Here is a 115,343-nt window from a genome sequence, read left to right on the forward strand (position 1 = left end):
CTTTCTGCCCGTATACATTAGAAGCCTTTGTCAGCACGTTATACTGGTCACTTCCAAAGAGATCCGTAAGGGACAGGGAGGCTCTGGCTGGTATATCAAGGACAGCCGTAAGCAGCCTGGTAATATAGAACGTCCGCTCCATACCGGAGGCGCCTTTCATCTCCATTCTGCCCATAATCAGCTCCAAAAGCCTTTTTGCCTCTTCCTCATTTAAGCTGTCCACCGAGTGGATCAGTTCATCTTCCATAATCATATCGTAGACATTGCCAGCCGGATCCATGAGAGAATAATCATCGTAAAGGACCAGAGAAGAACCATTCTCATTGCGGTCATGGTTCTTGCTGTGAAGCGCTTCAGAGCATTCCTCGTAGGCTCTGCCTGTATGAGTCAGCTTATGAAAGGTACGGCTGATGCCAAATGCCACTGGATAACCGTAAATCTCCATCACGTGGTCCTTAATCTGCTTGTAGACAAGAGCCGTTTTATTATCCACCTCAAGATCGTCATTTTCTCCAATGATAAAAAGAGCCATATGCCCATGGATGACTGGGGATACGAAAAATGCCTCTCTCACTCCTTCCGGCAGGTTCATTAAGATCTCCCGGTTGATCTCATCTCTTTCTTCCCTTGTCACCGGGGGGTTTTTTTCTTCAAACTTACAGGAAATGGCGATCAGCCGGTAAGAGCTCCAGGCTTCCATTCCATACTTTTTCATGGTCTCCTGTATCTTTTCCATGCTTAACTCACCCTTTAACAGATTGGATAAGAAAAGCTCCCGGATCTGCGCATTCTGGTCATCTACAAACTTCTGAAGCATTAAGACCGGCTTTGAAAAGGCGATGGCTGCAACTCTTAAAACAATAAGAATGACTCCAAAAATACCAATGATAGCAATGGAGGCCAGAACAAAGGGGATTCCTTCCCGGTTCATCTTCGCTGTATCCACACCAGTGATGTAGGTCAGACCATTTCCTCCGGATTCCATGACGCTTAGACGAAAGTTTTTCCCCCCTGTAGAGGCATAGGTTCCGCTTTTCACCCCTCCTCCTTCTAAGGAGGCACGATACGCCTTAGTAAGAGCCGGATTCGTCTCCATCAGCACTTTTCCATTGCTAAGTACAGTCACATCGTAGCCAAGCTTTCGGTAAGGCTCGGATAGGTTTTCCAGCCGTTCCGTATCCAAGCGGACCGTCAGTACATAAACCGTTCCCACACTGCTGTACTCTTCCTTTACAACAAGAAGCTCACCAGCCGTGTCCACAAATCCCGATTCCTTTACCGTACCCTCATAAGGGCTGGCAGTATCCATCCGGTTTAACCAGTAAAGGGACAAAGGGATCTCCTTTTGTTCTTCTAAAAAAGCTTCTACCTCTGATAAGTTTTTTAAATCCTTGATGGGATACATCCCATATTTGTTTAAGACCCAGCCCTCCTTTACATTCATGAAGTTATAAAAGCTCACATATTTAGAGAGAAAATAATTTCCCTGAAGCATGTTTTGGGCCTGCTTTAATTCCTTATACTTGGAATAAGGTACTTCCTTTTGGTTCACCAGCCATTTCACCGAGGTGCTGCCGGTGCTGTCTAAGTAATATTCCCGAATGGAGGAAAATACATTTTCATATTCGTTTGCAACACTTTTGCAGTAGGAATCAAGAGCCTGTCCGCTCTTACTGTTCTCCCCCTTAACATAAATATAGTAAGATACGATTCCCATAACAATCAAAGGAACCGTCACCAGCAAAAGAAACTGCAAAAACAAGCGGTTCTCGTATTTTACATTATTCTTCAATCTCTTTTGTCCTGCTCTTCCTGTTCTCGTTCCAATAGGCAATATCATTGCCGTCTGTCATACCGTCTAAGATAAGATGAAAACCAGCAGCCTGTATCGCCGCCTTGCCTCTCCCTTTTACCTGATACCAGCCATCTTCTCTCTCTTCCCACTCGTCTCTTTCTCCCTGCCCATATCCACTTAAGGCAGTAAACCTGATGGCCTTTGTGGTCACAGCGTCCTTCCATACCGTTTTCTGAGTCAAAAAAGAAGCCGAAAATCTTCCTCTTGCTGCCTCTTTAAATTCTCCCTCCACTTCCACTTCAATGACGTAATCCTTTACACAGCCCTGGTGCATCCGGTCCTTTTGATCCGGTACCATAAGAAGTCCTGAGACAGCTACCGGCTCCTGTATGCAGATATCCACGGAAATGGGATAATTCTCTTTTTCTATCCACACAGATGTGTTGGGATTTTCCTCAGATAAGGAGGACAGATTAGTGACCCCTGCCTCATTCTCCGCAACATACCGGACCCCTAATTCCTTCATACGGTCATTAGGAAAAAGGTGCTTTTCAATGGCTGCAACAGGAATCTCCTCTTTTGGCGCAAACTCCCAAGAGGCGGCATAGGACAAAAGGGCTTCCTTAAAGTGGCAGGCCGCCGGCCGTTCTTCAAAGCTTCCCTCCAGACTGGCGCTCACGAGAAGAAGCCTTCCATTCCCTACCCTTCCTTCTATTAAAAGTCCAAGGGACAGGTTCCGGTTCCAGTCATCAATGGCCCGTATCACCGGCTCAAAGCCTTCCGGCATCTCATCAAGCAAAAAGCCTCTGGAGCTTCCTAATATATCCTCCCACTGCCAGCCACCGTGTTCCTCCGTGGGAAACCGGCGAAAGATGGGATGACCCGGGTTCATCATGAGCCCTAAGCTTCGGCACCAGCCTGGTCCCATCTGGCTGTTCCAGAACACCGGACGGATGGATAGAGGGGGACAATCAAAATCCAGCTGGGATAAAAACGGAGAAAACACCACTCTGCCACCGGATAAAAGGGCTTCTTTTGCCTCCTCCCATTCTCTGGTAAATAGAACATGTTCCCTTTCTTTTTCCTCTTTCTTTGGATAGACGTAAAGAGGCCAGCTATTTTCTGTCTCTTCCATAAAAAGAGTCAGCTTAAGCTTTGCTGGTTCTGTGACATAAGATAGATCCAGATATAGAGTGTCAACGGGAATATTTTTCCCGGCAGAGGCAGTGACTGCTTTTAATTCTCCCTGCTCCAACACTTCAACGGCCTTCCCCTGCTCTTCCTTTTCAAGCTTCCAGGTTACAATGCTATCCTTTAAATCTTTCTTTCCAAAATGGCACAGCTCCACCGGAATAGTAACCGGTTCCCTATTCTTTATTACATAAGAGGATATCCTGGCTAATATCACAGTTTCCTGATTGAACTGCTTAAACTCGTCCGCAGTCACATATCCCTTGTTCTCCCAGAAGGGATCTAAAACACCTACCAAAGCAGTCCCCTGTCCCATGTAATCGTGAAGGTCCAGCATCTCGTATCCATAGATATGGGGAGTCCTTAAATTAGCCTCGAATTCTTCCTTGTACATCATCACCTGATTTTTGCCGGAGCAGCGGACAAAGGCCTGGTTCAGTTCCAAAAGCTTTTTTGCCCTTGCACTCTCCCGGAACACCTCATAATTTCCAGGCTTAAGATACCCGGTAAATTTATCAATCACAGAGAAATCAGGATAAGCGCACCACTGCCCCATCTCATGACTAATCACAGGCAGCTTGGCACCTTCCAGTGACTCTCGGTAATCTTTTCCCTTGAACCCTTCATGATTGCGGATATTTCCACCCAGCAGCGGCCCATATGCCGAACGATGGAAATAAATATAGTCCGTTCCTGTAATATCCCTCGGAGGTACCTCATAAAACCAGCCAGACTGCGCCGTATAAAGCCTTCTGCCTCCATAGCCCAGACCTTCATCAAAGCTTCTTGTCTCCTTCACCCATCGCTTCAATGGCCCATACCAGCTTCCAGAGGGCTCATTGGTGGGAGAAAACAGGACAAAGGAAGGATGGTGACCAAACTGCCGAAGAATTCTTCTGGTCTCCTCTTTCAGCACCTCCTCCATAGGAATGCCATCATTAAATACATTCCACATGCCGCATTCCGACTGTAGATAAATACCCTCCTCATCTGCCGCCAAAAAGGCTGCCTCCGGCGGACATAGAGAATGACACCTTATAAAGTTAAATCCCCATTCTCTTATAAGCTTCATAAGGTTTTTCCACCATTTAAGTTCCGTGGAGGGGGATCCGGTGAGAGGATAGTCACCCCCAAAATGAGTTCCCCGAAAATATTCCGGACGCCCATCAACAAAAACCATGCCGTCTTTCACTTCCATGGTTCTTTGATGAGCAGCTCCATAGGCTTTGCGCTGCCTGTCCCGTTTTTCTATCTCCCCACGGCTCAAAAGGAGAATATCTCCCGCCATTCCATTCCAGGATGCACCAAGGGCATCGGATACTCCATGGCCGTCCGGCCTGTAAGGGTACTGAAACCGGTTATCAATTAAGACGGTCAAAGTATGAGCGCCTTTTTTCAGCCTGCCAAGGTTTATCTCGTGAGCCGTACAAAGAGAACAGTCACTTCCCTTATATTCCCCGTCCACCCAGGCATATGACCGCCACCTGGTCAGTTCAATATGTAAATAAATCTCTTCCCCGGATTCTTCCCGGATCTCAATCTCCCGTTCATACCAGGCCAGTCCAATAAAATGCCTTGGAGGCTGACAGAGAAATGGAATGGATACCTCCCTCTCCTGGGCGAACTGGTACTCTTCCCTCTCGTACCAGAAGGGGTCATGAAGACCGCTGACCCACTGGGTATCTTTTTTAATCTCCTCTCCATAGCCCTGCCCCTGTAGGATGCCCGGAAGAATCATAGGCCCATCGGCAATCCGATCTGGTTTTACTGGTGGCTCTTCATGGATTGGCTCTGTAACATGGTCATACCATAAGCTCCAATTTCCTGACAAGTCCATCAACATAGCGCATACACCTTAAAATTACGATATTCTGCTGTCAGCGGTGCTAATTGGCGAAAGCCAATCTTTCCACCCCTTATCAGCTCTCCAAATAAGATACCATCATCGTCAAACTCAAAAATTTCAAGGCCGTTAATGGAAAACCGGATGTTGCGGCTGTATTTGCGGACTTCCATACGATAGAAATCGTTGCAGTCATTTGCCCCCGGGATGGGATCTGCCCCCTGGGCCACAAGATGAAAACCTCTGCTTTTTCTTAAATTGCAGGTATGAAAGCTCCTTTCATCCGGTTCCTTTCTTCTAAAATATGAAATATGAAAGGCATCCATATCTCCACTGTGATACTGGGGATATTCCCCTGTCCTCTTTGAAAGAGACGGGTCAAATAAATCCTTTCCCCCATTCCCGGATGCTCCAAAAAACAAAATGCAGAGTCCTTCATCGGTGATGGGCTTAAACTCCCAGGTTATTTTTATATTTTCCGGAAATTCCTCCGGGCACCATAGTACGTAATTAGCCTGCTGCCCCATTCCATGATCCAGTTCATTTTTCAGACACATGGTATTGTTTTCAAAGCTTATTCTGGCTTTCCCCTCCAGAATAAAACCTTTGATATCTTCTTCGTTGGAAAGGGGATTGTCATAGATTAGTTTCTCTTCAATCAGCTTAATATATCCTGCTGTATGATTCATTGTTGTGTTTCCTCCAATCATTTGTTTTTTTACACTCCACTGGATAATTATACCTCTACTGGATATTATTCTCAACCGTTTCAAGACGCTATTTCATCTTTCCAATCATTGCTAATTATGGTAGACTTATGACATACATACATGGAGGAGGAAGCTGCATGCAAATGCAATACACACAAACGATAAGCAACCAGAGTATTCTTGGAATTATCCGTCGTTTTTGCAGCTATATAGACACTAGACTTACAGAACATGGCACGCACGTAGCCTATATCATTTTCAGAATGATAAGGAAAACAGGACAGTATTCCCATGAAGAGCTTCGGGACATCTGCTTTGCAGCACAGATTCATGACATTGGAGCATTCAAAACAGAGGAAGTTTCAAGGATGCTACAATTTGAGACGAAAGACGTATGGAATCATTCCTTCTATGGGTTTCTTTTTGTCCATTATTTTTCTCCTTTAAAAGAGCTGGCACCCGCAGTGCTTCTTCATCACATCGGCTGGAAACACTTGAAAGACCAGGATCATCTAAGTGATAAGCTAAAGGATCTGGCACAGCTGATACATATCGCCGACCGGATTGATGTATCCATGTCCTTAGGGCACATGACCTGGGAAGATACCTTTCGTGCTTTAGAACAGGGAACGGATACTATATTTGCCCCTCACATATTAGAGCTTGCATCTCTTCTTGATTTTAAGGGCACCCTTGACGAGGAATGGAGACAGGATAAAGAATACGCAGATTTTTTAACCCAGATCCCTTTATCCGGAGATGAAATTACCGCATATCTAAAGATGCTTGTTTTTATTATTGACTTTCGAAGCCATTACACCGTGACTCATACCATAGCCACCACCAGCATCAGTTACGAGCTTGGACAACTGGCAGGTTTCTCGGAGGAACAGCTGAACCTGGTCTTATGCGGGTCTCTGCTTCATGATTTAGGTAAGATTGCAATCCCCGTTGATATTTTGGAATCTCCAGGAAAATTAAACAAAGAAGCCATGACGATCATGAGAACGCATGTGGACCATACCGAAGAAATCTTTGGGGGCCTGATTGACGATTCCATTGTCCGCATCGCCCTGCGCCATCATGAGAAATTAAACGGGACAGGATATCCAAAAGGCCTTACCGCCAAAGAGCTTACGTCAGAGGAGCGACTTGTGGCGGTTGCAGACATCATAAGCGCCCTTACAGGAACCAGAAGCTATAAAGAGCCTTTTCCTAAGGACCGCATACGGACCATACTGATCAATATGAAACGAGATGGCCATCTGGATTCTGAAATTGTAGATATGGCTGTCTGGAATCTGGACCAGATTCTTGATATGACAAAGATACGATGCCGTCCGGTTCTTAACATTTATGAAAAGCTTTGGAAGGAGTACGACCAATTCTTAGAGCTGAAATCCGGTCATGACAAAATACGGTTTGCCCTTTCCATTCAGGAGCCGATATCCCCAGTCCTATGGCCATAAAAATGGCCGGTATCGGAGGGAATGCCTCCTGATACCGGCCAACTTTTATTTTACAAATACTCTTACAAATTTCTTTTTTCCACGTTTTACAACCACACCTTCTCCGGAGAGCTGCTCTTTTGTAAAGAGAGTCTTTACATCGGTCACTGCTTCACCTTCTACGGTTACGCCGCCCTGTTCCACGTTACGTCTTGCCTCGGAACGGGTTGGTGCCAGACCAGACTTTTGTACGATTGTAAGAATATCAACGCTTCCATCTACAAAGTCAGCTTCTTCCATCTCCCATGCAGGCATATCTGCCGCATTGCCGCCGGCAAACAGCTCTTTTGCACTCTTTAAGGATTTTTCCGCTTCCTCTTCTCCATGTACCAGCTTCGTCAGCTCATAAGCAAGAATCTCTTTTGCCTGATTTAACTGGCTTCCTTCCCAGTGATCCATCTCATTGATCTGCTCAATGGGTAAGAAGGTGAGCATGCGGAGGCATTTTAATACATCGGCATCGGCTACATTTCTCCAGTACTGGAAGAAATCGAATGGAGATGTCTTTTCCGGATCAAGCCACACAGCGCCGGACTGAGTCTTACCCATCTTCTTACCTTCGGAATTTAAAAGAAGGGTAATGGTCATGGCATGTGCGTCCTTGCCTAATTTACGGCGAATCAGCTCGGTACCGCCAAGCATATTGCTCCACTGGTCATCACCGCCGAACTGCATATTACAGCCATAGCGGTTAAACAGCTCATAGAAGTCATAGCTCTGCATGATCATGTAGTTAAACTCCAGGAAGCTGAGTCCCTTTTCCATACGCTGCTTGTAGCATTCTGCCGTAAGCATACGGTTCACAGAAAAATGAGGTCCTACTTCACGAAGCATATCAATATAATTAAGCTCCATCAGCCAGTCTGCATTGTTGACCATAAGAGCTTTCCCTTCTGAGAAATCAATAAAACGGCTCATCTGTTTTTTAAAGCAGTCACAGTTATGCTGAATGGTCTCAATGGTCATCATCTGGCGCATATCGCTTCTTCCGGAAGGATCACCGATCATACCGGTTCCGCCTCCCAGCAATGCGATTGGCTTATTGCCTGCCTCCTGAAGACGCTTCATCAGACACAGTGCCATAAAATGGCCTACGTGAAGGCTGTCAGCCGTTGGATCAAAGCCGATGTAAAATACAGCCTTTCCTTCATTGACCATCTTGCTGATCTCTTCCTCATTGGTTACCTGGGCAATCAATCCCCTGGCTTTCAGTTCTTCGTAAATCGTCATAGCTATTCTCCTTAATTAAATAAAAATAAACCCCGTCCTATCAAAAGGACGAGGTTAAAATCTCGCGTTACCACCTTAAGTTCATAAGCAGCTCACACTGCTTACCTCTTTAAGTACCTGCTTCGATACTCTAGCACGTTAACGGGTGCGGGAATCCGTCACAGCCTACTGGGCAATTGCCGTTGGGTGTGAAGCTCAAAGATGTATTCACAATCCGTTTCCCATGCGCCTCTCATCTTCCGGCTGCTTTCTGTATGGTCCTTCGCACTGCTACTTGTTCTTATCAACGCTTTTATGGCGTATGAAGTTAATGACTAGTATATGTTTTTTTCCACGGTTTGTCAAGGCATTTCCTTCAAATGTCCTTTAAGTTCTTTTTGTGCCGGTACATATCTAAATCAGCATTTAAAATCGTATGATTCAGATCGTCACCCAAACGGTATTCCGCCACACCATAGGAAAAACAGGGACGAATTCCCTGAATCTCTTCACACTGCTTCTGGGCAGCTTTTAAGATTTTTTTCATCTCATCTGCATTTAACCGGTTGCTTAAGAGAACAAATTCATCTCCCCCAAAGCGGTACAGCCACATGTGCTTTCCTTTTGTCTTTAATATGGCGGAAGCAACGCTGCAGATTGCAGCATCTCCGCTGGAATGTCCAAATTCATCATTGATATTCTTTAAGTTGTCAAGATCGATCATCGCCATGGTGCATTCTGAATGACCGTTTATTTTCTCCAGCTGTTTTTCATAGGCAATCCGGTTATAGGTGCCGGTAAGCGGATCGTACAGGATCTTCTGTGTCGTCATAAGCAGAAAATATAGAATAACGAATGCCTCCGAAGCACTCCATACCAAAAAATGCAAATGAAACATAATCTCTACCATGATGGCAAATCCAATCACAATTAGAAAAAGAAGTAAAAACACCGTCTCCGCCTTGCGGTTTGGCTTTCCCCTCTGCCTTGCGGAACAGTAAATAAGAGATAACAGGTAAAAGACAGAGACCACAAAGGTAATAAAGAACAGGGGACCTCTTGTATATATATTTTCTCTGCTTACACGAAAAATAAACCCCATCCAGATGCTTAAAATGGAAAATACTATATTTATGGCCATAGGAAGATAAAACCATCTGGGAAACCGTTTGGAATCTTCCGTCTCGTAGATGAGCACAAGGATCATGGGCAGGCAGGGACTTATGGCAAAGTGAATAAACGTTGTCAAGGTTCTAAGCTTAACCCCCTCTCCCGTAGATAAGCCACTGAAACAATAATCTGCCCAGGTATCTGCTATCACCAGAAAGATCAGGCCGACTTCCCAAAGGAACAGCCTTTTGATTCGTTTTGAAAAAAGCTTGTCTGTAATCACCATTACCGCAAAAACCAAAAGAGCAATGGCAGGGGCATAATATGATTGCAGTGCATCCAAAAACATGGGATCCTCCTGAACAATAGAATTAATACATATGTCCATCGTAGCACCTAATCCGATCTTTTACAATTTAATAATCTTTCATTTATATGAAAATTTATTTATTATTCCGTATTTCCCTAAATAAAAGAGGAATTCCCCTGTTGCATGAAGCAGCAAGGGAATTCCATTTCCTTATTTAGCCTTTATCCAGGCACCGTTTTCACCCACCCGGTAGCCATCTGGAGTGACTGTATTCATCAGACATTCGCCGTTCTGGCTTAAATAATACCAGTTGTTATTAACAAGGACCCAGCCTGTTGCCATAGATCCATCCAGATTCATGTAGTACCATTTTCCTTCGGTCAACACCCAGTCTGTTTTCATGGCTCCGCTGGTCTCCATATAGTACCAGACACCCTGAACCTGATTCCAGCCCGTTGTCATATATCCCGTTTGTCCAAAATAGTACCAGGCTCCGTTTACCTTCGCCCATTCCTCCTTTGGATAGGTACCGTCTGCTTTTTTCAAACGCCAGCCGGACTGATCCATCTCCCAGTCTCCCTTTGTCTCATTGGAAGACGTCTTGATTCCATAATCCCGGTCAGAGTCAGAATCCCTGTCTCTATCTGGTTTTACAGGAGTCGGTTTCTCACCTGGCTCTGGATCCACTGGATCCGGCGTATCCACACCGATTCCTGGTAGTTTTGCTCCGGCACCTGCTTTATCAATCTTGCTGCCCTTTACAGGACGTAAGAAATCACCAAATTGAATTCTTCCATCCTGACGGTAGAATAAATCCGCAGGATTTAAAGATCTAAAGTTCTCTTGCCCCACTGCATTGGTTCCGTTTTGGTAGAGATAATTATTCTCTATCACCTTTGCAGATATCTTATCGTCGTAAACCTTCTTTAAGGAACCACTGAATGCTGCAGTTCGGAATGAAACGTTATTTCTAACCGTACCATCAGCTGTCAGTTCCCCATTAGCTCCCTTTTTATAAGGACTTGGACGCATAATATAATTAAAACGGGCGTTATCAAATGATGTATTATTTTCAATCGTCAATTCTCCCGGATTAAAGTTATCTGTGATTCCATCCAGGTTGTTATGGAATGCTACGCTGTTTCTTAAAATATGAGGTACCTCGCGGCCCTCTCCGCCTAGCTTAAATCCATTGTTTCCATTGTTATAGGCTACGCAGTTTTCTATAATGGTTCTTCCGTTGGGGCCATCTGCTAGAGTGTTGTAGGTATCCCAGCCATCATCTGCATTGTCGTGAGAAACACAGTTTAAGAACCGGTTGTCATCTCCTGAGCCGGATTTTGACGCAAATCCGTCTGCATTGATTCTGGAACCGTCCACATTGTCAAATGCTTCACAGTTTTCTACCAGGTTGTAGGAAGGCCATAAGCTTCTGCTTCCTCTGCTTTTTGTTATGGTAAGACCAGCGTCACTTGATGTATTATGAATCAGGGAATCCTTTAATACATTATGGCTTCCGTGAATCATAACTCCTCTGCTTCCTTCGATCTTTTGACCATCCACATCAAGTCCGGTCACGTCCCAATAATCTGCGTCAAGCACAAAGATTTTACTGCTGCCGGTAACTTTTACAGCGCCCTGAGCTGTCAGAGCTTTTCTTGCGTCCTTATTTCCAGAAGAGGTCATTGGTATGGTGAATGAATGATAGGTTCCTTCTGCCATATATATGGTTCCTCCCGGTACCAGACGGTTGATGGCCTCTTTTATGGACAATGGATTTTCCTTGGTTCCTGCTGCCTCATCAGTTCCTTCTGGAGATACATATAATTCCTTACCATAGTTATCTTTTTTCACCTTCAGAGCAGCTGTTTTTTCTTTCCCTGCATCTGCCCCTTCCGAAGGTACAAAGCTTAGCTTAAATTCTGCTTCCTGTCCAGAAATTATAGCAGGGCAGGTAAACTGTACGCCTCCTGTCACTGATGCCTTTGAAACCAGTACCGTATCATTCTGGCTGACTGTCATGGTTCCTGACTGGTTGGTTAAGGCCTGTACCGTATAATCTGAACTGTTGGTGTATGCAGCAGAAGCGATATACAGAGAAGCCGTATCATTATCTGGAGCCACGTAAGCGGGAGATTCATCCGGCTTTACAACGTCACTTACATCAAGAGAGATATTTCTTACGGACATTCTGGCATTTCTGGAAGCGAAAAAGCCTACATACATGGTTTCTTTATCCAGGTGAGATACGATGTTCGGTGTTACATTCTTATCCTCAAAGGTGTAAGAGGTAAGTACATTCCCCTGCTGATCAAGGTGGTAGACAAAGAATCCCTCATCGGTCCGTTCCAGTCTCAGTTTCGTTTCTGTGCCATAAAAGTTTGATGTAAATGGCGCATCTGCTGGCGCATATTTTTTATCCGCTTTTGAAACTGACTTTTCGAAGGTTGCTGTTGTTTTAACTGTTTTTAAGTTTCCAGCCGGGCTGTTTACCCCATAACGGGCTGCTGCAAGTAAATTAATATCTGCATTCAGAGCTTTCCCAGCTGCCTGCAGGCTTAACATAACCATGTTGGAGGCTGCTGGATACTCTTCATACCCTTCCTCTAAAGGCTCTTTTCTAGGACTTCCATTCACGTCCCTTACCATCAGGCCTGCACCCTCCTGAAGGTTTGCCTTTGAGCCTTCCTCCGGCCCTAACTGCTCCACTGTAACATCTGCTGTCAGGGAGAAGTTCTTACTGGTAGGTACTTCCGTATAATAAAAAGTCAATCCATCATGCCCGGTCTGGAGTTTTCCTCCTCTGGATTCTATTACGACATCCTGAGCCGGCTTTCCTTCCAGGTTAAGCGGTGTGCTAGAACCGATCGGCCAGGTATAATTTGTTCCCACCTTGTTTGGCAGTATGTTGGACTTGAAATCCATATCCGTAGACTGTCCAAATGCAGAGGACCTCCATAACTGCTCCCCTTCTGAGCCGTCCCAGGTAATTTCCGGTCCGCTGTTGGTCCAGTGGAATGGTCCTGTTCCAGTTAATGCTTTGCCCCATGCGTCAGAAGCTTCTACCCGGAAGGTATGAGGAATCTTCATATCGAGTCCGGTTACCGTGTATGATGTATCCTTTGTGGTAAACGATCCATTCACATGGTTAAAGTAATCTCCCTCTTTTGTGTAGACCGGTTTTCCGTCTACATAAATCCGGTAACCATAAATTCCAGACTCATCTGTGGGTGCCTTCCAGGTAAGCTTTATGGTCTCTCCGACTGCACTTGCCTTTAAAGCATTGGATTCCCATACTGGTGCATGGTAATCATAATTCTTTATTGTCTTAACCGCAGCATTATCATATTCAAAGCTTTCTCCATCATCAGAAAATGCCTCTATGATAACCTCATTCTCATTTTCCATCATTCGACCAATGGTCATGCTGATCGTATCTTTTTCCGGTTCTTGAAGCTGATAATTATAGATTGTGGCTACCAGATCCCCATCTACAAAAGCACGGTAGCCGCGGACTCTGGCATCGGCTGCCTTGGCTGATTTTAGCTTTGCAGTTGCCCAGGTATAGCCCATGTTGGAGAACTCTACTTTCTTGCTTTCCGGCTCCTTTAACTCTTTTTCTATTCCCGTTGATGTGGTAATTTCATACCGAGGTCCCGGAATCTTATTTCCTGGTCCATCCACTGCGTAAACTACAAATACATAACTGGTATCTGGAGACAGTCCAGTCATATCTGCTGTGGTCGTTGTCACCGGACGGGTAATATCCACCAGCTCATCGCCTACATAGGTTTCCACAATGTATCCAGTTACTTTTCCAGTTCCAGATACCTGCTCATCGTCCTTGGCTGCAGGCCATTTTAAGCTTACTTCATGGGCTCCACTTGGTTTTACAGCCTCAGAAGCACTGGCAACGGTTGCCGTATCATCTGGCCAAACCGGCTTTGCCATGGCATCGTAGGCATTTTTAGACAGCGTCGTGGTACCTGTGAAGATCAAATCATTGCTGAACTTAATATTTCCCCAGGCTCTTTCATCTGTTTCTGCTGGTGCATCCTTTGACCAGCTAAGTCCTACGTTGTCAAAGGTTACATTGGCAGCTCCCATAATTCGTTCTGAATTTTTCACAGGTTTTATGTTGGTAAAGACAATATCCTGGAAATACAGATTGTGGTGATTATGCCATGTTTTATATGGCAGATCATAATCAACGTCTGCTAAAATATCTATAGTCAGCTTGTTAATGGAATCTGCTGTAATGTTATAGGCACTGATATCATAAAACTCTGCGGGTTTATCCGCCGGCTCTACCGTGGTAGCCTGATTGGCATCGCTGTATGTAGTGTTAAAGCTAAATACCTGATCCGCATCTCCTACAGCACAATCACGAATGCTTACATTGTAGATACCACCACCATTTGCCGGAGCACTTTTAAACCGGAATGGCGTATCACTATGATTCATTACATTATCTTCGACCAGCATGTTCTCAATTCCAGCACCGGTATGGCTGCCTGCCGCAATCGCTCCGCCATGGCATTCCCGGAGGAAATTGTTAAAGGTCCAGATGTTACTTGACGGCTTCTGCTCCGTATCCTGGACGCCTTTTCCCATACCCGTTGCAAAGTTGATTCCATCATCTCCTGTATCAAAGAAGTTATTAAAGACCATAGCGTTCTGGGTATTTCCAAGCTCAATTCCATCCGCATTGTTTGCATCGTATGTAATGTACTTTACATTTTCAGAAACCACATTTTCACTATCAAGCACTGCAATGGTATGGTTTGCTGGATTTTCTGCTGTAAATCCTTCGATGTAAACACCGTTTACATTCCTTAAGACCACAAGATTAGGTCTTGTAGAATACGCAGGTGATTCTTCATATCCTTTGCTTATTGCATTGTTATATGCACTTTTCGCAAGAATTCCAAGGCTTAAATCGCCCTTTTCTTTCGGCTGAGCCACCCAACCCTTTAAGGCGTATTTTTTTAGGCCTTCTAAGCTCCAGTCAGGATCAGCGGTCTGACGCTTCTGGTAATAGGTTTCGTATCCATCTCCATTGACTGCCTGTTTTGCACCATATTTCCAGCCGTTTCCATAAATCGTACCCTTACCTACGATACGGATGTTCTCAAATCCACCATTCTCATCTGCACTGTAGGTGTTAATCAGTGCCCAGGATCTGGTATCCGTGGAATAAGGATAGAGAAGATAATTCTGGTCATAATGTGCCACGTCAGGAGAGCCGAAAAGGATAGCCCCTTCCTTTAGTTCCAGTGTCATATTACTCTTAAGATAAAGAGCACCCGACATATAGATACCTTCTGGAATTACTATTTTTCCACCTTCGCTGCAATCATCAATGGCTGCCTGAATGGCTTTGGTGTTCTTTACCACAAATTCAGAAGACTCTTCATCCAGAGATGTAAAGCCTCTCTCTACCGGTTCAGCCCCATAATCCCTGATATCAAATATCTCAGGTGCACTAGTTGTGGAACAGGTAATGGTTGCCTTATTGCCCATTTCAGCACCGGAATCATCCGTTGCTATGACAGAAACTTCATAGCTGGTATCCGGAGTCAATCCTGTGAGGCGGAAGGAATGGATATCAACCTTTACCATATCAATTCCTACCGTTTCATAATGATCATAAAATGCCTTCATGTAAGTAGCTGCCCAGTCTGCATGCTGTGCAAAATTACTTCTGGCATCCCCCACCTTTATCCCGTTTAGATAAACATTATAATTGGCCACTGTTTCATAATTCTCTGGCTTGTCCCAGACAAGAGAAATGGAAGTATCATCATAAGCCAGAGTAGGAACTCTAAGTTCTGTCACATCAACACTCCCCTCCGATTTTGTAAATCGGCTCTGTGTGCCCATGAGAGACATCGCCTGAGACGGTGTTGCAATCTCATCAAAAGACACCGAGGCCTCCGATGGCGTTGCCGTATTGTCCAGAAGAGAAACAATTGCTTCTGACGGCGTCGCCTCCAAGTCCGTAACCGGGACCAGCATACGGCCTGCTTCTGATGGTGTGGCAGGATTTTCTAGATCCTGCTCAAAAAAACGTTCTGCATAAGCAATTTGTCCCCCTGACACTGTAAAAGGCAGCAATAATGCTGCCGTTAAGAACAGCGCCAATGCTTTTTTGCATCGTTTCCTCAATACTTTCATACAGGTTTCCTCCATAATAATAGTGAAAGCGCTTACACGAAACATTCTAACTGTTTCTATCTTATTATTCAACCACTGTTTGCAATTAGAATAATTTTCGTCAATAATATATAGTATTGATTGTATATATTTAACAAATATTAATATGTTTTTAAATCTATAAGGTAAATATTACCTATATTTTCCAATTTTATTTCGTTAAAAAATATACATTTTTCTGTCGGTAAAGCGCTTACATTTTTCGACACGTCGATTAAAAGGGCCACAATCAGCTAAACAATCTTTAAGGCTTAAGCTTATCCCGCATTAAGATTCCAGCATTACAATAGAACCAGTTCGAATAAAATGGAGGAATACTATGATTGAGGAAATTTTAAAGTATAACGATACCTTTGTTAACAGCGGTTTTTATAAACACTTTAATAACAACAAATATCCTAAAAAAAGATTGGCCTTGATTACATGTATGGATACCAGACTAGTGGAGCTTCTACCTGCTGCACTGGGTGTTCGAAGCGGAGATGTAAAACTGATTAAAACTGCCGGAAGTATGATTATAAATCCCTTTGACAGTACCATCCGAAGCCTCCTCATCGCGGTTCTGGAGTTTGGCGTGGAAGAGGTTATGGTCATCGGCCATACCGACTGTCTTTCTGCTACTATCTCCTCCGAAACCATTATCACCCACCTGGTCCAACGGGGAATTGAGAGGGATACCATTCAGAAGCTTAAAGAAGACGGGTTTGATTTAGACTCCTGGCTTCAGGGAATGGATAATATTAAAACCGCAGTGAAGCAGTCAGTCACCCTGTTAAAGACCCATCCCCTTATGCCCTCTAATGTAATCATTCAGGGCTTTATTATGGATATATCCTGCGGCAGGCTTTCCCCTGTCTCTTAAATACAAGAAGGTTCCACTATCAATAGATAATGGAACCTTTTCCTATACATTATTTATGAGACCTGATAGAACTTTCCGTCTGCTTTTATCATTGCTTTTAACACTCTGTCTTTTAACTGGACCATATAACGGTCTCTTGCTAGTTGGTAGCGAATCAACTGCACTTCCTCTTTTTCTCTTAAATCTATTCCATTTTTTTCACCAAAGCTTTTGATTTCCTGGTCAGTAATCTGGCTCATTAAGACATTCTTTATCATGTTCTCCTTTGCTTCGCTATAGATATAGTCATAATAGATCCTGGCATCGTATACCTTAGGGCCATAGATTCTTTCCCCAGCATCCATTGCCTGCTTTCTTGCTTCATTCTCTTTATTTACTTTGTTCAGAAAGGAAGCAAATGAGATATCTTCTACGACGTTGTTCTCCTTAAGCATTTGCTGTTCAACTTTTGCACAAGCAGCTCTGTTCCTGGTTCCTTTTTCCTCTTCTGCCATTCCACCTGTGTAAACCTGGGACAAAAATAAATACTCCTCTTCATATATCCTGTCCCCATTTACGAAAAGCACAGGCTTTTTTTGAAAACCAGTTAAAAGAAAGAAGTTAATGCATAATAGAAATGCGGTCCCAAATATATAGAAATTCTTCTTCATGGCAGCCTCCCTTTACATAACCTGCTACTGAAAAGTGATAACAGGATTCCAGTTTATTTCATCTCCTGCATTGGAGCCATTCTGGTTTACAATGAAATAGATCCAGTCTCCCGAAGACACATTGGTGGTTAGCTGATGGGCCATGCCTGTGGTATCAGAACCTCCAATGGATTGCCAACCATTCTCCGGCCATAGATTTTGAGTGTTCTTTAAGATTTTAACCTTGACTCCATCATAGCCCTGACTTACCTTCTTTGGATTTCCTTTTATGGTGACACTACCGGAATGAGATGCCTTCCATGCAACTACGGTATCCGAAGTATCCGGATGAAGCTGCGCCGGTGCCCAGATTAAGCTGTACTGTTTTTTACCTTTCCACCGATTGACACTGCTATCCCATGTCATTTGCTGATAACCGGTGCTGGCTGTCTCCAGATAATACCAGCCCCGGCTTCCCTGTACACTGGAAAAATCAGAAGTCAGACTGTATTTTTCCACCACATTATAAGTGATAAGAGGATTCCAGGAAGTTCCGTCATTGTAATTGTTCCCGTTCTTATTGAGGACAAAGTAAATCATCTCGTCCTTCTTTACTTGTATGGTGACATTATGGGAAACCCCTGTGGAATCCGAACCACCAATAAACTGCCAGCCGCTTCCTGGCCAGACCTGTGTGGAGCCTTTTAAGATTTTTACGTTTACTCCGTCATTTCCAAGATTGGCTTTTTTCGGATTGCCTACGACCTGAACCGTACCGGCTTTGGGCGCTTTCCAGGCAAGGACCGTATCATTTCCGTCAGGATGCATGCTTCCAGGTGCCCAGATGAGATTAAAGGCTCCGCTGCCTTTCCATTTCTTCTGAGAATCGTCCCATGTCATATTTTGATAAGAGCCGTTTGCCGCCTCCATGTAATACCAGTCCCGATTTCCCTGAGTCATGGAAAAGTCCCTGGCAAATACATACGTATCTTCATCAGTAAGTCCGACTCCCATCGTCTGGTGCGCCCCAATATCATAAGAGCCCTTATTCAGTTCATTTCCCCAGAAATCCTTTCCTCCGTTATCCGGGATATAGACTCCTTTTCCAATGGCCGGGGAGGTGGACTGGATTTTAAAATGGTCTGCAAATGCCATTCCATCCTGCGCCGGGCCAGGGCTTACCAATTGAGGATTGGCTGAAACTGCGTACATATCAGCCGGATTGGCATCACATGGGTAATACAGGTTATTCTCATACACCGAGGAAGCCCAGTCGGGTGAAGATTCAAAATAGAATATATTATTATAAAATTTGTGATTTTTTCCCGCATTGCCAAAACAGGCGTCAAGCTTTCCCTGGGATTTGTAAAAGGTATTGTTATAAAGTTCGGTTGGCATATCTCCTGCCCGAATGATATACCGTTCATCATCCACGCTCACATTATAACGAAGCACTGTCTTAATATGATTGGGGTCTTTATTGATTCCTGCACAATCCAGCCAGAATCCGCCCTGATTTCCATGGGTGTAATTATACTGAAAGGTTGTGACACCTCCGGTTCCCCAATCCGTATCAAAAGCAGTTCCATCACTTTCAAACAAAACAGTCCTTGCCACCTCGTTATACTGAAATAGAGCATCGTCTGTCCCACAAGTCCACAGGCCTGCAATAATTTTAGTATCCGAAGAATTACCAAGAGCCCCTGCATCGTAGCATAGATTATATTGAATCAAGGGGGATACACAATTGGCCACGATCATTCCATCCGAGCCGGTTCTGCTGATGGTATTCCCCTCGATGACCACGTTCGTATGATACTGGTCCACAATAAAATCTTCTCTCTGGTTAATACGGATTCCGCTGGTCAGCACGTCATGAACGTAATTCCCTTTTATTAACACCCCATCATAATGAACTGAGGGGTTGGACCTGCCGGGCATACTGACATAGATGCCGGAATTCCAGTACATGCTCTTATAGGTATCCAGGGATCTTCGGTTCTCTCCAGTTACATCGTGGACCTCACAGTCTTCTATGGTAATCCCATGAGTAATTCCATCAGTTTTTCCATTAATAAAAATTCCCTGACGAATACCTCTCTGCGCTGCCCGATTGGTCACTTCAAAATTTCGTATGGTCCAGTATTCCTGTGAGTCCAGCTTAATTGCTGCTTCCGCTCCATTTCCTTCAATCAGAGGCTTATCTCCCACTCCGTACTGATCCAGAATAATAGGCGCTCCGCTGCTTCCCGAACCTAGAGGGTGAAGCATACCCGTCCATTTTCCACCTGCTTTAAAGCAAATTTTATTGCCCGGTAAAAAGGTAGTAGCATTTACCTTATCCAGGGTTTTCCATGCCGCTTGTTCTGTCGTACCGCTTGCCTTATCATTTCCATTTACATCGTCTACATAATAGACGGTAGCACCAGACCCCTGCCATGCTGCACTCTGTGGTTCCTCTGCATACACGTGGCTTCCAGTCAGGGTAATACTCATACATACTGCTGATAAAAATATCAATGCTTTTTTCATTTGCCCCTCCAGCCTTTCCATTCGTTACGTAACATAAGGTTTCCTCTTATTGTAACTCAGCCTCTCCCCATGGCCTCCCTCCTCTCTTCTATACGACTCACTCCAGAGCTTCTAGCCTTTTACGGCACCCGATGTCATACCGGATATAATATGCCGTTGCAACATCAGATACACGACCGCTACAGGAAGGGTGGATAATACCACATTTGCAAATACCAGCTGCCAATCTGAATTATGGTTTCCAAAGAAATTATATACGGTCAAAGGAAGGGTGTAATTCCTGGCGCTGTTCAAAAAATAAATGGAGATTCCAAAATCATTCCATACCGCCATAAAGTTAATAATAACAGCCGTTATTGTTACCGGCTGAAGCAGCGGGAAAATAATCTGAAAAAACAACTGGGTATGGCTGGCTCCATCCATCCAGGCGGATTCGTCAATTTCAATGGGAATGCTTTTAATAAAACCAGTATATAAAAAGACCGTAAAGGACATATTGGCAACAATCAGTACGAAAACAGCTGCTATCTCATGGGTCAGATGAAGGAAGTTGCATACAAAGTAGGTAGGTATGATCTGAAGAGGCAGCACAAGTCCAAAAATAACGGTCATATTGATCACTTTTGAGAAACATGTTTTTCTTCGTTCCAATACAAAAGCCATAGTGGAGCACAACACAATCAAAAAAAAGACACAGATAACAGTAATTACGGTACTGTTTACAAGCCCTCGAAAGATTCCTCCCTCCCGTACCATCTCTATATAGTTCTCCGCAATGTGCCAGGTGGTGGGAAGGGCTAAATTCATTCTTGCCGCCTCTGTCCCATTCTTAAAGGAATTGATGATAACCATAAATACCGGAACCAATATGATCAGAGCACAAAGGCAAAGTACCAGGTTTAAAATTGCCTCACGTATTTTTCGTTTTCTCACATCTCTACCTCCCTGTTGGCAATGTATTGATATGCCGGTATGGCGATTGCTGCAATGACCACTGCCAGTATGATACTTGCGGCACACCCTTCTCCAAGCCTTCCTGCACCAAAGGATTTATAGATTAAAGTCCCAAAGACTTCTGTCGCAGAGCCAGGGCCGCCCTGGGTAGTGGCCTGGATTAAGTCAAATACCTTAAGCCCTCCAATGATGCTTAAGATCAGCGCATTGTTAAATGCAGGCAAAAGAAGGGGAAAGGTTATGTACTTAAACTTCGTAAAACCACCAGCTCCATCAATCTCTGCCGCTTCATAATACTCTCTGCCAATGGTCTGCATCCCTGATAGGAGAATTACCATGGTAAAGCCGGACCATTTCCAGATTTCAATGGCACAGACAGAAAAGATTGCCAGATGAGTGTCCACAAGCCATGACTTCGCAAGAATTCCAAGTCCCATTGCCTGTAATAAGCTATTGACCAATCCGTTTGATGGGTGCATGAGTGAAGAAAAAATAAGTCCAACTGCCACGGTATTAATGACTGCTGGCAAGAAGAATATGGTCCGTAATGCGTTGGTCAGTGCCATCTTCCGGTTTAAGGCCACGGCAAGAGAAAGACCGATTCCCATTTTAAACATGGTGGTAATCAAGGCAAATATAAATGAATTAACAATGGCTCGCCTCATATTTGGCTGAATGAACACGTCTGCATAGTTTTGCAGACCACCGAACCGGGCGGAGGATAAATTAAAGCCTAGAATCTTGACAAAAGAAAGGGCCAGCCCTCCCACAGCAGGGAGAATAAAAAACAGGATATAAAGGAAAAGCCCGGGAATTGCCAAGATGTATGAATATCTTTTACGTGTATTTGAATGCATGATCTGCTCCTTACCTGTTACGGAGAAAACAGAAATACCAGATACGGTAAAAGTATGGGTTTACTAATACGAATATCTGGTATCTCTTTCTACCGCACCTTTAAACTATTTCCAGTTAGAATCGCCCTGCGCTTTTGCATTGCGTTCTGTTTCTGTATCCAGTGCCTGCGCCACTTCTTTCGCATCCTTTAACATCCCGGTGTAATAGTTTAACAATGGCTCACTTAAGTTTCCGTAAGAATACTTGTTGATTTCTTCCCAGTCTGTCATGGATTTTCCGCTGTCCATAAGCTTCTTTAAATCTTCCGTTGCCTTAGGAATATCGCTGGTAACATTTTTATTTAAATATACCCCTGGCTGGGCATCGGCATAAATCTGCTGTGCCTTTTGGGAAGCTATGAAGTTTAGTGCCTTTTTCCCAAGATCAGCATCCTTACAATTGGTAGTCAGTGCCAGGGAATAGGGGGTGAACATATTGATGTAATTGTCACCGCCTGGAGTTGGAATGGCAAAGGCTCCGATGTCATCTATCTTATCCGGAAACTTTTTATTGATGTTATCCGCACACCAGGTGCCGTTGATATACATGGCACACTCTCCGTTTGCCAGGGCCTGATGGGCATTGTCCACGGTATCCGATAAGTAGGTTTCATTCACATAGCCAAGGTCAATGAGATCCTTTGTTCTCTCAATAGAGCCTACAAAATTGGTACAATCTGCGTATTTCAGTTTATTTGTATTAATCTGATCCATAAGACCGAAGGTATCCGTTCCTTTTTCAGCTGCATCATTTAACAGACCGCTGATGGTAGGTGGCTGAACGCTCCAAGCGTCCTTACCGGAGTAATAGACCGGAGTCACTCCTTTCGCCTTTAACTTCTCACAAACTGCCAAAAGCTCATCCCAGGTTCCTGGTATCGCAACACCTGCTGCTTCAAACACCTTTTTATTGTAGAACACACCGGATAGAACCACGGAATCAATGGGGACCGCATATAGCTTCCCTTGATACATAAAGGTGCCATCCAGTGCCTTTTTATCATACTCAGAGACACAATCCAGTCCCGTTAAATCCACCAGCTTATCAAGGCCATTGGCATAAGATTCCACCCATTGGGGCTTATAGACCTGAATGATGTCAGGAAGGTCATTGGTGGCAAATTTCGTCTGAAGGACCTGATCTCCCTGGGAACCTCCCTGTATTTTTGATATCTCAAGCTTAAAGCCAAGCTCACTGGAATTCTCGTTGATGTACTGCTCCAATGCCTGCCAGCCTGCTTTATACCAATCCGTATACATGAGAACGCTTAAAGTCTTAACCTCCGGGCTTCCCTTTGCTGCCGCGCTCCCTGACCCCGAAGCTGCACTGTTTCCCCCGCATCCGGAAAGACTGGTAATCATGGAAAATGCCAGACTCATTACCAGCCACTTTTTACTTTTTTTCATATTGAATACCCTTCCTTTTATTTTCACTTGAATTAACCGGTTATTTCCTGAACCAATCATACCATTTTATTCCAGGGAAATGCATTGCACTTTTTTCCACTTTATAGGATTTTTTTACACTTTTTTATGTACAACTTGACAGATATACCCTAAAATTTTATGATACTTTTATAATACATTACCAAAAATGGAGGCGCAATGAAAACCCACTTTAAAAGCATCCGGTATAAGTTCATTTTTTCCATGACACTGATCTTTCTTCTGTTTGCGGCAATGGTACTTGGCGTCTGGTACCAGGCATTAAAAAAAGAAGCGGCCTCCACTGCCATACATAATTCGGAACATTTACTTCAAGTCTCAAACACCATATTTGAGAATCAGGTGCAGGATATTATTAATGTGGCTGCTCTTACTTCCGTCCGGTCCAGCAACTCTCTGTCCACCAACATTATCACCATATTATCAAGAGATGACTTAAGCGATGCTGACATTGTAAATTACCAGAGAACTGCTTCTGATTACTTAATCAGCCTTTGCAGCTTTAAGAATAATCTAAACGGCCTTATGCTAAGTGATTTTAACGGAAATACCATTACATACGGCCTTCCCTCTTCCTTTGAGACCTTGAAAGAGAATCAATGGATCTCCATTATTAAAGACAGTGATAAAGAACTGATTTTCATACCTCCCCATTTTCCTCACAAATGGTACAATACGAAAAATGATATGGTCTTTTCCGTATTAAAACCGGTTTACGGCTTTAACAATCAGAAGATTGGATTTGTGAATGCGGACATCAGTGCCAGTCTGTTTGAAGAGTGCTTTGATACCAGCTCCACCTCAGCCTCCTCACTGTATGTAATCAATCAGGTGGATGGAAATGTACTGTTTCATCCAGCATTCAATCTACTAAATACAGAGCAAAATGAGCCGGCACTTCCAGAGATTATTGACGGAATCAAAGATAATTCAGGCCATTTTTTCATCACCAGCGATACAGGCGATCGAATGCTGGTGGTATACCATACCTCAAGGCTGACCAATTGGACAACCTTAAATGTAATTCCTGAAAGGGAAATCGTATCAGCATTTACAAAGACGCTCCACAACATCGTTCTCATCACGCTCCTCCTTGTGGCCCTTATGATCGCATGTATCTTTCTCATCACCTCTCTGCTGACGAGGAAAATACGGCTTCTTGCCAATGCCGTAAGACACATAGACGGTGACTGCCTGGATTTTCCCATAGAAATACATACTCAGGATGAGATCGGCGCTTTATCCAGCCAGTTTAAAGCCATGCTGAACCGAATCCGCCATCTCCTTTTACAGGTAAAAAAAGAAGAGGAATCAAAGCACCGTGCGGAAATCGCAGCACTTCAATTCCAGATGAATCCTCACTTTTTATACAACACCTTAAATACCATCAAATTTCTGTCCGCTCTCCAGGGGGCAGACAACATCGCAAAAGTGGCAGAAGCTCTCTCCTCTCTCATGCATACCAACATGGACGGCAGATCTTTTATTCATGTAGAGGAAGACCGTGACTTTCTGACCTCCTATCTGGAGATTCAAAATTACCGCTATACCAATACCTTTCAATACCGCATACAAGTCTCAGAGGAGGCAGGTTCTTATATGATTCCAAAGCTGCTGGTCCAACCCCTGGTGGAAAATGCTATAAAGCACGGCTTAAAAGACAAGGTTTCCGATGGAATTCTCATGGTGGATTATCTCGTTGATGACGGCTTCTTAACAATCATTGTGGAGGACAATGGACAGGGAATAGAGGAAGAACGGATTCATGAAATATTAAATCACAACCAGAATGAGAATGCCGGACACATAGGCATTCACAATATCAGAGAGCGCCTTTCCATGTACTTTTCATCCAGCTTTGAGATGGAAATTATCAGCCAGCCAGGAATCTTCACCCGGTTTGAATTACAGCTTCCCATAATACAAGAAAACGAGGTGGCACATTATGTATAACATATTAATTGTAGATGACGAACTTTTGGTCCGTACCAACATCAAACTGCTGCTCCAGAACTTTTCTCAGGAATTCATGGTCTGTGGGGAGGCTTCCGACGGGCTGTCCGCACTGGACAAGATCTCCCAGACCCATCCTGATATTATTCTTTCCGATATGCGGATGCCAAATATGAACGGCTTAGAGCTTTGCCAGAAAGTAAAAGAATTGTATCCGGAAACTTTATTCGTTGCCCTGAGCAATTACGACGATTATACCTATGTCCGGGGCGCACTGAAAAATGGGGCTATGGATTACGTTTTAAAGCATAAGCTGAACGAATGCTACTTACTCTCCCTGCTAAGCGAACTAAAAAAAAGGTTGAATACCCATAACAAATCAAAGGCATTTCCTGACCGTACCATTTCTGCCCTCAGAGAGAAATTCGTAATTGATCTTTTAGGAGGGGCCTTATTATCAAAAAAAGAGATAGAAGCTAATATCCGTTCTCTGGGAATCTCTCTCTCCCTCACTCAGGTGATACCCATTATCCTGTCGGTTGATGATTATGGAAGAATCGAACACCTAAATAACTATAACCAGCGGAATATATTAAGCTTTTCCATCTGCAATATAGGAAATGAACTGTTAAGCAAATACCCTACCGGGATCCTGGCCCATATTGAGCGGGAAACCTATTGCATCCTTTTATCCTTTGCTCATGAAGCCAGTCAGGCAAAAACAGAAGAGACCATCAGCAGCCTGTTACATCAGCTTTCCACCAATTATAAAAACTTCTTAAATATCTCTGTAAGCTTTTGTGTGGGAGAGCGTGCCAGCCATATTATTGACGTGGGACACGCCTATACAAAAGCCTTAGAGACCATGTGCCTGGCATTTTACTCGGGGAAGCAGTCCATCCTCCATTCTAAGCCTGTTACCAATGCCTCTGCCAGCTTATCCGGGCTTGATTACTCCATAGAAAAGATACTTTTAACTCTGGTATTAAAAGGAGAGTACGAAAAAGCAGAAGGAATCATCAACAAATTATTTCAGGATATGATTGAACAAAAGGAACCTCGTTCCAATGTTCAGATGAAATGCGCAGACCTGCTGAGCATTATCACCAGAATCTCGAAAAAGAATCAACTGGATTTAAATCGAATCATCACGGACAAAGTCTCCCCGGACCAGATATTTACCCAATTAAGTACCCTGCCCCAGCTATGGGAATGGTTCCTCCATTGCTTTTTTAATATGTGTAAAGAAATACAGCTTCAAATGCCCGGCGATTCCAATTATGTAAAATCTGCTATCGCATATCTCAACCGGGATTACGCAAAGCCCATCTCCCTTCAAAGCATTGCCGATGAGATTGGAATCAGTATGGGATACTTAAGCACCATTTTTAAAAGCGAAACAGGACAGGGATTTACCGATTATTTAAACTCCTTAAGAATCGCTTCTGCCATACATCTTCTGGAGCTTGGAGAAAGAGACTTTCATAAGATTGCGGAGAAATGTGGATTTCAGGACTATGCATACTTCTTTAAGGTATTTAAAAAGCGAATGGGTATCACACCGAAAAATTATTTAAGGACTCAGCTATACGGATAATCCAATCATTACACAAAGAAAAGACGACGGAATTTCTTCCGTCGTCTTTTCTACATTTTATTTTTAGGATTCTAATAAATAGACAGTCAGCTAATTTATTTGTCTTTTTTTGGTGCGGTTAATTTTAAAAGCACCTGGGAAATTCCATAAAGCAGAATCATTACAACGAAGATACCGCCCATGCCTACGCCCATCAATTCTAAAGCTTTTGCCATGATATCTGACATAATTACCTCCATCCCCTATCAGGGAAACTACATTTTAATCAATAGTTACGTTAGATTACATGAAGAAGGAAAGCAGAAGTCCACCAGCTACTACTGAAGCGATCTGACCGGAAACGTTAGCACCGGCTGCATGCATCAGGATAAAGTTTGTAGGATCTTCCTTTGTCGCCATCTTCTGAATTACACGGCTACTCATAGGGAATGCGGAGATACCGGCAGCTCCAACCATAGGATTAATCTTCTCTTTGCGGAATAAGTTTAAAAGCTTAGCAAAGATTACACCGCCTGCGGTATCAAATACGAAACCTAACAGACCGAATGCAATGATTAACAATGTCTTAACATTTAAGAACTCGCCAGCTGTCATCTTTGTAGCAATTGTAAGTCCAAGTAAAATACTAATAATATTTACTAATTCATTCTGTGCAGATGCACTTAAGCGGTCCAGCACGCCGCACTCACGAAGAAGGTTTCCGAACATAAGGAATCCGATCAGCGGAAGGGACATAGGAGCTGTAAAACCAGCAACAAATGTAATAAGTAATGGGAATAAAATTTTCGCTGTCTTAGAAACGTCTTTTGGTTCATATTTCATATGAATCATACGCTCTTTCTTTGTTGTCAGCGCTGTAATAACAGGTGGCTGTATGATTGGCACAAGAGCCATGTAAGAATACGCCGCCACAGTAATCGGTCCTAATAAATTTGGAGCCAGTTTACCAGCTACAAAGATACTGGTTGGGCCATCAGCCGCTGCAATAATACCCATAGAAGCAGCCTCTGGAAGAGTTAATCCTGTAACCGCTATAATTAAAACTACGGTTGCGAAGATACCAAACTGTGCAGCAGCACCAAACAACATCATAAAAGGGTTCTGCAGTAACGGTCCAAAATCAATCATTGCACCGATTCCGATGAAAATAAGAAGCGGGAACAATTCTGTTGAAATTCCGGCATCAAACAACACGTTCAGAACACCTTCCACTCCGGTACTTGGTTGTGTAATAATACCGGACATCGGGAAATTAACTAAAATCGTGCCTAGTCCCATAGGAACTAAAAGTGTCGGCTCATACTCTTTTTTGATACCCAGATACATTAGGGCGCAGCCAATTAACATCATAATGGCCTGCTGCCATGTAAACGAGAGTAGCCCTTCTAATAATATGCTCATTTTTGTCTCCAATCTAAATCTCTGCCTGTATTAACTTTAAATAAATAATGGACATGCTCCTGTAATAGCAGCTACAGCAACCATGATAACGAAGATGCCGAGTGCCCATTTTGCGGATTCTTTCTGCCACTCACCCATTTCAAGTCCTGTCATGTTTAACAGCAGGTAGATAAATGCTACCAGTGGGCTTAATAAGTGGAATGCCTGGCCTAACAGTGATGCTACAGTCATGTTCAGTGCAGAGTAGCCATATTTTGCTCCTGCCTCTGCGAATACTGGTAAGATGCCATAGTAATAAGCATCATTTGATAAGAAGAAGGTACCAGGTGCAGAAACTATTGCTGTTACAAGTCCCCACCATCTTCCAAGAGAGGTTGGAAGGGCACTAACCATACTATGAGCTAATGCATCGCTCATACCTGTGTTTCCGAACAGACCAGAGAACATACCTGCACCGATAACCAGGATTACTACCTGTAATGCATCTCCTGCGTTGTCCTGAATACGATTTTTCTGATCTTTAATCTTTCTATAGTTTACCATAAGTCCAATTACTAATGCAACTAAGAAAAGGAAAGAAGATGGAAGTTTATCCATAACTAAAAGTACAACAGTACCAATGGTTAAGATAGCGTTGAACCAGATCAGTTTAGGACGCTTTAAAGCCTCTACTTCTGGGTCAGACTGAGTTGTCTGTGCAAGCTCGCTTGCGGAAAGCTTCTGAATACCAACTCTTTTTCTTTCCTTAAGACCAAGGTAGAAAGCAACACCCAGCATGTAGATAACGGATACAACCATACCTGGAGCAAGAGCTGCAAGTACAGGGCCGCCTTCCACTTCCATAACTGCCATAGCACGTGCAGTTGGGCCTCCCCAAGGGAGTAAGTTCATAATTGTGTTCATCAGGATAATCAAAACGCCCAGGTAAAGCATCTTAATGTTGAGCTTTTTGTAAATCGGGATAAACGCTGTACAGCAAATAAGTGTTGTAGTTGTACCGTCACCATTTAAGGAAACAGCTGCAGCTACGATTGCAGTTCCGACTAAAACTTTAACTGGATCACCGCCAGCAACGCGGATAACAGTGTTTACAATCGGATCAAACAGACCAGCATTCAGCATGATTGAGAAAAACAGGATTGCGAAAAGCAGCATGAATGCGGTTTTGGAACTCTTTACCAGTCCGTCCTGAGACATCTTTCCAAGAGCTACGATCTGATCTCCAATGGATAAAGCATCAGCAGCATCTTTTTCAAGATATTTGGCAATAGGTTCCTTCATTACTCCGGTGAATACACCGATGAGTGAGAACACCAGTGGGACACTAATAAGTGCCGTAAACGGGTGCAGCTTTTTGGTCATGACTAACGCCAAGAACACAATTATCATGAGCCATGCTAAGATAGTAATCATATAAATGATCCCCCTTTTAATATAGATGCATAAGTATCATGTAACCATATTAAACGGAGTTTCTTAAAGAGTAATAAAAACTTACTTAAAATTTTGTAAGATTTTATATTATTTTTAGATTTTTGTAATAATTCTAAATTCTTCTTCGTAAATGTTATCTCCGCTTAACTATCTTTAATATTTCCATAATTGGAATAATTGATACAGCAATTATAACAGCGGCGATATATTCTTTTAAAGAAATGAATTCAAAATGAAATGCTTCTCTTAAAAACGGTACATAAATTACGGCTGTGGTCAGTACAAATGATACGCACAGAGAACCTGTTAAGAAAACATTTCTTGTTTTCAGCTTAAATACGGATTCCGTTCTGGAGCGCATATTAAAGGAGTGGAACATCTCAAGTAAGGAAAGGGCTAAGAATGCCATGGTCATACCGTCCTTGCTTTCTGCAACCTCCCATACTCCACTTTCCATATAGTGACCAACAAAATAAGCCAGTAAGGTAAGAAGAGCGATTACTACACCCTGGAATAAGGTCTCGCTTCCTACTCCATCAGAGAAGATACCATCTTTTGGATTTCTTGGTTCTCTCTTCATGATGTCAGACTCTTCTGCCTCCATACCAAGTCCAATGGCCGGGAAACAGTCTGTAATTAAGTTGATCCAGAGTAAATGAACAGGCTTTAAGATTGTAAATCCTAAAAGGCTTGCAATAAATACAGAAATAACCTCTGCTAAGTTTGAAGATAGCAGGAACTGAATGGCTTTTCTGATGTTGTCATAAATACGTCTTCCTTCGGCTACCGCTGATACGATAGTGGCAAAGTTATCATCAGCAAGTACCATATCAGCAACGTCTTTCGTTACATCGGTTCCAGTAATACCCATACCTACTCCAATGTCAGCTTCCTTAATGGAAGGAGCGTCATTGACACCGTCACCAGTCATGGCTGTAACCTTGGAAAGCTTTTTCCAGGTCTTAACGATACGAACCTTATGTTCCGGCTGAACTCTTGCATAAACAGAATAATTCTGAATGGTCTTTTCCAGTTCTTCATCAGAGATCTTAGATAATTCAGCGCCGGTAATGGCCATTCTCTCATGATCCAGAATTCCAAGTTCCTTTGCAATGGCAACAGCAGTATCTCTGTGGTCACCAGTAATCATAATCGGGCGGATTCCAGCTGCCTGACATTCTTTGATGGCGTCCTTAACCTCCGGACGTACTGGATCGATCATTCCGGAAAGTCCTAAATACACAAGGTTGCGTTCTAATATCTCAGGTTCTGTGGAAGCAGGCTGGCTCTCCCAGCTTCTCATGGCACCGCAAAGAACACGAAGTGCTTTATCTGCCATGGCTTTGTTTTCCTTTAGGATACTGTTGCGGATCTCATCCGTCATATCCACTTCCACTCCGCCGATAAATGCCTTGGTACAGCGTTTTAAAACTTCATCCGGTGCACCCTTTGTAAACTGGATAATGGTATTGTCCTCTTTTTTATGGATGGTGGACATCATCTTTCTCATAGAGTCGAAAGGAGCTTCGCCGATACGAACGAAGGTATTCTTCAGCTCACTTTTATCAAGTCCATGTTTATAGCCATCGTTGACAAGAGCACACTCTGTTGGCTCTCCCACTGCATCCTTACTTTCTGGATCTAACTCTGCATCAGAGCAGAGCGCCATGGCAGTCATAAGCATGTTTTCATCATCTGCAGCATGCTGTACAACCGTCATCTTATTCTGAGTAAGGGTTCCTGTCTTATCGGAGCAGATAATCTGAGTACAGCCAAGAGTCTCTACTGCGGTCAGCCTTCTGATGATAGCCCGCTTTCTTGACATCTTTGTAACGCCGATTGACAAAAGAATGGTAACAACAGCTGCCAGTCCTTCAGGAATCGCGGCAACAGCAAGTGAAACTGCAATCATAAAGGTATCAATCAGTTCCCGTAAATGAATTCCTCTGCCGGAAAGTCCGATTCTGGTCAGATTAACTGCAAACATCAGTCCACAGATAACAAGTACTAAAATAGAAAGAATTTTTGATAACTGGTTTAATTTGATCTGAAGAGGTGTCTCTTCATCTTTAGCCGAATTTAATGCATGTGCGATGTGACCGATTTCGGTTTCCATACCGGTATGACATACAACAGCCTTTCCTCTTCCGTATACCACGGTGGAACCCGTATAGACCATGTTCTTTCTGTCGCCAAGGGCAACCTCTCCAGAACCGTCTCCAATCACGGATTCAATCTTTGATACAGATAAGGATTCACCGGTAAGTGCAGCCTCTTCCACTTTTAAGCTGGCGCTTTCCAAAATTCTAGCATCTGCCGGAACAGAATCTCCTGCCTCTAATAAAATGATATCACCGGGAACCAGTTCCTCGGACTTAACTACAAGAAGTCTGTCGTGACGGATTACCTTTGATGTGGCCGCTGCCATTTCCTGCAAGGATTCAATGGCTGATTCTGCCTTGGATTCCTGATATACACCAAGTACCGCATTGATAATTACAACCAGTAAGATAATGATCGTATCGATCATACTTTCTCCCACATAAAGGGAGGTCGCTCCGGAAATGAAAGCTGCTGCAATCAGAATAATAGTCATGAAATTGGTAAGCTCTTTTAAGAACTTATGAATGAGACTCTCTTTCTTTCCTTCTGTTAACTTGTTCATTCCGTACTTCGACTGTCTTTCCGCAATCTGGGCGTCTGAAAGCCCCTGATGTGATGTCTCTAGCTTTCCTAGCACATCTTCGGATTCCATTAAATATTCTTTCTGCATTTCTTTCTCCTATAAGAACTATTTTTGAATTAATGCTAATCCGGCTTTCTTTCCCGAAGCATTATCTTTTAGAAAAATGCTTCGGTTGATAGGCCTCTTTTACTATAACTTGTACCATTGGTTTCTGTCAATAAATACCAAGTAATCCAGAAAATTTTTGTAAGAATTGCATCTTGCTTTTGTATTTTTTTCAAATCATTCTACATTTTTTCTATACAGTTTTTGACTGCTTTTAAAATTGCCGAGTCAGAAACCGGTTTATCGATATAATCGTCAATGATTTTTCGCCGCTTGGCTTCCACAATTTCCTTAGTCACCCGGTCCGCCATGATAATACGAATCAGTCCTGGGTAGGTTCCTTTTAAGGACATACAGAAATTAGCACCGCTCTTTCCTTCCACATACTGTTCACTGATGACAGCGTCCACCTCCTGCTCCTTTAAAGTTTTCCTGGCTTCTTCAAAATTCATACATGAGATGATGGTCACTTTTAGCTTGCTGAAGTTTTTCTCCAGAAGTTTCAGTACTTTTGGATTGTCATCAATAATAAGCAGCCTTAAATCTCCGTCCCGGTCTCCTTCTACAGTCGGATTCCCTTCGTGTTCCTTTTGTTCATTGACTGGTAAAAAGATATGGAATATACTTCCTACTCCAACGCTGCTCTCTGCGAAGATATGGCCCTTATGTGAATGAATGATCTGTTCTACTAATGATAAGCCAAGTCCTGTTCCTACTCCGTTTTTCTTGGTGGTAAAGAAAGGATCAAAGATCTGCTTTAATGTCTCCTCACTCATTCCTTCCCCATTGTCAAAAACACTGATGCGGATATAGGAATCCCATTCCCCTGATACAGAGGACTGTTTATACTGTTCTAATTCATAAGGCATTACAACCTGGGATTTAATGAAAATCTTACCTTCCTTATGGCCGATGGCATGGATGGCATTCACACAGATATTTAAAATCACCTGATTAATCTGTGTTTCATTTCCAAGGAAGCACTCCTCGTCAAGCTTGATATCTTCTTCTACCTTTACATTGGGCGGACAGACAGAGGTCACCATCTTGGCGGCTCTGCGGAGAACCTTGCCTGCATTTACAGTTTTGTATGCCGTCTCCATATTTTTTCTGCTGAGAGAAGATATCTGTTGTATAATTTCTTTCGCCTTTGATGATGCCTCATATATTTCCATGGCATTCTCATAGCCATCAGAGGTTTCATCAAGCTCCAGCATCAAAAGCTCTGCATATCCCATGATGGGTGTCAAAAGATTGTTAAATTCATGAGCGATTCCTCCAGTCATAGTTCCCATGATCTGCAGCCTTTGCTGGTGTGCAATGGTCTCCTCGCTTTGATGCATTTCTTCCAATATGTTATTAAGCTCCAGCAGATAGGTAATTTCTTCCCGGTCCTTTCTCTTTTGAAGCCATAAAGCACCAATGTAAAACACCATCCCAAGAACCACGGCCACAATGCCAACCGATACAAGTCCCAGCTTGAAAAATCCAGCGGCCACAGGGATATAAATATCATCATAATCAATGACCGCACTCATGACCAGAAATCCCTTTCCAATATAAACGGGACAGAATGCACTGATTTTTTTGACCTCCGGAACGCCAGGGTCTGCCCACCAGTAAGAATAATATTCCGCGACTCCAGTCTCTCCCCGGTTCTGCCTGTCTATCATCTGTTCCAGACTGGTTAAATCTGCTTCGGGGAACATGACCTTTCTGCCGGATATTACATTAATCCCCCATTGGCTTCTCTGAGGGTGTGTCAGTATTGTGCCCTGGGAATCCTTAATCAGCACATATCCATTGGTGCCAAGGCGTATATTAGATACCAGGGTATCGTTGTAGCTTTTGGTGTTAATTAAAATAGATACGGATTTCCCATCCTCAATTTCCTTTTTCACCACCAGATAGATCTCTCCGTTTTTCAGCCTGCACTGCCGAAAGCTGGTGTCCTCATCAATCTCTGTTACGGAATACGTATCCACGATACCAAAGCCGTGAATACTTTTTAAGAGATTGCCGTCCTTATCTTCTAAAATAGCATCATAGACATAGCGGGTATGATAATTGACATACTCCTCCAGAACAGACCAGGTTTTTTCCCCTGTTTTTTTGTATTTTTCTTCCTCCATGGCACAAAGCGAATTGACATCAGCCTGATATCCCTCAATAAATGCTCTTAAATTATCTCCCATGCTCTGGGTGGTTAAAAGCATCTGCTTTTTCTGATTGTCAATAATTGCCTCTTTGTATTCTTTCCATATGCTGAACACCAGGCAGGAAAAGATACCGAGCACAATAATCATAGCCAAAGACATGATAAATGCTCTTCTTTTTTTAATTTCCATTAAAATGTTCATCAATATTCCCTTCGTTTGTCTTTTCGTCATTGACTTGTCTCCAGGTTAATACTATAATATTTTTAGAGTAATTTCGATATATTTCTACAAAAATTTTAATTTTGGGGGAATCTATGTCTGATAAAGTATTAATAGTGGATGATGATCCGGCAGTTTATAAGCTGCTGGAAAAAGTCATGCACAGCAATGATCTAGAAACCACTGTTGCAGACAGCGGCCTCGCTGCTTTAAATTTGTTAAAAAACCATTCCTACGATATCATTCTTATGGATGTTATGCTGGGGGACATGGAAGGCTTTGAGGTCATAAAGAGAATTCGCAGCCAGGGCGACCAGACCCCTGTTATGATCGTAAGCGGGAGAAACGAAGATTACGACTCCCTCTATGGACTTTCACTGGGTGCTGACGATTATATTACAAAGCCATTTCGCCCATTGGTTCTTGGTGCTAAGGTTAAGGCATTGATACGCCGTAACAAAAACCAGATTTTAGACAGCTCAGAGCTGATTGAATGCGGCCCCTTCTCTTACAACACTTCCACCATGCGATTTTATAAAAATGGCGAAGAAATTGTACTTTCCTCCAAGGAAAGCAGTTTGATGCTTTTATTTATCAAACGTCCCAATCAGGTTTTTACCAAGGATATGATTTACGAGCATGTATGGGGAAACAGCATTGCCATAGACGATAACGCCATTATGGTATATATCAACCGTCTGCGCAGTAAAATCGAAAAAGACCGGCAAAAGCCGGCCCATATCGTAACAGTCAGAGGTCTAGGATACCGGTTTATCCCATAGGCCTCTGGCCTTTTTTTATGTCAAACTCGTTAACTTCCGAGAATTCCTTTGATCCGTCCCACAACAGATCTGCCAGAAATATGGTGACAGCCAGAAGATCCGCACAGCCTCCTGCACTGATATTTCTATCTATAAAATCCTTATCCATACGTTTCAGGATAGATACAGCCTCTTCCTGATATGCCCCTCCAGAAGAAAGAAATTCCTTTGCCAATCCCTTGACCTCATGTAATGCCTCCAGGTTATGCCTGGCGATGATATTAGAATCATCCACCTGACTCATCAGAGCAAACAAGGTCTGTAGCTTAACAAGATTAAAATCTCTGCCTTCCGAAATTCCCTTTGCCATTACAGGCAGGGAAATGGTCCGTATGGACTGGTAGCCGCTTATGGCTTCTCCTCTGGCACCCATGGTGCCGTATTTTTGCAGATTTTTCTCTCCATTGCTGGTGAAGTCACGCATCCCATGAACTTCTTTTAATAAGGTATCCCGTACCATAGCCTGCTCCATTTCCATCAGAGAGTATAGGGTTACGGTATCATCCCTCTCAATGCAAGCCCCCACAGCCGCACTGAGTATTCCCATATTAAAAATAAGCCCTTTGTGAGTATTCACTCCAGCAGTTGCATGGTACATAGCCTTTTCTGCATCAATGCCCAACCTTCTAATATTAGAAAATATCTCGAAAGGACTGTCCTTATGCTTTATGCCTTCCTGTGCCATGGCTGCAAAATACGGCTTAAGAGCGTCCGCACTCCGCTCAAAGGTGGATACATCCATATCCTTATGAGCGCCATTGGAGTATAAATCCACCAGACCCGGCTTGGGGGAGGTATATACCTCCTCCAATAGAGCCCGGTATGCCATATCTCCGATTCTTTCGGCAATTTTATCGTTTTTATCCATATCTGTCTCGGAGAAGAGCTGCATATTTTTATTCCTCTGAAAACTCAAACTTCTTAATCTTACGCACAACATCCATAACGGTACCGTCACGGCTTTCAATGATTCCAACAATCTTGTCATCAAACTGAACGCGCTCTGGCTCTCCAACGATAGAGTAAGCAATGTCTCTCAGCTCTTCAATGGTCTTAAATGGAAGATCAACATCTTTCATGCATTCGATTAAATCCTGTCTTTTCGGGTTGATTGCAATTCCATAATCAGTAACAACTACGTCAATGGATTCACCAGGTGTTGTTACAGTTGTTACGTCGGTACAGATTGCAGGAATTCTTCCCTGAATCAGCGGAGAAATAACGATAGTACATTTTGCTCCTGCTGCTGTATCCGGATGTCCGCCCTGAGCGCCGGTAACGATACCGTCAGAACCTACAACTACGTTACAGTTAAAGTTAACATCTACTTCTAAAGCTGCAAGGATAACAAAATCCAGCTTGTTAACGACAGCACCCTTGTTGAAAGGATCTGCGTACTCGCCTGCACTGATACGGAAGTGCTTCGTATTAATTACGGATTCAACCGCACTTAAATCGAAGTCCTGAGTATCTAAAAGTGCATCAACCTGGCCATTCTCTAAAAGATCACACATAGGCTTTGTAAGACCACCCACGCCGAAACGCATACGGATATTTCTTTCCTTCATGATCTTAGCCAGGGATACGGTAGATGCGATAGAAGCACCACCGACACCGGTCTGATAAGAGAATCCATCTTTAAAGTAAGGTGTATTCACTACAAATTCAGTACAGTAATCAGCCATCATAAGCTTACGCATATCACTGGTTGGTTTCGCCGCTCCTGTTGCAATCTTATCTGGATTACCGATTTCATCTACAACTACTACATAATCCACTTTTGTCATGGAGATATGAGCCGGGAAGTTAGGGAACGGAACGAGACAGTCTGTAATAGCGACTACCTTATCTGCATGATCTGCATCGACCATGGAATAGGAAAGAACACCACAGTTAGACTTTCCGCCGATACCACGGCAGTTGCCGTAATCATCACAGGTAGGAGCTCCGATAAATGCAACGTCAATTCTTACTTCGCCAGATTCGATAGCACGAACTCTGCCGCCGTGAGAACGCATGATTGCAAGTCCCTGTAATTTGCCTTCAGAAATAGCCTGACCGATCTTACCTCTAACACCAGAAGACTGAATGTTTGTTATAGTACCATCTTCGATTAAAGGTAATAAAGGATCGTGAGCCTTACCAAGAGAGCTTGCACAGATGGTAATATTTTTAATTCCCATCTTATGAACCTGCTCCATAACCATGTTTACGATATAGTCGCCTTCTCTGAAGTGGTGATGGAAACCAAATGTCATACCATCTTTGATATTACACTTTTCCAGCACTTCACGAATGCTGTTTACCATCTTGCTTCCTTCGTTATTGATTACACATTTGGTAACCGGACCGTCTTTTTTATATTCATATCCATCAAAATGATGGTTTCCCATGAAGGGTTGTTTGCCTGTCAATTCTAAGATTTCTTCTGGAATATCTCTGCCTACTGCATTAATCATCTTATAAATCTCCTTTATACACACCGGAGGCCTTGGCCAGATCTATGGTTCTCTTAGCTCCGTCATAGAACGCAATGTCAATCATCTTTCCATCAACGGTAAATACTCCAATGCCCAATTCCTTTTTCTCATCGATCTCTTTTACAACTTTCTCTGCAAAAATGATATCCTTCTGGGTTGGGGTATAAATCTCATGTACTACCGGAATCTGACGTGGGTTAACGATGGATTTACCATCAAAGCCCATCAGATGAATGGTCTCAACTTCTTTACGGAATCCTTCCATATCATCAAGGTTGGTGAATACTGTATCGAAACACTGAACCTTTGCTGCTCTGGCTGCAATGATCATGTTCTGTCTTGCACCCATTAACTCTACGCCGGTTCCTGTAATACGTGTCTGTAAGTCTTTGGTGTAATCTCCACCGGACAAAGCAATACCGAAAAGTCTGTCAGATGCTTCGCAGACATCAAGAGCTTTCATAACACCTCTGGCAGATTCGATGGCTGCCATAATAAGGGTTCTTCCTTCCGGAATGTTAAAGTCTTTTTCTGCCTGAAGGATCTCTGCCTCAACGGCACGAACATCTTCTGGTGTCTCTGTCTTAGGAATACGGATCGCGTCACAGCCGCCTGCTACTGCACAACGGATATCTTCTTTCCAATAAGGGGTATCAAGGCCATTGATTCGAACGACACGCTCGCAGCCTCTGTAGTCAATTTCCTTTAACGCATGGTATAAGGAGAATCTGGCTACATCTTTCTGATTCTCTGCAACTGCATCCTCTAAATCAAGCATGATGGAGTCCGGTTTATAAATATACGGATCCTTTACAAGACCTGGTTTCTGGGCATTTAAAAACATCATGCTTCTTCTAAGCCGTTTTTTATTCGGATTCATTACTTTCCTGCGCCTCCCCAAAGATTATTCTCAAAATGGTCTGTGGCACGGCTTACCGCACCTTCCACTCGTGCCTTAATGGTACAATCCAGGGCTCCTTTGTCAACAATGGCAATTTTTATATTGTTAATTCCCATATTGTTAAGAGTCTCCATAACCACTTTACGGATCTGGTTCCCGTACTGGTTAATAACTGCGCTTTCAAGCGCAAAATCGATTTTACCATCGCCCGGCTCTACGGTTACCTGACAGTCGCTGGATTCTAATGTTCCTGCCAAAGCTGGTTTTGTTATCTCCATTTTGCTTAAAGCCTCCCTTTTATTTTCGTATGATTTTATTATAATTATGGAATCTTAATCAGGGGAAAAAGGAATCTTAAAATTTATTAAGACAGAAAGTGCTGTAAAATCAATGTATTTATCTGAAAACATTGATATCACAGCACCCTCTTCCAGATATATCCTGAATCCGGATTTAACGTGCCTTTTTCAGCCATGAGCTTATTATGTCCTCGACACGTGCATATAATTCTTCTATCGTATGGCTCCGGCTGCGACCGCAGCTCTTTGCTTCCTGACCGCATAAGAGACATCTTCTGGGTGGCGCACCGAGCTGTTCTCTGCTGATGCCATTTCCTGTCTTATCGTAAACATCCATATCAAAAAGTCTTCCCAGTGGATGGGTTTCTTCTATATCTATTGTCATTTTTTTAATGAAAACAGGATCATCACTTTTTACTGCAAAAATTTTTAAACAGCCCTCTTTTTTTATCACTTCACGTTCACCTTCCAGCACAAGCTCACGGACATCTAATGCCTCCTTAATGGCTTGTCCGCCTTCAAAAAAAGCCTTTAAGATACCAGGGGAGTTTTTCTTCGGCCCAGGTATGTTCATTCCCAGGGCCACGATGACTGCTTCTTTATGAGCCTCTCTCATCTCTTCCTGCATCCTTACTTTATCTTCACGGAAGGAGAGCATCTCTTCCAAGGTCACAAGCTCTTGTTTGTTTTCCATCATAATTCTCCTTTCCTATCTTTCTGATTTTTGCTGCCAAAGGTATTACCATTAAAATCCACACAATTGGTTCTGCCACAATAATACCCATATAGTTTAAGACCGGAGCCAGGAACATGGCAATGGCCACCTTTCCCACAAGCTCAATAAAGCTTGACACCACCGGCGTCTTATGATCCCCGGTTCCCTGTAAGGTGTTACGGAAAATGGATATGGAGGCAGCCACCATGTAAAACAGGGAATTGATTCTTAAATAAAGGGAAGCCGTTTTTAGCACTTCTTTATTATAGGTGCCAGTTACCATATTAATCAGATGGGGTGCTGCCAGATAGCTTAAGAGTACCATACCTCCAGACCAGATAAAGGTCAGGGTCAGAGCTGTTTTAAGCCCCAAACGAATTCTGTCGGTTCTTCCTGCTCCCATATTCTGACCGCAGAAGGTTGCCATGGTGACCCCCATAACAGAAAAAGGAAGCATAAAAAATTCAGTGATTTTCCTGGCCGCTGTATGGGCCACAATAATATCCATGCCAAAGGTATTGATGACTCTTTGAAGAGACAGGGTCCCGAAAAATACCAGTGACATCATAAGAGCCATGGAAAGTCCGGAAGCATATAGCTCCCTGGCCTCCGATAAGGTGATTTTAAAGTCCCCTAAACGAAACCGGAACACAGGATATCTCTTTACCATATAGAACAGGCATAACAAGGCGGCGGCCGACTGGGAAATGACGGTGGCAATAGCGGCCCCGCCGACTCCCATTTTAAAATGGTACACAAATAAGATGGCGAGAAATATGTTTAAAAGGCTGGAGCCCATTAAAAACATAAGGGGAGCCGCCGTATCTCCCACGGACCTAAGAATATTGGCGCATGCGTTATAAAGCATGGTCATGACCATTCCAAGGAGAATGATCCTGATATAGGCCTTGGCATCGGATAATAGTTCCTGAGGTACATTTAACAGCTTTAAGAAGATATTTAATCCGCCCACGCATATAAGAGTAAGAAAAAGAGAGGTCAGGGTTCCCAGGAGAAGACCTCCTGCCGAATACCGCCTGACTCCCTCTTTTTCTCCAGCTCCAAAGCTTTTTGCAGTGAGCAGTGCAAAGCCTCCGGTGAGGCCGGATAAAAAGCCTATAAATAAAGTGCTGATGGAGGTTGTCGCCCCGACGGCTGCCAGAGCACCTTCTCCTAAAATACTTCCTACGATTCTTGTATCGGCCAAGCTGTAAAAAAGCTGAAAGACATTGCCAAGAGCCACCGGCACAGCAAATGTCAGCATGATTTTAGCTGGATTTCCTTTTGTTAAGTCTTTCATGACTTTTCTCCTTTATGTGTACTACCGCGAAATCCAAGAGTATGTGTTTACAAAGACTGAGATCTGGAAAAATCTGCAAACCCCTGAGCCAAAGGATAAGGGGCACTGTTTTTAAGGGGAGCCGTTATGGTTCCCTTTACATAAAAGCTAAAGGCCGGCCGGCGGTTGTTTGTCTTATTTAAATTCTTAATAAGCCTCTGGCTTCTGCCCAGTTCTCCTATGTATACCCCATTCTGATTATAAATCTCCGTTCCATAAAATCTGCCCAGGATGGTTCCGTCGCATGCCACCAGATAATCTTTCTGCCGGACGCCTACATAGCTGCCTTCCCAACTCCAGTATCTTACCATTCTTTCAACACCTTTCCTGTTTTATTATGTAACATCATACACCATTCCTTGCAAAAAAGAAACACTCCTGCCTTAAGACATTGATAAATTTTAAACCTTTACTGGATTTTTCTTTTCATCTGTTATATAATACTGCAAAATACAGAATATACGCATACACAGGAGGACATTATGGGATTTCAATATATTAACAACCTGCCAAGCCCGGAAGAAATCAAGGACCGCTTTCCACTTCCGGCCGAATTTAAAGCCCTTAAGCTAGAGCGGGACCAGGCCATCAGCGACGTATTTACTGGAAAAAGCGACAAATTCCTTGTTATCATTGGACCCTGTTCTGCTGATAATGAGGACTCTGTATCAGATTACGTAAATCGGCTCACAAAGGTACAGGAAAAGACAAAGGACCGTCTGATCCTGATTCCAAGAATCTATACCAACAAACCTCGTACGACCGGAGAAGGTTATAAGGGCATGCTTCACCAGCCAGATCCGGAAAAAAAGCCGGACATGCACGAGGGTCTTATCGCCATTCGTAAAATGCACATGAAGGTATTAACAGAAACTGGCTTATCCACTGCTGACGAGATGCTCTATCCGGAGAACTTAACTTATCTTGACGATATTATGTCCTACATCGCCATTGGTGCCCGCTCTGTGGAGAACCAGCAGCACCGCCTCACTTCCAGCGGATGTGACGTGGCAGTCGGCATGAAGAATCCAACCAGCGGAGATATGTCCGTTATGTTAAACTCTGTGGTAGCCGCCCAGCAGCCTCATGATTTCACCTATCGGGGCTTTGAGGTAAAAAGCAGCGGAAACCCACTGGCCCACACGATTTTAAGAGGTGCTGTCAATAAGCATGGACAGTGCATTCCCAACTATCATTTTGAAGATCTCTACCTTCTTCATGAGATGTATGGAAGGCGCAACCTGGCTAATCCAGCCTGCATCGTAGATGCCAACCATTCAAATTCCAATAAGAAATACAAGGAGCAGATCCGTATCTCCAAGGAAGTTCTTCACAGCCGCAGACATTCCAAAGAGATTCACACTCTGGTAAAAGGCCTGATGATTGAAAGTTATATCGAGCCAGGCGCTCAGAAGGTGGGTGACGGCTGCTACGGAAAATCCATTACAGACCCTTGTCTTGGCTGGGATGATTCCGAACGTCTGCTTTATGAAATTGCTGATCTGATCTAAGGACAGCGACTGGATACCCGTCCAAAATAAGGGACTGATGCAAAGAGGCTTTGAAGATATACCATATACAAAAATACGCCTTGATTCGGATTATAAAGTCCGAATCAAGGCGTATTTTCATGTGAACCATATATTAAGTTTTCTATACAAAATGCAATCACCGCTTCATTTAGAAGCTTCCCTTACAGGCCAAGTACTGCTGATACGGTGAAATATAAAATCACCACAACGCCCAGTACAATTCTGTAATATCCAAAGAATTTAAAATCATGCTGTCTGATGTAACCCATTAAGAACTTAATGGCATACACAGAAACAACAAAGGCAACTACCATACCCATGATGAGGTAGAAAACCTGGGCGCCGCTGAATACTGAACCATTGACCAGGTATTTTACAATTTTCAAAAGGCTTGCACCAAACATAACCGGGATTCCAAGGAAAAAGGAAAATTCTGCAGATGCCGCTCTGGAACACCCCAGGATCATGGCACCAAGGATGGTGGAACCGGAACGGGACGTTCCCGGAATAAGAGCCAGAAGCTGGAACAGTCCGATATAAAGGGCTGTCTGGAAGGAGATATCTCCTACCTTCTGCACATCAAAGGTTTTATACTGGTTCCTGTTTTCAATGATAAGAAACAGAACACCGTAAATAATCAGGGTGGCAGCAACCACATATCCATTCATCAGATACTCATCAAGAATATCATCTACCAGTAAACCAATTACCGCAGCCGGTATACAGGCAAGCACAATCTTGCTCCACAAAACCAGAGTAGCTGTTCTTTGGGCTGGTTTTTTCTTTAGGGAAAAAGGATTCAGCTTATCAAAGTAAAGCACAACCACTGCAAGAATCGCACCCAGCTGAATGACAACTAAAAACATGTTTTTAAAGGCTGCCGGCTGGTTTAGATGAATGATTTCATCCACCAGAATCATGTGACCGGTACTGCTAATTGGAAGCCACTCTGTAAATCCTTCTACAATTCCCAGTACCAGAACTTTTAAAATTTCTAAAATATTCATTGCATTTCCTCTGCTCTATTTTATATTTTCTATCTGCCAGTCAATCGGCTCCACTCCATTGGCCTCTAAAAAGGCATTGGACTTGCTAAAATGCTTACAGCCAAAAAATCCCCGGTATGCGGAAAGCGGACTGGGATGAGGCGCTTCCAGTATTAAGTGCTTTGGATTATTAAGCATTGCTTTTTTATTCTGGGCAGGACGGCCCCAAAGAAGAAATACGATCGGATGGTCCTGTTCATTTAAAATACGGATGGCTGCATCGGTAAACTTCTCCCAACCGATTCCCTGATGGGAGTTGGCCGCATGGGCACGAACGGTAAGGACCGTATTTAAAAGCATGACTCCCTGATCCGACCATTTCTTCAAGTATCCATGACTGGGTATCTCACATCCCAAGTCTTCCCTAAGCTCCTGATAGATATTTACCAGAGACGGCGGAATATCCACTTCAGGCTTTACGGAAAAGCAAAGGCCGTGGGCCTGACCATGATTGTGGTAAGGATCCTGACCTAAGATCACTGCCTTTACCTTGGAAAGAGGCGTGAACTGAAACGCATTGAAGATATCATCAGGCTCCGGGAAAACAAGCCCTTTCTCATATTCTTCTTTCACCTTCTGATAAAGTTCCCTGTAATACGGCTTTTTAAACTCCTCACTTAACGGGGACAGCCAGTCATTGTCAATTGCTCCCATGTTTTCTCCTTTGCATTAAATCCTAACTGGTATCTCTAACTCATTTAAATATCGTTTTAAATCCATAATTTCCATTTCTTTGTAGTGAAACAGGGAAGCTGCCAGTGCGGCATCAGCCATCCCTTCGGTTAAGGCATCACGGAAATGCTCCATGGTTCCTGCCCCGCCAGAGGCGATAACTGGAACAGAAACATTCTCTGCTATGATGCGGTTTAACTCGTTGTCGTAACCTGCTTTTGTACCATCGCAGTCCATGCTGGTTAAAAGGATTTCTCCAGCACCAAGCCGGTCTGCCTCTCTTGCCCACTCAATGGCATCAAGTCCGGTATCGACCCTGCCGCCGTTTTTATAAACGCTCCAGCCGCTTCCGTCCTTCCGCCTTCTGGCATCAATGGCAACCACTACACATTGACGTCCAAACTTATCGGCGGCGTCAGAAATGAGCCTTGGCGTATTGATTGCAGATGAATTAATGGAAATCTTATCGGCACCTTCTCTTAAAAGCATCTTAAAGTCGTCTACCGTGCGGATGCCGCCGCCTACGGTAAATGGAATGAACACCTTCTCAGCCACCCGGCGGACCATATCCACTACCGTATTTCGGTTATCCGAGGAGGCGGTGATATCTAAAAATACCAGCTCATCCGCTCCTGCCTTATCGTAGGCTGCTGCAATCTCAACGGGATCGCCTGCATCCTTTAAGTCCACGAAATTTACTCCCTTTACCACTCTTGCGTTATGTACATCCAGGCATGGTATGATTCTCTTCGTTAGCATCCGGCACCTCCTTAAGTAAGTTCTATGAAATTTTTCAAGATATGAAGACCTGTATCACTGCTCTTTTCCGGATGGAACTGGCAGGCAAATAAGTTATCTCTCTCCACGGAAGCGCCAAAGGTCAGACCATACTCTGACGTTGCTGCCACATCGGATTGCCGTTCTGCTTCTAAATAATATGAATGGACAAAATAAACATATGCACCGGAATGGATTCCTTTAAAAAGTCTACCTTCCGGCTTGATCTTAAGACTGTTCCAGCCCATATGAGGCACCTTTAGACCAGGGGTATTTGGAAATCGAAGAATTTTGCCGGGCAGAAGGCCAAGACCTTTTACTCCTTCTGATTCCTGGCTGCTTTCAAAAAAGAGCTGAAGCCCCAGACAGATGCCAAGAAGGGGTGTCCCATTCTCCGCTATCTTTTGTATCACTTCCACCAGCTCATATTGGTGAAGCTTATCCATCGCTTCCCCAAACGCTCCCACTCCTGGCAGAATTACTTTATCCGCAGAAAGAAGGATTTCCTTATCCCTTGTTACGACAGGGCTTTCTCCCAGAGAAACCAGGGCTTTTTCCACACTTTTTAAATTTCCGGCATCGTAGTCAATTATCGCAATCATGGCAGCCACCTCTTTACGCCTTTTTTCAACATTTTAGCACAGTACCCTGTAATGCACAACGCAAAAAATAACTATAAACTTCGAAAGAATTCCAAAGAATTTTCAGAAATTGCATCTGCTTTTCCTTTTACGGTATCAGAAAGCTGGGAAAAGGAACCATGGATCCGGTATAAATGAGCCTTATTATTAATGGAAGCTGTTTTTTCAAACGGCCACCGGATAACGGTAGGCGTTTGAAATCCCACCCCCATTTCCAGAAGCAGAAGCTTCTTATTTAAGGTAGCAGAAAGCCAGTAGGTATAGGCGTTCCACTGAGGAAGATATCCTTCCTCTATGTATTCCTCTGCCTTTATAGTATTCCCAGTCAGAGGCTGCCCGCAATGAGGGCAGATATCATCAGGAATCTCTAAAGGCTCCCAAATATCCTTGGTACAGGATTTGGAGCACTGTCTCCAGGTCTCATTGCCACAGGGCGCAACGATTCGTTTCTGGTCTAAGGAGGATTTACGAATCTCTCCGTCGGTCACTGTTGTCACAATAAAATAATCTTTTCCCTGAATCATGCGATTCAGCTTTTCATAAAGCTCTTTTATATCCCCGGTCTCTTTGGCGTTCCACTCTTCACCGATACCGATTAATAATTTTTCACAGCTTTTTATTTCTTCCACAATTTTTTCTTTTATCATTGATCTTATCCACCTTTTGTAAGAAGTCCCCATCTATTATACATCAGCAGCAATCTTAAGAAAAGATAGAAATTCTGTTCTTGCGGCTCTTACCGTATCTATGCTATACTTATGCATGCATGAAACATAAACAAAGGAAGTAAGCCATCTATGAATAAACACATAAAGCTTTCTCCCTTGCTGGGAGGTTTTGCTGCTATTGCAGTGCTGGCACTGCTATTAGTCATATACACTCTGACAAGACCGGTTCCCATGGCGGGTACAAAGAATATCTCCATTGATGTCGTATATGAAAACGGAGTCAAAGAGCATTATCAGATTACCACAGAAGCCCACTTTCTTCTGGAGGCAATAAGTTCCATTCCTGAGCTTAAGGTTTCAGGAACATCAAGCGACGAATTTGGACTAATGGTAACTACCATCAATGGAACGAGAGCCGATTACCAAAAGGACCATGCTTATTGGGCGCTCCTGTTAAATGGCGAGCCCTGCAGCTACGGGGTCAGTCAGCAGCCCATTAAGGATAAGGAGGCATATACGTTTCAGTATACCCCTGCAAACGAGGAGGCCCAAAAGCCATGAAGACCGTTCCCCCTATGACAACTGGTGAACTGGTACGGGATGCTCTTTTAGCTGCCTTGTTATTTATCAGCCAGGTAAGTCTTTCCTGGATCAGTAACGTGGAGCTGGTATCCCTTCTGCTGATTTTATATACTCTGGTATTCAAAAAACACGTATGGCTGATCCTGTACGTGTTTATTGTATTGGAGGGACTTGTGTATGGATTTGGGCTGTGGTGGTTTTCCTACCTTTATGTATGGCCCATTCTTGTGGCTGCTGTTTTTCTTTTCATAAAAGGAAGACCTCCAAAGTCATTTACCATAGCCATATTATCAGGCATATTTGGATTGCTCTTTGGACTGTTCTGTTCTCTGTCCTATGTTATCCTTGCAGGCCCCCATGCCGCCTTTGTCTGGTGGACGGCCGGAATTCCCTTTGACCTTGTTCATGGAATCGGTAATTTCCTGCTGTCCCTTATCTTATTTTCGCCGTTATACCGGCTTCTTACCGCATTAAACCGAATCCAATCATAAAAAGGAGTGCTATCCATGGAATCAGCAATTGTCAGAATCAAAAAAGGTGAGGCCCGCGCCTTAAAAGCAGGAGGTATGTGGATCTATGATAACGAAATCGATACCATTACCGGAGATTTTACCAACGGGGATATTGTAACAGTGGAGGATTTTGACGGCTACTTTCTCGGCCGTGGTTTTATCAACACCAATTCCAAAATCACCATCCGCATCATGACCCGGAAAAAAGACACTGAAATCAACGAAGACTTTATTGAGATGCGGGTGCGAAATGCCTGGGAATATCGGAAGACCACTTCCGATACGGACAGCTGCCGTGTAATCTTTGGAGAGGCTGACTTTCTACCCGGTATTGTGGTGGACAAGTTCTCCGATGTACTGGTGGTAGAATCCCTTGCCCTGGGCATTGACCGTTTAAAGCCTCTCATCCTGGACACTTTGAAACGAATCTTAAATGAAGATGGGATTGAAATCCGTGGTATTTATGAAAGAAGCGATGCGAAAGTCCGCCTTCAGGAAGGCATGGAGCGGGTAAAGGGCTTTATCGGCGAGCCATTTGATACGAAGGTGGAGATCGTGGAAAACGGGGTCAAATATATGGTAGATGTTCAGGACGGCCAGAAAACCGGATTTTTCCTGGATCAGAAATATAACCGTCTCGCCATGCACCGGATCTGCAAAGGAAAACGGGTATTAGACTGCTTTACCCATACCGGTTCCTTCGCCTTAAACGCCGGAATCGCCGGAGCGACCCAGGTTCTGGGCGTTGATGCCTCTGAGCTTGGAGTGGCCCAGGCTATGGAAAATGCGCGGTTAAATGATTTATCCGACGTAGTTACCTTTCAGTGTGCGGATGTGTTCGAGCTTCTTCCTGAGTTTGAAAAAAAGGGAGAAAAGTTTGACGTAGTGATTTTGGATCCACCTGCCTTTACAAAGTCAAGAAACTCCGTGAAAAATGCAGTAAAAGGATATCGTGAAATCAACTTAAGAGGCATGAAGCTGGTAAAAGACGGAGGATATCTGGCTACCTGCTCCTGCTCTCATTTTATGACACCGGAGCTTTTTACTAAGACCATACGGGAGGCAGCCGCTAACGTTCACAAGCGTCTCCGTCAGGTAGAATACCGGACACAGGCAGCCGACCACCCTATTTTATGGGCTGGGGAAGATACTTCTTACTATTTGAAATTCTATATCTTCCAGGTGTGCGATGAGAAATAAATAAAATTGATATTGCAGCGCTCCTGCAAGTAATAGCAGGAGCGTTCCATTCGGTCATTCGGTTAGTTTCTACTAACTAAATATTTTCAAGTTGAATTCCTTGTATTGGATTTCATCTTACAATTGATTCCACAAAACTTAACGGCGGGGAATGGAGATTTTATATGAAAGATATGTATCGCAAAGATAATATTTTTACCAAAGAAGAAATGGATGATATTTTTCTCATTCTGGAATATTCAGCTATTTCTCTTCTTGATATTAGGCATCATTTGATCTCTCCCGAAGAAGCTTTAAAAGATTGTATATTGCCTTCCAGTGCCTTTCTCTTTACGTATCCTGGAAAGGCAGAAGTGCTGTTGGGGGACAAATCCTATCAGATCAATCATTTCAGCCTCTTTCATGGCGGCAAAGGTACCTCCCTTTCCATTATTCCTCACGGTGAGTGGCTTGAATATTATATGATCTTCTACAAAACCGGTGAAACACAGTTTCACAAAGAGAAATTAAAGAAATTACTGGAGCAGATTAACCCATTTCAGCAGCAATATGGATTCACTCCCCAGAATCCGGTTTTTTTCACTGAGATTTTACGCAGTATATATGAACACTGGAACGAGCCTGCTCCCATGAAAAAATTTTATGAGAAATCTTTATTCTATCAATTTACCTATGAGCTATACAAAGAACTGGCAGAGGCCAGCGTATTGACCTTTGATCCAAATATTGTAAAAATGACCATACGGTATATAGAAAAAAATTACGCAACTTCCATTGCAGTTCAGGATCTTTGTCAACGTTTTGGCATCAGCTACAGCCATTTTTACAGACTTTTCAAAAAGGAGACCGGTAGTACCTTTCAGGGATACTTATTAAAAATACGCTTGGAAAAGGCCCGGCAATATATGATAGAAAGCAGCTATTCACTTAGTGAAATTGCTAAATTTACCGGTTTTTATGACGAATTCCATCTAAGCAGCTCTTTTAAAAAGCTTACCGGCATGTCTCCGGCAACTTTAAGAAAGAATCTTACATGGGACAAGAAATATCCTTACATGGAAAATCCTGAGTTCTCACACTATAATGAAGCGTATCAAGTTAGTCAAAACAAACTCAATATACAAGGAGATATTATGTTAAAACATTTGAAAAACAAGACAGCAGTGATGGCTGCAGCGCTTTCATTCATGACTCTCTTATCCGGCTGTTCCACAGCATCATCAGTCTCAGACAACACGACTCCAACAGCCTCCCAGGCTGCAGACAATCAGAATTCTCAAAAAGATGATGATTCCCAAAAATCAGAAACAAAAATATTACAAACGGTAAAAGGCGATGTGGAAATTCCCGTAACCCCAAAACGGGTCGTTACGGATAGTGGGCTATTAGGAGATATTCTGGCACTGGGTGTGACTCCAATAGCCATTGAGAATTACGGTGCCGAAGATGTGTCCTATAAGGATTTAATCAAGGATATCACCGTCTTGGAAAAATGGGAACCAGAATACATTATGGCAGAGCAGCCAGATTTAATCATCACCCAATATGAAGAAAACTATGAGCAGCTATCAAAAATCGCACCAGCGGTTTATGTTCCCTCCGATCAGATGACGGTAGATGAAGAATTATCATTTTTAGCAGAAGCCTTAGGAAAAGACCCGGAAGAAGGAAAAAAAATCCTGGACGCTTATTTTGAAAAAGTCGCTGAATATAAAGCCAAGTTAGAAGAAGCCGGCCTATACAACAAAACCTTCAGCGTCATCAGAGTCCAGGGAGAAAATCAGATCGGTGTTCGATGGAGCAACAATCTGGGCGGCCAGATTCTATTCGGCGCATTGGAGCTTCCTAAAACAGAAGGCGCGCAAGAAGAAATTGATGCAGGCCATGACTGGGGAGCAACTCTCTCCTTTGAAGCACTGCCTAAATATATGGGGGATTACATTCTTGTGACGGAATACGGTAATTATGATTTAATCAAAGATAATCCGATCTGGAAGTCTCTTCCCGCTGTCGAGGCAGGTAATATTATTATACTCTCTGAGCCATTTATGTATCTGAATGATATTTACTCCTGGTCCGCCCAGTTAGACCTAGTGGGGGATGCTCTTTTGGAGTTAGCAAAGAAAGAAAAGTAAGAAAGCATTACATGGAACACAAAGAAACGCCTGGATTGAAATTTCCTATGGAAGTTCCAATCCAGGCGTCCTTTTATTTATTACACTTTGAGTCTATTGTTTCTCAGGCTGGGGATTCCCGCACCACTCATCTTTTAAAATCCCATATTCTAAGGTATCCAGCCAAATTGGCTCTCCACTCTCATCAGTCTTAAAATAGATGTTTTTAACCAGCAAGCCTTCCCGCCTCATAGACAAACGCTCCATCAGCTTCCAGGAACGCTCATTATTCGGATTGCACATGGCAACGATTCGCCTTGCGCCAAGTTCACGAAAAGCATGATCAAGAAATGCTTTGGCACTCTCAAATGCCAATCCCTTTCCCTTATAACGAGGATTAAACACATACCCCAATTCCCAGGTGTCAAACTCCATTTTCTTAAATAGAAGCTCTCCTATTACTTTTCCATTCTCCTTTAGGCATACTGCGTAAAAGAAATCCTGTTCTGCTCTTTTTATTGCAGCTTCTCTGGCCCGGTCACTGGTATAAGCTTCATAGGGCAGATACCGGACTACCTCCTCATCGGAAAGATACTCATAAATATCCTGCCAATCTTCTGGCCGGAATCTGCGAATGAACAGCCGGTCTGTGGTTATTTTCATCTTATCATCCTCCCAGTTTTTTCTCATCTGTAAAACTGAGAATATACACCTCCGGGGACAACACCGCCCCGGTACTGTGCAAGCTCACTGACTGTGACCAGCTGATACCCTGCCTGCGTAAGCTTTGGTATGATTTCCAGAGCTGCCGCTCCTGTCTGGGGATATAATTCATGCATCAGCACAATGTCTCCATCTCTTACCTTAGTTAATACAGACTGTATGGTCTTATTGGTATTTCTTGTCTTCCAATCCAAGGTATCAATGCTCCACATGATCATAGGAGCCTTGACGTTCTGAAGAACGGTCTGGTTCTTATTTCCTCCCGGGAGTCTTACAAGCTGAGGCCTTACTCCAGTGGCTGCAAACACTGCATCGTTGCAGCGGTTGATCTCACTTTGTATCTGTGCACCGTTTAATCTGTTTAAGTACTTATGGTCAAAGGTGTGATTTCCGATTTCATGTCCTTCCGCCACCATGCGCTTAAGCTCTGTTTCATAGGCTGCTGCTCTGCTTCCTACCACAAAGAATGTGGCTTTACCTCCGTACTGCGCGAGGGAATCCATGATTTGATTTCCTACAGGAGCGTAAGGGCCGTCATCAAAGGTCAGTGCCACCATGGGCCGGTTGGGGTCAATCTGTCTTCCAGTCTCTGCCGGCTGAGTTTCAGCTTGTCCACTTTCTTCGGAAGCTGTTTCGTTTGTGCTGCTTTCCTGACTGCTATCTTCCGTTTTTTGCTCCTGGCTTTTGTGCTCCTTGGTTTCCTCACTGGAGCTGCCTTGGGATTCTTTTTCAGCCTTACCGGGCTGGTCTGAAATGTTTCCGTTTTTATCTACCCATCTGGCAACGCCAGGTCCCAGGTTTTCATCTATCCAGCCATTTCTGACATCAGTCCTGTCTGGAGCCGGCGCAGTCTCATCTGCCATGGATGAAAATGGTGCGGCTGGTACAAAGGCTGTTACAAGTGCGACAGCCATTAGAATACTTGTCCATTGTAAAAATCTCTTCATATTTCATCACTCCTTTAGCGGTTACTGATTATTACTATACAGGAAAGAATGAAGAATTGGAAGAAGTTTACTAAAAAAGTAAAGAAGCCTTAAAAGAAGCTTAAGTATCCTGGCCCACTAACAGCCAGAGCCGCCTCAAACACAGGCTGATTCGTTTTAAATACAGGTATCCCCAGTTCCATTGCCTTTTCCTCCATTCCATCCTCAGGCTGAATGCCTTCTGCCAGTATAATGCAGGAAGCCTTTACCAAAGAAGCCACTGCCAGTGTATTTCTGTTTCCAATGACCGTTACCCAGGCGCAGCCCTCCGGTGCCTTTCCCATGGCATGGCTTAGAAGGTCACAGCAATAAGGGGTTGATATCCTTTGATTCCCCCAATTTCCTTCGGTCACCACCTCAAAATAACCGCTGTCTATCAGCTCTCTTATTGTCATTTTTATCCCCTTTTTTCCTTAATTCATAAAAATAAAAGCATTTATGATAATTATAGCACAAATTACCCTAAGGTAATAGGAAGATTAGACGTAATGTTTGTTATTTTTTTGTCGAATATCATTCAAAACTATAGATTTTTTATCAATAACATGGTAAAATATCAGGTACATTGCACAACACATTTTAAGGAGGTTATTTATGACTTGTATAAAGCAAGGCGTCCCTTTTCAGGGGACGAAAGAGCAGGAAGCTGCTTTGAAAGAAGCAATCTTCCTGCTGAAAGATGCAAAAGGATCTCTTATGCCTATCATGCAGAAGGCACAGGAGATTTACGGTTATCTTCCAATCGAAGTACAAACCATGATTTCCGATGAAACAGGCATTCCTCTGGAGAAAATCTATGGGGTAGCCACTTTTTATTCTCAATTCGCACTGCAGCCAAAGGGCAAATATCAGGTCTCAGTCTGTCTTGGGACCGCCTGCTATGTAAAAGGCTCGGGAGACATCTTCCACAAGCTGGAAGAGCTTCTTGGAATCACCAACGGTGAATGCACACCGGATGGAAAGTTTTCTCTTGATTCCTGCCGCTGCGTAGGTGCCTGTGGTCTTGCCCCTGTCCTTATGGTCAACGGGGAAGTTTATGGAAGGCTTTCGGCTGACGATGTTCCTGACATCCTGGCCAAGTATGAATAATTCAAAAGGTATATCATGAAAGAGATCTCGTTACATATTCTGGATGCGGCAGAAAACTCCCTTCGGGCAGGCGCTTCCCTAATCTCCATCCTTGTTTGGGTGGATGAGAGGAATGATCGTCTGACTACCGTCATTACTGATGACGGAAAAGGCATGACAGAGGAAACTTTGTTAAGGGTCACTGACCCGTTTTTTACCACAAGATCCACCAGAAACGTAGGACTTGGCATTCCATTTTTTAAATATGCGGCTGAAATTACCGGGGGAAGTTTCTCCATTTGGTCCAAACCGGAAAAGGGAACAACCGTAACCGCTGTCTTTTCCCTGTCCTGCATTGACCGAATGCCCCTTGGTGACATAAACAGCACCATAGAAACACTGATTCTTTGCCATCCAGACAAGAACTTTTTCTATACCTACCGTTTTAATGAAGCAGCCTTTGAATTGGATACAAGAAGCTTCCGAAAGATCCTTTTGGATATCCCACTGAATGAGCCGGAGATATCTGCCTTTATAAAGGAATATTTACGGGAGAACAAATCGGAGATAGATGGAGATGCGGCCATTTAGGGCCGTTTTATTGGAGGAATAACATGAAGACTCTTGAGGAATTAAAGGAAATCCGAGATAAAATGCAGAGTCAGGTCGCCATGAGAAAAGAAGATCACGGGCGCACGCGCATTCTGGTGGGTATGTCCACATGCGGCATTGCAAGCGGCGCAAGACCTGTTCTACAGACACTGTCAAACCTGGTTCAGGAACACCATATGACAGACCGGTTCACCGTTATCCAGACCGGCTGCAATGGCTTATGCCAGTACGAACCAATCGTAGAAATTTTGGAACCCGGAAAAGAAACCATCACTTACGTTAAGATGACCCCTGAAAAAGCAGAAGAAATCTTTCAGGAGCATGTTATCAATGGTCAGGTTCTGGAAAACTATACGTTGGCTTTTGCTGACTCAAAATAAGGAGGAATCAGGAGATGTATCGTTCACATGTATTGGTTTGCGGCGGCACAGGGTGCACCTCTTCCGGCAGCCAGCAGATTATGGCTAGATTAGAGGATGAACTTGGAAAACAGGGACTTTCTGAGGAAGTATCCGTAGTACAGACCGGATGTCACGGTCTTTGCGCATTAGGACCTATTATGATCGTTTATCCGGACGCATCTTTTTATGCAATGGTCAAGGAAGAAGACATTCCGGAAATTGTCAGTGAGCACTTATTAAAGGGGCGTCCAGTAGAGAGACTTCTCTATGAGGAGACCGTTACGCCATCAGGCATTAAGGCTTTAAGTGATACAGATTTCTATAAAAAGCAGCACAGAATCGCACTTAGAAACTGCGGTGTTATCAATCCCGAAGTAATTGAGGAATACATTGGTACCGGTGGCTATCAGGCGCTTGGTAAAGTTTTAACAGAGATGACTCCTGATGAAGTCATTCAGGAGCTTTTAGACAGCGGATTAAGAGGACGAGGCGGCGCAGGATTCCCTACTGGTTTAAAATGGAAGCTTGCAAAGCAGAACGATGCCGATCAAAAATATGTCTGCTGTAACGCGGATGAAGGAGATCCCGGTGCATTTATGGACCGTTCCGTTCTGGAAGGAGACCCACATGCACTTTTAGAAGCCATGACCATTGCAGGTTATGCCATCGGTGCTTCCCAGGGTTACATATATGTTCGTGCAGAGTATCCAATTGCGGTCGATCGTCTTAGAATTGCTCTTGCACAGTCAAGAGAGATGGGACTTTTAGGAGATGATATCTTTGGAACCGGATTTTCCTTTGATATTGACCTTCGTCTTGGAGCAGGTGCCTTTGTATGCGGCGAAGAAACTGCCCTTATGGTTTCCATCGAAGGAAACCGCGGCGAGCCAAGACCACGTCCTCCATTCCCAGCCCAGAAGGGTCTTTTTGGCAAGCCTACCATCTTAAATAACGTAGAAACCTATGCAAATATTCCTCAGATCATCTTAAACGGCTCCAAATGGTTCGCTTCCATGGGTACAGAGCGTTCCAAGGGAACCAAGGTATTTGCACTGGGCGGAAAGATTAAGAATACCGGACTGGTAGAAGTTCCTATGGGAACCACTCTCCGGGAGATCATAGAGGAAGTGGGAGGCGGCATTCCAAACGGCAAGAAGTTTAAGGCAGCCCAGACCGGCGGTCCTTCCGGCGGCTGTATTCCCATGGAGCATTATGACATTCCCATTGATTACGATAACTTAATTGCCATTGGTTCCATGATGGGCTCCGGTGGTCTGATTGTTATGGATGAAACCGATTGTATGGTGGATATTGCCAAATTCTTCTTAGAGTTTACCGTAGAAGAATCCTGCGGCAAATGTACTCCATGCCGAATCGGAACCAAGCGTATGCTGGAAATCCTCGATAAGATCACAAAGGGCCAGGCTACCCTGGAAGATGTGGATCGTCTGGAAGAGTTATGCGACTATGTAAAAGCAAACTCTGCATGCGGCTTAGGCCAGACAGCTCCCAATCCGGTTCTTTCCACCTTGAAGTTCTTCCGGGATGAATACAATGCCCACATTATAGACAAAACCTGTCCGGCTGGTGTGTGTAAAGCACTCCTCTCCTATTATATTGATTCCGAAAAGTGCAGGGGCTGTACGCTCTGCGCCAGAAACTGTCCAGTTCAGGCAATCTCCGGTTCCGTTAAGAACCCTCATATCATTGACTTTGACAAATGTATCAAGTGCGGTGTATGTATGGAGAAATGCAAATTTGACGCTGTTTATAAGAGATAATGGAGGGAGACCGCATCATGGAGAATATTACAATTAAAATCAACGGCTTGGACGTAAGCGCTCCTGCAGGCTCCACGATTCTTGAGGCTGCCAGGCTTGCTCATATTGAGATACCAACTTTATGCTTTTTAAAAGAAATCAATGAAATTGCTGCATGCCGTATCTGTACCGTAGAAATCGGCGGCGGTAAGCTTGCAGCGTCCTGTGTATACCCCATCAATGCAGGGATGGAGGTATGGACCAATACTCCTAAGATCCGTGACTACAGAAAGAAGACCCTGCAGCTCATCTTATCCAATCACGACCGCTCCTGCTTATCCTGTGTAAGAAGCGGTGACTGTGAGCTTCAGACGCTCTGTAAGGAACTCGGCGTTGACGCTGAGAACTACTATGACGGAGATAAGACACCTTCCACTCCGGATGAAAGTGCAGCCCATATGGTACGTGACAACAGCAAGTGTATTTTATGCCGCCGCTGCTCTTCTATCTGTGAAAAGGTACAGGGAATTGGGGTCATTGGACCTAACAGCAGAGGTTTTGCCACATTTATCGGATCTCCATTTGAGATGGGACTGGGGGACACCAGCTGTGTTTCCTGCGGACAGTGTATTGCTGTCTGCCCCACCGGCGCTCTTTATGAAAAGAGCAGCATTCAGGAAGTTGCTGATGCCATTGCAGATTCAGAGAAACATGTAATCGTTCAGACGGCTCCAGCCGTACGCGCTGCCCTTGGGGAAGAATTTAACTTCCCAATCGGAACCAATGTAGAAGGAAAGATGGTTTCAGCCTTAAGAAGACTTGGCTTTGATAAGGTATTTGATACCAACTTCAGTGCGGATCTTACCATTATGGAGGAGGCACACGAATTCATAGAGCGTGTACAGCACGGCGGTGTTCTGCCTATGATCACCTCCTGTTCTCCAGGCTGGATCAAATACTGTGAACACTATTTCCCTGATATGACAGAGAATTTATCTTCCTGTAAATCTCCTCAGCAGATGTTTGGCGCTATTGCCAAATCCTACTATGCAGAGAAGATGGGCTTAAAACCAGAGGATATTGTATCCGTAAGCGTTATGCCATGTACCGCCAAAAAGTTTGAGATTGGAAGAGACGATCAGGATGCCAATGGTTCTCCAGATGTGGATTACACCATCACCACCAGAGAGCTGGCTCGTATGATCAAACAGGCTGGGCTTCGCTTTGAGAACCTTCCTGATGAATCCTTTGACACCCCTCTGGGACTTGGCTCCGGCGCCGGAGTCATCTTTGGTACCACCGGCGGCGTTATGGAAGCCGCTCTTCGTACGGCGGTAGAAAGCCTTACCGGAGAAGAGCTCGCGAAACTTGAGTTTAACGATGTCCGTGGTATGGAGGGAATCAAGGAAGCCTCCTATGAAGTAGGCGATTTAAAAGTCAATGTAGCGGTTGCTTCTGGCTTAATCAATGCAAGAGATTTATTAAACCGGGTAAAATCCGGGGAAGCGGACTACCACTTCATCGAGATCATGGGCTGTCCGGGCGGTTGTATCGGAGGCGGCGGCCAGCCACAGCAGCCAGGCTATATCCGCAATACGACCGATATCCGCGGCCTGCGTGCAAAGGTATTATATGATTCCGATGCAAGCAATAAGATTCGTAAATCTCATGAAAACCCTGCAATCAAAGAGCTTTACAGCACATATTTAGGGGAACCGGGAAGCGAAAGGGCACACCATCTCCTTCATACGACTTACGTAAAAAGAAAAATCAATCAAATCTAAAAGCTTCCTATCATAAAATTCTTGATCTGCCTGGTAACAAGGCAGATCGAGACTTTTTTATTTTATTCGTTTCATTGTTTCCTTTTTTGGAAAATCTATAAAAAATGAATGGTTTAAGAGAAAACCTCCATACTAAGATTGGAGGTGATAAAAATGAGCCCAAAGGAATTAATTTATATTGAAGATGCTCTTGGACATGAAAAATTTTTAAAGACACAGTGTCAGGAAGCAGCTCAGAATTTGCAGGATCCAGAATTAAAGGCCTGCGCACAGGAAATTATGCAAAAGCACCAGCAGATTTTTGACAATTTCTATAACTTAGTGTAAGGAGGAACCGAAGATGGATGACAGGACTATTATGGAGAACCTGCTGAACACAGCCAAGGGCGTGTGTGATCTTTATATGCACGGTACCATTGAATCCCCTACCCAGAATGTACACCAGGCATTTGATACTGCATTAAATGACAGCTTATGCATTCAGGACAGCATTTACAAGAAAATGTCTGCAAAGGGATGGTATACAACAGAACAGGCAGAGCAGCAGAAAGTAACCAAGGTAAAAAATCAGTTTGCAGGAATGTAATTTAGGGGAGCAATCCGCTTGCAGATACGTAAAAGGCTGTGAAAAATAGCCTTTTAAAAAATGAAACGTGCGTCTTGATAAGCCTATAAAGGCAAAAATCAAGACGCACTTTTTCGTGATCCTTATTCTTATTAATGTCTGTGCATTGGAACCGTTTCAAGTCCCTGGCTTGCTAAGTTCTCATGTACCTCTCTGGCATCAGCCTGACCGATGAGAAGATCTCTGGCTTTTTTCGCCTCATTCTCATTCTTATATCTAGCAGGACCGCCAACACAGCCGCCGGTACATACCATACCTTCGATAAAATCGGCTGGGAGCTTTCCTACCTTTAGCAGCATTAATGCTTTTTTACATTCTGCTGCACCATTGCACTTCATTACCTGAATATCCGTATTCTTCTCTGTCTCTTTTAAACATTCCAGCACTGCCGCGGTTACGCCGCCGCCATTACCAAAACGTTTACCAAAAACTGAAGCCTGCTGATACGTATTCTCTTCCGGTTCAAGCTCTACGCCCTTTGCCTGCATAAGAGCTACCGCCTCTCCAAGAGTCAGGACATAATCTGCATTGTCTTTTACATTTAAGTCAAGGCTTTCACTCTTCTTTGCAATACAAGGTCCGATAAATACGGTTACTGTTTCAGGATCCTTTTCTTTGAGCATTCTGGATACCGCACACATTGGAGATACGGTAGTTGACATATTTTCAAGGAGCATGGGATAGTGCTGCTTGATCATATTTACAAATGCCGGACAACAGGAGGTTGTCATCTTTTTGCCTTCTTCATAGGCTTCCGCCCATTCTGCTGCCTCCGCTGCTGCTGTTAAGTCACCGCCTAAGGCAACCTCAACCATATCAGTAAAACCAGCCTTTTTCAGAGCAGTTTTCCAGCTTGCCATGGTGATATCAGGGCCGTACTGGCCTTCTGTAGCCGGGGCTACCATAGCCACTACCTTCTTTCCTGCCTTGATCAGCCGGATTACATCAGCGAGGAAGGTCTTTGTTCCAATGGCACCAAAAGGACAGCCATTGACACATGCTCCGCACTGGATGCATTTTTTCTCATCTATAACAACAATGTCGTTTTCATCCATAGTAATGGCATCTACCGGGCAGCTCTTTTTGCAAGGGCGTGTCAGATCCGCAATGGCATTGTAAGGGCAGGCCTGAGAGCATTTTCCGCATTCCTTGCACTTATCCGGATCAATATGGGCGCGGTCGTGTCCCATGGTGATGGCTCCGAAATTACAGGAAGCCTGACAAGCTTTTCCCATACAGAGCTGGCAGTTGTCCGTTACCACATAACGGGCAATGGGGCAGCCTTCACAGGCAGAATTTATGACCTGTACGATATTTGTGGTATCCTTTCCGCTGGGGCATAAGCCTTCTGCAAGCCGTACTCTTTCTCTGATAATTTCCCGTTCCCTGTAAATGCAGCATCGAAACTGGGCTTTTGGACCTGGAATGATGTGATATGGAATCTCATTTCTGCTTTCTTCTATCCTATCCTCCCAGACATATTTTGCAACTTCAAGCAGTACCTGGTGTGTAATACGATGTAATGTAGCGTCACTTGTTGCCATAATTTTCCTCCTGTAACTTCCACCGAAGCGGTCGTGTGAACATCCTTTGTGAACTAATAATACGTGATTGTAACCTTTTTCCCCATTTCTTCTAACGCATGCTTTAACTGATCCACAAGATTCTGGCGTATGCCAAGATCAAAAGGCAGGCCTGGATTCTGATAGGCACTGTTAATGGCCTTTCCCACAAACAGGTTAAGCTCTGTGCAGTCCTCAATGAGCATCTTTGCTACCTGGGAACCTCCATTCAGCTTATCCAGCTCCTGGAAGAATTCCTCTGTTACTGACTGATTCTTTGCGTACTGTTTTAAAAGCTTTAGCACCCGGTTTAAGGTCAGTACGCCTTCTGTGACAAGCTCCACCCCCTCAAGGGTTGCAATGGGCGGGATGTCAGGATCATAGTAATGCAAAGAGACGGAAAGCTTTTTCCCAAGCTCTCTTGATACAATGTTTGCACTGGTCCCACCGCAGATAATCCGCTTTGTGGTCTCATCTCCTGATAAAAATGCATGTACCATGGAAACGTCATCCTCTTTGCTTTTGGGTGGTCCGGTCATTAAATGTACCGGCTTCCTGTCGATGATCCGCATCACTGCAACCGTGGTATCATCGCCGGGCCGGTACTGATAAAGCTCATCACAGGCTCTTGTAAGGGCAGAAGCAAGCCGCATGGCTGAAATGGTCTTACGGTACTGCTTCACCGCATAGGAAGCCACATCATCCCACAGCCATCCGAAATTAAGAAGCTGTCCCACTCCTGCATGAATGGTTCCATCGCTTAAAAGAATGAGAGCATCTCCCTTTTTCACCCGAAACCGGTACTCATTGATCTTTTTATTTCTTATGATCCTAGTATTTTGCGGTATGGGCACAAGGCTACCATCCCGGATAAATATACAGCTGGGGTTATCAAACTCCACCAGATAGGCTTCTCCGCTGTTTAAGACCTGGAGAATGCTGAAGGTGGAGTAAGCCACCTGCCGAACCTGGCAGACCGGAAGTGTCTCTACAATGGTTTCCACACATTCCTCTAAGGTGGCACCATTTAAAAACATGGTACCAAGTATCTTGGAGGTCATGGTCGCCAGTATGTTTGCCTTAACCCCGCTACCCATGCCATCAGCCAGGATCATAATGTTGGAATCATCTGTTTGCAGCAGCTCTACCTTATCCCCGCACAGGACTTCGTTGAACTTGTTTAAGCTTTTGTATGCCGCATCTACTGTAATACCCATCACTTAACCTCGCTTTCGCTTCCTTCGTCCAATAGGGATCTGCAAAGCTTTGTCAGTGTGGTTTTTGTCTCTGCTGTGGTTTCCCCCAGCAGTCCGGCAATTTCCTGGGCCACCATCATCTGCTTATGGATGACCTTCTGAGCCAGATCAATGGTTTCCAGCTTCATCTCATACTCCTGCTTAGCCTGCTCTTCTTCTCTTGTGATATCGATAAATGTGGCTAAGACCACATCCTCTTTTTCAACATAAACAATGTTTTGCATGGTAGAAAAACCGTACTCTCCATAGCTCACCTTTTTTCCGTGAATCTTTTGATGGGACTGATACACCCATTGGAAATCAGAGGGATCGATGAATTCGTATAAATACATCTCCAAAGCTTCCTGTCTGCTTATTCCAAAGTACCTTTCTCCCACCTTAGAGAACTCAAGGATCTTCATATCCTTATCCACGATCAGTACGATGTTGGGCGATGTCTCCAAAACAAGATTGGAAAGGGATTCTGCTTTTTCATTCATAAAAGGAATGCACATATTAAGCTCTGCCTTTTTCTGAAATACAGCTATGGCCTTTTCACGGCATGTGGAATAACCGCAGGCTCCGCAGTTTAGCTCATCCTCCGGTTTTAGTTTTCCTGTCATCTTAAATATTTCTTTGATCTGGGCTTCCGTCGGCATAGCCTCTTCCGGCGCCCGATCCATAAAATGTTTCTGAAACGATATCCGGTCTATCTTGGGACTGATCTCCTCCCAGGGTACCGGCTCCTTCTCAATGCTTTCTTCCATATCCAGCTTCACTTTAAACCGTGAAATCTTCTCATCTTCTACCATGGGACCATTGATGCACCCCCCGGAGCATATGTTCATTTCAATAAAGCAGCCGTTCATAGAGCCTTCTTTGATGCTTTCGCAAAGATCAATACAGCTTTTGATTCCATGGACATAAAGCTTTCTGTATTGGTCCTGCTCTTTTTCTGTTGCCACAACAGAACTTATGATTCCGTTGGTAACAGGATAAAGGCGGTTAACTCTTGGATTCTCATTGGTAAATGGGATGTCCTCACATTCTTCTATGGATATCCCTTCCTCTGAAAGCCATCTTTTTAAATCAGAAAAGTTTAAGACCGCATCAATATATCCAGCATGACGGGGGTCCTCTGACTCCTTCTTTTTGGCAATGCAGGGACCGAGAAACACCACCTTTGTGTCATAGCCCATCTTTCTTTTTAACAGCTTCCCATGGGCGATCATTGGTGATACCACAGGTGCCAGATGTCCAATGAGCTGAGGATAATAAATCTCGATCAAATCATTGACGCCAGGACAGCAGGTGGTGATAATGGTATCCATCTTCCCTTCCTCTAACAGGCGGGTATATTCTGCCGTTACCAGGGCAGCCCCTTCTGCTGTCTCTCTCACATCCGAAAACCCCAGCTTCTTAAGTGCTCCGTTTACCTGACCGATGGAGCTATATTTTAAAAGTCCCATATAAGATGGAGCAAGGGAGATAACGGTTCTTTTTCCCTGCCTTATGTATTCTTTAACCAGCTCTAAATCACTGATCAGTGTTTTGGCAGACTGAGGACACACCTGCATGCATTTCCCGCATAAGATGCATTGATCCGGCATGATCTCTGCCCGCTCATTACGAATCATGACTGCCTTGACTTCACAGTTACGGATACATTTATAGCAATGCTTGCATTTGGTAGCTTTGAAATCAATGATTCCCATGATTAAAGCCTCCCTATAATTTCCCTGTCAAAAAACTCCCTGGTGTCTTCCGGCTTTAAGGAATACAACTGCCCATCTACGGTCACGCATACACCGCTTACACAATTTCCACTGCAAAAAGAGCCGTTTAAGTCCACCTGTTCCTCCAGATGGCGCTCCTTTACCATGGCTTGAAGCTGTGCTACGATTTCCCTGGACCCCTTTAAATGGCACGCGCTGCCGATACAGATCGTCACTCTCATGAGTATTTCCCCTCCTGTTTTCCCCTTGTTTTTACTACCCCTATTAAAATATTATCGCATATCACTGGGGGGTTATCAATAAATTTTTACCGATTAGCTGTATTTTTTGAAATACACCTGACAGGACAAAAAAAGGGACCCAAAGTCTCCTCCGGTCCCTTCATCTCTTATCTTCTATCCTACTTTCCCGCAATCTTAGTAATAGAAGCAGTAATTAATTTTTTAAATAACGGTGCCACACGGTCTGCAGTTTCCTGAACCTCTGCATGGCTTAAAGGCTGGTCTGTGATTCCACAGGCCATATTGGTGATACAGGAGATACCGCACACCTTCATGCCCATATGGTTGGCTGCAAGCGCCTCACAGGCAGTGCTCATGCCTACGGCGTCTGCTCCCAGAATACGGCACATCTGCACTTCAGCCGGAGACTCATAAGCCGGACCGGATAACTGAAAATAAATACCTTCCTGAAGCTCAATACCTTCTTCCTTTGCCGCTTCCTTAATGAGGCCGCGAAGCTCTCTGCGGTATACATCGCTCATATCCGGGAATCTTGGACCCAGTTCATCAATATTCTCTCCCAGTAGTGGGGAAGGAACTGAGGTTGCAATGTGATCCTTAATCAGCATGAAATCGCCGGCATGGAACTCCTTATTGATGCCGCCGCAGGCATTGGTCAGGAATAAGGTCTTTGCTCCTAATAATCCCATCAGCCTTGTTGGGAGCACCACATCTGTCATTGGGTATCCCTCGTAAAAATGAACACGTCCCTGCATGATTACCACTGGAACCTTGTTTACATAACCAAAAATAAATCTTCCCTTATGTCCTGCTACCGTTGAAACCGGAAAGCCTTCAATATCCTTATAATCAATGGTTGCTGCTACTTCTATCTCCTCTGCATACTCTCCAAGACCGGAACCCAGGATCAGGGCGACTTCCGGAACAAAATCCGTTTTTTCCCTAACACTTTTCAAACAATTTTGAAGTTTTTCATATACTTGATTCATTCGCTTTAATCTCCCTTCACTTTCCTGTTGACTCAAAAATACAGGTATTCTTAGTATATCACAAAAACTGATATAACTCATCTAATTTTTGACAAATGAGACGCAAAAATGATATACTGAATCTGTCCATATTCCAGATTATGGAAGGATTTTTATGGAAATTATCATCTGCAAAAAGGGAGGATTTTATGAAAAAAATAATACCAATATTCATGGCACTTACAGTGGCTCTCACCGCATTAACCGGCTGTTCCACAAAGAAAGGGGAGCCGGAAACAAAGCCCCAGGACACGACTGCATCTTTATCTCAGGAAGTCACTGAATCCAAAACAGATTCGGCAAAAAATGAGAGCTATACCTTAAAAATCGGCTCTTTAAAAGGCCCTACCTCTATGGGACTGGTGGAGCTTAAGGATCAGTCTTCAAAGGGTACCTCGGAGGGAAGCTATGAGTTTACGATGGTAACCGCAGCCGACGAACTCCTTGGGAAGATAGTAAGCAAGGAGCTGGATATCGCCTTGGTACCCGCTAATATGGCTTCCATTCTTTATACAAAGACAAACCATGAAATCACGGTACTTGACATCAATACATTAGGAGTTCTCTATGGTATCTCAGGGGATGCTTCTATTAAGACAACAGCCGACTTAAAGGGTAAAACCATATATCTTACTGGCAAAGGAACCACCCCGGATTATGTATTACAGCATCTATTAAAGGCCAACGGACTGACCGCAGAGGATGTGACTCTGGAGTATAAATCAGAGGCAACCGAAGTAGCTTCTATTCTAAAAGAAAAACCAGACGCTGTCGGCATACTTCCCCAGCCCTTTGCAACTGCTGCCATGGTCCAAAATGACAAGCTTCATATGGTCCTTGATCTGACCAAAGAATGGGATGCAAAATCCGGATCAGAGGGCGGCAGCCTGGTCACAGGTGTCACTATCTGCAGAAATGAGGTATTAAAGGAGCACAAAGAGGCTGTGGATACCTTTATGGCGGAACATAAAAAATCTGCGGAATTTGTCAACTCGAATGTAAGTGAGGCTGCTGCACTGGTGGTTTCCGACGGAATCATTGAAAAAGCACCCATTGCAGAGAAAGCTATCCCCTATTGCAGCATTACATATATTGACGGAAAAGATATGAAGCCCCTTTTAGGCGGCTACCTAAACGTACTCTTTGATATGGAGCCGTCATCTGTGGGCGGAGCTCTTCCTGATGATTCCTTCTATTATATGCCATAAATGAAGCAAAGAAAAAAGGAGATCCAATGAAATCATCTGCCTTCCAGCTAAAACGTGCATTCATGATCCTCTTTTGGATCTTCCTGTGGCAGGCGGCAAGCTCTGCCCTCCAAAACAATATTATTTTAGTAGGCCCTTTGGAGGTTCTTCAGTCGCTGCTGTCACAGATTCTTACCATGGAGTTCTGGAAGACCATAGCTTTTTCCTTTGGAAAAATCAGTCTTGGTTTTTTCCTCTCTTTTGCAGCTGGCATGGTGACCGGAGGCGCTGCTTTTCGTTTTCCCCTTCTGGAAGACTTCTTAGAGCCGCCCATGTTATTTTTAAAGTCTGTGCCCGTGGCGTCTTTTATTATACTGGCGCTAATCTGGATCGGATCAGAAAACCTGTCCCTGTTTATTGCCTTTTTGGTGGTATTTCCCATGATCTATCTCCATACCATGGCAGGCTTTCGCAGTGCGGATAAAAAGCTTCTGGAAATGGCAAGAGTATTTCAGATGCCGCGTGTTAAGAAGTTATTTTACATATACCGCCCCGCTCTCCTTCCTCATCTGATTGGCGGCTGCCGGGTGGCACTTGGAATGAGCTTTAAATCAGGAATTGCCGCTGAAGTCATCGGGGTTCCGGATCATTCCATTGGAGAAAAGCTATATATGGCAAAGATTTATCTAAGCACTGCTGACTTATTTGCCTGGACACTGGTAATTCTCGTAATCAGCGCTGCCTTTGAATCCCTGTTTTTATGGCTCTTATCCCTGGCAGCTCCTGCCGTCGTCGTAAATAGAAGGAAGGAGGATTAGCATATGGAACTGAACATAAGAGATTTATGTTTATCCTTTGATGGTCGTTCCGTTCTTTCTGATGTGAACTTATCCCTTCATTCCGGTAACGTTTACTGCCTTATGGGTCCATCGGGCTCTGGAAAGACCTCATTTTTAAAGATTCTTTTAGGACTTTTAAAAGCGGATTCTGGCTTTGTTCATATTCCTGTTGGAATAAAAATGTCTGCTGTGTTTCAGGAAGACCGTCTCTGCGAGGAATTTACGCCCATGGAAAACCTGATCATGACAGTTCCTGGCTACTCCAGAGAGCATAGAGAAAAAGCAAAGGAAATACTTCTAAATCTTCTGCCGGAAGAGTCTCTTCTACGGCCTGTGTCCACCTTAAGCGGTGGCATGAAGCGGCGGGTCGCCATTGGAAGAGCCTTATTTGTTCCTTCTGATGTAATACTAATGGATGAACCATTTACCGGACTTGACCATGGGACAAAAGAAAAGGTAATTCGCTATATCAAGACTTGTACCAGAGATAAGCTGGTAATTATAAGCACCCATCATTCAGAAGATGCGGCCCTATTTGATGGAACTTTGATCCACGTATGACAAATAAAAATCCATAGTTCCAATGAAGTGTGATGTTAGTGAAATAACAATATAAAAACATTAATTAAGGGGAAAACATAATTAACAGGATAATCAGAACTAATAGGAAAACACAAAATACCCCTATACAGGACTTTGTCTTTATGGACCTGTATAGGGGTATTTGATTTAGTATTATTAAAAGAAATTTTATTCATTTACTTGCAGAGCTGTTTAGTAAAACCTGGTCTTATTTCAGCTTTAAGGTCTTAATTGCTGCTTCCACCTGATCGATTACTGCCTTGTCATCAGACTCAATGGTGCCTGCTGCACTGATATACTTCTTTGCTGCTGCATCATAGGAACCGCTGATAGCAAAATAACGAACTCCATCCTGTGCATTCTTATAGCGGACTGCGTAATCGAATTTCTGGCTTCCGTTGCTTCCATTTTCAACGTTATAGCGAACAAATTCCATATCGTCTCCACGGTCAACCAGCTTCTTATACTCTTCCATGGTTGCAGGATAAACCTCTCTTGCACCGTCTGCGTCGTCACCTTCTACATAAGTAACTTCCAGAATATCGTTTCCATTGGGTGAGGTAAATGAGGCTACGCTCTCATCTCCATCTTCATCTACACTCCAGTTAGCAGGAGGTGTAATCTGATATTTTCCTGATACTGAGGTAAATACGCCGGAATTGATGCTTCCAGCATCTGCAGAGGTTACCTGCACATAAGCTGTGGTCTCCTCAGTCTCACCTTCCTGTGTATCATCGCTTGCTGCTTCAGATCCACTGGTTTCTCCTTCTTTTGTCTCCCCTGCCTTAGTTTCAGAAGATGCTACCGTAGCGGAAGCTTCTTTGGAAGATTCCTGCTGCTTTGTATTATTCTTAGATCCACAGGCGGTAGCTGCTATCATCACTGTCATGGCCAGGGCAATCACTGCCAACAAATTTTTTCTTCTCATGTTAATCACTCCTTATAATCAGTCTTATTTCCGGTGACGCTCTGAATTATATCATGGAAAAAAAGAAAAGTATAGGGGATTAAAGGAACTGAAAGAAACCCCAAAAATTCTTAATAATTTTACCAACTTATTTGCCAGTTTCCAGGTTAAGCAGCTCTATCTTAATAGGAAGTCCGCCTCCGTAGCCAACCAAACTGCCATTTGCACCAATGACTCGGTGACATGGAATTATAATTGAAATAGGATTGCGATTATTGGCCATTCCTACTGCCCTGCATGCCTTGGGATTTCCAATGGCTACCGCAATATCCTTGTAGCTTCTGGTTTCCCCATAAGGGATGTCTAACAGAGCATTCCAGACCTTCTTTTGAAATTCCGTGCCCTCCGGCTTAAGAGGCAGATCAAATGATTTTCTCTTCCCATCCATATATTCTTCCAGCTGAAGCGCTGCCCGTTCCAACAAAGGGGTTCTTTTTTTAATCCCTTCCAAAGGCTCTTTCACCAAAAATTCCAGCCCGGTAATTGCTTCTTCATCGCATATTATAGTAAGAGCTCCTACTCTGCTTTCCATGGTGTCCCAGTATTTCATAAGTAACATCCCCTTTCTCTCTCGTCCATTTATTCTCTGGTTTCATTATATCACAGGTGCCTTAAAATACTACTGAAATTCCCATATCAGGCAATTCATCCATTTGTTTTTAAACATTTCTTATAATTCCTTTCGAATCTTTATGAAATGTTTATGCGCAGGTCAAACTTCCGTCACAATTTCCAGATATACTAATAAATGTAAAGGACCCCACCTTTTAATATTGACTTTTTATTTTTCATACTCAACCGGCAGGAACAAGAAATTGGTTCTGCCGGTTCCTCCCTTTTCTGGGATAAAATCCTCAAAAAACCACGTAAATTCAAGCTTTTTAAATAATTTGAATTTTTTTCTAAATTATTGTTGACAAAAGTATTGCCATCAGATATAATAACTCTTGCGTTGCTGATGAACAGCGAAAAACAAAAACGCGAATTACCTTCGGGGTGTGGCTCAGCTTGGCTAGAGCGCCTGGTTTGGGACCAGGAAGTCGCAGGTTCGAATCCTGTCACCCCGACTGAGATAAAACTGTAAAAGTTATATTCTCTCAAACACTTTTGCGGGTGTAGTTCAATGGTAGAACACTAGCCTTCCAAGCTAGATACGTGGGTTCGATTCCCATCACCCGCTTTTGAGTCTGTAGCTCAGTTGGATAGAGCAACGGCCTTCTAAGCCGTGGGTCGGGGGTTCGAATCCCTTCAGGCTCGTTTCACATTTCTAACCAAGATGTGGAATTATGGTGGGTATGGCGAAGTTGGTTATCGCGCCAGATTGTGGCTCTGGAGGCCCAGGGTTCGAATCCCTGTACTCACCTTTCCCTTATAGGGAATTTTTTTTTATCAGGAGTTTTAATTGGGCTATCGCCAAGCGGTAAGGCACAGGACTTTGACTCCTGCACTCGTTGGTTCAAATCCAACTAGCCCAGTATGGGATACTAGCTCAGGTGGTAGAGCACTTGACTTTTAATCAAGTTGTCCGGGGTTCGAGTCCCCGGTGTCTCATGAATAAAGAAAGACGGATTCTATTGACAGAGTCCGTTTTTTCTTTCCCTAAACTCCTCTCTCACCCTATTTTTATAATTACAATTTATAATTCTTGACAATTTCTACTTCCAATGGTATCATCTATATTGTTGTCAGCGGGTATGGCGGAATTGGCAGACGCGCCAGATTTAGGTTCTGGTGGGATACCGTGCAGGTTCAAGTCCTGTTACCCGCATGTCAGGTAAACGGTGAAAACACCGGATTTCCTTGTAAACACAAGGGGTTCCGGTGTTTTTTTATTGGTTGGATTAGTTAATCCCTTCCTATTATAATATAGGAAAAGAAAAATTAAATATTAATCGTTGTAAAAATATGGAAATATTTTCATATAGCTTAATCCTTATTGCGGCTTTACAATCGTTATATAATTTTCTGGGAGGTGATAATTTGAAACATCGAGTAAAGAAAACCGAGAAACAGTGGGCCGATGAATTTGACCAGCTACAAGCCGCAAGCATGGAAATCAAAGCCCCCTCTGCTCCCCCCGGAGAATTCGAAAACATTCTAAAGGAGATGAATCGAAGAGGGATCAAGCCCAGAATCCGGGAAGAGCTGGAACACAGGAAGTAAAAAGCGGTTACTGGCTTAATAACCGTTTGTACATTTCACTGGGATCCAGCTTTCCGTACCCCCAAATATTGTTGGGATACGTCTGATTTTCGTCACGGGCTGCTTCCCTGATGATCAGACGGTTAACCTGATTCCCTGTTACAGCAGTATAATTACCTTTGCTGTAGGCCCACTCCATGATAGTGGCAGCTACTCCAGTTGTATGAGCTGCTGCTGCCCCAGTTCCAGTGATGGTCCCATACCGGCCTTCTGGTATGGCACAGGGAATCCGGTAGCCAGGTGCACCAATATCTGGTTTCACTATACCAAGTCTCGTATACCCTCTTCCTGATTCCAGGAGAATTTCCCCAGTTTGCTGATTATATGCTGTGATTGTTAAAGGATGTGCCGAATCACCGGCTGCTGTAATGGTTGTATTGGGGTCAGAGTTTATAAAGAAGGTCTCATTTGATATTAAATTGCCTGACGGAAGCCAGCAATGAAATGAAAATGGCTCCCCTGTCATACTTCCAACTCTGAAATACCATGTTCCAGATGGAATATTTCGAAATCTCAGCAGTATAAGCTGATCTCCTGTCTCTTCCTCAAATAATATATTATTTACCCAAATCTCTCCATTGACCGTCTGATATGTAATTCTCTGACATCCTTCTACGGTTGGATTTATGATCTGAGAGGTTTCATAGGTAGGTGTTGTAATCTCTATAAATAGACTGGAAGGTATGTAGGGCCAGATTTCCATCATAAATTCCTGGTCAATTCTTCCCACAGAAAGCTGAAAGCTATTATAGAAAGGAGCAATGTCTGTTCTGTTATAATAATGTCTCTGATTATTTCCCTCATTGCCAGCCGATACGACCACACCTGTCCGCGGAAGCTGTACCAGATAGTCCAGATACGAACTTAAAGGCCCTCTCCCATCATGACCGCCCTGGCTGCTGCCTAATGCCAGACAAATGACAATAGGACGGTTTAACCGGCTTGCCACACCTGTCAGGTAGCGGATACCAAGCATGATATCTGATTCCTGATAGCAGAGAGCATTTTGAGGGACAAAAAATACTTCTTTTAAATTCGCCTTAGCCTCCTTTAATTTGACAACGACCAAATCTGCCTCTGGGGAAATCCCTGCAAAATTATGGGCATCATCCCGACGGCCTGCCATAATACTTGCAATGGCAGTTCCATGACCTATGGTATCCACAGATGGAACCAGAGTCAGTGGCTGATCTGAGATTAAAGCAAAGTTAATCAGTTCTCTAGTGTATTCTGCACCAAAAGTAAATCCTCTTGGTGGTACACTTCCTTCCTGCGTCTGATCCCAGATAGAAATGATTCTGGTGGTCCTATCATTGTGCGTAAAGACGGGATGACGATAATCAATTCCCGTATCCACCACACCTACAAGAACACCTCTTCCATACATAGTCGTATCCTGAATTTCCTGTAGTGCTTTTACATCAGGCTCATCACAGCTTACGGTGGATTCTAAAGTGAATAAAGCAGGAAACAAATGATAAGAATTTTTTCCCAGATCACATGGCTCCATCTGGTCCTTTGGAATATGAACCAGGGAAGTTAAATCATTAACGGGTGTAATGTTATCGCCTGTATTATAGGTGGGTATCAATGCATTATTGATAATAAAATCATAAAATCGATTGTCCAGAATCTTCTCCATGCATCAGCCTCCTGTCTTTTAAAGGAAGATATGATACAGTTTATGCGGTGAACCGTCGGATATGAGCAGAAGAATTCAACCAATGCCTTAGAATATAACGGCAATATGGTACAAACATCACTATTCATTTTATTTAGGCGTAAATAACTTTTATTTACAAATTTTTTTATTAAAAAGATAAAAATTTACTTATTTTACTTTACTTAAACGATTTCTTGCGTTATAATTTATATAACTCTTCTTAGGAGTGCCGTATTTCCCCAATCCTGCGGTGCTCCATTTTTTATTGTCTTTTTCCAAAAGCATACATTTCCCCTTATTTTTCATAAAAGTATCAAATTCTGCATCCCTTCCCCATATGATGATTTTTTTCGTCTTTTTTTACAAACTATTTCATTAGTTTTAAATATTCTGGTTTCACAAACTCTTCATAATTCTATCAAATATTAGACACACTTTTTTCTTATATTAATATCTGAAAACAGGCCCATGTGACCTTTTAAATAGACTTTTTTTCATACCTGCCGGCAAAGTAATTTTGCCGGCTTCCTCTATGTTATGGACCGCAATTATCAGGAGATTTTTAAAGCAGGTTGGCAATAACCGAGTTGTTGCTGTTTTTTCATCATGATACAATGGGAATATTGGACATCATGAAGCCGCAGCATGCGGAGAATGGAGCTTTTATGAAAAAACATTATGAAAAAATTCTATGGGACTGTGACCTTTGGGTCTCTCAGGTAATCCATTTTCAGGTTACAGACCCTTCCAGTGAATTCTATGGAGGATTCAGAGACCATGACGGTCTGGTAGAGCCTAAATATGCCATCTTCCAGGTTACAAATATGACTGCAAGCTTCTTAAACAGCCAGAGCCGTTATTATGGAAGCAAGGACATCTATAGCAGAATTACCATTGCCCTGGATTACATAAAAAGAGGTCAGAGAGAAAATGGATTTTTTGACCTCATTAACTGCAACTTTTATTCCGGAGCGGATACTGCTTTCTGCCTGGACGGGCTTTTGCCTGCATATTTGTATGTAAAGCGGTTATTAGAAAATGAAATAGAAAGTCCGGTTCAAATGGATTTACTGGTTCCTTTGAAAGATACGATGGAAGCCATTTTGATTAAGGGCGGAAAGGCAATGATTGGAAGTGGATTTCATACTCCTAACCACCGCTGGGCCATTGCTTCTGTTCTTCAAATGCTTACTTCCATCACTGGGGATGAATCCTTTCAAAAAGGCGCGGAAGTATTTATGGTGGAATTTTGCGACTGTAATGAGGATGGAGAATATGCGGAACGTTCTGCTGGGGGATACAATTTAGTAAACAATAACGCTATGATTATGCTGGCTCTTGCAACGGGTGATGATTCCTATTATGTGCCTGTAAAGCGGAATCTCAATATGATGCTTACATACATAGAGCCGGATCAGAGTATCTTTACCAACAACTCTACAAGACAGGATCGGGGGGTGAAAGTTTATCCCGTTGGATATTATCTAGAATACCTTTATATGGGTATTATATTTGAAAATGAGACCTTTTTAAAGGCTGCCTGCTCTATTATGAATATTGCGGAAGAGAAGCAAATTAGCATGGAGGGTTTTCTTATTCATTTCATGCTCATGCCAAAGCTGTTAGAGTTTGAATATGAAACTTGCGGGCTTTTAACAGACTATTGCCGATATTATAAGGATTCTGGTATCGTTCGATTGCGCAGAGGAGGTTATTCTGCTTCTATATTAAATGGCAGTCCTACCTTTCTGTTCTTCCAGCATGGGGATTTTTCTGTGAGCATGAAAATTGGGGCGGGCTTTTGTGAGCATCGGTATTTTACTGCTCAGAGCATTACCAGTGTTTCTGAAACGGGAGGCTTTCAGTTAAAAGAGACGAAAACTGGCTGGTATTATCTTCCCTTTGATGAGCCACAGGATACTACGGATTGGTGGAAAATGGACCATACGAAACGAGATAAACTTTATGGCCCGGATATGATTTTTGATATTGTAATAGAAGAAGCTGAAAATGGGATTGATGTGAAGATAAAAACAGAGGGAATCGACCGGGCGCCTCTACGGGTTGAATTGGCCTTTGATGGTGGGTGTCGGTTGGAATCTGAGCATTTTATTGCTGAAGGGGTTAAGGGCGGGGGTATGGTAGCCAAGGCTGGCACTGTGACCGCTACAAAGGGGAAATATGCCATTACGGCTGGTCCTGGGTTTGGGGAACATAATTATGTGGCTGGGAAGTTTGGAAGCCAGAATCGCTCCAGTGAGTGCTTTACTGTTTATTTTACGGATTTTACCTGCTTTGAGCATACTATTTCCCTTAGGGCGGTTCCGGCGGCTTATTGAGATGTGATTCGGAAAAAACAGAGAATGTACCTAACTATTATAACACAGCTGAAAAAGTCAACCATAGCAATAATTATGGACATGTTAAAAGAAGTTGCCACTCTCATGACTATACATCAGCTATGAAAGCGGCAACTCCACCGTTTAACTTACTGTTAGTATACCCGTGAACTATTTACACGGGGGAATCCCAAAGTTTATGTAAACCTTCAAACTGATGTAAAATAAAATTACTCAGTCTGGAGGTTTTATTTTATAGCAGAAAGAAGAAGGGATTAATGCTGTTATACAGCAATTTTATGAAGTAATATAACGAAACCATCTCGCATATAATCGAATATCCATAAATTCTTCCAAATCTACAAGTTATGGCTATAGATTCCAATTTTCTTTCAAGAATTAGAAGTGTTGCAAATTTTAGCCTGAGGGGCATGAAGTATTAACAGGAATTGTAGATACGGGAATAGATTACAGATATTTTATTTAACTGGATAAATATCCACTGTTACAGACAATAATTATGTTAACAACAATATATATCTTTATGCAAGCCGATGATATATCAGTACACTCGTTGTAAAGCCTGAATTTCAACACCAGGTGTGAATGTAATTGGACCAACCTTAAAATTGATTATTAATATAGGAGATGTTGTAGAAATGATAAATGGGAATTATAAAATTTATTTAATAACCATGGATAAAAGTGATCAATTTTGGGAGGTTATGGATAATGGTGCTAGAGAAATGGCTTCTATGTTAGGTGTTGCATATGAATGGGACGCCCCCTTAACAAGAGATATATATAAACAAATTCAAATATTTAATAATGCCGTAGTAGCGGGAGCCGATGCAATATTGCTAGCAGCAAGTGATCCTTTAAAGATTTCAAGCGCAGTTGAAGAAGCGAAAGCATTGGGTGTAAAAATCATTTATGTTGATGCACCAGCGTTTGAAGAAGCAGTCACAACTTTAGCTACAGATAATTATACAGCTGGTAAGATAGCTGGAGAAAATATGTTTTACGAATTAGAGGAGTTTGGTCTCACAAATGGTTCAATAGGAATCATTGGGGTAACTCCTGAAAATAGAACGACTGTAAATCGGGAAATAGGATTTCGCGATTATTTTAAGTTGTTTGTTAGATATCAAATATTAGAAACAATATACACGAATGGTGACCCAGAGTTAGCAAAACAAGCAACGGAAAAATATATAAGAGACAATCCCAATCTTGTTGGTATTTTTTCAACAAATGAGGGATCTACGTTAGGGATGGGGTACGCTTTGAGAGATAATGATATAAATATTATCGGTATCGGATTTGATATTACACCTGTAATTCAGGAAATGATAAGAGATAATACTATAAAAGCTACATTGGTACAAAATCCATTTACAATGGGCTATTTGGGTATGGCTGAGGCAGTTGCTGCATTAAGGGGATTTGATACAGGTCCACAATTAATTAATACTGGAGTATCTGTAGTTAATATATATACACCAAGTCGAATATTATCATAATTAACTATATTGAGAAATAAGGAAATTAAAATAACACCTGTAGAAAGAAATCATGTTATGAGTGATGAGATGTAAAAAAAAATGAACGCAGCGGTACCGGTATTGAGATTTGATACTCAGCCCATTGATTCTGTTTTATCCAGAACGATTGAATGAATATCTATAAAGGAAAACCGGTCTGACAGTTTGTCATAACTGTCTGGGGGAGACCGTTTCAAAGTCCGTGTAAACTCCAAAAACTGATATAAAATATTGATTGTTATTTATGGGCAAGGCCATTTTTCATTGGTTCTTGCCCATGCTTGTATTATAAAACTGTTTTTGGGGTTGTCAAGTAAAACTCCCCTTTGGCAGTCTTAATACCTTGCTCTTTAATTTTTAAGATAACCTTTCTTCAAAGAAAATCTCCAACTGGGAATGGATCTGACCCCAATCCTGACGGTGGCCCGTCCATTTTTTGGTGATATCCATAGTTGCCAGGTATAGCATTTTTAGCAGGCTGTCATCTGTGGGAAATATCGTCTTACTTTTCGTGACCTTTCGGAGCTGCCGGTAAAAGCCCTCTATGGCATTTGTGGTGTAAATAATTCTACGTACAGCCTCAGGATATTTAAAATACGTGGATAGATTAGCCCAGTTATCCCGCCAGGACTTTGTTATTTTAGGGTATTTCCCGCCCCATTTGTCATCAAATAGATCTAGTTCACTTAGTGCGATATCTTCTGTAGGTGCAGCATACACACGTTTTAAATCTACCATAAGTGGCTTGATATCTTTGTAGGATACAAACTTCGTTGTGTTACGGATTTGATGAATAATGCACTGCTGAATTTCAGTTTTTGGAAAAACCTCCTCAATTGCCTGGGGAAAACCGGTCAGGCCATCCACACATGCAATCAGGATATCTCGGACTCCACGGTTTTTTAAACCGTTCATAATTGACAGCCAGAACTTCGCACTTTCGTTCTCGCCGACATACATTCCAAGAACATCTTTATGTCCACTCATATCTATGCCAATGGCGATATAGACAGCTTTTTTTTACGATTCGGCCTTCGCTTCTGACATGAAAATGGATGGCATCCATGAATACTACGGCATAAATATCTTCCAGTGGGCGTTCTTGCCAGGGTCTGCCCCCTTGGGCACTCTTTTACAATAGGGAGTATTTTATCTGTAATGCGACTTATTGTACTGTCCGAGATATCTACTCCATAGAGATCCTGCATATGACTTTCAATATCTCCGGTGGTCATCCCTTTGGCATACATGGAGATGATTTTTTCTTCCATGTCCTGAGACAAGGTGTTTTGATACTTCTTGATAATCTTAGGTTCAATCCCCATTTCGATCACGAGGAACGTCCAGCTCCATATCTCCATAGCTAGTATGTAATGTTTTTGAATTATAACCATTTCTGCTGTTATCTGTTTCTTTGTTGCGGAAGTCGTACTTGGTGTAACCCAGTTCCTCCTCCATTTCGCCATCCAGACTACCTTCCAGGATGACAGACATCATTTCTCTCATGAGACCATTGACATCTGTTCCATTCTTAACTGGATTTTCTTTCAGATATCCATTCATCATTTCACGTAGTGCCTGTCTTTCGGGAGACTCGTCCCTTCTTCTTTTTGCCATAAAATAAAACCTCCAAACTGAGTAATTTTATTTTACATCAGTTTGAAGGTTTACACAAACTTTGGGATTCTCGGGCAACTCTATTGTTTAACTTACTGTTAGTAACCCCGAACTATTTACACTAAAAATGTTGCGGAGACTTTAACCTTCACCAACTTGGATTTTTAGATATTATGTTTGAATTATCCTAGATTTTCTTTTATCTGCCTAACCTTATCCATAATTTCTTTTTCACTGAAGTACATATTAGGGATTTTTAGTTCATCATCATCGTCAGAAAATCTTCCTGTCATTTCACACAATTCTCCAAACAAACGATTTTCCTCATTACTCAACTCATCATAGTTTACCTCTAAATCATAAATACGTGTAAATTCATCGCAAAATGTTTTAACGATATATGAACCCTTTACTAACCCATTTATTAAATACCAAAGACTTTCTTTTTCTGTCATCTTTATACACCCCTATTTTTTTATTTCTGGTAATTTTCCCATAGCCTTTCTTGCATATTCAAAGTGATAAACTTGATTAGTCGTTGAATCATACAGAACTTCTAAATTGTACAATTTACCATTTTTAGTGATTGTAGTATAGTACATTGTTGCACTTGAGCCTCTTGGATCAGGAAATGCTTCTCCTTTTCGTATAGCGTCTTGTAGTGTTTGAATAGGTATTTGCCTCCCGCTTTCTCCCATATGTTCCAATGCTTTTTTAGAGAAATTCAGTCCATCATCTAAATTAGAATATTGCCCCGCCCCCTTAGCAATTTTCATTTGTTGCGCTTGCAGTAATTGCCTGGTCTGCGTGAAACCTGTAGCACCAGCAGGAGCCACGGTTGCTACACCACCCCCAAGTCCTGATGCAACTGCACCAGTTGATGCCAGCGCACTACCAGTAGCTCCATATGCAAGTGCCCCACCACCAGCTAGACCAGCTGTAGAGCCTACAGCAGCGCCTTTCAGAACTGCATTTAATGAAAATTCACCTTTCAGAGCTGAAATTACTCCATTTGAAAATCCTCCAGCTACTAAACCACCTACAACAGCGAGAACCAAAAATGGAACATGACCGGTAGGATCAGTATATAAAACAGGATTATTATGACAATAAGTATACTTATTCAAACTTAGAGGATCTGTAATTTCCAGTTCGTTAGGCATTTTCCGGGTTGTCTTTTCTACGCTGTCCTCAGTAAGAAAACGACCGGTTTCAGATCTGTAACTTCTTGCTCGCAAATAGTAGGTTTTTGTATCTATGTCTAAATACTCCCCACAATAACGGAACGGATTCTCCTCCTCTTTATCTGGAGTTTTCTCAATTCCAAAAGCATCATACTCATACGAACCTTTACAAATTCCGCTTTGACTCCACAGTTGGGTTACATCCCCATGTTCATTAAATATATAATAGTATACCACATTATCTTTTTCACAGGCAATCAGATTGATTCCTCTTAAATAGGTTTTAATCTGTTGGTTTTCAATCTGTTCCGCTACAATATTCGTTCCATCCCAGCAATACAAATTCGTTTTACTCTGGTTCTCAGTGAGTTTCCTAACTTCAGTGCTATGGCGCAGGCCATCTCCCCGGTACTGGTACGAAATTTCTTTCTCATCCTGATTTATTCTGGTTAGTTGGTTGAATCCATCATATTGTCTCCACTCATAAACTGACGGAGTCTCCCTTTGATAGGTCCCTGATAACCTGACATTTCCCGGATAATTCGGTGTTGGCGCTGTTTTTTCCCATATGCGGAAGACTTCATTCCCATTATCATCATAACGGTACTGATAAGTTTCGGTTATTTTTCCCTGCTTTTTTATTTCCTTTACAAGCCTATTATTCAAACCATACTCATAACTGGTGACACTGACGAGCTCATCCTTTGTTCTTCCCTCCACCATTACTTTCATACGGTTGGAGTAGGCATCATAGGTATAAAGAGTCCGCTTCCAGTCGGAATAATCTTCTTCTGTCAGACGACCTAGCCGATCATATTGATACGATATGATTGTTGGGGTAGAACCAGCTTTATTAATCTTGCTTAGAATGTTCCCTGACACATCATAGGTGTATTCCCAAGAAGAAATTACGGTTCCCTGCCGTTTATTCTCCAATGATATTATCCTGTTTCCATCATTATATTTATAAATGGTTTCCATACCGGACTGGGGATAGCGGAGGGCTTTACGATTGCCTTTTTCATCGTATTCGTACTCTGCCAGTATAGTCCCTGTTGCATTGTCTTTTCTTACCTGCTTTAAACGGGATAAGTCATCATATATGTAATACAGACTGACCTCCGGATTTGTTTTTCCTTTACAAACCAACTGAAAGGATTGACGGTTTCCATACATGTCATAAGTATAATCTTTTTCTGCATTTCCCGGATCTTCCTGTCGAGTGAGCTGGCCTTTATTATTGTAGTAATACTTCGTCTCCAGGAGGACGGTTTGTTTTCCTCCCCCTGACTCCCGACTGACTTCACTAATCCGCTTTCCGTTCTTACCATAGGCATACTCCCGCTCGCTTACTGTCATTCCATCAGGAGTTTTCTTTTGCACGTTTTCTCTTATCAGGCGTTCCAGAGCATCATGTTGATAAACGGTGTGGTCCTTATTTCTGTCTATTTTTTTCTGCAGCCTTCCAGCTTTGTCATACTCATGGTATTCCGTATAGCCGCAGGAATCCGTCATTGCCGTGACATTTCCAAAGCGGTCATAGGCGTATGTTGTCACCTCACGCCCTTCACCTGATGGGGTATCTCCGGCTCTCCTCAAAATGACCTGATTCATTGCATCATATCGGCAGGTGGTCCTAATCCAGTTGTTCGGACTAAGGAATTGATAGGTATCGGTTAAACGGTTCCTGGCATCATAAACGTACTGATTCTCCTGCCAGCCATCTTTTTGAGCTTTCTTTTCCCATATTACATTCCCGTTTCCATCATAGTAATATTTTACAATGCTGCTACGCTGGTCAAACGGCGTGGTGATTTGAACCAAACGTCCTGCCTTATCGTATTGAAATTCGGTTTTCTTTCCAGCCTCATCCCATTGGAATCGTTTATTGCCTAACGCATCATATTGAATGCTAGTAATTCGCTCCTGGCCGGAGTCAGTCCGTATGTGTTTTACTGGTCGGCCGGCATAATCGTACCCCCAACGTTCCGCTTTGTTCCCGGCATCAATTTTGAGGATATTGTTTCCTGCATTGTCATATTCGTAGGTAAATATTCTGTCTCCGGCTAAAGTTTCCTTCCGGATCCGATTTTTCTGGTCTTTATAACATACCGTCACCAGATCCGGAGCGGAGGCATCTCCTATGATTTTTTTCAGTTCACGATAGTACTTTCTGCCATCTGATAAATCGGTAAATACCTCATTGTATTCATACCTCTCCTCATAACCGACTTGTGGAATCGTTCGGGATAGCACCCGGCCAAATGAATCGTAGGTATAACGCTCGGTCTTTCTTACTTGGTCTGCTGCTGTGCCGTTCCCATTATATGTAACTACTTCTGTCAGCTCGCCCCATGAATTATATCGGAAATCCTGCAGCACGACATCCCCGGAGGCCGGCTCATTGGATACGGCCAGGCAGACCTGTTGAATCTGTCCTAGCGGTGTGTATTGAATTCGTCTTTTATTGTGGTTCGCATCTGTTTCCGTGATATAGTTTAAGCGGTCATTATAATAAGTTTCATTTACTGCCTGCTGACCATCAACTGGGGGCAGCGTTTCTGCTTCCACTCGTCCAAGCCTGTCATATCGGATGGTACTGACCTGATTCCTCGAATCTTTTTTGGAAATGAGACGTCCCCAATTGTCATATTGAAATTCTTCCTTTATTGAATCACAAGGTCTTCCGTCTGCATCTATAATACCGGTTTGTTCTTTTGATATAAAGTTATGTGTGTATCTGCTGTCTGTACTGAAAGGAGTACTGTATTTATAAATTGTTTCCGCATAATCACCTGACTGTTCCAGATTCCCACCGTCTGTCAGAAAATACCTTCTTTCGTTGGTCACACAATAGGGGTTTGGGGGATCTTTATAATCATATCCCATTTTTTCTTTTAAGACTCCATTTTCATATAGACGATGATACTTTATTACTCGATTTCCCAATTCCGCATAGAGTTCGTTTGTTTCTTTGATCTGGTCAGAGCCATTTTTTCTTCCCGTTTCAAGAACGATGCTGTAGTCTCCATAGGTCGTATTTATTTCCTGGTTGCAAAAAGGGTCATCCGGATATTCTTCTATGAGCTGTATAATATTTGCTTTTTGATCTGCGGAATATTTCCATAAGGTTTTCTTTTCCAGAAACTTTGATTCATTGTTCCTGTCAAATACCTGGTCAACTGCTGATACTACTAGTTTATTACTATATTTATAAGTGCTTTTTGAAATAAGGGAGTTATGATGTCGAACTTCCTTTTTTAATAACAGACCCTCGTTATCAAATCGATGAGTTTCTATAATATCCTGATGAGTTTTTACTTCCGCATATTCAATATACTCGCCACTGTTGGCAGATCCAGAATCAAGCGTGTACTTATATTCTCCCCGGTTATATTCAGTCCCGTCAACAATATCCCTTTTCATTGTTAATGCAAAATGGGTAATCTGTCCACCAACATCATTTTCAATGCTAATGTCTCTATCATATATAAACTGTGTGGAAGCATTATTGGGATATGTAACATTCTTTAGCAACATATACCTTCTCGTTTGAGTTTTTGTGTTGTTTCCCGCTACACTCGGGGAAGCACACTTCATGGAACCTTTATGTTCATCTAAATTATAGTAGCTGTACTGGGTCATACGTCCTACAGGGTCAGTAACTGCGATGAGTTTATAAGCGTTGCGCCTTTCAATATCATAGGAAATTTCACATGCTTTTCCAGCTGCACTTTCTGGTAATTTCCAGATAAGTCCGGAATCGTTTTTCTCCAGATTGATTATACGCCCCCAGGTGTCCACAATTTTCATACCGCCGTATTTTCTTAGATCATAGAAAATAGTATTACCAAATTTATCCTGACGTGCAACCAGTGAGAAATCAATAGCATTTGATGTATCCCGATCTCCATCGTCTCCACCAGAACTTTGAAAATAGTCTTTATTTCCATTCTTGTATTCAATAATAATATTATAACGTTTTGTGATATCCATTGCATAGGGATGTCGTAGTGTACCTGATCTGGTAACGATACTCACATCTTTTAAGTTATAATTCTCAAATCTGTCTGAGTATCGGCTTATTTCTAAATTTCTTCCATCTTCAAGATGCAGAATATAATTATAGCTGCGAGTTCCTACTAAATATGGCAGCCAAGCCCACCTAAGATTCTGCACGGTCTCAATGGAAGGCAGAACAAAAGACCATCCATGCCCGAGTCCATATGTCGAGGTATAAAAAAAGTTATCTATTGAACCTGTTAATAACATTGAATTTATAACATATGGAGCCATATCCACTAAATTTGCACAGCCGGAATCGTAGCGCCTGGCAATGGTTACATCAAAACCATCTCTACCTGGCAAGACAAAATCTGTTGTCTCATATTGGAGATTGCCAGTACTTAACTGAATATTTACCTTATTTGATTCAAAGTAGGTAAATGGGGATTCCGGATACTGTTTAATGTTAGAAAATCCGTCCTCTTCTGAAGACAGCACCGCCTGGCTCAACTGTGTTTTCAGGCTTTTTTCTTCCATTTTTTCTTCACCTAATACGTTCTCATCCGTATTTGTATCGGGCTCATCCCATTTATCTATCTCAATGTGATTCTCTAAATTCTTTTTATCGTCCATTTAATCCTTTCTTAGTCTTAATATAATGATATTAGTGTGTTTCCAGTTCCCTTAGCAATAAATTGGACTATTGCAATGGGACCGCTAAAGCACTCATTCTTATTTAACTGTCTGGTTGATTGAAACCTTAGGTTTCCTGGAATACTGGAGTATATTTTTATATTTTCTTCCGGATAATTTCCGGGTTCTTTTATACTTTTTATATCCCCGGCTGAAAAGCTGACTAATTCCAGTAAGTATGGGTCATACCGTAGGTTCATACGGATTTTATCCAGACCGCTGACTTCCTGAGCTTTCATAAGCACGGTGTAACGTTTACCTAACTTTACCGGGTATTTCATAGTGCTATTACGGTAAAATACTGGAATAACAGATATTTGTGCTGTCTCCAAATACTCAGACTCATACCCATTAGAATCAAATGCTTTGATCCGATACATTGCGTTAGACGCACCTATTGGAATAAAATCTGTCATTCCCCGGTGCTCTTTTACCTGATTCCGTGCATCCAGTTCATCAAATGTCAGGTCTTTTTCTTCCCATTCGTTAAATGTCAGCCATCTGGAGTCTATACTATCCCAAGAGATGCCAGGAAGCGTTATTTTCTCAAGCTTCTCCCATGAGTGCTCTGATTTTTCCAAGCTGCTCCAGGAATTATGAAGCTTGTCCAGCTCAAGCCAGGTCCAGCCCTGCTCAATGCCAGGCCGTTCAAGACCTGGGCCTTTAAATATTTCAAAGCTGATATCCCTGCTTTCTAGCTGCTTCCATGTGCATGCTTGTTGCTCAAGCTGTGACCAGCTTAACTGTTCATATTCCAAGCGTTCCCATTGCTGACCTTTGCCTGTTCTGGTCTCGATTTGATTCCAGTTAAGAGCAGCTTGCTCATGACTGCTCCAAGGTTCATCAGAACTGTCATAATTATCCCAAGTGTATCCAGATAGGGCCTGTAAAAAGGTTTCATTAAATGCTCTTTCTACCGTATAACTCTTATCTTGTTCCATTTCTTCCCAAGAAATTTCTGCTCGTTCTCCTTCGTATAGGAGGGGGATATGCAAACATTCAGGTCTGTTCATAAATCGTAGGTTCTCCTTTCTTTTTTATTTGTTATCTTTGTTCATATTTTATAATTGATTGTATTTGTATCTTCTGCTCTGATTCATTGAATCTGCATTTTACTGTGTACTATTATTTTTCGTTTTAGAACGATAAGTTTTTTCTGCTGGATGTAGATTTAGTTAATTCCTAGGGGAGTTATCATTTTTTATTTACTGATTCTCATATTATGCAATTGTAAATACATAAGTGTTGTTAACTGTTTTTTAACTTAAGCAAAAACAATAAAATGACCTTAATTTCATTTATTATTTACACTCTCAAGATTACATGTGTTACAATAAAGTAAGTATACTTGAAAGGATATGTTAAAATGAAAAAACTAATAAGTTATTCAATATTAATAGTAGGAGTATTAGGACTTTTACTGTTTTTTATAAAAAAATGGTATATACGTACAGCAGTTATTGGAAATTCAGATGGTCCCACTTCAGTTTTCGTAGCTGGAAAGTATAGCGATTTTACACCGGTTTATTTCATTATAGGAGTACCCATTTTAATTGTACTTTATATTCTTAGAAAAAAATAAAAATGCTTATTCATCTCACATCATTAATAGCCATTTAAGACTGTCTTATTGTAAAATAGGACAGTCTTTTTTAATTAAAATTCTTTCGTTATTACTTGTTTTTTTCTGTTTATAATAAATTGCATCTGGGGTAAATAGCAATTTAGATGGTAACTTTTTTACCATTTAAATATAATCCATCAGGTCTAAATTCATATACAACTAAAGTTTCACCTCCTAAATGACCAAAAATTCGAAAAATATTATTGTAACAATCTATTACTGTATTATCACCAGTATTTCCACCTAAACCTTTAAAAACTATTTCACTCCCCTCTGGTCCAGACGGGTTCTGCGAATTTAGTCCAACACTACCATAATTTCCGTAAAAACCTGGAGTTGATTTAATAGTATCTAAATTACTACTTAGCTTATTAATTTTCTCATTAATAACAGTGTTATTACTACCAATATCCTGTTTTAGCTTAGTTACCTCATCATCGATAATAACATTATCGTTAACAAAATCTTGTCTTACTGGCTTATCTGAAGCTTCCCACATATTTAATCCTAATGAAGTTTTATTTGTACTTGACATATTATTTCTCCTCTTTCAACTTTGCTTTTAATTTGTTTCATTCAACCATTAATAAATTACTGTTGCATAAAGCATATAAATTCGAACATATGTTCTATTTGTCGACAATTAAATTATAGTACTCTCTTATCCCACTGTCAATGCCACTAAAAAGCATGTGATTTTCTACAAAATTTATTGGTAGATGGCTTGCTGAGAAGTAGAGAGCGAAATAATACAACATATGAATTCTATAACTATTAATATTTGAAAAAATAGCATACATAAGGGCGTTGATTTATAGAAAATCAACGCCCTCATTCAAACTTACCCCAGTACATGAAGTCTGTCTATTACAAATCTTAATTATTAAAATACCCCCAAATTACCTCAATCTGCCGATTCACTCTTCCTGGTATAGATTCCCTTAGCTCTTCCCAAGTCATCAATTTATCCCCCTCCAGCAGAAACGGCCGAAATTCCATAGAAGGTACAAACCCATACACTTCGTTAATATACCTCTCCGTCAAGCTCTGAAGCTCCTCATCAGTATGAATCTCCGTCTCAAACATATCCTGAACCAGAACCCCATCAAGACCTGCCTTTTCCATACAGCTTTCCTTCCAGTCAGGTATCATGGGAATCACCCTTTTATCCGGAACCAAGGCATGTTTTCCAGGCTGTGCATACACCACAGGATGAGTCACCTCCCACAGATTCGCCTCCCCTGTCTCCAGATCCACCATATTCAAATATTTTCCATGAAAGCTGGCCTCCACCTTCTGTACGGCTCCATCATGTCCTACATATACCCACACATGTTCCAGCTCATACAAGTGCTGGATATCATAATCGTACCAGATAGCATATTCAATAGCGAAAGCAGTCTTTTCTGGTTTAATTTCCACCATACGTTTAGGAAAAGAGCTGCTGCGCTTTGTCTCCTGAAATACGGTATATGCCATGGCATCAATTTCAAATGGCTCTCTCAAATCCATCATAACAACGGGTATATATTTTTTTATCAGTTCTATATTAATTTCTAACATGCCGATACCTTCTTTCCAATATTCTTATTACTAATCTTTCCAGAACCCTTCCTAGAAGCCTACTTATATTCTTCTTATAAATCTTCTTATTAGCCTTCTTGTTAATCTTCCTAAAAGCCCTCTTACAATCCCCACAATCACAAAAGGACGGAAGCTCACGCCCCGTCCTAAGGATTTATTTATTCTTTGATGCCTCCAAAAGATAAAGCATTGCCATGGCCTGTCCGTATGGCATAGGGCGAAGTTCGATATCTTTGTAGAACTGTACGGATTCTCTTCCCATAGGAGTTCCGTAGGAAACCTGATGGAGTACGCCTTCTGCGTCAATATAGTCCAGAATCGGTGCCAAAGCCTTTCTGGCGCACTCTTCATAGGAGGGGTCTACAAGGCCTAAATGAACTGCCTTTAGTATGCCATAGGCAAATCCGCAGGTGGCGCTGGCTTCCACATAAGAAGTACTATCATTAATCACGGTATGCCACATACCATTTTCATTCTGATACTTCTTAAGGCTTTCAATCTGCTTATCCAGTGCTTCTGTTAAAAATCTCTTTACCGATTCATCGCAGTCAATGATTTCAAACAGCTCTGGAATTGCCATGGTTGCCCAGCTGTTGCCTCTTCCCCAAAAGGCTTCTGCAAAGTTGTGGTTTCCGTTAAATGTCCAGCCATGATACCACAGACCGGTCTTTCTGTCTGCAAGATATTTGATGTGAAGCAGGAACTGGTACTGGGCTTCATCAATCCATGCCTGATTTCCCTCCAGTTTTCCCATACGTGCCAGGAATAACACGGACATAAATAAGGTATCGTCCCAGAGCTCCTGCTCGTTTAAGGTATCGGAGGTCAGATGCTGAAAGCCTCCCTCTTTTGTTCTTGGAAGTCCGTCTACCAGCCAGGCGGCCCATTCACGGCAGATCTGCTTGTAGGTTTCGTTGCCACTTTTTTCTGCCACGTAAGTCAGTGCAAGAAGAGGTGTTGTGGTGTTTACATTTCTTGCAGGAAGACCGATTTCCATCTGTCTTTCGTAATACTTTAAAAGCTTGTTCAGGTACTCTTCTTCGCCGGTTTCCTCATATATTTTCCATAAGCCAAAGAGTCCTACTCCCTGCGTCCACTCCCAGTAGCGGTAGCGTTCAGCATTGTCTCCAGCCAGATTTTTCGTTTCCATATTTTTTAAAAAAATATCATCTTCATCATATAAAATTTTTTCAAAACTGGATACCAATAAGTTAATCTTTTCCTTCAAAATATCCATCCCTATGCCACTTCCTTTCTTTGTGCCTCAATATTCTTTACAGGCACCATTTGCAATCTCTACAATATTTTACTATTTTTTTACTTAATCCATTGCATATTTTGTTCATTCTGCTATAATAGATATCCGAAACATGACGATTTTCAAGAAAGAATACAGGTGGCTCATTATGACTAATCCCGATGACACATTGCACTATAAAAAGCAGCACAATCTTACGATTAATGACATTCAGCATTCGCTTTACTACTATTTTGATTATGACGAGCGTTCTTTTGACATCAACATGCCATTTCAGCATTTCCATTCCTTTTATGAAATCATGGTTCTAATCAGTCCACAGGCCAGCCATCTGGTGGAAGGAATTCCTTATTCCATTCGTTCCGGCGACCTGGTACTCTTACGGCCTTCTGTACTTCACCGCTCCGAGTACCCCAAAGGGGCTCCTGGCAAGCGGCTGATCATGAGCTTTTTATATCCCCCTTCACTCTGGGACAGACCGGAAACGTATCAAAAGCTTTTTGAGCCATTTTACGCTCCTGTTCCCATTTACCGGTTCCCTTCCAAGCAACAGCAGCTGATCAATGAAAAGCTGAACCGGATTTACCATTACTCATTCCACGATGAAGATCCGGATTTAAGATCTCTTATGGTTCACGGGATGTTTGTGGATTTTTTATATACCTTAAGGAAGCTTGCGCCTTATAACACCTATACCAATGAACCGCTAAAAGATGAGGCTTCCAGAAAGGTTTACTCCATCGCGAACTACATACATAACCATTACTCCGAGGAACTTACGTTAGATGCCTTAGCCAAGGAGTTTTTTATCAGTCCCTACTATCTGTCTCATCAGTTTAAAGATGTGACTGGGTACACCCTGACCCAGTACATACAGATGACGCGAATCAAAAATGTGCAATATCTTCTTCAAAATACGAAAAAGAAGATTTCAGAGCTTGCAGAAGAATGCGGGTTTACAAGCTTCTCCCAGTTCAACCGGATTTTCCAGAAATACTGCGGCCAATCCCCCTCAGAATTTAGAAAAGCCAGCAATTCCACCAGCCCTTATTCGCCGATTTGATGAGAAATGGGCAGAAAAAGCCCGTTACAGCTTCCCGGCGCCATCCATACGTGGATGGGAAAGAGCTGTAACGAGCTTCTTATAGCCTGCTGTCCCCGTAAAAGGAATTACTTTATGCTGTCAAAGTATTCTGCTCTTGCGTCAAGAATCTTCTGAAGTCCTGCATTTACAAGGTTGTTGTATTCTGTCTGCTGTAAACTGTCAAACTGGTCTGGAGAGCAGCTGATCAGCTTATAAACATAAGCAAGCATCAGGTTCTCTACATTTTTACCATAGTCTGTTTCAGGCTGAGAAATGTTAGAGTACACTGGGAAACGGAATTTGCCTTCTGCACGCACATCATAGAAGTTTGAGAACCAGTCATCGCTTTCCCATTTTACAGACTGATCTTTAATCCACTTGGAGATGATAGCATCTTTGCTCTTGGTCCATTCCATGGAAAGGTTTACAATATTTAAGTCATCACAAGTTCCCGGGTATCCCTTGCTCTTTAAATCCGCCTCAGATAATTTGATCGGAACGCCATTTTCGTCTCTCTGATGCTCTGCTGTGAAAACGATATTCTCAGCAACAGCCGGATCTGCCATCCAGTTTAAATACTTCATACATGCCTCAACCTTTTTCTCGCTGGTCTTTGGAACCATTACGAACATACCATATCTTGGCTCGAAAGGTGTACGGTAGGAACCATCTGAAAGCTCAAAGCACTGTACTGGTACGAAGGTTCTTCCGCCAGCACTCTGATTTAAAACAGTTATGTAGTTCCATGGGCTCTCTGTATCATCAAGGAAGAAACCTACATTGCCTGCAATTACCTGAGCTTTGTAAATATCCTCATTGGTATCTGTAGCAAAGTCTTTTGTGATGAGGCCTTTGTTGTAAAGCTCATTTAACTTTTTGATACCGTCAATGGCTCCAGGAGCAACGGCTAAGTAGCCTTCGCTGTACATATAAGCTTCTTTATCATCTTTTAAATTCACGTAAGAACCTACAAAGTTTAAATACCCCTTCTCTGTATCATTACGTCCACTCATTCCCCAAGGAGTTACATTGCTTACGCCGCCAGGATTTTTTTCCTTTACAGCCTCTAAGTATTTAAATAATTCTTCTTTTGTCTTAGGCATCTGCATCCCTAGTTTATCCAGCCAGTCCTGACGGATATAAGCAGTATGACGAGGAGATTCCACGCCTCTCTGTTTCATGATTGCGAACTGCTGTCCATCAAGCTGACCCATGTTCTGGGCGTCAGAAACATACTTTTTGATGTCTGGACCATAGCTCTCATATGCCTTTGTTAAATCAGTCAGACCGCCGTTGGTCGCAAAGTTATAGAAAATACCCTGGTTGTAGGTAAATACGATATCAGGTGCATTGCCGCCGGACATCATAATATTTAACTTATCATCCGAAGAAGATCTTGGTACGGAAACGTATTCTACGTTGATGTTGTACTTCTCCTTCATCTGCTTTTTAATCCATTCTGTCTGAGTGTTGTTCTCAACTGTTGTTCCAGGAGCAGCATCTCCTCTGTCCCAAACCATAACTTTGATGGTCTCTTCTTTTCCTTTGTCAGCTGCTGTTGTTTCACCCCCAGCTGCTGCAGAGCTGCCTGCTGCTGTGGTAGCGTCTCCGCCTTTGCTGGAACCACAGCCTGTTACCAAAGCTGCTGCGGTAAGAACTGCCAGACAGCATCTTACTAAATTTGCTTTTCTCATAGAAAAACCTCCCTTTCTCTTTCATAATTATTTAAATAAATAATTAGCCTTTTACTGCACCAAGCATAATGCCCTTTGTAAAATATTTCTGGATAAATGGATAGGCAATTACCATTGGTGACATGGATATGACAATACTTGCCGCCTTAATATTATCTGCTACAAGCTGGGTTTGAATTCCTTCATCATTGGATAGCTTTACAGATTCAATCAGCTGTTTTAACACCATCTGTACGGTATAAAGCTTGGAAGAGTTAACATAATAAAGAACATCGCTTAAACGGTTCCATCTGCCTACTGCATAGAACAGGGCGAGCGTTGCAAGGGTTGGATATACCAGTGGAAGTGCAACCTTGAATAAAGTCTGAACTTCGTTACAGCCATCAATCTTTGCCGCTTCATAAAGAGAAGAGTCAAGTCCCCGGAATGCAGTACACATGATAATCATATTATAGGCACTTAAGGCTTCGGGGATAATCAATGCCCAGAAGGTATCAATTAACTTAAAGTCCTTCACGTTTAAGTATTTGGGAATAATACCTGGATCCAGATACATGGTAAGGACAAATAAGGTCATAATAAAAGCTCCGCCCTTTAAGTTCTTCTTAGAAAGGGGATAAGCAGCCAGTACGGTCATGACCACGCATACGATGGTAGAGCCCAGCATTAAAAATACGGAAAATATAAAAGAAGAAACAAAACTTCCGCTTTGGAAGGATCTTACATACGCCTCGGTGGTAAGCTGAACCGGATAAAGGAATACCTTACCTGCTAAAATGGCATCCTTGGAGCTTAAGGACATTGAAAATACCCGAATGATGGGAATCAATGCCACAATACTGATTACGATAAAAAAGGTATTCCAGAAAAGCTGAAACCGCCTTTCTTCTTTGCTCTTTAATTCACCCATTACATGATTCCCTCCTCTCCCATTTTCTTAGATATCTTATTTACGGACAGAATCAAAATAATTCCGACCACAGACTGGAAGAGACCTACTGCAGTAGCAAAATCAAACCGGCCTGCCTGAAGACCTACACTGTATACATAAGTACTGATAACGTCGGATGCACTCTTTACAAGTGTATTTCCCATCATATAAGGGCGATCGAAATCGATGGATACGATCTTACCAAGCTGCATGATAAGCATGATGGAAATGGTTGGTCTGATCTGCGGAATGGTTACATGAGCAATTCTCTGAAGTCTGGTGGCACCATCGATATAAGCTGCTTCTCCAAGAGAAGGATCCGTAGCAGATAAAGCTGCCAGATAAATTATCAGGGAGTAACCAGCAGACTGCCAGATTCCTGAGAACCAATATACAAATCTCCAGATAAAAGGACTGCTTAAGAAGTTAATTTCTTTTAATCCAACACCGCGAATTAAGTCATTGACAAGTCCGCTGGTAGAAAACAGCTGTGTGATGATGCCTGAAATAATAACCCAGGACAGGAAGTTCGGAAGATATAAAATTGTCTGAGTTGCTTTTCTGATTCTTAAATTACGTATTTCAAATAAGAAAACAGCAATCAATACAGGTACCGGAAAGCCAAGAATTAAATCTCCGGCATTTAAAATCAGAGTGTTTGCAAGAGCATTCCAGAAATCACTGGAACCAAATGCTTCTTTAAAGTTTGCAAAACCGACCCAGGGGCTATTCCATATACCGGCAAATACATTAAATTTCTTAAACGCAATGATACCGCCCATCATAGGTCTGTAGCGGAACATCAACATGTAGATGACTGGAACCAAAAGCATCAAATACAGCTGCCAGGTGTTGCGAATGTATACTTTAAACGGTATTTTTTTCGCTCTTTCCTTCACTTTTACATTTTTCATCGCTTACTTTCCCTCTTTTCTATACATTCCCGTCCTTTTGAAGCGCTTCCTCCAGACTCTCAATGAGGGCCAGAAGTTCTTTCGGCTCATGTACGATATAATCCGGCGTTTCATCTTCACCAGCCGGGGTCATGTCATAACGGGGGGACCAGTCTATCAGTATGGAAGTGATGCCAAAACGGTTTGCACCAGCCACATCCTTGCGGACATTATTGCCGATCATAACGATGCGTTTCTTATCCTCTTCCGTTAGATGATTTTTTTCCATGGCATCCTGAAACATCAATTCTGATGGCTTTTGGACTCCAACGATTTCGGAAATCGTTCTGGTATGAAAACAATATCCCAGCCCATTTTCTTCGTATACATTGGTAAAGGACTGCTCTTCACCGTCGGCCACCATCGCAATAATATAGCCGGCATCATAAAGAGCTTTTAGGGTTTCACCCGCACCAGGTATCATCTCAGCATGGGTTACAATATCTTCTTCATTGCGAATTTCTGTGCCTTCGTCAATAATTGTGTCTCCGCTGTCTGTAAAAATGATTAGTTTTTTCTGCATTTTGTAAACTCCGTAAAATTTATTTTGTTGCTTTTCTCTTAAAGCTGTTGAATGAATTATAATATTTTGTGTAAATTGTAGCTATGCGTAATTTGTTTTTATTTCTCCTGTTTAGTATGCATTTTTTGCGTTTACAAAGAAGCTCTGATGGTTTTTATTTCAAATGGCGCAAAATCCAGGAGCATTTCGCTCTTTCCGTAAGCCTCTGTTACGGTGACTCTTTGTCCCTCCAAAAGACCTTCTTCCATTGTGGTTTCGTAAGCCTCCTGGACTTTTAAATGGGCTGTTACCGTGCAGTTTTCATGCCTTCCCTTGGATTCATAAAGCCTCATGATCATATGGCCGGTTCCATCCTCTGATAACTTTATGGTCTCCAGTACTATACTGTCTGACGACAGGGAAAGGAACTGCCGGTCTCCTGCTCCAAGGCCAAATAGGGATAGCTTGTGGTTTAGCTCCATGCCTTCCTGTATGACTCTGCTCTCTGTAAAATCCCTGCCAATGGCATAGAAGGAATAGGTAAACTGGTGAATTTCTTTATCTGCATACATATCCGGCCATACCGGTGCCTTTAACAGGGTGAGCTCCATGGAATTTCCGCTGGTACTGATTCCATATTTGCAGTCATTTAATACAGCAGCGGTTCGCCCGGGCTCACTAAGAGCGGTATAACGGTGATTGCATACCTCGAATCGGTCAGCATCATATCTCCGGTTCTGATGGGTGGGGCGTTTCACGTAACCGAACTGGATCTCCTGTATGGCTTCGCTGGTACGGATATTGACCGGGAATTCTGCTTTTAAGAGCTTATGAGTCTCCCTCCAGTCTACCTCTGTAACAAAATCAAGGCGTCTGCTGTGACTGGAAAGCTGAATTCTCTGGGTCATGGGAGAATGATGAAGCATCCGCTTCACCTCCAAAGCTGCCATGAGAGGACCTTCTTCCACGACCCTGATTTCCACAGGTTCTAAAAGCGCTATAGGCTGCTCTTTATAAAAGGAGCTCATCTCCCAGGCATCGTAGTCTATATTTATATCCTGATACATACAGAGCTTGTTTAAGGAACCTTGGACGTATTCAATCTCTGTTTCCTTCTCCACGAAGCTTGTAACCTCTCCGCGGGAATTTACCACTACGGTCACATATTGGTTTTCAAGTATGTAAGAATCCTGTTTTTTAGAAACACTGCAACTGGAATTCGGCTCTATGACTTCTCCGTCATTCCCTTTTACATCTATCTGAATATATGAAAGTGAGGGAACCTTAACCGGAATGAGGACCTTATCCCCCATTCTTTGGGAGACAAGCGTTTCCCCGCTCCTCTCATATGATTTCCCTTCCTCATATGGCAATTCTATCAGTTCTTCCCGCTCCCAGGATAAAGAGTTAAAGACCGAGAAGCTTTCTTTTCTGCCGCGAACAAGGGTTTCCTGGAACTCTTTTAATATCTCCCCGGCTCCTTTTATTACATCGTTCAGCTCTTTTCTGGCATCTTCATTGACTCTTGTTATGGAGGTCCCCGGTAAGATATCATGGAATTGATGAAAGAGAAGCTTTTTCCATAGAATCTCAAGTTCCTCTCTCCGGTCCTTACCCTCACTTACCAGAAAGCTTAAGGAGCTCCAAAGCTCTGCTTCCCGCAGGGACATTTCCGCCTTACGATTTGCCTTTTTGACCTTTGCCTGAGAGGTATAGGTTCCTCTGTGCCACGGAAGATAGAGCTCACCCTGATAGACCTCGTTTACATTACCTGCTTCCTCCAGCCTTTTAAAAAATTGAACCGGACTTTCCATGCGGGTGCGGGGAGCGCCTTCTAAATCTTCCACTCTTCTTGCCACTTCAAGCATCTCTCTGGTGGGACCGCCGCCTCCGTCTCCAAAACCAAAGGGAAATAGAAAGGTATCTATATTTTCCTGCTGAACCCTGTCCTCTTCCCAGCGGGTAATCATGTCTAGAGGGTCCAGTCTGGCATTATTCTTCTTAAAGAAATGGGTCAGTACCCGGCTGCCGTCAATTCCTTCCCACCAGAAGATATTGTAGGGAAATACATCACAGCCCTTTAAGGCCCTGGCCATTTTCTGGGTGGCAAAATATTTGATGCCGCAGCCTTTCATGATCTGGGGAAGCTGTCCGCTGAATCCAAAGCAGTCGGGAATCCACACCATGAGGGTTTCCTGATTCAGCTTTTCCCGGAACCATCTTCTTCCGTAAAGGCACTGACGGATAAGGCTTTCTCCAGAAACCAGATTGGTATCCGGTTCCACATACATGCCGCCTTCCGGGATAAAGGCCCCTTCCTCTACTTTTTTCAGTAAGCGTCCGTAAAGTTCCGGATACAGCTCTTTTATGGTTTCCATAATGGGAGGCTCACATAATAGGAATTTATAATCTTCGTATTCCTCTGACAGAGCCAGCTGTGTGGAAATGGTTCTTGCACATTTTCTCTTTGTTTCCTCCCAGGGCCACAGCCAGGCAAGATCCAGATGGGATTGTCCGAAAATCGTATACTCAGGCGCTGTGGAACCATTCCTGCATTCCAAAAGGGGTCTTAAGACCTCTCTGGCCTTACAAAGAGTCTCATGAAAAGCTTCCGGTTCCAGCTCAAAATCCACGATCTGAGTAAACCGAAACAGTCCTTCCCTTATCTTCATGGCACGAAGGGATTTGGAATCCAGCCCTTCATAGAGCTTAGAGAGCGTAAATACATCCATATAAAGCTGAAACGCCTCCTCATTCCATATGCCAATGTCACAGACTCCCACCTTAACCTGATGAGCAGGGGGCTCCGGCACTGGGATACTGCCAAAAGGACATGGTCCGCCGTTTTCCAGCCTAGGCCCATGCCCTGCATAGCTTTCCGCTACAATATGAAAGCGTTCTCCCTCTCTCCCGCAGCGAGTTAACGTAATTCCATCGTGTTTTAAATCCCTGGAGCCGGCAGTCTTACCATTGACCCATAAAAGCATCTCTCCCCCTACATCCGGGCGAAGAAAGATTCTCTTTCCTTCTGCTTCTTTTGGGAGAATGACCTCTGCCTGAAACCAGCCGTATTCCCACTTTGCGCCCCATGGAGTTCCAGTGGGCACAGGGGTAAATTCTTTCGTTAATGCTTCCTCCAAAGGGAGCCGTTCCATGGTCATAAAGCCGGAGACTGGGACATCACAAAGCTTATTAAACATGTGATGTCTCATTTCCTCCAGCCATATTTTAATTCGTTGCTGCCGTTCCTCCGCCAATACCATTGTTTTCCCTCCACGATATCAAAGTTATGGGTACATTATATTGGATAAAAGGAGAACAGGCTATGCATTCTTTGTGAAATCTTTGTACAGTTTGTGCATATTTTGCAGAGATACTTATCGTTTTAGCTTTATGGTCTTAATCTCGTATGGCTTAAATGTGATTAATAGCTCATTATTCTTACATGGAATGGTCGTAGACTCTTCCTCCAGACAGGTACATGAGGCTGCTTCTACTACGTCCATGTCAGCCAATTTCACATGAGCCCTGGTCCGCATTCCATAGGTTTCGTACATACGAATTACGATACCATCTCCATCCTCAGCCAATTTCACCGTATCCGCTAAAATATTTTCTTCCTCAATAGAAAGAAGGGAGTATGAAAGGCTTTCCTTTCCTGTCACACTCTTTGCCCTCATAGGGCAATTTAAATCGTAAGCTTCTCTCACCACACCGCCGGTACGGAAATCACCCTGATGAGGATAGAGAGAATAGGTGAACTCATGCTCTCCCTGGTCTGCATCAGGATTGGGGAAAATACCTGATTTTAAAAGGGTCAGCCGAATGTTGGAATCATGGATGTCATAACCGTATTTGCAGTCATTTAAAAGAGCTGCTCCGAATCCTGGTTCTGAAATGTCAGCCCATTTATGAGCGCACACCTCAAATCTTGCCTGATCCCAGGTGGTATTCTCGTGGGTAGGACGGCTTACATTGCCGAACTGAATGTCATAATTGGCTTCCTTGGAGAGAATATCCAGAGGAAATGCTGCCTTTAAAAGAAGCTGATGTTCGGTCCAGTTGATCCATGTCTTAAAGTCGATTCTCTTGGTATGTTTGTAGAAGCTGATTTTTTGTTCTATGGTGGAATCCATGAATTTCTTCTTCACCAAAATGGTTCCTCTTACCGGACCATTCTCTAAAAGCCGTGCCTCCAACACCTCATTCACCTTCCATACCTTTTCCCGGTAGGTGGCATCAATGTTCCAGGCATCGAATTCCAGGGGACGGTCCTCGAACACAAGAAGCTCATTTCCCTGTGCTCCTTCTTTTAAGAGACTTCTGTCCTCTTTCTTATCGTATAGCCTGGTCATGGTACCCTCTGAGCTAAATTCCACTTCATAATGTGGTGTAGTAAGCTTACATGGACGGCCTTCCTTGTCTGTTTCAAAGTCTGAGATAACAGGAGAATCATCATAAGATGATGTTCTCGTTCCGCTTCCATACACTTCATATCCCTTTGATGGTACTTCTTCTGCCAGATAAAGAATCTCTCCATTTTCTGCTTCCTGGGATAACAGGCCAATGTCTTTCACTGGCTGGTTTACGGATACAATCCCCGTTCTTCCAAAGCTTAAGGAGTTCCATACGGACAAGGCATCTCCCTTATCCTTTGTCTCTTTAAGGCCAGCCTCAGAAAGAAGACGATTCAGACAGGTCTCAATGATCTCATTGCCTGATTTTATAATCTGCTCGTACTGAATCTGGGAATCCTCATAAACCTCCTTAATGGAAGAACCAGGAAGAATGTCGTGGAACTGGTTTAAGAGAAGGAGCTTCCAGTTTTCCTCCAAAGTCTTTGATGGATACTCTCCGTCTTTTGTCAGGAGCAGGTTCAGCACAGAATAAAACTCGGTATCAGCGTTTAAGAACTCGCAGGTACGGTTGTATTTCTTATTCTTTGCCATGGAGGTATAGGTTCCCCGGTGGTGCTCTAAATATAACTCTCCATCCCAGACAGGAAGCTGCTTTTGATCCATGCGCTCCTCCAGGATATGAAAGAAATCTTTGACAAAGGTCTGCTTTGTTTTTGGTGCTCTGGCTACGCTTCGCTCCAGACGGCGGCTCTGCTCCAGCATCTCTTCGGTAGGACCGCCCCCTCCGTCTCCGTAGCCGTAGCAGGTAAGGACCTCTTTGCTTACGTCCTTGTTCTGGAATCTCTGCCAGGTTCCCATAATCTGTTTGGCATCCTGTCTTCCGTTATAAGTGGTGCTGAAATTCTTCACCGGTTCCCCGTTCTTTACATAGTCCCTGGTGGAGATTAAGTAAGTAAGTACCTCACTTCCGTCAATGCCTCTCCAGCGGAACACATCGTTTGGAAACTGATTGAACTCATTCCAGCCAAGCTTTGTTGTCATGAAATAAGGAAGGCCTGACTGCTTCATGATCTGAGGAATAGCAGCACTGTATCCGAATACATCAGGAAGCCATAACACCTCGTTAACGGCTCCGCCCAGTTCCTTTTCAAAGAATCTCCGTCCATAAAGAATATGGCGCACCAGGGATTCCCCTGATGCCAGGTTGCAGTCCGGCTCCAGCCACATGGCTCCCTCTGTCTCCCAGCGGCCTTCCTTAATTCTTTCCTTGATCTCCTCAAATACTCCTGGTGCTTCTTCCTTCACGAATTCGTAAAGCTGAGGCTGACTTGACATGAACTTATATTCTGGATAACGCTTCATGAGATTTAATACGGTCTGAAAGCTTCTCACTGTTTTTTGTCTTGTCTGCTTTAAGGGCCATTTCCAGGCTACATCAATGTGGGTGTGACCGATGCTGTGAACCGTGATGGGATTTTCCGGCCTGTCCTTATAATAATGCTCCAAAAGCCAGGAGTCAGCTTCCTTTACGGAATCAAAGAAGGCTTCGGAACCTGGGCGCTTTAAATCAACCAGATTCAGGGCCTCGTTAAGGGCCTTAAAGGTATCAATCCGCTCTAAATCGTCCTCTTCCAGAAGGTCAGCTGCTTCAAAGGGTACCGTGAAATCATAATAAAATTGAGCCATAAGTTCGGAATACATCCCAATTTCCAGATGAAAGAAGTTGGTAAGACCTGTACTGTTTGAATAGGCGTAAAATGCCAGCTCATACGTCTCTCCTGCCTTTGCATCATGGGAAAGAATGATATCCTGATGATTCATATCCATGGTGCCGGACAATCTGCCATTCACATAGACCAGGATCTGAGGATTATCTGTGTTCCAGATATCTGTTGCTCCTGTATTTAACGTTGCCCTTACCTGGGTTCCACTCCATGATTCCGGTATGGTGAGAGTTGTCAGAAACCAGTAATGCTTATCCGTTCCACCCCAGGTTTCGTCGGTTTCAAAGGGAGTCCATTCTAGCGTACTGCTGTCAAAGCTTTCCTCAAAGCTGTAATCTCCGGGACTCATGAACATCTGCTCTACACTTCTTAAATCCTGATAGCATAATGCTTTTAATGAATCTGCTGCTGCCTTTAATCTGTTTCTCATAGGATTCATAACATCATTCCGCCTTTTTCATAATTTTAAAAAGGCGGGAAACCAAAGCATCTTGGTCTCCCGCCTGAAAAGCTATCATTAGCCCTTAATTCCTGTGGATGCGATTCCTTCTACCAGATATTTCTGCATGGTCAAGAAAATAAGGAAAATCGGTACCAGGGATAAGGTTGCCATTGCAAACATTGCGCCCCAGTCAGAACCAGCTGTGGGATCTGAGAACATCTTAAGGGCGTAGCTGACCGGATATTTCAACGGATCACTTAAGTAAATCAAAGCCGCAAGGAAATCATCCCATCTCCACATGAAGGAGAAAATTGCGCTTGTAACCAGTGAAGGTTTGATCAGAGGCAAAATAATCCGGTAGAAGATGGAGTAAACGGTACAGCCATCCATTCTTGCAGCCTCATCTAAGTCAATGGGAATTCCTTTAATAAACTGTACATTTAAGAAAATGAAAAAGCCCTGTCCAAAAAACTGTGGGACGATAATTGGAAGGTAGCTGCCTACCCAGCCCAGTTTATTAAAGATAATATACTGAGGAATCATAATGACCTGGAAAGGAAGCATCATTGCCAGCAGCATGCAGGCAAACCAGAAGCTTTTAAATTTAAAGTCAATACGGGCAAATCCGTAGCCGATGACTGCTGAGGAAACAACTGCTCCCAATGTGGAGAGTCCGGCAATGACAAAGGAATTCTTAAAAAATATTGCAAAACTGTAGCCTGCAAATCCCTTCCAGCCTACGGTGTAGTTGGTAAAGGAAAAGTTTTCCGGAAACAGACTGGCAGCTGTACGAAATATCTCATTGGTGTCTTTAAAGGAGCTCATTACCATCCATACAAGCGGATATATCATAGCACATGCGAAGAAAAAGGTAAATACATGATATATTACTGTGATGGCTGTTCTTTTTTCTTTATATCCTGTCATCATATTTCATCACCCTTCTGCTTCATAATGTACCCACTTCTTCTGGGTCTTAAATAGTACCAGAGTCAGAAGCCCTACTACAAACACCATGAACCATGCCATGGCACAGCCGTATCCCAGCTTATTATAAGTAAAGGAGTTCTGATACATATAAACCGTATAGAACAGTGTGGTGTCTCTGGGTTTTCCCTGAGTGATAATGTAACTTTGGGTGAATGCCATAAAACCATTGATCAGCTGGTTGATCAGGTTAAAGAAAATGGTTGGTGTCAGCATGGGAAGCGTAATTTTAAAGAAACGCTGAAAACCATTGGCACCGTCTACGGTAGCAGCCTCATAAAGACTGACTGAAATCTGCTTAAGACCTGATAAGAATATAAGCATGGACGAACCAAACTGCCAGATTGCCAATATGATCAGAGTCCAGATTGCGGTATCTGTTCTTCCAAGCCATGCAATATCAGATGGTAGTCCAATAATTTTCATAAGTGCATTGATAACACCATCACTGGCAAACATTCTCTTCCAAAGAATTGCAACGGCAACACTGGAACCAATGATGGAAGGCAGATAGTAAACTGCCCGGTAAAAACCAGATAATTTAGTACTCTTTACTAGCAGCATGGCAACTGCAAGAGCCATGATAAGCCGGAGAGGAACCGAAAACAGAACGTAGTACATGGTTACTCCGAATACTTTCCAAAACTTTGGATCTCCAAAAAACATGGTTCTGTAATTTTCCAGACCTATAAAAACCGGTGTCTTCAATATGTTGTATCTGGTAAATGAAAACCCTAAGGACAGAATCATTGGAACGGCAAGGAATGCAAGGAATCCTATAATGAAGGGCAGGATAAATACATATCCTGCAACCTTCGGTTTGTTTAATACCTGAGCCAATGTCTCTTTTCTCTTAGGGGTCATCTGATTGTTCTTCATGATATCCCCTCCAGACTTTCTAACTGCTATTTCGCTGCTTCTTCCAGAATTCTCTTAGCTTCCGGTACGAACTGAGCAACAGCATCGTCTGCAGTGGCATCGCCGTAACGAACTGCCTCTACAACTGTCTTTCCTAATGCTTCTACTTCGCCCTTACCAGATGGATCTGGAGCATCAATTGGTGTTGCAACTTCAGAAACCTTTGCTACGTAGTCAAATACATGCTGTGCGATTTCATCTGCCTTTGGTTTGATTTCATCTGCTACTGCAGAGTTAATGGGAATTCCTCTTTCTGCAAGAAGAATGTCATTTGCTTCGGTGCTGTTTGTGAACCAGTCAAGGAACTTCGCTGCTTCTTCTTTGTTCTTGGAAGATTCAGCAATTGAGAAGAACATACTTGGCTTTAAATAAATTGGCTGTGATTTCGCATCGGTTAATGTTGGGAACATGGTAATTCCTAAATCTCTTCCAGCAGTTTTGGATACACTGATATACTGGTTGGATAATAAGAAGTCGTTCCATGTGGAAGAATCAATGATTGGCTTTGTTTCAACAACGTCTGGGTTCTTCTCAGCAAGAAGGTCAGCAGAGATGCTGAAATCAGCTTTTGCGAATTTCTCCATGGTGTTGAAGTAAATCTTCATGGAATCTTCTTTTCCAGCTGTTAATTCATCAAACAGATGAGAACCATTTGCTCTTGCCATGATCTGCATCATGTTGATTCCACCATCATAAAGAGTTTTTGTGCCAGTTTTTTCGTATATTGTTTTGGAGATGTCGTATAATTGATCCATAGTCATCTGATCTGGGATTGTTACGCCAGCCTTCTCAACGATAGCTTTATCATAAAGCATCATAGGAGCGTTGCTTCCAAGGCTGATTGCATAGCATTTTCCGTCGATGGAGCCACTTTCAATAATGCTCTCTGGAATCTTTGTTGTGTCGATGGCTCCAGTTGAGATGAACTCAGAAAGATCAGCAAGCTGTCCGCTCTTTTGGTACTGGTTTAAGTAAGAATAGTCCATCTGAACGATATCCGGCAGATTTCCGCCAGCTGCCATTGCTGAAAGCTTATCCCAGTAACCGGACCAGTCAGTAAATTCAACCTTGATATCCACGTTTGGATTCTGGCTCATGTAAAGATCAACTGCTTTTTTGGTTACGTCGTTTCTCGTCTGGTTACCCCACCAGCTGAGATTTAATGTTACCTTGCCACCTGCTGCTGCGGTTGTGTCAGCTGCTTTTGTGGTTTCTGCTGCAGAAGTAGCTCCGGTTGTCTGTGTGTCCTTGGTCTCTGTCTTGGAACCACATGCAGCTAAAGATATTGCTGCTAATAGTGCAGCAAGAGTTGTTGCTAAAAGTCTTTTTTTCATTGTAAAACCTCCCTTTCGATTTAATTATGGTAACCACATCATATGTCAAATATGCACAACGGTAAAGTTAAAATATGGCTTTTTGTGGTTAAAAAAACAGCTTTTTGTAATTATATGTCGAAATTCAATTTATTTTTTTACATTTTTACTATATAATACTGTCAGGAAGAGAGGTCATATTTTATGAATCGGTGTATCCTATGGTTTAACAACCTATCTTTATATAAAAAAATACTGACTGTTTTTTTAATGTCCATGCTGGCACTCTGCATTACTTTCTTTTTTAGTATTAAAATTTTAACGTCCCGTTACAATGAGGAACTTTATCAGACCAATGCAAATTCCTTAAACCACGTGACCACCTATTTGGAATCAGAGATGCAGATGGTAGAGAATATTACAGACAGCCTCATTGGGGATCAGACCATACAAAACAACTTGTCATTTCTCTCTGAAAATCCTTACAGCAACAGGCGGGCCTTAGCCCGCAGGGATATTTACCAGCAGCTTTATACCTATATTTACCGAAGCAGTTATATCCGTTCCATCAATATTATCCTAAAGGACGGAACAAATATCTGTATGGGAAGCTCTGATGAAATCCTTCAGTTTGATGTAAAAGGGCTCAATCAAAGACTGGATTCTTTAAAAGGCAGGTCAATCTGGGCCTCCAGCATACAGCCAGGTCCCAATACGGTCTGTGCCAGACAGATTCTAAAGCTGAAATATTTAAGCTTAAAAAAGATTGGAGAGCTTTACATTACCGTTGATATGGATAAGATGATTGAAGATGGCCTGATGAATTCCGGCAGCTTATCGGAAAACTCCAATTTTGTCCTTATGTCAGGAAACAAGCGGATCTATCCGGCAAAGCCATTTCATGATGAATTATGTCTCCAGTTGATAGAAGAAAGCAAAAAACTGGAAAATACCTATACCATAGCTACCATTGACAACAATAAGGAATTTATCATAAACGGTCAAATTCCTTATACCAAATGGGATTATCTGTATTTCCGGGATTATGACCCCTTGTTTTACGGAATCCGTATGGTCAGCATGCAGATATTCCTGTTCACCTTCTGCATCATAGCAGTGACCGGCGTTTTGGTAAATATTATTTTCCGCCATATCTTCCGTCACCTGGATTATCTCATTGAAAAAATCAAATGCTTTGGCAGCGGAGAAGCACCTGCCTGCAACATCAAATGCTACGATTACGACAGCCGTCAGGATGAGATCGGACAGCTTCATCGGAGCTTTGATGAGATGACCCACAGCGTTAAGGTCCTTCGGGATGAAAATTATGACAAGCAGCTTCTTGTGAGAGATTCTGCCATTAAGATGCTTCAGCAGCAGATCAATCCTCATTTTTTATACAACACTCTGGACACCATTAACTGGATGGCACAAAAGTACGGTGCCGATGATATCTCTGTTATGGTACGTTCCCTTGGTAACTTGTTTCGGGCTTCCATTGCAGATCAAAAGGATATCATTCCATTATCCGAGGAACTAAAAGTGCTGTCCGACTATATCAGGATTCAGGAGATACGATTTAAGGACAGGCTTCATTTTGAACTGGATACCCCGGAAAAGACCTCTCAGATATTTGTACCAAAGCTCTGCATCCAGCCCCTAGTGGAAAATGCCCTAAAGCATGCCATGGAGGATACGGATGAGCTATGCCGGATACGGGTCACCATTCAGGAAATGGAAAAGGACTATCAGATTCAGGTTTCAAATACAGGCTCTCAGTTTGAAGAGGACCTGTTACAGAAAATAGAAAACAGGGAAATAACCCCCCAGGGTTCTGGCGTGGGACTCCTCAATATCAATTCCCGGTTAAAACTGCTTTACGGAGACAATTACGGACTGAAATTTTACAACAAGGGTGGAAAGGCGGTTGTCATGCTGTCCATTCCAAAGGAACAGGAGGTTTGATATGCTGAGACTGATGATAGTAGATGACGAACAGATTATTCGAGAAGCCCTCTCCCAGATGATCGACTATGAATCCCTGGGCTATCAGCTGATCGCTACGGCAAAGAACGGCATGGAAGCATACGATATTATTTGCGATGAGTATCCGGATGTAGTGATTACCGATATCCGGATGCCGATTTTAAACGGACTTGACCTGATTGACCGCTCCATAAAATCCGATTCCAAAATCACCTTTATCCTCCTTTCCGGATACAATGATTTTGAATACGCAAAGCAGGCCATGAAATACGGTGTCCGCTACTATCTGTTAAAGCCTACAGACAAAAATGAATTAATCGAATCTCTTGTTTCTGTGAGAAAGGAACGGCTGATTGAAGAGGAGAACCGAAAGCTCCAGCAGGATCATTTCTTAAAAAGCCTTCATTTCCCGCTGGAGCAGAGCTTTATTATGGAAGCACTGGAGCATCAGGACTGCTTCTCTCCTGTTTTTCGCAAATATCAGGGCTTTCTATCCTTTCCAAAGGAATGCCAGTATGCCTGCATCTGCTCTTTTGTGGAGGAAAGCTATTTAAAAAGCTTTGCCTGTGATATGAAACGGATTTTGGAGGCGGCTAAGATTCCTCTGTTTTTTTCCATACTTTACGTAAAAAATACTGCAGTAATGATCTTCCCTGCTTCCACCCTTGCCATTCAAGAGGAGATGGAACGCCAGATCACTAAGCTTAAATATCCCGGTCAGTCCGTTACCTTTGAAACGGAATTTATTCATAAGGAATCTGCAGAAAAACTGTTCCATGAAATACTTTCTAAGATCTCCCGGTTTGAGCGCATTCTACTGGTAAAGGAGGATGGCTTTTCTCATGAGATCAAAAATCACATAGCTTCCCCCTGGATGATCAGCCGACTGGAGGACTCTATCACCTCAGCTGAAAATACCTTACAAAAAACAGCACTCCTGGCTTCTGTTTTCATAGATTCCATGCCCTTAAATACTGCAAGAAATCTTGCCTTAGGTCTGTTTCTACAAAGCGGTGTGGAACAGGAGAAGCTTCCTACGGATGCTGCCTGCGATTTTTTCAGACGCCTTTATTCCTGCAATTCCGTACAGGGCATCAGAGAACTTCTTTCCGTAGTCATGGTGCAAAAAACGGAAGGTTCCGGCACCCATAAAATCAGCTCCAACATCTCCATATTAAAAACTTATATCAGGGAACACTTAGATTCTGAGAATTTATCCTTAAAATGGCTGGCTGAGAATTATCTGTTCGTAAGTGTGGGATACTTAAGCAAGCAGTTTATTAAGGAAGAAGGAATGCGCTTTTCCGACTATCTTAATAAGGAGCGAATGGAAGAAGCCATACGCCTTATGACCTTTTATCATAATGACAACGTAAAGCACATTGCCAGACAAGTGGGCTTTGGCAGCAATCCTCAGTACTTCAGTCAGGTATTTAAGCGGTATACCGGCCTTCCGCCGACCGAATATATTGAAACATTAAAGACAAACAGGAATCACACACAAAAAGGAGAATCATAACAATGTCAAACGAACAGTTACTAGAAAAAATCCATTTAGTGGTGGAAAAGCTTATGAACCTGGGAGGCAGTGATTACGACAAGGACCAGACTGTCAGCTCCACAGATACAAGCAAAGGCATTATTCAAAGAGACTTTGGAATCGAGGAGTGGGACTGGCCTCAGGGTGTTGGACTTTATGGACTGAAAAAACTTCAGGACTTTTATGGAGATGACCGTTATCTGCCCTTTTTTGACCGTTGGTATCATGGTCATATGGAGCGTGGACTTCCTTCAAAAAATATAAATACGACAGCTCCCTTTCTTCCTCTGTCATATATCAGCGATAAACTGTCAAACTCTCAGGACTTAAAAAAGCTTCTAATGGAGCGGGCTGACTGGCTGATGAATGAGCTTCCTAAGACTCCGGACAATGGTTTCCAGCACGTCACAAGTGCCATCGGAGACCGGAATGGAGTTAACTTAAACGAAGGTCAGATTTGGGTGGATACCCTGTTTATGTCTGTCCTGTTTTTAAATCATATGGGACACCAGGAACATAAAAAGGAATGGAAAGAGGAGGCCACCCATCAGTTCCTTGTCCATATCAAATACTTATTTGACAAAGGGACCGGCCTCTTCCATCACGGCTTCCGCTTTGATCAGATGGATAACTTCGGAGGCATCTTCTGGTGCCGGGGAAACTCATGGTTCACTTACGGAATTATGGAATTTTTAGACGATTGCGGCGAGGAGATGAGCCAGGGAGTCCGTGACTTTTTCATCGATACCTTTAAAGCTCAGGCAAACGCAATGCTACGTCTTCAGGCACCTTCCGGCCTCTGGTATACGGTTCTTACAGATGAGACAAGCTATGAGGAGGTTTCCGGTTCTGCTGCCATTGCAGCCGGACTGCTTCGGGGCGTAAAAGCAGGCATCCTTGATGATACCTATAAAAAGGCAGCAGACAAAGCAATTGAAGCCATCTGTAATAATATATCCGAGGACGGCACCGTTCTTAACGTATCAGCCGGAACAGGAATCGGCATGGATGCAGACCATTATAAGAATATTCTTCTTATGCCAATGGCATATGGCCAGGCGCTTGCCCTGACTGCTTTATGTGAGGCATTGGAGAAATAAGGAAAAGCTAAAAAGAAGGGAGTCCTGATTAAAAGGATTCCCTTCTTCCGGCTTTTTTCCGGTATGCTGATGGAGTTTCATCCCCATGCTTTTTAAAAATCCGCTCAAAGTAAGTCACGCTTTCAAAGCCAAGAAGCCCTGAGATTTCCGTAATAGAATAATCACTGCTTCCAAGAAGCTCCTTTGCCTTTCTTACTCTAGCCAGATTGCGGTATTCGTTGACGGAAAACCCGGTTACCTCCCGAAATATCCGGCTCAAATAGGACTTACTGATGAAAAACCTCATGGCAAGCTCCTCTAAGCTCTCTCCAGTCTCACAATGGGTGGTCAAATACTCTGCCACCTCATGAACCTTTCCATGCTTGGCTGTCTGAACGGGAGCCGGTATTTCCTTTAACACATTTTTCTTTCCAATCCGGTAAATTTGCAAAAGGATCTGAGACAGCTTTAAGCGGACCATGGTCTCGTAACGCTCCCCACGCTGCTTAAGCTCATCCCGGATTCCAAGTAAAAGAGCGTTCATCTCCTGCCACTCCAGCTCCGAGACCTTTAATACGCCATAATAATCTCCAAAGAGACGCCCCAGGGTATAGACGCCAGCACTTTTTAACCAGGGATCCAGAACCTTTTCGTTCAGCTGCAACAGGATCCGGTCATGTTTTCCGCTTCCTGCCTGGCTTGTTTTATGAACCTGCTCCCGGTTAATCAAGACCACGTCTCCTGCTTTCACAAAATAAGTTTCTTTCTCAATAAAATAATACCGCTCTCCTTCCAGGAGAAAATAAAGCTCATAGGTATCATGAAAATGCTTCATGGTCATGGAAAATTCCTGGTCCCGCACTACCTGATCAATGGCGACCCCTTCCATGCTTTCCGAAAAAATAATTTTATCCACTCTTTCCTCCATATTAGTAGTCAAAAGTACGATTTCTATTAAAAAAGCATCAATTATATAAGATTTATAATACTATATTGTATTATAATATGCAATATAGAGACCAAGAAAATACCCAAACATACAGCCAATCCACAGGAGGAACTTTTTATGAATTACTCTGATAACAAGATCACGGATTTAAAGATCGCCTACATCGGCGGAGGCTCCAGAGGCTGGGCCTGGACCTTTATGACTGACTTATCCATGGATGATTCCTTAAGCGGTACCATCCGGCTATACGATATTGATGAGTCTGCCTCCAAAAATAACGAGATCATCGGCAATCAGTTTTTAGCCAGAGAGGACACCATTGGGAAATGGAAGTATGAAACTTCCTCTTCCTTAAAGGATGCCTTGACCGGCTGCGATTTTGCAGTGATTTCTATTCTCCCAGGTACCTTTGATGAAATGGCTTCTGACGTTCATCTGCCGGAAAGACTTGGCATCTATCAGTCCGTAGGCGACACTGCAGGCCCTGGCGGAATGATCCGTGCTCTTCGCACCATTCCTATGTTTGTTACCATTGCCGAAGCCATAAAAGAATATGCACCTAAGGCATGGGTCATCAACTACACAAACCCAATGTCCTTATGCGTAAAAACTCTGTATCATGTATTTCCGGAGATCAAGGCCTTTGGTTGCTGCCATGAGGTGTTCGGCACTCAGAAGGTATTAAAGGGAATTTGTGAAGAATTTCTCGGTCTTAAGGATGTGGAACGAAAGGATATCCATGTAAATGTTCTTGGTATCAACCACTTTACATGGTTTGACCAGGCTTCCTACAAAGGAATCGATTTATTCCCCGTTTATCGCGATTACATCGATTCTCATTACGAAGAAGGCTACAATGAGCCGGATAAGAACTGGGCAAACAGTACCTTTGAATGTGCTCATCGTCTGAAATTTGATTTATTCCGCCGCTACGGCCTGATTGCAGCAGCCGGTGACCGTCACCTGGCTGAATTCATGCCAGGAGATGAATATTTAAAAAATCCGGAAACAACAAAAAGCTGGAAATTCAATCTTACTACCGTTGCATGGAGAAAAGAAGATTTAAAGACACGACTGGAAAAGAGCCACCGCCTGGTCACTGGAGAAGAAAAAATAGAATTAAAGCCATCGGGAGAGGAAGGAATTCTTTTAATCAAGTCTCTCTGCGGCCTGGAGCGGACCATCAGCAATGTAAATATTCCCAATACGTATTTACAGATTCCAAATCTCCCTGCAGATGCCATCGTTGAGACCAACGCTGCCTTTGACCGTGACAGCATTAAGCCTATTGTGGCCGGAGCTATCCCAGAGAATGTTCTGGAGCTGATTAAGCCTCACGTAGACAATCATGAGCGCATCTTAAACGCTGCCCTTACCTGCGACCGTTCTCTGGTCTACGATGCCTTTTTAGCCGATCCTCTGGTAAAGGGAAGAGCCACAGAGGAAGAAATCAAGACTCTCGCCGATGATATGATCGCAAATACCATGGCATATCTGCCAGATGGCTGGAAATAACAGCCAAGCACAACAGGCTGCGTTTATTTTATCTCAGGAGTAACTATATTTAAAACTGGGTGTGTTACAAAATGAAATTTTCATACAAGGCACGTGTGTTTATTAAACGTCTAAATAGCATGTCTTGTAGGTTCTTTTCATCTTGCAACACCCCCTTTTATTAACATAAATACATGGGCTTATTTTGTCCAGCACTCAGTCACTTTCACGCTGTCGCCGTCCTCTTTAAAATGCAGGAACTGCATCACATCACCGGCAGTCTTTTCTCCGGTCGTTGAATCCTGTTTAGTGATTCTATAATGAATGGCCGCCCAATCTCCGCTGATTAGCATATTATCAAAGCGAATACGTTTTACATTCGTCGATTCGGCATTGTTCTTCTCCAATGTTTTGTAATCCGATAAGGTCATGGTAGCGTCGTTGGTATGATACTGCAAGTTGCTGTCATAATAGGTGTCTGCCCATGCCGTCCAAGCATCCAAGCCCTGATTCCAGTTTTCAAAATCATTTAATATAGCATTTTGAATCTTCTTAGCCATATCGGTTTCAATCGGCGTAGGATTGGTGACAGGATACTTGTCTTTAAGATTTAATGTATCAGGAATCACTGTATTGACGATGGCATTTAATGCCTCCTGCTGTGCCGCTTTCGCATCGTCGGTCTGGAAACCAGTCAAACCATCAAAGTCCGCGCCCTTGGTTCCAGCCCAGCCTTCCACAACCCTAGTCCCCAGTTCCTCTCCGTAATCCTTGAATTGTACAAACTCCATCACACTCCCATCCGAAGATTTTCTGGTCTGTCGGTCGGTGGTTGATATATCATATCGAATTGCAGCCCAGTCGCCGCAGATGATCATATTATTGAAATTACCCATCTGAATATCGCTGGACTTCAGTGTCGCATTCATGGAAGACTGATATTCCTTCAAGGTGAGTCTTACACCGTGGACGTTATAAAAGGAATCATCGGTGTACAGAATGTCGCCCCATTTTTCCCACGCATCATAGCCTCTGTTCCAGTTTTCAAACCCATTTAATAATCTATTTTGAATGTTTTTTTCCATGTCTGTTTCTATTGGGGTGGGATTGACGATTGGAAAAACAGCAGAAAGTTCTTTCGTGTTATCATAGCGATCGGAGATACTGATCACAGATTCATCGGAGCTTATGTTTGTGGCTTCTTTGGTAACAATCGTATTGGTTTTGGATCCACAGCCAACAGCAGCAGCCCCGATGGCCAAGGTTGTTACACTCATTCTTAATACCTTTTTTATATTCATTTTCGTAATAATTCTCCTCTCATAATCTAAACGAGTCTATTGGCTTATTGTTTTATGGATAACGGACTGTCGGACAACGCCCACCCCTCTACAACTCTGACTCCGCGCTCATCACCATTGTCCTTGAATCTTACGAACTCCATGGTATGCTGGAGGATTTCAGTACCCGTGTCTAAATTTTTCACCTTCACAGTATAGCGAATTGCACACCAGTTATCTTTAATGATCATGTTGTCAAATTTGCCCAGTTCCATTGTGAAATGTTGAAAAAGCTGTCCCATCATGCTCTTGTACTCTTCCAGTGTACAGCGGCGCTGGGTACCATTATAAGGAATGTTGTAATATGCATCCGGCTCATATAAAGTGTTACACCACTCAAGCCAGCCGTCATAGCCACCATTCCAGTTTTTAAAGCCATTCTCTAAACGGTTGCGGATAGCTTCCTCTAGTGCCGTCTGGTACGTGGTCTGGCTAGTCATTTCATCTATAAGGGCATAGGTATCCACAATGCCGGCCTTATCCATCTGATTTTTAACATTGTAATTATTCATAATTGTACTTCCTTTCAAAATGTTAATCTAAAGTTTGTTTTTTCAAATACTTGCTTTTATATCTGCCGTCATACATAAGGCAAGGACTGGAAATCCATGATTATTGCAGTGGCACATATTTTGCAGCTGAAATGCCATATAGTCAATCTCCTTCCTTGATATTGCTGTTGTGATTTCGTGCTATGAACATATCTTAATGGGCGAAGGTTGAACGAAAGTAAAAAAAGCAAAAATTATGAAAGAAAAAAAGCGTAAACCAAACATACGTCTGATTTACGCTTTTTTTTCCATTCCTTAGATGGGTAACGTGATTAAAAAGGTACTTCCCTCTTGAGGTTTACTTTCTACGCAAATGCTACCCCCACAAAGAGTAATAATGCGGGAAACAATGGAAAGGCCAATACCGCTGCCTCTTACGGCAGAGGTAGTATCGTGCTGATAATATTTTTCAAAAATATGTGCGGCGGTTTCTTCGTCCATACCTATACCGCTGTCGAAAAATTTAAGAGTAATCTCATTAGAGGTACACTTTGCGGCTATTTTAATTTCCCCATGTTCAGGGGTGAATTTAATGGCATTAGTAAGAACATTAATCCATACCTGTTCCATCAGCTCCGCATTGCCCACATAACAAATATCGTCTACATCCAGTTCCAGCTCTATCTTCTTCTGTTCAATTTTCGGCAGCAGCAGGATAGCACACCGCTTTATTTGTTCGGATAAATTGTATGCTTCTTTTTCGGTGATAATTTCGCAGGCCTCCACCTTGGAAAGCAGAAGTGTGGACTGCGACAAGGTGGACAAACGAAGAGATTCATCGGCAATGATCTGAAGATATTGATTGCGTTCCGTGTTTTCTATGTCATCTCCTGTGTCAATAAGGTATTGTGCAAATCCTGAAATTGAAGTAATAGGTGTATTGAATTCATGTGAAAAATCATTGATAAAGTTTTGCATTTCTGTTTTTGTATTTTTAAGCTCTGCTGCCATACGATTAAACCCATCATAGATTGGTGCATATTCATCTGCCTTTTTGCAGTCTAGCTGTACGTCCAGATTGCCATTGGATACTTCTTTTATACCAATTAACAGATCATCCATTTTTCTGCGAACAGACCGCAGTGTGAAAACCGTTCCCAAACTGACTGCAAGAATCATAAGTGGTATGATTGCCAGCATAGAAAGCGCATTTTCCGAATTCATGCCAAGCCAGCATGTAGCAATAAGCCCATAGGCCATCACAGCACCAACAACTACGATTGAGTCTGCAACGAAAACCCACTTAAATTGAATCAGTTTAAAGGTTGATTCTTTTTTATACTGTTTCATGGCTGCCTCCTATCTTATGAATGACAGCTTTATATCCCAGTCCGCGAATGGATACCAACTCGAATTCTCTGCACATCGAAAGCTTGTTGCGCAGGCGGCTGATGTAGGTTTTAATAGTATCGTACTCTGTCTCAGAATCACATCCCCAAATCCCGTCCATTAGCTGCTGTTTGGTGAATACCACATTGGGGTAGGAGAGAAACTTGTACAGCAGGTTGAATTCCTTGTTTGTCAACGAGATCGTTTCGCCGTTATACTGAGTTGATAAAGTGTTCTGTTCCATAGTAAAACCACCGATAACGATACGGTTTTCGTTAGCAATCTGTGCTCGCCTCATCAGTGCCTTAATACGCCAAATAAGTTCCTCGTAGTCGATGGGTTTTGTCATGTAATCATCTACGCCGGATGCAAATCCTTCTTTTTTGTGTGTAAAGGTATTCATCGCCGTCAGCATAATGACTGGTGTCATATCACCCACATCCCGCAGGGCACGTACCAACTCATATCCATTCATGTTTGGCATTTGAATATCCACAATGAGTAGATCAACATGTACGTGGTCGAGAACTTCTAACGCTTCTTCGCCATCAGCAGCTTCTTTTATTTTATATAGGTGACTAAGTTTTGTTTTTGTTAAAAGACGTACCATCTGATCATCTTCTACGATAAGAATTGTAACCATACATGCCCTCCTTTAAAAGTTAATATACATTATATCTGCAAAAGGTTGAACGAAAGTAAAAAAATGTGAACCATTTTACACAATTAAAAAAGAGACAACCGAAACACTACTATGCCAGATCCGGCAATAAGCGGTATTTCCAGTTATCTCTCTCCTTTCTTAAGCTCCCAGGAAATTTAGGGTAAAATGGGCCTCACCCGTCTCATCCACTTCCATGATCATATAAGATGGCTTACGCCCCTCCTGTCTTGGATAAGACAGGCTGCCTGGATTTAAAACGATAACTCCGTTATGTACCTCATAAAACGGACGGTGGGTGTGACCATACATAACGATATCAAGATTCCTCTCCCTGGCCTCCAGCTCCAGACGTTCCACGCCAAGAGAAACATTGTAATAATGACCGTGAGTTAAAAGAATCCTGTATTTACCGATAGTAATCTCCTTTTCCCGGTCAAGATCGGAAAAAAAGTCATTGTTCCCAAGAACCATATGGACCTGACAGTTTTCCCCTGCCCAGCCGGTAATCTTCTCCTCACTTCCTTCCGAGTCACCAAGATGGATAAGCATATCAAAAGGGCCGGATTCTGTAATAATCTTATAGAGGCTGTCATCTTTTCTGTGAGTGTCACTGACGATCAGTACTTTCATCCTACTTCCTCCCGTAATATTCCATAAGCTTGCATTTCATCGCATCCAGTGCCTTACCCCGGTGGCTGATCTTGTTTTTCTCTTCCATGGTAAGCTCTGCCGCTGTTTTTTGAAACTCAGGCAGATAAAAAATGGGATCGTATCCAAAGCCCTCTTCTCCTGCAGGGTTGTCCGCCAAAATTCCTTCCATGGTTTCTTCTGTATGAAGCACATTTCCATCTGGCAGAACTGCCGCTATACTGCAGACAAACCGGGCGCTTCGTTCGTCTCCTCTGGCCTTTGCCGCACGGTTTAAGAGATTCTGATTCTTAATCTCGTAGGAGGTATCCTCTCCCATGTACCTGGCAGAATAAATTCCCGGCTCTCCGTTTAAACAGTCAATGACAAGACCGGAATCATCAGCAAGTACGATGCCTCCTGTCTTTTCCCATACAGCTCTGGCTTTAATCTCTGCATTTTCCAAAAAGGTGGAACCATCTTCTACTATGTTAAGATCAGCTCCTGCCTCTTTCATGGAAAGGATTTTCATACCCAGGTCCTTTAAAATCTCCCGGATCTCCCTCATCTTTCCTTCGTTTCCAGTTGCAAAAATTATCTTATCCTCGTTCATTGATACTCTCCTTTATCACCAGCCCTATCGGTCTGTCGTATACGCTTTTAAGCAAAGATTGCAGTCCTGCTTTTTCTCCACCCGCTCCCAGTGATTGCCATCGGGGCTTAAATAGCCTTCCCCATCAGATAAGTCCACAAGGGTTCGCCCA

At 42.8% G+C, this 115,343-nt stretch carries 91 protein-coding genes, 7 tRNA genes, 1 pseudogene and 1 other annotated feature (2 of these 100 only partly in view); of the genes and pseudogenes, 36 read left to right on the forward strand and 63 right to left on the reverse strand.

Annotation, left to right across the window (positions count from 1 at the left end):
* The 3 genes in view from OW255_RS17150 to OW255_RS17160 are tightly spaced (each overlapping or abutting the next) and all read right to left on the reverse strand, a layout consistent with a single transcriptional unit that may run on beyond the window.
* Nucleotides 1-1,792: the 5' portion of a helix-turn-helix domain-containing protein gene (locus tag OW255_RS17150; RefSeq protein WP_268114760.1), read on the reverse strand. 395 nt of this gene lie to the left of the window's left edge; only the first 1,792 of its 2,187 coding nucleotides appear in the window; its start codon is at nt 1,790-1,792; the stop codon falls past the left edge of the window.
* Nucleotides 1,782-4,829, reverse strand: coding sequence for a glycoside hydrolase family 2 protein (locus tag OW255_RS17155; protein ID WP_268114761.1), 3,048 nt, complete (start codon nt 4,827-4,829; stop codon nt 1,782-1,784). Before OW255_RS17155 ends, OW255_RS17150 begins: the two co-directional genes overlap by 11 nt.
* On the reverse strand, nt 4,823-5,518 hold the full coding sequence (locus OW255_RS17160; protein ID WP_268114762.1) for a DUF1961 family protein: 696 nt from the start codon (nt 5,516-5,518) through the stop codon (nt 4,823-4,825). Before OW255_RS17160 ends, OW255_RS17155 begins: the two co-directional genes overlap by 7 nt.
* A 158-nt stretch (nt 5,519-5,676) precedes the next feature.
* Here OW255_RS17160 and OW255_RS17165 point away from each other — a divergent pair, with 158 nt between their 5' ends.
* Nucleotides 5,677-7,008, forward strand: coding sequence for an HD-GYP domain-containing protein (locus OW255_RS17165; RefSeq protein WP_051464579.1), 1,332 nt, complete (start codon nt 5,677-5,679; stop codon nt 7,006-7,008).
* 45 nt (nt 7,009-7,053) lie between these two features.
* On the opposite strand, the gene tyrS is transcribed toward OW255_RS17165, so the two are convergent.
* From tyrS to OW255_RS17180, 3 genes are all read right to left on the reverse strand, one after another.
* Nucleotides 7,054-8,277, reverse strand: coding sequence for a tyrosine--tRNA ligase (gene tyrS / locus OW255_RS17170; protein ID WP_024835068.1), 1,224 nt, complete (start codon nt 8,275-8,277; stop codon nt 7,054-7,056).
* A gap of 41 nt (nt 8,278-8,318) precedes the next feature.
* Nucleotides 8,319-8,573 (reverse strand) — a binding site (T-box leader).
* A 59-nt stretch (nt 8,574-8,632) separates the two neighbouring features.
* A complete protein-coding gene (locus tag OW255_RS17175; protein ID WP_268114763.1) occupies nt 8,633-9,715 on the reverse strand; it encodes a GGDEF domain-containing protein in 1,083 nt (360 codons plus the stop codon).
* Nucleotides 9,716-9,886: 171 nt separating this feature from the next.
* The gene (locus OW255_RS17180) at nt 9,887-15,853 is read right to left on the reverse strand and encodes a fibronectin type III domain-containing protein (RefSeq protein ID WP_268114764.1); all 5,967 of its coding nucleotides are present in this window, start codon (nt 15,851-15,853) and stop codon (nt 9,887-9,889) included.
* A 358-nt stretch (nt 15,854-16,211) separates the two neighbouring features.
* Between OW255_RS17180 and OW255_RS17185 the strand changes: the two genes are divergently transcribed.
* The gene (locus OW255_RS17185; RefSeq protein ID WP_024835065.1) at nt 16,212-16,754 is read left to right on the forward strand and encodes a beta-class carbonic anhydrase; all 543 of its coding nucleotides are present in this window, start codon (nt 16,212-16,214) and stop codon (nt 16,752-16,754) included.
* Between the two features lie 53 nt (nt 16,755-16,807).
* Here OW255_RS17185 and OW255_RS17190 read toward each other — a convergent pair whose 3' ends face one another.
* The 5 genes from OW255_RS17190 to OW255_RS17210 form a co-directional block, all read right to left on the reverse strand.
* Nucleotides 16,808-17,404: a hypothetical protein gene (locus tag OW255_RS17190; protein WP_268114765.1), complete on the reverse strand. Its 597-nt coding sequence runs from the start codon at nt 17,402-17,404 to the stop codon at nt 16,808-16,810.
* 24 nt (nt 17,405-17,428) lie between these two features.
* Nucleotides 17,429-19,915, reverse strand: coding sequence for a right-handed parallel beta-helix repeat-containing protein (locus tag OW255_RS17195; RefSeq protein ID WP_268114766.1), 2,487 nt, complete (start codon nt 19,913-19,915; stop codon nt 17,429-17,431).
* A 111-nt stretch (nt 19,916-20,026) separates the two neighbouring features.
* On the reverse strand, nt 20,027-20,848 hold the full coding sequence (locus OW255_RS17200; RefSeq protein WP_024835062.1) for a carbohydrate ABC transporter permease: 822 nt from the start codon (nt 20,846-20,848) through the stop codon (nt 20,027-20,029).
* Complete coding sequence (locus tag OW255_RS17205; protein ID WP_024835061.1) at nt 20,845-21,726, reverse strand: carbohydrate ABC transporter permease; 882 nt, start codon at nt 21,724-21,726, stop codon at nt 20,845-20,847. The genes OW255_RS17200 and OW255_RS17205 overlap by 4 nt, the downstream gene beginning before the upstream one ends.
* Before the next feature lie 105 nt (nt 21,727-21,831).
* Nucleotides 21,832-23,172 (reverse strand): ABC transporter substrate-binding protein, encoded by a 1,341-nt coding sequence (locus OW255_RS17210; RefSeq protein WP_268114768.1) that lies wholly within the window; start codon nt 23,170-23,172, stop codon nt 21,832-21,834.
* 198 nt (nt 23,173-23,370) lie between these two features.
* Here OW255_RS17210 and OW255_RS17215 point away from each other — a divergent pair, with 198 nt between their 5' ends.
* Nucleotides 23,371-25,164 carry a sensor histidine kinase gene (locus tag OW255_RS17215; protein WP_268114769.1) on the forward strand — a complete coding sequence of 598 codons (1,794 nt, stop codon included), beginning with the start codon at nt 23,371-23,373 and terminating at the stop codon, nt 25,162-25,164.
* Nucleotides 25,157-26,761, forward strand: a complete 1,605-nt coding sequence (locus OW255_RS17220) for a response regulator (RefSeq protein ID WP_268114770.1) — start codon at nt 25,157-25,159, stop codon at nt 26,759-26,761. Before OW255_RS17215 ends, OW255_RS17220 begins: the two co-directional genes overlap by 8 nt.
* Nucleotides 26,762-26,856: 95 nt before the next feature.
* Here OW255_RS17220 and OW255_RS17225 read toward each other — a convergent pair whose 3' ends face one another.
* The 5 genes from OW255_RS17225 to OW255_RS17245 form a co-directional block, all read right to left on the reverse strand.
* Nucleotides 26,857-26,988 (reverse strand): OadG-related small transporter subunit, encoded by a 132-nt coding sequence (locus OW255_RS17225; RefSeq protein ID WP_155857681.1) that lies wholly within the window; start codon nt 26,986-26,988, stop codon nt 26,857-26,859.
* A gap of 55 nt (nt 26,989-27,043) precedes the next feature.
* Nucleotides 27,044-28,162, reverse strand: coding sequence for a sodium ion-translocating decarboxylase subunit beta (locus OW255_RS17230; RefSeq protein ID WP_024835057.1), 1,119 nt, complete (start codon nt 28,160-28,162; stop codon nt 27,044-27,046).
* A 36-nt stretch (nt 28,163-28,198) separates the two neighbouring features.
* Nucleotides 28,199-29,575: a CitMHS family transporter gene (locus tag OW255_RS17235; protein WP_268114771.1), complete on the reverse strand. Its 1,377-nt coding sequence runs from the start codon at nt 29,573-29,575 to the stop codon at nt 28,199-28,201.
* A gap of 154 nt (nt 29,576-29,729) precedes the next feature.
* Nucleotides 29,730-32,369 (reverse strand): cation-translocating P-type ATPase, encoded by a 2,640-nt coding sequence (locus OW255_RS17240; protein WP_268114772.1) that lies wholly within the window; start codon nt 32,367-32,369, stop codon nt 29,730-29,732.
* Nucleotides 32,370-32,569: 200 nt separating this feature from the next.
* A complete protein-coding gene (locus tag OW255_RS17245; RefSeq protein WP_024835054.1) occupies nt 32,570-34,777 on the reverse strand; it encodes an ATP-binding protein in 2,208 nt (735 codons plus the stop codon).
* An 83-nt stretch (nt 34,778-34,860) separates the two neighbouring features.
* Between OW255_RS17245 and OW255_RS17250 the strand changes: the two genes are divergently transcribed.
* On the forward strand, nt 34,861-35,547 hold the full coding sequence (locus OW255_RS17250) for a response regulator transcription factor (RefSeq protein WP_024835053.1): 687 nt from the start codon (nt 34,861-34,863) through the stop codon (nt 35,545-35,547).
* Here OW255_RS17250 and citG read toward each other — a convergent pair.
* The 7 genes from citG to OW255_RS17285 all read right to left on the reverse strand — a co-directional run bounded on the left by citG (nt 35,537) and on the right by OW255_RS17285 (nt 41,631).
* The gene (gene citG / locus OW255_RS17255) at nt 35,537-36,454 is read right to left on the reverse strand and encodes a triphosphoribosyl-dephospho-CoA synthase CitG (protein ID WP_268114773.1); all 918 of its coding nucleotides are present in this window, start codon (nt 36,452-36,454) and stop codon (nt 35,537-35,539) included. The two genes, OW255_RS17250 and citG, sit on opposite strands and share 11 nt — an antisense overlap.
* A gap of 28 nt (nt 36,455-36,482) precedes the next feature.
* Nucleotides 36,483-38,045: a citrate lyase subunit alpha gene (gene citF / locus OW255_RS17260; RefSeq protein WP_024835051.1), complete on the reverse strand. Its 1,563-nt coding sequence runs from the start codon at nt 38,043-38,045 to the stop codon at nt 36,483-36,485.
* A gap of 1 nt (nt 38,046) precedes the next feature.
* Nucleotides 38,047-38,946, reverse strand: coding sequence for an aldolase/citrate lyase family protein (locus tag OW255_RS17265; RefSeq protein WP_024835050.1), 900 nt, complete (start codon nt 38,944-38,946; stop codon nt 38,047-38,049).
* Complete coding sequence (gene citD, locus OW255_RS17270; protein WP_024835049.1) at nt 38,946-39,245, reverse strand: citrate lyase acyl carrier protein; 300 nt, start codon at nt 39,243-39,245, stop codon at nt 38,946-38,948. The genes OW255_RS17265 and citD overlap by 1 nt, the downstream gene beginning before the upstream one ends.
* A gap of 175 nt (nt 39,246-39,420) precedes the next feature.
* Nucleotides 39,421-39,960: a citrate lyase holo-[acyl-carrier protein] synthase gene (gene citX / locus OW255_RS17275; protein WP_024835048.1), complete on the reverse strand. Its 540-nt coding sequence runs from the start codon at nt 39,958-39,960 to the stop codon at nt 39,421-39,423.
* Nucleotides 39,908-41,281 (reverse strand): MATE family efflux transporter, encoded by a 1,374-nt coding sequence (locus OW255_RS17280; protein WP_268114775.1) that lies wholly within the window; start codon nt 41,279-41,281, stop codon nt 39,908-39,910. Before OW255_RS17280 ends, citX begins: the two co-directional genes overlap by 53 nt.
* A gap of 47 nt (nt 41,282-41,328) precedes the next feature.
* Complete coding sequence (locus tag OW255_RS17285; protein ID WP_024835046.1) at nt 41,329-41,631, reverse strand: hypothetical protein; 303 nt, start codon at nt 41,629-41,631, stop codon at nt 41,329-41,331.
* Between the two features lie 171 nt (nt 41,632-41,802).
* On the opposite strand from OW255_RS17285, the gene OW255_RS17290 reads away from it, so the two are divergent.
* Nucleotides 41,803-42,831, forward strand: a complete 1,029-nt coding sequence (locus OW255_RS17290) for a 3-deoxy-7-phosphoheptulonate synthase (protein WP_024835045.1) — start codon at nt 41,803-41,805, stop codon at nt 42,829-42,831.
* A 182-nt stretch (nt 42,832-43,013) separates the two neighbouring features.
* On the opposite strand, the gene OW255_RS17295 is transcribed toward OW255_RS17290, so the two are convergent.
* The 5 genes from OW255_RS17295 to OW255_RS17315 all read right to left on the reverse strand — a co-directional run bounded on the left by OW255_RS17295 (nt 43,014) and on the right by OW255_RS17315 (nt 46,635).
* The gene (locus OW255_RS17295; RefSeq protein WP_024835044.1) at nt 43,014-43,859 is read right to left on the reverse strand and encodes an undecaprenyl-diphosphate phosphatase; all 846 of its coding nucleotides are present in this window, start codon (nt 43,857-43,859) and stop codon (nt 43,014-43,016) included.
* A gap of 15 nt (nt 43,860-43,874) precedes the next feature.
* On the reverse strand, nt 43,875-44,552 hold the full coding sequence (gene ung, locus OW255_RS17300) for a uracil-DNA glycosylase (RefSeq protein WP_268114777.1): 678 nt from the start codon (nt 44,550-44,552) through the stop codon (nt 43,875-43,877).
* A 15-nt stretch (nt 44,553-44,567) separates the two neighbouring features.
* Nucleotides 44,568-45,329, reverse strand: a complete 762-nt coding sequence (hisF, locus tag OW255_RS17305) for an imidazole glycerol phosphate synthase subunit HisF (RefSeq protein WP_024835042.1) — start codon at nt 45,327-45,329, stop codon at nt 44,568-44,570.
* 11 nt (nt 45,330-45,340) lie between these two features.
* A complete protein-coding gene (gene hisH, locus OW255_RS17310) occupies nt 45,341-45,949 on the reverse strand; it encodes an imidazole glycerol phosphate synthase subunit HisH (protein ID WP_268114778.1) in 609 nt (202 codons plus the stop codon).
* Between the two features lie 71 nt (nt 45,950-46,020).
* Nucleotides 46,021-46,635, reverse strand: a complete 615-nt coding sequence (locus tag OW255_RS17315) for an SIR2 family NAD-dependent protein deacylase (RefSeq protein ID WP_268114779.1) — start codon at nt 46,633-46,635, stop codon at nt 46,021-46,023.
* Nucleotides 46,636-46,785: 150 nt separating this feature from the next.
* Between OW255_RS17315 and OW255_RS17320 the strand changes: the two genes are divergently transcribed.
* From OW255_RS17320 to OW255_RS17335, 4 genes are all read left to right on the forward strand, one after another.
* On the forward strand, nt 46,786-47,217 hold the full coding sequence (locus tag OW255_RS17320; protein WP_024835039.1) for a DUF4430 domain-containing protein: 432 nt from the start codon (nt 46,786-46,788) through the stop codon (nt 47,215-47,217).
* Nucleotides 47,214-47,729, forward strand: a complete 516-nt coding sequence (locus OW255_RS17325) for a hypothetical protein (RefSeq protein WP_268114780.1) — start codon at nt 47,214-47,216, stop codon at nt 47,727-47,729. The genes OW255_RS17320 and OW255_RS17325 overlap by 4 nt, the downstream gene beginning before the upstream one ends.
* 15 nt (nt 47,730-47,744) lie before the next feature.
* A complete protein-coding gene (locus tag OW255_RS17330; protein WP_268114781.1) occupies nt 47,745-48,950 on the forward strand; it encodes a class I SAM-dependent rRNA methyltransferase in 1,206 nt (401 codons plus the stop codon).
* A 164-nt stretch (nt 48,951-49,114) separates the two neighbouring features.
* Entirely contained in the window at nt 49,115-51,085 is a 1,971-nt protein-coding gene (locus OW255_RS17335) for an AraC family transcriptional regulator (RefSeq protein WP_268114782.1), read from the forward strand.
* A 93-nt stretch (nt 51,086-51,178) separates the two neighbouring features.
* Here OW255_RS17335 and OW255_RS17340 read toward each other — a convergent pair whose 3' ends face one another.
* From OW255_RS17340 to OW255_RS17350, 3 genes are all read right to left on the reverse strand, one after another.
* On the reverse strand, nt 51,179-51,727 hold the full coding sequence (locus tag OW255_RS17340; protein ID WP_268114784.1) for a GNAT family N-acetyltransferase: 549 nt from the start codon (nt 51,725-51,727) through the stop codon (nt 51,179-51,181).
* A gap of 23 nt (nt 51,728-51,750) precedes the next feature.
* Entirely contained in the window at nt 51,751-52,734 is a 984-nt protein-coding gene (locus tag OW255_RS17345) for a polysaccharide deacetylase family protein (protein WP_268114786.1), read from the reverse strand.
* 89 nt (nt 52,735-52,823) lie between these two features.
* Entirely contained in the window at nt 52,824-53,168 is a 345-nt protein-coding gene (locus OW255_RS17350; RefSeq protein WP_024835033.1) for a DRTGG domain-containing protein, read from the reverse strand.
* A gap of 199 nt (nt 53,169-53,367) precedes the next feature.
* On the opposite strand from OW255_RS17350, the gene OW255_RS17355 reads away from it, so the two are divergent.
* From OW255_RS17355 to OW255_RS17385, 7 genes are all read left to right on the forward strand, one after another.
* Complete coding sequence (locus OW255_RS17355; protein WP_024835032.1) at nt 53,368-53,862, forward strand: NADH-quinone oxidoreductase subunit NuoE family protein; 495 nt, start codon at nt 53,368-53,370, stop codon at nt 53,860-53,862.
* Nucleotides 53,863-53,874: 12 nt separating this feature from the next.
* Nucleotides 53,875-54,432, forward strand: a complete 558-nt coding sequence (locus OW255_RS17360; protein ID WP_024835031.1) for an ATP-binding protein — start codon at nt 53,875-53,877, stop codon at nt 54,430-54,432.
* 23 nt (nt 54,433-54,455) lie between these two features.
* The gene (locus tag OW255_RS17365) at nt 54,456-54,833 is read left to right on the forward strand and encodes a (2Fe-2S) ferredoxin domain-containing protein (protein WP_268114787.1); all 378 of its coding nucleotides are present in this window, start codon (nt 54,456-54,458) and stop codon (nt 54,831-54,833) included.
* Between the two features lie 14 nt (nt 54,834-54,847).
* The gene (gene nuoF / locus OW255_RS17370; protein WP_024835029.1) at nt 54,848-56,635 is read left to right on the forward strand and encodes an NADH-quinone oxidoreductase subunit NuoF; all 1,788 of its coding nucleotides are present in this window, start codon (nt 54,848-54,850) and stop codon (nt 56,633-56,635) included.
* Nucleotides 56,636-56,652: 17 nt separating this feature from the next.
* Nucleotides 56,653-58,398 carry an NADH-dependent [FeFe] hydrogenase, group A6 gene (locus OW255_RS17375; RefSeq protein ID WP_268114788.1) on the forward strand — a complete coding sequence of 582 codons (1,746 nt, stop codon included), beginning with the start codon at nt 56,653-56,655 and terminating at the stop codon, nt 58,396-58,398.
* A 153-nt stretch (nt 58,399-58,551) separates the two neighbouring features.
* Entirely contained in the window at nt 58,552-58,725 is a 174-nt protein-coding gene (locus OW255_RS17380) for a hypothetical protein (protein WP_166429822.1), read from the forward strand.
* A gap of 13 nt (nt 58,726-58,738) precedes the next feature.
* On the forward strand, nt 58,739-58,984 hold the full coding sequence (locus OW255_RS17385; protein WP_024835027.1) for a spore coat protein: 246 nt from the start codon (nt 58,739-58,741) through the stop codon (nt 58,982-58,984).
* 131 nt (nt 58,985-59,115) lie between these two features.
* Here the strand turns inward: OW255_RS17385 and OW255_RS17390 are convergent, their stop codons facing one another.
* The 5 genes from OW255_RS17390 to OW255_RS17410 form a co-directional block, all read right to left on the reverse strand.
* Nucleotides 59,116-60,567 (reverse strand): 4Fe-4S dicluster domain-containing protein, encoded by a 1,452-nt coding sequence (locus OW255_RS17390; protein ID WP_024835026.1) that lies wholly within the window; start codon nt 60,565-60,567, stop codon nt 59,116-59,118.
* A 53-nt stretch (nt 60,568-60,620) separates the two neighbouring features.
* The gene (locus OW255_RS17395) at nt 60,621-61,802 is read right to left on the reverse strand and encodes a SpoIIE family protein phosphatase (RefSeq protein WP_024835025.1); all 1,182 of its coding nucleotides are present in this window, start codon (nt 61,800-61,802) and stop codon (nt 60,621-60,623) included.
* A complete protein-coding gene (locus OW255_RS17400) occupies nt 61,802-63,535 on the reverse strand; it encodes a [Fe-Fe] hydrogenase large subunit C-terminal domain-containing protein (RefSeq protein WP_268114789.1) in 1,734 nt (577 codons plus the stop codon). The genes OW255_RS17395 and OW255_RS17400 overlap by 1 nt, the downstream gene beginning before the upstream one ends.
* Nucleotides 63,536-63,537: 2 nt before the next feature.
* Nucleotides 63,538-63,777, reverse strand: coding sequence for a (2Fe-2S) ferredoxin domain-containing protein (locus tag OW255_RS17405; protein ID WP_024835023.1), 240 nt, complete (start codon nt 63,775-63,777; stop codon nt 63,538-63,540).
* A gap of 179 nt (nt 63,778-63,956) precedes the next feature.
* Nucleotides 63,957-64,787 carry a purine-nucleoside phosphorylase gene (locus tag OW255_RS17410; protein ID WP_024835022.1) on the reverse strand — a complete coding sequence of 277 codons (831 nt, stop codon included), beginning with the start codon at nt 64,785-64,787 and terminating at the stop codon, nt 63,957-63,959.
* A 188-nt stretch (nt 64,788-64,975) separates the two neighbouring features.
* Between OW255_RS17410 and OW255_RS17415 the strand changes: the two genes are divergently transcribed.
* The 3 genes from OW255_RS17415 to OW255_RS17425 are packed head-to-tail and all read left to right on the forward strand — an operon-like array spanning nt 64,976 to nt 67,413.
* Complete coding sequence (locus OW255_RS17415; protein ID WP_024835021.1) at nt 64,976-66,034, forward strand: ABC transporter substrate-binding protein; 1,059 nt, start codon at nt 64,976-64,978, stop codon at nt 66,032-66,034.
* 26 nt (nt 66,035-66,060) lie between these two features.
* The gene (locus tag OW255_RS17420) at nt 66,061-66,831 is read left to right on the forward strand and encodes an ABC transporter permease (protein WP_024835020.1); all 771 of its coding nucleotides are present in this window, start codon (nt 66,061-66,063) and stop codon (nt 66,829-66,831) included.
* Nucleotides 66,832-66,834: 3 nt separating this feature from the next.
* Nucleotides 66,835-67,413: an ABC transporter ATP-binding protein gene (locus tag OW255_RS17425; protein ID WP_268114791.1), complete on the forward strand. Its 579-nt coding sequence runs from the start codon at nt 66,835-66,837 to the stop codon at nt 67,411-67,413.
* A 229-nt stretch (nt 67,414-67,642) separates the two neighbouring features.
* On the opposite strand, the gene OW255_RS17430 is transcribed toward OW255_RS17425, so the two are convergent.
* Nucleotides 67,643-68,362, reverse strand: coding sequence for a hypothetical protein (locus OW255_RS17430; RefSeq protein WP_268114792.1), 720 nt, complete (start codon nt 68,360-68,362; stop codon nt 67,643-67,645).
* A 127-nt stretch (nt 68,363-68,489) separates the two neighbouring features.
* Entirely contained in the window at nt 68,490-68,951 is a 462-nt protein-coding gene (locus OW255_RS17435; protein WP_268114794.1) for a methylated-DNA--[protein]-cysteine S-methyltransferase, read from the reverse strand.
* Nucleotides 68,952-69,393: 442 nt separating this feature from the next.
* On the opposite strand from OW255_RS17435, the gene OW255_RS17440 reads away from it, so the two are divergent.
* From OW255_RS17440 to OW255_RS17475, 8 genes are all read left to right on the forward strand, one after another.
* Nucleotides 69,394-69,468 (forward strand) — tRNA-Pro (locus tag OW255_RS17440).
* Nucleotides 69,469-69,510: 42 nt separating this feature from the next.
* A tRNA-Gly gene (locus OW255_RS17445) sits at nt 69,511-69,581 on the forward strand.
* Nucleotides 69,582-69,584: 3 nt separating this feature from the next.
* Nucleotides 69,585-69,658, forward strand: a tRNA-Arg gene (locus OW255_RS17450).
* A 31-nt stretch (nt 69,659-69,689) separates the two neighbouring features.
* Nucleotides 69,690-69,765, forward strand: a tRNA-His gene (locus OW255_RS17455).
* Nucleotides 69,766-69,804: 39 nt separating this feature from the next.
* Nucleotides 69,805-69,876 (forward strand) — tRNA-Gln (locus tag OW255_RS17460).
* A gap of 3 nt (nt 69,877-69,879) precedes the next feature.
* Nucleotides 69,880-69,952 (forward strand) — tRNA-Lys (locus OW255_RS17465).
* A gap of 137 nt (nt 69,953-70,089) precedes the next feature.
* A tRNA-Leu gene (locus tag OW255_RS17470) sits at nt 70,090-70,169 on the forward strand.
* A 212-nt stretch (nt 70,170-70,381) separates the two neighbouring features.
* On the forward strand, nt 70,382-70,564 hold the full coding sequence (locus OW255_RS17475; protein WP_268114795.1) for a hypothetical protein: 183 nt from the start codon (nt 70,382-70,384) through the stop codon (nt 70,562-70,564).
* A 7-nt stretch (nt 70,565-70,571) separates the two neighbouring features.
* Here OW255_RS17475 and OW255_RS17480 read toward each other — a convergent pair whose 3' ends face one another.
* Nucleotides 70,572-72,245: a S8 family peptidase gene (locus tag OW255_RS17480; protein ID WP_268114796.1), complete on the reverse strand. Its 1,674-nt coding sequence runs from the start codon at nt 72,243-72,245 to the stop codon at nt 70,572-70,574.
* Between the two features lie 686 nt (nt 72,246-72,931).
* Between OW255_RS17480 and OW255_RS17485 the strand changes: the two genes are divergently transcribed.
* Together OW255_RS17485 and OW255_RS17490 are read left to right on the forward strand one after the other, a co-directional pair.
* A complete protein-coding gene (locus OW255_RS17485; RefSeq protein ID WP_268114797.1) occupies nt 72,932-74,605 on the forward strand; it encodes a hypothetical protein in 1,674 nt (557 codons plus the stop codon).
* A gap of 659 nt (nt 74,606-75,264) precedes the next feature.
* The gene (locus OW255_RS17490) at nt 75,265-76,128 is read left to right on the forward strand and encodes a substrate-binding domain-containing protein (protein WP_268114798.1); all 864 of its coding nucleotides are present in this window, start codon (nt 75,265-75,267) and stop codon (nt 76,126-76,128) included.
* A 378-nt stretch (nt 76,129-76,506) separates the two neighbouring features.
* Here the strand turns inward: OW255_RS17490 and OW255_RS17495 are convergent.
* From OW255_RS17495 to OW255_RS17510, 4 genes and pseudogenes are all read right to left on the reverse strand, one after another.
* A pseudogene (locus OW255_RS17495) lies at nt 76,507-77,715 on the reverse strand (IS256 family transposase).
* A 233-nt stretch (nt 77,716-77,948) separates the two neighbouring features.
* Nucleotides 77,949-78,221 (reverse strand): hypothetical protein, encoded by a 273-nt coding sequence (locus OW255_RS17500; protein ID WP_268114799.1) that lies wholly within the window; start codon nt 78,219-78,221, stop codon nt 77,949-77,951.
* Nucleotides 78,222-78,233: 12 nt separating this feature from the next.
* Nucleotides 78,234-83,588 carry an RHS repeat domain-containing protein gene (locus OW255_RS17505; protein ID WP_268114800.1) on the reverse strand — a complete coding sequence of 1,785 codons (5,355 nt, stop codon included), beginning with the start codon at nt 83,586-83,588 and terminating at the stop codon, nt 78,234-78,236.
* Between the two features lie 17 nt (nt 83,589-83,605).
* Nucleotides 83,606-84,661, reverse strand: coding sequence for a cohesin domain-containing protein (locus OW255_RS17510; RefSeq protein ID WP_268114801.1), 1,056 nt, complete (start codon nt 84,659-84,661; stop codon nt 83,606-83,608).
* 353 nt (nt 84,662-85,014) lie between these two features.
* Between OW255_RS17510 and OW255_RS17515 the strand changes: the two genes are divergently transcribed.
* On the forward strand, nt 85,015-85,230 hold the full coding sequence (locus OW255_RS17515; RefSeq protein WP_268114802.1) for a hypothetical protein: 216 nt from the start codon (nt 85,015-85,017) through the stop codon (nt 85,228-85,230).
* 142 nt (nt 85,231-85,372) lie between these two features.
* Here OW255_RS17515 and OW255_RS17520 read toward each other — a convergent pair whose 3' ends face one another.
* The 3 genes from OW255_RS17520 to bglB form a co-directional block, all read right to left on the reverse strand.
* Nucleotides 85,373-85,807, reverse strand: coding sequence for a hypothetical protein (locus OW255_RS17520; protein WP_024835008.1), 435 nt, complete (start codon nt 85,805-85,807; stop codon nt 85,373-85,375).
* A 341-nt stretch (nt 85,808-86,148) separates the two neighbouring features.
* Nucleotides 86,149-86,835, reverse strand: coding sequence for a hypothetical protein (locus OW255_RS17525; RefSeq protein WP_268114803.1), 687 nt, complete (start codon nt 86,833-86,835; stop codon nt 86,149-86,151).
* Between the two features lie 175 nt (nt 86,836-87,010).
* Nucleotides 87,011-88,093, reverse strand: a complete 1,083-nt coding sequence (gene bglB / locus OW255_RS17530) for a beta-galactosidase BglB (protein ID WP_268114804.1) — start codon at nt 88,091-88,093, stop codon at nt 87,011-87,013.
* 169 nt (nt 88,094-88,262) lie between these two features.
* On the opposite strand from bglB, the gene OW255_RS17535 reads away from it, so the two are divergent.
* On the forward strand, nt 88,263-89,177 hold the full coding sequence (locus OW255_RS17535; RefSeq protein ID WP_024835005.1) for an AraC family transcriptional regulator: 915 nt from the start codon (nt 88,263-88,265) through the stop codon (nt 89,175-89,177).
* A 107-nt stretch (nt 89,178-89,284) separates the two neighbouring features.
* Here OW255_RS17535 and OW255_RS17540 read toward each other — a convergent pair whose 3' ends face one another.
* From OW255_RS17540 to OW255_RS17580, 9 genes are all read right to left on the reverse strand, one after another.
* Entirely contained in the window at nt 89,285-90,892 is a 1,608-nt protein-coding gene (locus tag OW255_RS17540; protein ID WP_024835004.1) for an extracellular solute-binding protein, read from the reverse strand.
* Nucleotides 90,893-90,935: 43 nt separating this feature from the next.
* On the reverse strand, nt 90,936-91,802 hold the full coding sequence (locus OW255_RS17545) for a carbohydrate ABC transporter permease (protein ID WP_024835003.1): 867 nt from the start codon (nt 91,800-91,802) through the stop codon (nt 90,936-90,938).
* A complete protein-coding gene (locus tag OW255_RS17550; protein ID WP_051464578.1) occupies nt 91,802-92,737 on the reverse strand; it encodes an ABC transporter permease in 936 nt (311 codons plus the stop codon). The genes OW255_RS17545 and OW255_RS17550 overlap by 1 nt, the downstream gene beginning before the upstream one ends.
* Nucleotides 92,738-92,756: 19 nt before the next feature.
* Entirely contained in the window at nt 92,757-93,299 is a 543-nt protein-coding gene (locus tag OW255_RS17555) for an HAD family hydrolase (protein WP_024835001.1), read from the reverse strand.
* 131 nt (nt 93,300-93,430) lie between these two features.
* Nucleotides 93,431-96,541, reverse strand: coding sequence for an alpha-mannosidase (locus OW255_RS17560; RefSeq protein ID WP_268114806.1), 3,111 nt, complete (start codon nt 96,539-96,541; stop codon nt 93,431-93,433).
* 114 nt (nt 96,542-96,655) lie between these two features.
* Complete coding sequence (locus OW255_RS17565; RefSeq protein ID WP_268114807.1) at nt 96,656-99,799, reverse strand: alpha-mannosidase; 3,144 nt, start codon at nt 99,797-99,799, stop codon at nt 96,656-96,658.
* 78 nt (nt 99,800-99,877) lie between these two features.
* Nucleotides 99,878-100,732: a carbohydrate ABC transporter permease gene (locus OW255_RS17570; RefSeq protein ID WP_081752236.1), complete on the reverse strand. Its 855-nt coding sequence runs from the start codon at nt 100,730-100,732 to the stop codon at nt 99,878-99,880.
* A 6-nt stretch (nt 100,733-100,738) separates the two neighbouring features.
* The gene (locus OW255_RS17575; RefSeq protein WP_024834997.1) at nt 100,739-101,668 is read right to left on the reverse strand and encodes a carbohydrate ABC transporter permease; all 930 of its coding nucleotides are present in this window, start codon (nt 101,666-101,668) and stop codon (nt 100,739-100,741) included.
* A gap of 26 nt (nt 101,669-101,694) precedes the next feature.
* Nucleotides 101,695-103,041, reverse strand: a complete 1,347-nt coding sequence (locus OW255_RS17580; protein ID WP_268114808.1) for an ABC transporter substrate-binding protein — start codon at nt 103,039-103,041, stop codon at nt 101,695-101,697.
* A 183-nt stretch (nt 103,042-103,224) separates the two neighbouring features.
* Here OW255_RS17580 and OW255_RS17585 point away from each other — a divergent pair, with 183 nt between their 5' ends.
* Genes OW255_RS17585 through OW255_RS17595 form a run of 3 tightly spaced genes read left to right on the forward strand, consistent with a single transcriptional unit; the run spans nt 103,225 to nt 107,646 of the window.
* Entirely contained in the window at nt 103,225-104,985 is a 1,761-nt protein-coding gene (locus tag OW255_RS17585) for a sensor histidine kinase (RefSeq protein ID WP_051464577.1), read from the forward strand.
* Nucleotide 104,986: 1 nt separating this feature from the next.
* Entirely contained in the window at nt 104,987-106,525 is a 1,539-nt protein-coding gene (locus OW255_RS17590; protein ID WP_024834995.1) for a response regulator transcription factor, read from the forward strand.
* 2 nt (nt 106,526-106,527) lie between these two features.
* Complete coding sequence (locus OW255_RS17595; RefSeq protein WP_024834994.1) at nt 106,528-107,646, forward strand: glycoside hydrolase family 88/105 protein; 1,119 nt, start codon at nt 106,528-106,530, stop codon at nt 107,644-107,646.
* Nucleotides 107,647-107,674: 28 nt separating this feature from the next.
* Here the strand turns inward: OW255_RS17595 and OW255_RS17600 are convergent, their stop codons facing one another.
* Nucleotides 107,675-108,541: an AraC family transcriptional regulator gene (locus OW255_RS17600; RefSeq protein WP_268114809.1), complete on the reverse strand. Its 867-nt coding sequence runs from the start codon at nt 108,539-108,541 to the stop codon at nt 107,675-107,677.
* Nucleotides 108,542-108,691: 150 nt separating this feature from the next.
* Between OW255_RS17600 and OW255_RS17605 the strand changes: the two genes are divergently transcribed.
* Nucleotides 108,692-110,089, forward strand: a complete 1,398-nt coding sequence (locus tag OW255_RS17605; RefSeq protein WP_268114810.1) for a family 4 glycosyl hydrolase — start codon at nt 108,692-108,694, stop codon at nt 110,087-110,089.
* A gap of 179 nt (nt 110,090-110,268) precedes the next feature.
* Here the strand turns inward: OW255_RS17605 and OW255_RS17610 are convergent, their stop codons facing one another.
* The 7 genes from OW255_RS17610 to OW255_RS17640 all read right to left on the reverse strand — a co-directional run.
* Entirely contained in the window at nt 110,269-111,369 is a 1,101-nt protein-coding gene (locus OW255_RS17610; RefSeq protein ID WP_024834991.1) for a nuclear transport factor 2 family protein, read from the reverse strand.
* 44 nt (nt 111,370-111,413) lie between these two features.
* Entirely contained in the window at nt 111,414-111,920 is a 507-nt protein-coding gene (locus tag OW255_RS17615) for a nuclear transport factor 2 family protein (RefSeq protein WP_024834990.1), read from the reverse strand.
* A 294-nt stretch (nt 111,921-112,214) separates the two neighbouring features.
* Nucleotides 112,215-113,249 (reverse strand): sensor histidine kinase, encoded by a 1,035-nt coding sequence (locus tag OW255_RS17620; RefSeq protein ID WP_268114811.1) that lies wholly within the window; start codon nt 113,247-113,249, stop codon nt 112,215-112,217.
* Nucleotides 113,236-113,931: a response regulator transcription factor gene (locus tag OW255_RS17625; protein ID WP_024834988.1), complete on the reverse strand. Its 696-nt coding sequence runs from the start codon at nt 113,929-113,931 to the stop codon at nt 113,236-113,238. The genes OW255_RS17620 and OW255_RS17625 overlap by 14 nt, the downstream gene beginning before the upstream one ends.
* 159 nt (nt 113,932-114,090) lie before the next feature.
* A complete protein-coding gene (locus OW255_RS17630) occupies nt 114,091-114,582 on the reverse strand; it encodes a metallophosphoesterase (protein ID WP_024834987.1) in 492 nt (163 codons plus the stop codon).
* Nucleotide 114,583: 1 nt separating this feature from the next.
* Nucleotides 114,584-115,192, reverse strand: coding sequence for an XTP/dITP diphosphatase (locus tag OW255_RS17635; RefSeq protein WP_024834986.1), 609 nt, complete (start codon nt 115,190-115,192; stop codon nt 114,584-114,586).
* A 24-nt stretch (nt 115,193-115,216) separates the two neighbouring features.
* A protein-coding gene (locus tag OW255_RS17640) for a lectin like domain-containing protein (protein ID WP_416861724.1) crosses the window boundary here: on the reverse strand, nt 115,217-115,343 show its final stretch. It continues 1,142 nt past the right edge of the window; the window shows 127 of its 1,269 coding nt (coding positions 1,143-1,269); the start codon falls outside the window, past its right edge — the gene reads right to left on this strand; the stop codon is at nt 115,217-115,219.

Source organism: Lacrimispora xylanolytica, assembly GCF_026723765.1.
In the GTDB taxonomy this organism is placed as follows: Bacteria; Bacillota; Clostridia; order Lachnospirales; family Lachnospiraceae; genus Lacrimispora; species Lacrimispora xylanolytica.

Bases quoted from the DNA above. Each gene is read 5' to 3' on its own strand.
- citG (WP_268114773.1), bottom strand. From the start codon at position 36,454: ATGGATAAAAACGATAAAATTGCCGAAAGAATCGGAGATATGGCATAC.
- citX (WP_024835048.1), bottom strand. From the start codon at position 39,960: ATGGAAAACAAACAAGAGCTTGTGACCTTGGAAGAGATGCTCTCCTTC.
- OW255_RS17565 (WP_268114807.1), bottom strand. From the start codon at position 99,799: ATGAATCCTATGAGAAACAGATTAAAGGCAGCAGCAGATTCATTAAAA.
- OW255_RS17520 (WP_024835008.1), bottom strand. From the start codon at position 85,807: ATGTCAAGTACAAATAAAACTTCATTAGGATTAAATATGTGGGAAGCT.
- OW255_RS17425 (WP_268114791.1), top strand. From the start codon at position 66,835: ATGGAACTGAACATAAGAGATTTATGTTTATCCTTTGATGGTCGTTCC.
- OW255_RS17290 (WP_024835045.1), top strand. From the start codon at position 41,803: ATGGGATTTCAATATATTAACAACCTGCCAAGCCCGGAAGAAATCAAG.
- OW255_RS17615 (WP_024834990.1), bottom strand. From the start codon at position 111,920: ATGAATAATTACAATGTTAAAAATCAGATGGATAAGGCCGGCATTGTG.
- OW255_RS17580 (WP_268114808.1), bottom strand. From the start codon at position 103,041: ATGAAAAAAAGACTTTTAGCAACAACTCTTGCTGCACTATTAGCAGCA.
- OW255_RS17395 (WP_024835025.1), bottom strand. From the start codon at position 61,802: ATGGGTATTACAGTAGATGCGGCATACAAAAGCTTAAACAAGTTCAAC.
- hisH (WP_268114778.1), bottom strand. From the start codon at position 45,949: ATGATTGCGATAATTGACTACGATGCCGGAAATTTAAAAAGTGTGGAA.
- ung (WP_268114777.1), bottom strand. From the start codon at position 44,552: ATGGGAGCAATTGACAATGACTGGCTGTCCCCGTTAAGTGAGGAGTTT.
- OW255_RS17155 (WP_268114761.1), bottom strand. From the start codon at position 4,829: ATGTTGATGGACTTGTCAGGAAATTGGAGCTTATGGTATGACCATGTT.
- OW255_RS17190 (WP_268114765.1), bottom strand. From the start codon at position 17,404: ATGAAGAAGAATTTCTATATATTTGGGACCGCATTTCTATTATGCATT.
- OW255_RS17625 (WP_024834988.1), bottom strand. From the start codon at position 113,931: ATGGTTACAATTCTTATCGTAGAAGATGATCAGATGGTACGTCTTTTA.
- OW255_RS17210 (WP_268114768.1), bottom strand. From the start codon at position 23,172: ATGAAAAAAAGTAAAAAGTGGCTGGTAATGAGTCTGGCATTTTCCATG.
- OW255_RS17610 (WP_024834991.1), bottom strand. From the start codon at position 111,369: ATGAATATAAAAAAGGTATTAAGAATGAGTGTAACAACCTTGGCCATC.
- OW255_RS17285 (WP_024835046.1), bottom strand. From the start codon at position 41,631: ATGGTAAGATACTGGAGTTGGGAAGGCAGCTATGTAGGCGTCCGGCAG.
- OW255_RS17575 (WP_024834997.1), bottom strand. From the start codon at position 101,668: ATGAAGAACAATCAGATGACCCCTAAGAGAAAAGAGACATTGGCTCAG.
- OW255_RS17525 (WP_268114803.1), bottom strand. From the start codon at position 86,835: ATGTTAGAAATTAATATAGAACTGATAAAAAAATATATACCCGTTGTT.
- OW255_RS17165 (WP_051464579.1), top strand. From the start codon at position 5,677: ATGCAAATGCAATACACACAAACGATAAGCAACCAGAGTATTCTTGGA.
- OW255_RS17415 (WP_024835021.1), top strand. From the start codon at position 64,976: ATGAAAAAAATAATACCAATATTCATGGCACTTACAGTGGCTCTCACC.
- OW255_RS17585 (WP_051464577.1), top strand. From the start codon at position 103,225: ATGAATCGGTGTATCCTATGGTTTAACAACCTATCTTTATATAAAAAA.
- OW255_RS17325 (WP_268114780.1), top strand. From the start codon at position 47,214: ATGAAGACCGTTCCCCCTATGACAACTGGTGAACTGGTACGGGATGCT.
- OW255_RS17500 (WP_268114799.1), bottom strand. From the start codon at position 78,221: ATGACAGAAAAAGAAAGTCTTTGGTATTTAATAAATGGGTTAGTAAAG.
- OW255_RS17320 (WP_024835039.1), top strand. From the start codon at position 46,786: ATGAATAAACACATAAAGCTTTCTCCCTTGCTGGGAGGTTTTGCTGCT.
- bglB (WP_268114804.1), bottom strand. From the start codon at position 88,093: ATGGATATTTTGAAGGAAAAGATTAACTTATTGGTATCCAGTTTTGAA.
- OW255_RS17160 (WP_268114762.1), bottom strand. From the start codon at position 5,518: ATGAATCATACAGCAGGATATATTAAGCTGATTGAAGAGAAACTAATC.
- OW255_RS17570 (WP_081752236.1), bottom strand. From the start codon at position 100,732: ATGATGACAGGATATAAAGAAAAAAGAACAGCCATCACAGTAATATAT.
- OW255_RS17175 (WP_268114763.1), bottom strand. From the start codon at position 9,715: ATGTTTTTGGATGCACTGCAATCATATTATGCCCCTGCCATTGCTCTT.
- OW255_RS17235 (WP_268114771.1), bottom strand. From the start codon at position 29,575: ATGATTACTATCTTAGCATGGCTCATGATAATTGTGTTCTTGGCGTTA.
- OW255_RS17365 (WP_268114787.1), top strand. From the start codon at position 54,456: ATGAAGACTCTTGAGGAATTAAAGGAAATCCGAGATAAAATGCAGAGT.
- OW255_RS17435 (WP_268114794.1), bottom strand. From the start codon at position 68,951: ATGAAATACTGGGACACCATGGAAAGCAGAGTAGGAGCTCTTACTATA.
- OW255_RS17215 (WP_268114769.1), top strand. From the start codon at position 23,371: ATGAAAACCCACTTTAAAAGCATCCGGTATAAGTTCATTTTTTCCATG.
- OW255_RS17205 (WP_024835061.1), bottom strand. From the start codon at position 21,726: ATGCATTCAAATACACGTAAAAGATATTCATACATCTTGGCAATTCCC.
- OW255_RS17230 (WP_024835057.1), bottom strand. From the start codon at position 28,162: ATGAGCATATTATTAGAAGGGCTACTCTCGTTTACATGGCAGCAGGCC.
- OW255_RS17345 (WP_268114786.1), bottom strand. From the start codon at position 52,734: ATGAAGAGATTTTTACAATGGACAAGTATTCTAATGGCTGTCGCACTT.
- OW255_RS17420 (WP_024835020.1), top strand. From the start codon at position 66,061: ATGAAATCATCTGCCTTCCAGCTAAAACGTGCATTCATGATCCTCTTT.
- OW255_RS17540 (WP_024835004.1), bottom strand. From the start codon at position 90,892: ATGAGAAAAGCAAATTTAGTAAGATGCTGTCTGGCAGTTCTTACCGCA.
- OW255_RS17385 (WP_024835027.1), top strand. From the start codon at position 58,739: ATGGATGACAGGACTATTATGGAGAACCTGCTGAACACAGCCAAGGGC.
- OW255_RS17630 (WP_024834987.1), bottom strand. From the start codon at position 114,582: ATGAAAGTACTGATCGTCAGTGACACTCACAGAAAAGATGACAGCCTC.
- OW255_RS17515 (WP_268114802.1), top strand. From the start codon at position 85,015: ATGAAAAAACTAATAAGTTATTCAATATTAATAGTAGGAGTATTAGGA.
- OW255_RS17400 (WP_268114789.1), bottom strand. From the start codon at position 63,535: ATGGGAATCATTGATTTCAAAGCTACCAAATGCAAGCATTGCTATAAA.
- OW255_RS17240 (WP_268114772.1), bottom strand. From the start codon at position 32,369: ATGCAGAAAGAATATTTAATGGAATCCGAAGATGTGCTAGGAAAGCTA.
- OW255_RS17180 (WP_268114764.1), bottom strand. From the start codon at position 15,853: ATGAAAGTATTGAGGAAACGATGCAAAAAAGCATTGGCGCTGTTCTTA.
- OW255_RS17250 (WP_024835053.1), top strand. From the start codon at position 34,861: ATGTCTGATAAAGTATTAATAGTGGATGATGATCCGGCAGTTTATAAG.
- OW255_RS17355 (WP_024835032.1), top strand. From the start codon at position 53,368: ATGACTTGTATAAAGCAAGGCGTCCCTTTTCAGGGGACGAAAGAGCAG.
- OW255_RS17480 (WP_268114796.1), bottom strand. From the start codon at position 72,245: ATGGAGAAGATTCTGGACAATCGATTTTATGATTTTATTATCAATAAT.
- OW255_RS17390 (WP_024835026.1), bottom strand. From the start codon at position 60,567: ATGGCAACAAGTGACGCTACATTACATCGTATTACACACCAGGTACTG.
- OW255_RS17330 (WP_268114781.1), top strand. From the start codon at position 47,745: ATGGAATCAGCAATTGTCAGAATCAAAAAAGGTGAGGCCCGCGCCTTA.
- OW255_RS17410 (WP_024835022.1), bottom strand. From the start codon at position 64,787: ATGAATCAAGTATATGAAAAACTTCAAAATTGTTTGAAAAGTGTTAGG.
- OW255_RS17550 (WP_051464578.1), bottom strand. From the start codon at position 92,737: ATGAAAAATGTAAAAGTGAAGGAAAGAGCGAAAAAAATACCGTTTAAA.
- OW255_RS17535 (WP_024835005.1), top strand. From the start codon at position 88,263: ATGACTAATCCCGATGACACATTGCACTATAAAAAGCAGCACAATCTT.
- OW255_RS17225 (WP_155857681.1), bottom strand. From the start codon at position 26,988: ATGTCAGATATCATGGCAAAAGCTTTAGAATTGATGGGCGTAGGCATG.
- hisF (WP_024835042.1), bottom strand. From the start codon at position 45,329: ATGCTAACGAAGAGAATCATACCATGCCTGGATGTACATAACGCAAGA.
- OW255_RS17555 (WP_024835001.1), bottom strand. From the start codon at position 93,299: ATGCAGAAAAAACTAATCATTTTTACAGACAGCGGAGACACAATTATT.
- OW255_RS17195 (WP_268114766.1), bottom strand. From the start codon at position 19,915: ATGAAAAAAGCATTGATATTTTTATCAGCAGTATGTATGAGTATTACC.
- OW255_RS17510 (WP_268114801.1), bottom strand. From the start codon at position 84,661: ATGAACAGACCTGAATGTTTGCATATCCCCCTCCTATACGAAGGAGAA.
- OW255_RS17405 (WP_024835023.1), bottom strand. From the start codon at position 63,777: ATGAGAGTGACGATCTGTATCGGCAGCGCGTGCCATTTAAAGGGGTCC.
- OW255_RS17295 (WP_024835044.1), bottom strand. From the start codon at position 43,859: ATGAATATTTTAGAAATTTTAAAAGTTCTGGTACTGGGAATTGTAGAA.
- OW255_RS17380 (WP_166429822.1), top strand. From the start codon at position 58,552: ATGAGCCCAAAGGAATTAATTTATATTGAAGATGCTCTTGGACATGAA.
- OW255_RS17605 (WP_268114810.1), top strand. From the start codon at position 108,692: ATGAATTACTCTGATAACAAGATCACGGATTTAAAGATCGCCTACATC.
- OW255_RS17545 (WP_024835003.1), bottom strand. From the start codon at position 91,802: ATGGGTGAATTAAAGAGCAAAGAAGAAAGGCGGTTTCAGCTTTTCTGG.
- OW255_RS17340 (WP_268114784.1), bottom strand. From the start codon at position 51,727: ATGAAAATAACCACAGACCGGCTGTTCATTCGCAGATTCCGGCCAGAA.
- OW255_RS17505 (WP_268114800.1), bottom strand. From the start codon at position 83,588: ATGGACGATAAAAAGAATTTAGAGAATCACATTGAGATAGATAAATGG.
- OW255_RS17280 (WP_268114775.1), bottom strand. From the start codon at position 41,281: ATGAAAGACTTAACAAAAGGAAATCCAGCTAAAATCATGCTGACATTT.
- OW255_RS17375 (WP_268114788.1), top strand. From the start codon at position 56,653: ATGGAGAATATTACAATTAAAATCAACGGCTTGGACGTAAGCGCTCCT.
- OW255_RS17620 (WP_268114811.1), bottom strand. From the start codon at position 113,249: ATGAAACAGTATAAAAAAGAATCAACCTTTAAACTGATTCAATTTAAG.
- OW255_RS17485 (WP_268114797.1), top strand. From the start codon at position 72,932: ATGAAAAAACATTATGAAAAAATTCTATGGGACTGTGACCTTTGGGTC.
- OW255_RS17220 (WP_268114770.1), top strand. From the start codon at position 25,157: ATGTATAACATATTAATTGTAGATGACGAACTTTTGGTCCGTACCAAC.
- OW255_RS17350 (WP_024835033.1), bottom strand. From the start codon at position 53,168: ATGACAATAAGAGAGCTGATAGACAGCGGTTATTTTGAGGTGGTGACC.
- citD (WP_024835049.1), bottom strand. From the start codon at position 39,245: ATGGAGATAACAAAACCAGCTTTGGCAGGAACATTAGAATCCAGCGAC.
- nuoF (WP_024835029.1), top strand. From the start codon at position 54,848: ATGTATCGTTCACATGTATTGGTTTGCGGCGGCACAGGGTGCACCTCT.
- OW255_RS17265 (WP_024835050.1), bottom strand. From the start codon at position 38,946: ATGAATCCGAATAAAAAACGGCTTAGAAGAAGCATGATGTTTTTAAAT.
- OW255_RS17590 (WP_024834995.1), top strand. From the start codon at position 104,987: ATGCTGAGACTGATGATAGTAGATGACGAACAGATTATTCGAGAAGCC.
- OW255_RS17335 (WP_268114782.1), top strand. From the start codon at position 49,115: ATGAAAGATATGTATCGCAAAGATAATATTTTTACCAAAGAAGAAATG.
- OW255_RS17595 (WP_024834994.1), top strand. From the start codon at position 106,528: ATGTCAAACGAACAGTTACTAGAAAAAATCCATTTAGTGGTGGAAAAG.
- tyrS (WP_024835068.1), bottom strand. From the start codon at position 8,277: ATGACGATTTACGAAGAACTGAAAGCCAGGGGATTGATTGCCCAGGTA.
- citF (WP_024835051.1), bottom strand. From the start codon at position 38,045: ATGATTAATGCAGTAGGCAGAGATATTCCAGAAGAAATCTTAGAATTG.
- OW255_RS17635 (WP_024834986.1), bottom strand. From the start codon at position 115,192: ATGAACGAGGATAAGATAATTTTTGCAACTGGAAACGAAGGAAAGATG.
- OW255_RS17430 (WP_268114792.1), bottom strand. From the start codon at position 68,362: ATGAGAAGAAAAAATTTGTTGGCAGTGATTGCCCTGGCCATGACAGTG.
- OW255_RS17560 (WP_268114806.1), bottom strand. From the start codon at position 96,541: ATGGTATTGGCGGAGGAACGGCAGCAACGAATTAAAATATGGCTGGAG.
- OW255_RS17245 (WP_024835054.1), bottom strand. From the start codon at position 34,777: ATGACGAAAAGACAAACGAAGGGAATATTGATGAACATTTTAATGGAA.
- OW255_RS17185 (WP_024835065.1), top strand. From the start codon at position 16,212: ATGATTGAGGAAATTTTAAAGTATAACGATACCTTTGTTAACAGCGGT.
- OW255_RS17315 (WP_268114779.1), bottom strand. From the start codon at position 46,635: ATGATAAAAGAAAAAATTGTGGAAGAAATAAAAAGCTGTGAAAAATTA.
- OW255_RS17490 (WP_268114798.1), top strand. From the start codon at position 75,265: ATGATAAATGGGAATTATAAAATTTATTTAATAACCATGGATAAAAGT.